This window comes from Aquimarina discodermiae (genome assembly GCF_040786235.1).
GTDB lineage: Bacteria > Bacteroidota > Bacteroidia > Flavobacteriales > Flavobacteriaceae > Aquimarina.
In genome coordinates this window covers 1-115,343 of sequence record NZ_JBFMKP010000018.1, presented here as the reverse complement: position 1 = coordinate 115,343, position 115,343 = coordinate 1, and the positions used below count along the sequence as shown (strand labels likewise).

Here is a 115,343-nt window from a genome sequence, read left to right as displayed (position 1 = left end):
TTTTGAGCATTATGAAAAACTGTCTCTTAATTTTTATAAGAAAAATAGAACTGGAGACCTTATGAATCGCATTAGTGAAGATGTATCAAAAGTAAGAATGTATGTTGGCCCAGCGATTATGTATAGCGTAAATACTCTTACCTTGTTTATAGTTGTAATTGGATATATGATAAGCATTGCACCAGAACTTACCCTTTATACGGTAGCCCCTCTGCCAATACTTTCTCTATCTATCTATAAGTTAAGTGTTGCTATTCATAAACGAAGTACTGTTGTACAAGAATTCTTGTCAAAGCTAACTACATTTACTCAGGAAACTTTTAGCGGAATCATGGTTGTAAAATCGTATAACATCAACCAACAAGTTCATACAGAGTTTTCTGAATTATCAAATACCAGTAAAGACAAAAATCTTGACCTGGCCAAAGTACAGGCACTGTTTTTTCCGCTAATGGTTTTATTAATAGGATGTAGTAATATTCTTGTAATTTATATCGGCGGAAAACAATTTATAGATGGCACCATCAAGGATCTTGGGGTGATTGTTGAATTTATCATATTTGTAAACATGCTTACTTGGCCAGTTGCAACGGTTGGGTGGGTTAGCTCTATAGTTCAACAGGCAGAAGCATCTCAAGTAAGAATTAATGAATTCTTAAGTCAAAAGCCAGAAATCACCAATACAGCTACGCAAAGCACACCAATTAATGGTGATATTATTTTTAAGAACGTTTCTTTTACCTATGACGATACCAACATCACTGCTTTAAAGAATATTTCTTTTGAGGTTAATAATGGAGAAACTATAGGTATTCTAGGAAAAACAGGTTCGGGAAAATCAACAATACTTGATTTGATAGGAAGACTTTACGATGTATCTTCTGGTGAAGTACAAATTGACCAAACTTCTATCAAAAACCTTAACCTTACCGATTTGAGAAAAAACATAGGATATGTTCCTCAAGATGCATTCTTATTTAGTGACTCTATTAGAAATAATATAAAGTTTGGTAAGAAAGATGCCACAGAAAACGAAGTTATTGAAGCATCCAAAAATGCCGTTGTACATAATAACATTATAGATTTTAGTAATGGATATGACACTGTACTTGGTGAACGGGGTGTAACTCTTTCTGGAGGACAAAAACAACGAGTTTCTATCGCCAGAGCTATTATAAAAGACCCATCGATATTACTTTTTGATGATTGTTTATCTGCTGTAGACACCGAAACCGAAGAAGAAATATTAAACAATCTTACCGCAATATCTAAAAATAAAACCACTTTTATTGTAAGTCATCGTGTATCTACCATCAAAAATGCGAATAAAATTATGGTCCTTGACGAAGGAAAAATAATCCAGCAAGGCACTCATTATCAACTAATAAACAAAAAAGGTTATTATCAAGAACTCTATTTAAAACAACTTAGCGAAAAAGAAATATAAGTTTTTTTTGTTCGGTTAACATTTTTTTTGGACTTTTGAAACCATCGTAACATATTAATTAATTTAATACATAAGGATTATGAGTGATCATGAAATGATGGATAAGGAAGAAATTTTCTCAAAAGTTTTACGAGCAGGAAGAAGAACATATTTCTTTGATGTACGGGCAACAAAAGCAGGAGATTACTATCTAACAATAACTGAAAGTAAAAAATTCACTAACGATGACGGATCTTTTCACTATAAGAAACACAAGATTTATCTATACAAAGAGGACTTTACTGGCTTTACAGAAATCTTAAATGAAATGACTAATTTTATAGTCGAAGAAAAAGGAGAAGAAGTTATAAGCGAAAGACATCAAAAAGATTTTCAGAAATCTTATGATGACAGTTCTTACGTAGCAAGTAATGCAGAAGAAGTTGGAGCATCTACAGAAAGTTTTACAGATGTTAGCTTTGATGATATTTAATTAGATAAAAATCTAATTCATAATACAAGCCGCTTTAAAAAGCGGCTTTTTTATTTCCTCATTATAATAAATACTCACTCCTACATTTATTTTCTGCGTTAGATCTCATTTTAGACACAAACGCATAACATAGTTAAATTTATGTAAACCCTTTCTCTTACCGAGATCCTTTTCTTTATATTGATCTCCTTTAGTTATAATAATAACGTATAAGTTATAGCCAGACACGACTGAAATTAGTTCGATTTTGGAATACAACAAATAACCAATATGAGATATACTTTTACACTTGTTTTTATACTTCAGAGTTTTCTTTTTTTTTCACAAAACAATGTATCATTGGATTATTACCTCCCAAAAGATGTAACCTATGATACCAATATCCCTACCCCACAAAGTGTATTAGGTTATGTTCCTGGCAAATGGCATGTATCTCATGACAAACTTGTGAATTATATGAAGGCTCTTGCTAATTCATCTTCTAGAATTACAATAGAAGATAGAGGTAAGACTTTTGAAGATCGCCCTTTATTACTATTAACCATTACTTCAGAAAAAAATCATCAAAATATTCAAGAAATACAAAAAATGCACCTGGGATTAACCAAAAGTAATGCGTCTCAAATAAACATAGACAATCTACCAGCTGTAGTGTATAACGGTTTTTCTATTCACGGTAATGAACCCAGTGGTTCTAATGCCGCATTAATTGCTGCATATTATCTTGCCGCTGCTCAAGGCCCGCAAATTGACCTTCTTCTAGATAATATTGTCATTTTATTCGATCCTTCGTTTAATCCAGATGGTTTACAACGGTTTTCATACTGGGCAAACACCAATAAAAGCAAAAATATTAGCACAGACCCACAAGATCGAGAATATGACGAAGTTTGGCCAGGAGGAAGAACGAATCATTATTGGTTCGATATGAATCGTGATTGGTTACCGGCACAATTACCCGAATCAAGAGCCAGAATTAAAACATATCACCAGTGGTATCCTAATATCCTAACAGATCACCATGAAATGGGCTCGAACAGTACTTTCTTTTTTCAACCAGGAATAGCATCCAGAGCACATCCGTTAATTCCTCAATTAAATCAAGAACTAACAAGAAAAATTGGCCTTTATCATGCAAAAGCTCTGGACTCTATAGGTTCGCTATATTATAGCGAAGAGAATTTTGACGACTTTTATTACGGCAAAGGGTCTACTTTTCCTGATATTAATGGCGGTATCGGTATTTTGTTTGAACAAGCAAGCTCTAGAGGTCATGCCCAACAAACCATCAATGGGGTACTTACTTTTCCTTTTACTATAAGAAATCAATTTAATACTGTACTTTCTACTTTAAAAGCTGCAAAATCACTGCGCAAAGAACTGTTAGTCTACAAAAGAGGTTTCTATGGTAATACTCAAAAACCCAATACTAAAGAAGCCTATATTTTTGGTAATAAAAAAGATGCAGCATCTGCTTATCACTTGGCAGAAATTCTAAAAAGACATCAGATCAAATTACACAAACTAACTAAAGATGTTACACTACAAGGAAAAACATTTAAAAAAGCATATAGCTATGTAGTTCCTAAAGATCAACGTCAAAAAAAATTATTAAAAGCCATATTCGAAAAAAGAACAACCTTTAAAGACAGCTTATTTTATGATGTCTCTGCATGGACTTTCCCCTTAGCTTTTAATCTCGATTATATAGAAAATGCTACTGCTTCACATATCGGAGCCGAAATATCGAATCTTGAATTTAGAAAACCTCCATCAGTCTCAAAAAGTAATTATACATATCTAATGGAATGGCATGAATATTATAGTCCAAAGGTTTTGTATCAAATCCTAAAAAAAGGGCTGCGAGCAAAAGTTAGTTTGAAATCATTTTCTATCGATCAAAACAAATATGACTATGGCACTATTTTAATTCCTGTAAAAAATCAGGTGTTACCACCAAAAGAACTCCATATTTTACTTCAAAAATTAAGCGTTGATAATCACATTGATATTACAGGAGTGCACTCTGGGCTTACGCAAGGGATTGATCTTGGAAGCAACAGTTTTAGACCGCTATCGCTTCCTAAAATAGGCTTATTTACTGGTAATGGAGTTACTCCATATGACGCTGGAGAAATATGGCACCTTATGGATCAACGATATGATATCCCTATTACAAAATTAACTACTGATAATTTGCATAGAACTGATTTATCTAAGTATACTCATATCATATTGCCCAATGGTCGCAGACCAGGTCTGGACAAAGGAAAAGCAGATAGACTAAAAACATGGGGGCGTAATGGCGGGACTCTTATTGGGTATAAAAACATGGCTCATTTTTTTAAAAACAATGAGTTCATGAATATAGAATTTGCCAAACCCAGCGTTATAGCAAAAAACATATCTTTTGAACAAAAACAAAACTTCTATGGCGCAGAAGTAATCGGAGGAGCTATTTTTGAAGCAGAAACGGATCGTTCACATCCTATAAATTTCGGATATCCGAACAACAAAATTTCATTGTTTAGAAGCACTGCTTTATTTATCAAACCCGATAAACAGAGTTATAACAATCCCATTAGATATAGTAAAAAACCATTACTAAGCGGATATATTAGTCAAAAAAATCTGGATTCATTATCAGGTACAATCCCTTTCAAACACTCAAACTTTGGTAAAGGAGACGTTATACTATTTACAGACAATACTAATTTTAGAGCTTTTTGGTATGGCACGAACAAACTCCTTATGAATGCCATTTTCTTTGGCAATCATATGTAATATTAACCTGCTGATTTCGAAGCAAGAAAACTAGATTGGTTTAACCCTGGATTATGTATTAGAAAATCTATTACAGCTTTCGATTACCTCAAAAACAGACACTTTTCTATTTTTTTTTTAAATGTAACCATAGCCCTTTGGCATAGCTCAGGATAAACTGTTATGCTGTAATTAAGAAAACCGTAGAAAAACAACAACCTATTCGTCGTTCAATTCCATCTCACCTACCTTGAATAGAAGAAATTATAAAACCTAGTGAGGTGATATCTGGTTCTAAGAAGATTGGAGAAGAAGTAACAGAAATATATACCCTAGCTGCTATAAATAATTTTAAATCAATAAGAAATCCATTAGATTTGTAGAAAAATATAATGGATATATGTGTACCGGTACACATATCCAATTGTTGGCAACAATTAAAATAAACGGAAATTAAAATTGGTATTTGGAATCGCACAATACACGAACTTATCTCAAGAACAGAACTCTTGGGTAAATGATTTATCAGAAGAATTAAAGTCATTTTTTGAAAATAGAGATTATGGAGATGATTTAAAGGAGTTATATTTCGGACTAATAACGGTCAAACCTGAATTTGACGAATTTTTCAAGAAAAAACGACCAAGATACCGACCTGGTGAAAGAACTTCTTATGTTGACGGAATTGAAATAAAATCGAATAATTGTGTAGAAATTAACTGTAAAATTGAATATCAAAAAGTTTCCGAATCTGATAAAGCGCAGCTAATTAAAAAAGTCTGTGAAGAAATATTAATGGAATCTGAATGTCTTACTCGACTATCAAAGCTCAAAAATTTTGACTTCAAATTGTATCACTCAGAACTGAAAAAGTATTTGAGCGAAAAACAATATATAAACGAATAAAACTGTTGCCAACACGATATATGTGCCATAGCAGCAAAGTGATCAATCGATTGGTTTGTATATATTTATGAAGGCGCAATGCTTGCAAAATGGAAAAGTTAGCAACCAATGCGCGGTTTTTGCAGAAAACATGGTAACATTTTGCCCTGCTACGACACATATATTAAACGTTACCACACATCCGAGAAATATAAAGTTTGAAAATAATCTTTAAAATATTAATTCTGACGTCCCTCCTATTTGGTTGTTCAAATCCGAATCGAAATTTGATAGTAGTAAAAAATGACTATGAAGTTGATTTGACTGAATTGGACTCTGTACGAGAAAATCTAAACGGATTTTGGATTCCAAAAACGGACCGAAACGGACAAGAAATCCTGTGGTTAAATTTTGAGTCAAATAAGTATTTAGCTGACTGGAAAACTATACCCTATACTGACGAAATAAAGCAAACGGAAATATTACCTTATAAATCCTGTACCACAATTGTTACCTTAATAAAAGTTAATGGTAAAGTTCAAATGCAATTCGTTTCATTAGGAGGCCAGGACACAACCAAAATTGATCAACTGACTAAAACGAAATTAAAAATTGACGGAATTACTTACCTGAAACACAAAGGCTACGAGTTCCTGAGATAATAAACGTGTGGTAACACTATATATGTGATCATAGCAGCAAAGTGATGAATCGAATGGTTGTTGTATTTTTGGTTAAGCGTAATGCTTGCAAAAGGAAAGTTAGCAACCAATGCGCAGATAAAGTCGATGGCTTGGTAACATTTTGCCCTGCTACGACACATATATTAAACGTTGTACAACATACGAATGAACAAACTGCTAACATTAAATATTCTGATTTTATTATTTGTTTCTTGCGTTAGTAAAGAAAAAAAAGAAGCGGAATTTTATGTAGAAACTCAAACTTCATTTTTCGGGTTAAATCACTCGGATTGGACAAAAAGTAAATGGATAAGAAAACCCGAAAATCTAAAAATGATTCACGAAACATTTAAGAAATTTGGTTACGAAAAACTTGAAAACGGAATTCATAAAAGCGAGAATTTATTCATAGCCAATGGAATTTATATAAAACGAAATTTTGACAATGTTTTGGATAGTTTGGAACTGACTTATAACAAACCAGAAATGCAAACCAAATATTACGCTGAATTCTGGAATCGAAGAAAATCGGAGAAAAACGACTCAATCGTTTATGAAATAATTCGAGAATTTAACTCTTTCAAATCGGACAAAAAACGACTGAATTATGAAAATCAGTTCGTAAATGATACTTTGGTTGACTTATTGAAAATTGAATTTGACAATGACAATCTGAATTTGAAAAAAGCGAAATCGGATTTTTATAAATTAAAGAAATACGGACTTCATCAATCAGCTTATAACCTACTCTATGAACGAGTAGAATATTCTAAATTGGAATTAGACCGAGAAAAACTAAAAAAGGAATTAACAAAAGCGACGGAATTTACTTATCCTTGGTTAATCGACACGGAAAAGTAAGTACGTTGTACAACACCGTGTATAATTCATTGCTTGGTTCTCGCCTACTTACGAAAATCCTCGCGGATTTTCTATTTGGTTCGTATTTGCTAAATTAGTTGCTGAAACACGCAACGAAATCATACACAATCACGTTATACACAAGCAGAAAAAATGAAAAATATAATTTGGATATTCTTATTTGTTACTAATATTTCTCTTGCTCAAAAAAACGAAAAGTTTTTAATGGATTTCTTATTGGAGGATCAATTAAAATCAGAAAATGTTTTGTCAAATTATAACAAATTTGACTTTACAAAATTATGGATCCAAACCAAAAATCATAATGTTTTTGGAATTATTGGAATCGATCATCAGAGAATCAGAGTGAAAATAATCTCAATAGAGAAAAGCCTTATTAATCCGAATGAATATCTAATAAAGGGAAAGTCTTTGGTTAAAGAAACTATTTGTGACTTTGATGGAACTATAACCTTGAAAGAGATAAAAGAAGTTCAAAAATTACATTTCGGAGTTGATAATCAATACGAAAGTAAAGGAATTAAATCACAAGGAATTCTTATTGCTGATTTCAAATTCAATGAAAACGTAAACCAAAAACATAGTGGAGTTTTTAAAGGTCAACTCTACTCAAAATGGTATTTAACATCTGACAATCAAATCAATTACGATAATATTCAGTCAATCGCAGATGGATATTCCAATAACGCATATATTGGGATTTGGAAAAGCTATAAAACTGGAAAGGAAAAAATCTGTAATTGGGCTGATTTTAGAGTTCCAAATGCAAATCAAGATTTTGACATTGGAGCTGGTGAATTTAGTGTTTCCGAAAAGTATTGGAATAAGGGGTGGTTAGATATCGCCCTTGAAAATCAAGCACCAAATGGAGCGATAGTTCGAGAGAAATCTGAAAAGGAAGCTAAAGAATGGTGGAAATAAAAGCCTGTGTATAACATTATATATGAAATCAGAGCAAAGTTTGGTGTCAATCGAAAGGTCATTCCTTTTTTGTGGTGGCGCTATATTTTTATAAATTGAATAAGAAATAAAAATGCGCAGATCGATCGATTGGTTCAGGCTTTTTTGCCTTGCTCCGATTCATATATTTGGCGTTATGTGCAAGCGGAAAAAAAATACTCGTCCAATTTTCGGTTGCTGACTAAATTTCATCATCATTACTTTGCATAAAATCATAAAAAGATGGAATTTAAAAACTTACACAATCATAATAAACCATTATTAATCGGAAATGTTTGGGACGTACCAAGTACTAAAACAGCCGAAAAATTAAACTTTCAAGCAATTGGAACTTCGAGTTCTGCAATTGCATCGATTTTAGGGTATAATGATGGTGAAGAAATGGAATTTTCTGAATTAGAATATTTCGTAAAGCGGATTGTCCTAAATACAAATCTACCTTTATCAGTTGATTTGGAATCGGGATATAGTCGCAAACCAAAAGAAATCGTTAATCACATTAAAAGATTAGCAGAATTAGGAGTTGTTGGAATCAATATCGAAGACAGTATTGTTAACGAAAAACGAATTTTATTAAATGCTAATGACTTCGCAAAGACACTTACAGAAATAAAGGAAAATTTAGAAAAGGAAAATATTGATATTTTTATAAACGTAAGAACAGATACATTTATCTTGCTTCAAGAAAACGTAATTGAAGAAACAAAAAAAAGAATTCAACTTTATCAAAATGCTGGAGCAAATGGAATTTTCGTTCCTTGCATTGAGAAAGAGAATGATATTAAAACAATTGTAAACTCAACAAATTTACCAATTAATGTAATGTGTATGCCTAACCTTCCAGATTTTGAAACACTAACAAAATTAGGTATAAAACGAATAAGTATGGGTAATTTCCTTTTCGACAAAATGTATGATAAATTTGAAGAAACTACACAAACTGTTTTAAACCAAAATTCATTTAAGTCAATATTTTAAAATGCTGATTAAAGACAATGACAAAATCGAAACTTATTATCAAGCTCTGTTAGAAAGAAAACAGAGCTTTGTTGGGATTTTCTTTGTTGGAGTGAAAACCACTTCTGTTTTTTGTATTGCTACTTGTAGAGCAAGAAAACCAAAACTAAAAAATGTAGAATTTTATACTTCATTTAAAGAGGCTTTGGATAACGGATATAGGCCTTGTAAAATCTGTAAGCCAACAGAAAATGCAAATCAAGCACCTGAACAAGTTGAGAAAGCAATTATATTGGTAAAAGAAAACCCTAAAGACAAAATAACCGACTTCGAATTAAGACAGAAAGGAATTAGTCCAGAGGTTGTGCGTAGATGGTTCAAAAATAATTATGGTATGACTTTTCAAGCATATCAAAGAATGTATAGAATAAATAATGCTTTTCAAGAATTGAAAAAAGGAAAGAATGCTACAAATACTGCTTTTGACACGAGTTACGAATCATTAAGTGGTTTTGGCTATACTTTTAAAAAACTTATAGGTAAATCACCAAAGCAAATTAAAGATAAAAACATAATCCTTATAAACAGACTAACAACACCTTTAGGACCTATGTTTGTCTGCGCAACGAATAACGGAATATGTTTATTAGAATTTGTTGACAGAAGAATGCTCGAAACAGAATTTAAAGATTTGCAAAAACTACTGAATGCTAATATTATTTCGGGCGAAAACAAACACATCAAACAAACCAAGAAAGAGATTAAAGAATACTTTGAGGGTACAAGAAAAAAATTTGATGTAAAACTTGAAACACCAGGAACTGATTTTCAAAATTTAGTTTGGAATTGTTTACAACAAATAGAATACGGAACAACTACAACCTATCAAAAACAAGCAGAAAAAATCAACAATCCAAAAGCAATTAGAGCAGTTGCATCTGCAAATGGTTATAATAGAATTTCTATAATTATACCTTGTCATAGAGTTATTGGAAAAGACGGAAAAATGACTGGATATGGTGGTGGAATTGAACGAAAAAAATGGTTGATTGAACACGAATGGAATAATGCCAGCACATAACAATGTATAAAAAACATAGGGCGTTTGTGCTAAACCGAAAGTTCTGTGTTTATTTACAAAGTCGCCAAATATAAAATTTGGCATTTTCAACAAAAAAGATAAAAGCAAAATATTATATTTGGCTTAGTACCAATCCGAAACGTATTGCTCATCACCTGCCCTACGTTTCTTATACGAGACGTTACAGCACATAGACATGAATTTACAAGAAATACAAAAAAATATAAAAATTATCGTTTCTTCATCTTTATATGATGGAGATTTTGGTGATACTATTTCAAAGTCTATACTTTCAAAGTCCGGAATTTCAAAAGATATTCTTCAGAATGAATATTTGTCAAATTATTATTATTTTTTAGAAAAGATTGGTTATGGAGAATTGGATGCTTCATTCTACATTGAAGATGCACCAATCAAGAGTTTTCAAATTTATGGTAATGATCGAAAACATTTAAAACATTTATATATTTTTGCAACCAACATGAGTGAATATTCATATGCTTTTGATCTAAAAAATAAATGTAAAGTTCTAGATATTGACTCGAGTGGAGATATTATCAATTCAGATTATGGATCATTCGATGACTTTATTGAAAGAAAAATTAAAGAACTGGTCAAAATTGTAAAATGGAGGGAACAAGACCTTAGTTAGTATATTTTTCTAATTAATATATAAAAATCAGGTCGGACAAGTAACTGAATATTACGCCAAATATGATCAAAAAAATTTTGACGGAATCGAAATCAACTCAGACGAAAAATGAATTGTTTTGCGGAGGTTTAAGTGAAAAAATGAGTGCCAAAAACGGTAAAACAACACGTGCTGTAACATTATATATGAAATCAGAGTAAGGTTTAGTGCTATATCGAAAGGTCATTTCTTTTTTGCGATGGCGCTAGATTTTTATAAGTTTAATAAGAAATAAAAATGCACGGATAAATCAATTGGTTCAGGTATGTTTGCCTTGCCCCAATTCATATATTTAGCGTTGTGGTTAATTAAGGAAATGGATATAAAAAAAGCATCTAAATATTCGATTTATAATATGTCCGAATTAGAGAAATCTGATAAGGCTGGATGTTATTACTGTAAGTCGATTTTTGACATATCTGAAATCTCAGAAACAACTGATAATGGAAAGACAGCTATGTGTCCTAAATGCAGAATTGATAGTGTTCTACCAGATTCCTCACCTTTTAAACTCGATAAAAACACATTAACTGAATTAAATAAATATTGGTTCTAAAATGGATAATTTGACAGCTCCTTTTGTGTGCTTTTCTTGTCGTAAACAATTTGAAAGAAACTGGGATGGAAAAGAAAATTATAAAGATTGTCCTGAATGTGGAGATAGAACAATTCGTTATGATCATAAATTTAGGGTTCCTAAAAAATCTAACGATTCAGAATGGAAAAAAATAGAGTTTCTTAGAGATCACGGTTTTTACTTTCAAAGAGTCTATAATATAGTTGAGCAAGGTGTATACCAATATGCTTTTTATCCAAAAGATTTAAAAGAAGCTAAGGAATTTGTAATCAAATACAAACAATTCTCAATTGACTTATAAAATGAATCATCGAAAAACAAATTTATACGAAATATTAGCGCATCTTGAAAAAAGAAAGGCTATGTATTTTATTTGGGAAATGATCACACTTTCCACTCTTTAGACTCTTTTATAACAGGTTTTGGAATGGGGTGCGACATAGACCAACTCGAAACTGAACAGTTCAATAATTTTTCTGACTTTAATATCTGGATTCTTGGTCATTTACCAGAACATTTTGGACAAAGTGGTGGATGGCACTGGCAAATATCAAACAGAAATCCAAATGATGACGAAAACGCTTTTAAAGAATTCTTTGAATTTTTAGAAATATTTAAAACTGCAAAGAAAAAGAAAGAAAAAATCAAAGTTGAGAAGTTTGAATTTGAAAAATCAAAATATAATACTAAAACAAAAGTTGAGACCAATAAAATAGAAATAGTTGATACAGTTTATAAAGTAACTATGCAACACTCAAAAACCATTTGGATTGAGGGTTACGGTCAAGACAAACTGACTTATGAGCGCTGGTGTTTAACCGAAAAAGAGCTTGATGAAATCATAAGTGATTTAGGAAACATCAAAATAACTGAGTTAAAAAACTAATCACAACAATTTGTATATTGCATATGCCGCCTTCGGCAGGCAAACGCATCATACAAGAGACGTTATGCCATATCAACTTGGTATAAGATAATTCCAATAAAATTAGATTTGTTACAAAAGAATTAAACCCAAATATGAACAGTAAACTTTTAATGAGGACTTTTGTCCTAGTAATATCATTGAATATTTGCCAATCTATAAGTTCTCAAGAAATTGAGGTGACAAGCATTGGATCGACAAGAGGTACAGCGTATGCTATGCAAAATAAAATTTTAACTGTAGTAAGAGACTTCAAGAGTTTTTCATATTTTACTTATTTAGAAGAAATCACAGGAAGTAATGATCGATTTAATGTCAAAATACTAGAATACAATAATTTGACGAGTGATAAAAGATATTTACATGTCGCAGAAATAACACAAGATTTAGGCTTAGCTCAGAATCCTCATGGTACATCTAGCATAACTTTAGATAACGAAGGTTATTTGCATGTTGTTTTTGGACCGCATCACGGAGATCTTCGCTATCGAAAATCAAAGAATTCTTTATATGATTCATCACTCACCTTTCTTCCTGAAGAAACAATACCTTCCTTAAAGTCGCAAGATTTTAGAACTAAGGATAAGTGGACGTACCCCATAATAAAAGTTGATAACTCAGGAACTATTCATATTTCTGGAAGTCTTGATGCTCAATTTACAGACAATAATGGAGAAAATAATAATGGGGACGGCGAAGATGACAGAGATGCAAAGGACATCGGTTATATACGAAAGAAAAAGAATGGAAATTGGGAATACCCTTTAAGTCCAGTTGATCCACTCGGAGACTTTAATCCAAATAATTTTGTAAGATATGATGTAATGATGAATATTGATAATGTTGGCAATATTCACATATTAGCTCCTGATAGTAATCATAATGATAAGAACCCGGATGAACCATCTTGGTATCTAGATTACCATTATTTCAAATCCAATAATGGAGGGGATTCATTTGATAATCTTGGCCTAGCATGGGAATATAACAACCAAACCGCTCAAGGTAAAGCTAATATTGCTTTTGATAGCAACAATAATCCTCATTTCACTATTGTCGCAGGAGGAAAATCTAGAAGCGAACGCATATATTACAATTACTACAATGGAACATCATGGGAAAATGAAGAAATAGAAATTGAAAATAAATACTTGCATGAACCAAAAATTAGAATTGATACTTATGGACAATTATATATAAGTTTTTATGGAACAAATAATTCTGGTTGGACTAGTACAGGTACTGTACGTTATTTAGCACATAAAGATTTATATGATCCAAATTCTGAACTAGAAATAACTATGTTAAATCAAACTTCGAGAAGTTTAAATTGGATTCCAACTTTAGAAGAAAATAATGACTATGAAAATCTTAACAAAAATTGGAGTTACACCATGTGGCAACAAAATGATAATGGTGTTCCTTCACAAAAGCAAACTATTTACTCCGATAAAATTATACCTTGCAACTTTACAATCCCAGATCAAATTTATATTGGTTTTACTGATTTTAAAGCAAGAAAATTACTCAATATTGGAGACAGTACATCTTTAGAACAACCCACCAATAAATCCATCGTTGCTAATAATAGTAATGCCTCATATATTTCTGGAAAAAGAATCAAATTTTCTGCCGGTTTTAGTGTACAACGGGGTGCAAAGTTTCACGCTTCAATTGACCCCGGATTAAATAAATGTGATGATAGAACTATTGTAGTGAATAGATCAAATTTCAAATCTGAAAATCTAAAAGAAGATTTAATATTAGATCAAAAAACAGGATTTGTACTTTATCCTAACCCTAACAATGGAAAATTTATAATTGAGGTTCCTGCCAGTGATACTTCTAATGGGACCAAAATAAAAGTTTTTGACATTCACGGCAAATTAATTTTTTACAAAAAACATACAGTAAATCAAATAGATGTTGATCTTACAACTTTCTTAAGTGGTATTTACTTTATAAATATTTCTACTGACAAAATAACTAGAACTAAAAAAATATTAATAAACAAATAAAAATGAGTACTAAAAACTTATATCTACTATTAATGTTGTTATTCGTTGCTACTTTACAAGGGCAGCATAATTATGACAATGAATCTGTAATTTTTTCCGAAAATAATCAAGTCGGAATTGGAACTGAAGCACCAAATTCAAAACTCCATGTTTATGAAAATGAAATTGGTGGTGATGTTGCAATTACAATTCAAAACAGAGCGACCTGGGATCCAAACGCAACTTCATCTTTACTTTTTAATCACAATGTGAATAATTTCAATGGGGGTAAAATTTCATCAATTAGAGAAGGAAACTATCTAACTGGAGATGCAAGCACTGCCAACTCCTCACTTGCCTTTTTCACAGCATTAAATGGTGTAAACCAGGAACATCTAAGAATAACAAAAGAAGGAAAAATAGGACTTGGGACTAATACCCCTCAATCAAAGTTGCATATTTTTGAAAACATAATTGGAGGAGACGTCGCAATAACAGTACAAAATAGAGCAACATGGGATCCAAATGCGACTTCATCTTTAATTTTTAGTCATAATGTAAATAACTTTAACGGAGGTAAAATCTCATCAATAAGAGAAGGAAATTATCTAACGGGAGATACATCCACAGCTAACTCTTCACTTGCTTTTTTTACAACGTTGAATGGTACAAACCAAGAACATTTAAGAATAACAAAAGAAGGAAAGGTAGGAATCGGAACTTCAGAACCCGGAGATTTTAAGCTTGCAGTAGAAGGCATAATTGGAGCCAGAGAAATAGGTGTAACACTAGACGAAAACTGGAAATGGCCCGATTATGTTTTTAAAAGTGATTACAATCTACCTTCATTAAAAACAATTAAAACTTATATAGATAAAAATGGCCACCTTCCGGAGATCCCATCGGAAATAGACGTAAAAGAAAACGGATTAAAATTAGCTGAACTAAATACAGCCATGCTTAAAAAAATAGAAGAGTTAACATTGTATTTAATTCAACAAAACGAAACTATAGAGCAACAAAATAAAGATATTAAGGAACTTAGGAAAGAATTAACAAACATTAAAAACAACCTTAAGGACTCTAAAAAATAAAACATGGCATAACACAAATGTATGAAGTCATAATGCTCTAAAGGAGCATCACGCCTCATACATGCAACGTTGGCTAAAAAATTTGAATATAAATGGTAGTTTATCAATATTATTTAGCGGATAACTTTCGTCTTCGAGCTTCGGACTTCAGACCTCTGACTTCCGTCTTCGTACTTAATACACTTCTTCACGAAATTTATAGTAATACAGTAGTACTTCATTAGGCGCTTCTGTTTGCGGGTAATGACCAATATCATCCAGAATTACAACCTTGGCATTAGGAACAATCTCTTTGTAAAACACTGCCATATGTTTACCCGAAATTGGATCGGCACCCCCGTTTATCAATATTTTAGGAATATCTGTATATTGAATAGCTTCTCTCCACCTAATTTTATATCTATTTCTTTCTTTTAGGTATTACATCTTTGCCTGAATTATATGCTATAGTTTCCCAAAATTCATCTATTTCTTGTTCGGTGGCCTGGGTATTTTTTCCGAAAATTTTTCTAAAGTTTTTTGCCAGAGTATTTCTTCCCATAAAAAACTTTAAAAAACCACCTAAAGGCGTTAGCAGAAGCTTTTGAGTTATTGTTGGAAAATTGGTTTCTGGAAACATCCCTCCATTCAAAAAGCATACCGACTTAATATCAAATGGGTAATCAGAAATTTCTTTATAACGTGCTAACATTTCCTGTACCACAGTATCACCATAATCGTGTGCCATGATATGAAAAGAACTTATTCCTTTCTCTTTCAAAAAAGCTTCCCACAAATCTACTTGAGAAAATATCGAATAGGAATGGTTTACTGGTTTGGAAGAAAAGCCATAACCTAACATATCTATAGTATACACCTTATATTTTTTGCATAACGAATCCCACATCTTATTCCAATCCCATGATGAAGTAGGAAAACCATGCACTAATAGCAAAGAATCCCCCACTCCCGATTCTTTATAGAATATTTGATAGTTTTTATACGAATAGTATGTTCCTGAGTTTTTCCATGTTGCTAACTTCATTTTCGTCTTTTTTGTATGCTACAATTTAGTCCTACTTTTTCAAATGAAACACTTATCCTAACCTTTCTTCAAAAGAAGGGTTTCAAGTCTCCTTTCCAAAGAAGCTTAAAAGATGTGTAAGTTGTATTGCTTTTAATTTAACATGATCTGATAAATCTATTGATTAAAGATGATAAAATACGATTAATAGGCTTTTTAACACCCAGAATAAGATACTAAAGATTCTTTTAAATCTATGAGACTCAAATAACTCAAAAACAGATGTAACTTAAATAGTTTTTATTAGACTTATATAGTATAAAATCGTAATTTGAAACCTTTTTAAATATTACATACATTATGGCACGCACTCCTTCAAATATGTTACCTCTTGGCACAATCGCGCCCGATTTTACTCTTATAGACTCGGTTACTAATGACCCCGTTGGTTTACAAAATATAAAAGGTGAAAAAGGTACGGTGGTCATGTTTATTTGCAATCATTGTCCTTTTGTAATTCATGTAAATGAAGAAATTGTTCGCATTGCAAATGATTACCGGGTACAGGGATTTGGTTTTGTTGCAATAAGCAGTAATGATGTTGAAAAATACCCACAAGATGCCCCTAAAGAAATGTGGAAAACTGCTCGTAAAAACAATTACACTTTCCCTTATTTATTTGATGAATCACAAGAAATAGCAAAAAAATACGATGCAGCTTGCACTCCAGATTTTTACCTATTTGACGCAGAATTAAAATTGATATACAGAGGGCAATTAGACGATTCCCGACCTGGTAATGGTATCCCTGTTAATGGACGTTATCTTAGGCAGGCATTAGATGCTGTCCTCAGAAATGCTACAGTTTCTGAAGATCAAAAACCTAGTATTGGGTGTAACATCAAATGGAAGGAATAAGTAAACCTTCTTTATCTGGAAATAAATATATTGATAAACCTATACGATAGTTAGCTTAGAAATAAGTTGTAAATGTGCCAGATGATGATTCCCATGCCATGCATAGATACCAATATCTTCTCCTAACGAAATAGAAACATTACCTTCTGGATGAATAAACTCTCGCTTAAGGTCATCTGCAGATAATCCTTTTAAAAAATATACCCATTTTGCATGCAATGCTTTTATTAGGTCTAAGGAAAGCTCTATTGGCGCAGATTTTGTATCAAACAATTCTGCCCATAATTGTTCATTATACGCTTTAATAATGGGTTTATCTTCTGTCATACCCCATTTAAATCTTATATAACCATTATGATGGCTATCGTGTATATGATGAATCACCTGTCTAGCAGTCCACCCTTCTTCCCTATAAGGGGTTTCTAACTGCAAAGGAGTAAATCCAGATACTAATTCATTAAGTTTTACCGGTAATTCTTCTATGTCTTTTACCCATTGCTTGATATGAGTATCAGAAATAATTTTGGGGCACTCAAATTGCCCTATAGGATATCTTGCATTCATAACCATAATTATTCGACTTTTGTGTATCTAAACTCTTCTTTTGAAGAAAGATCTATTAACATTAATTCCTGATCGGTAATACTATCAATCTTATATCGATAAATTCGATCATCCATAGGAAAAAAACAAATCATAACCCCGTCTTCAATTCTTGTTTTTAAGCGATTTGCAAATCGACCGTCGTAAAAATTAAATCGTACGGTTCCTTCAAAAAGTATATAATCGCCTTCACTTTCAATAAACCTCCATTTACCTTGCAATGCATCATACATGTCCTTATTATAAAACTTATTGTCTAATAATGTTTTCATTTTTTCTGCATATTTAACAAAATTCTTTTCAGGAGTAATTCTATCCAGCGATTTTCCGACCACCTTCTTTTTTAATTCTTTTCGGTTTTTAAAATAATGATTAGACTCATATTTTGTATACATTTTGGAATAATCCATAATCCTTTGACCGTTTTCATTTAGTTTTTCTAAATAGGGTCGTTGTTTATAATTCACATGAATTAACTGATCATTCCAAAAATAAAACACAGTTACAATATCAGCAACTTGAGTACCTATCTTTCTGGTAATTTTTTTTAGCCGTTCATGTTCATAATAACCATTAAGCTCTGCTCCATGATCGACCATTTTATCAAGAAATTCTTCAGAATCAAGATAAAATGTCTCCAACTCTGTATAACTATCTATGATTTCTATTTGATCATAGATTTGGGCCAAAACATCACTTTCTTCTTGTCCAAAAACTGCATAAATCCCATTACATAAAATCCAGTAAAAAATTATTTTTCGTCTCATCTTGATCTTCCGGGGGTTGTATTTTGATGAAAATATAAACAAAAAATACTTTCAAGTAGAGGTATTATAGATATTTAACAAATTTAGAATAAATCTAAAAGACTACATAAGCAGTTAAGGTTAGGGCTACTATTTTGCTATTATTTTTACCATCAACATTTCTTTTTTAATGTAACATGTTCTTTTCACTCCAAAAAAAAGCCTCAGAAAAATCTCTGAGGCTGTTCTATATAGCTAATATACTTACTTTACTCCTACTAGTTCTACATCAAAAACTAATGTTGCATTTGGCGGAATAACTCCCCCTGCTCCATTTTGACCATAACCAAGATTTGGAGGAATAACGAATCTTGCTTTATCTCCAACTTTTAACAATTGTATTCCTTCATCCCATCCAGAAATCACCTGACCAATTCCTAATGAAAAATCAATTGGTTGATTACGCTTATAAGAAGAATCAAAGACAGTACCATCAACAAGGCTTCCTTTATAGTGTACAGAAACTGTTTTTCCTTTTTCTGCCTTTTCTCCATCACCGTTTTGAAATACTTTATATCGTAGTCCGCTTTCAGTTTTATCAAACCCTGCCGCTACCTCTTCTAACAATTCTTCGGCTTTTTTCTTTGCTGCCGCTTCTCTTTCTGCTTTTGCTCCATTAAAATTCCTAAAAGTTTCTACCGCATTAAAAGCTTCAGCATCTGCGCCTATTCTCTGAATTTCTATAGTTTCTATTTCATCTCCCTGCTCTATAGCATTCACAACATCCTGTCCTTCTACCACTTTTCCAAAAACAGTATGTTTACCATCCAACCATGAAGTTTCTACATGGGTGATAAAGAACTGACTTCCGTTTGTTCCTGGTCCCGCATTAGCCATTGATAACACTCCTGGTCCATCATGTTTTAAATCTGCATGTATTTCGTCGTCAAACTGATACCCTGGGCCACCAGCGCCAGTACCTTGTGGATCCCCACCTTGTACCATAAAATCTGCAATAACTCTATGGAATTTTAACCCATTATAATATGGTTTCCCTTGAGGAATAGCTTCATTTTCTATATTCCCTTCTGCCAAGCCAACAAAATTTCCTACTGTACCTGGTGTTTTTTTATACTCTAAATTTACTAAAATAGCCCCTTTTGAAGTGCTAAATTTTGCGTATAGTCCTTCTTCCATAGTAATATATATATTAAGTTTTTTAACATTTAAGCTGCAAAGATAATTAATTGACTCTTGTTGACAGACAGTTATCTCAAGCTTTTTAAACCAATACCTTTTTAAAAGTAAAATTTCTACCCAATATATTGCAAAATGTATCCTATACTGGGATATTTGTATTAATTATAATTCAAAAAATTACCTACTAAAGGCAATAATGTTGTGATAAATAAGTTATAGAAAGGTTGAAGATTTTCTTGTTAACATAACAGAAATCTACTACTAAATTTTTCACAACACATTATCTTATTTACACACATTTCTAAATCGACGAATTAAAACTTGTTTATGCAATGAAATTACGACTCTCTTTATTAACTTTTTTTCTATTATTTGTATTTGTCTCTACCGCACAAAGTATCTATAAGTCAGGTTATTTTATTGACAATAGCGGTAAACGAACAGAATGTCTTGTTAAAAAAATGCCCTGGGAGACCAACCCGACAGAATTTGAATGGAAAAAAACAATTTCTTCGAGCCCTAAAAAAGAAAATATTGAAGACATCAAAGAGTTTGGTGTAGGGCAAGATTATATTTTTAAAAGGTTCATTATGGCCTTTGATTTACAAGGAGACACTGTAGGAAAATCAAGTAAAGATAAAGACCCGAGATTAAGACTTAAAAAAGTGTTTCTACGATTAATCCTTAAAAGTGAAGCTACACTATATCAGTATTCTAAAAATGATGTACATCGCTTTTTTTATACCGATAGAAAATTTGCTTATCCAGAATTATTAGTTTACAAAACCTATTATGTACCAGATTTGGAAGAAGATGTTGGAGAAAAAGTAATTCCTAAAGAAAACACTCAATTTAGAGATCAACTGGCACAATCATTAAAATGTAAGAATCAAGATCCTTCTGAAGTTGAATATACTTTAAAAGATTTAAAAAAATATTTTAAGGACTATAATGAATGTAAGGGTGCAAAAATTGCATACATGGTCAAAACCAGATTTAATCAAAGTAAAATTGGTATAATTGGTACGTTAGATTTTGTTAGTTTTTCTCACCCATCAGAACTTAACCCTTCCGAAACATTAATTTATGATGATATTCTGGCACCAAGGTATGGTATTTATTTAGAAACTTTTATTCCGTTTTTTGGAGTAGATTTAAGTTTCTTCTTAGAATCGACTTATCGATCTTTTTCTACAAAACACACAAATTTTGCAAATCCTGATGCAGAAGGCCCAGAGCTTAATTTTAAAAGTATAAATGTGGCCTTTGCCCCCAGATTTCATCTCTACCTAAGTTCTAATTTTGAAGTCTTTTTTGAAGGAGGCCTTTCTGTAGATCAAGACTTAGGCACAGAATCTATTTTCAATAGTATAGAGAGTACTACTTTAGATTATTTTTATGGAGGGGGCTTTGGTGCAGGCCGCTTTAAAGTTGGATATCGAGTATATACCGATAAAAACATAGCAAAACGAGAAGCTTTAAGTGATGCTCTTTCTGAATCTACACTTTCGACATCTAGCTTTTTTCTTACTATCAGTTTATCAAAAAGTAATAGAAATAAATAATAAATAGCAATAAAAAAACCGTTTCAAGTTAAGTTTCTTATAAACTTACACTTGAAACGGAACTATTTTATTACTAAATAAAGTTTTTTCCAAACTCTATCTAATTCGCTACTTCACTAATAAATTTAATACGATATAGACGTAGCTCTTCATCATCATAATCACCATCAAACTCTTCTATTGCAACATCAATCTTATCATTTTCTGCTTCTAGAAAGTATTCATGGATCTCTTCTTGCTGATCTTCATCAAGAACTTCATCTACCCAATAATCTATATTAAGTTTTGTACCACTATATACAATTGCCTCCATTTCTTTTATGAACTCTGTCATATCCATCCCTTTTGCCGCTGCTATATCATCAAGAGGTAGTTTACGATCTACATTTTGTATGATGTATAGTTTAAGTCCACTATTGGCTCCTGTGCTTTTAACCACAAAATCATCGGGCCTCATAATATCATTTTCTTCTACATACTTTCCTATGAGAGCGACAAATTCTTTTCCGTATTTTTTTGCTTTTCCTTCTCCTACTCCATGAACATTTCCGAGTTCTTCCATAGAAATAGGATATTTCAAGGCCATATCATCGATCGATGGGTCTTGAAACACCACAAATGGAGGAACACCTAACTTTTTTGCTACTTTTTTGCGCAGATCTCTTAGCATACTTGCTAATTTATCATCGCCTCCTCCTTTATTGCCAGATTTTGCAGCGGTAATTATAGAATCATCTGTTGTCTCATCATACACATGATCTTCTGTCATCATAAAACTAACAGGGTTATCAATAAACTCTTTTCCTGCCTTAGTAATTCTAATTACACCATAGGTCTCTATATCTTTTCTTAAGTATCCAGACACTAATACCTGTCGAACCAACGCCATCCAGTACTTATCTTCTCTATCTTTACCTGTACCAAAAAATGGTTGTTCATGTGTTTTATGAGAAATAATGAGCGCATTACTTTTTCCTACCAGCGTATTCACCAAATCTTTTGATTTATAAATCTCTCCTGTTTTGGAAACTACCTTAAGAAGTAATTTTACCTCATCTTTTGCTTCTATTTTCTTTTTTGGGTTACGCACATTATCATCCATATCTGCACCTTCCCCATTTTTGTCATCAAACTCTTCTCCAAAATAATGAAGTATAAATTTTCTTCTGGATATTGATGTTTCTGCAAAAGCAACTATTTCTTGTAAAAGTGCATGACCAATTTCCTGCTCTGCAACAGGTTTACCGCTCATAAACTTTTCTAGTTTCTCGATATCTTTATAGGCATAGTACGCCAAACAATGTCCTTCTCCTCCATCACGACCTGCACGACCTGTTTCCTGGTAGTAACTCTCTATACTTTTGGGCATATCATGATGGATAACAAAACGCACATCTGGTTTATCTATACCCATTCCAAAAGCAATTGTAGCAACCACCACATCTACATCCTCCATCAAAAACATGTCTTGGTGTTTTGCTCTTGTTTTAGCATCTAAACCTGCATGATATGGTACTGCTTTTACACCATTTACCTCTAAAGTTTGCGCTAACTCTTCTACTCTCTTTCTACTTAGACAGTATATAATACCGCTTTTCCCTCCATTTTGTTTTACAAAACGAGTAATATCTGCATCTACATTTTTTGTCTTGGGGCGTATTTCATAAAATAAATTAGGTCGATTAAAAGATGCTTTAAATGTATTGGCATTACTCATGCCTAAATTTTTAAGAATATCTTCTTGTACCTTGGGAGTTGCAGTTGCAGTAAGTCCTATAATTGGTATCTCTGATCCAATTCGCTGTATGATATTACGTAGATTTCTGTATTCGGGTCTAAAGTCATGCCCCCACTCACTTATACAATGCGCTTCATCAATAGCTAAAAAAGATATTTCCTGAGATTTCAGAAAATCAACATATTCTTCTTTGGTTAATGATTCTGGAGCCACATATAACAGTTTGGTAACTCCATCAATAATATCTTCCTTTACTCTTTTAACTTCAGATTTGTTAAGGGAAGAATTAAGCACATGAGCTATTCCATCTATAGATGAAATACCACGAATTGCATCTACTTGATTTTTCATCAAGGCTATCAAAGGTGACACTACGATAGCGGTACCTTTACACATCAAAGCAGGAAGTTGGTAGCATAGGGATTTCCCTCCTCCTGTAGGCATTATCACAAAAGTATTTTGCTTGTTAAGAATACTTTGTATTACCTTTTCCTGTAATCCTCTAAATTGACTAAATCCAAAGTGGGTTTTTAATGCACTTTGCAAGTCAGTTTCATTCAAACTCATTAAACCTTTTACTTTTATATCCAATTAAATAAAGAATCTATAACACCAAAACCTATTTCCCCAAATACAGATTTAGTGCATTTTACATTTTAATTTCACATGTCAAAGATAAGCAAAGCAGAACTTTAAATGCTTTTTTTTATGACTATTTAAAATTAATTAGGTATTGCATACCTTTGCGCATATTAAAGATAATAAAATCTTTAATTAAATAACACACAAAATTATTAAATTTTGAACACCCAAGAAACTATAATGGCCTATGCCAAAAAAACAATTGCTGAAGAAGCTCGTGCAATTGCATATCTGGAAGAACTTATTGACAATGAGTTTTCTAAAGCTATTGAAACCATACACAACTCTAAAGGTAGAGTAATTATAACCGGCATTGGCAAAAGTGCGATTATAGCTACCAAAATTGTAGCTACAATGAACTCTACAGGCACTCCTGCTGTTTTTATGCATGCTGCAGATGCCATTCACGGTGACTTAGGTACTATCCTGGAAGATGACATTGTTATTTGCATCTCTAAAAGTGGTAACACACCAGAAATTAAAGTATTAGTACCTCTGATCAAAAATTTTAAAAACACTTTGATTGGTATTACTGCCAACAAAGATTCTTTTCTTGGTCAGGAAGCTGACTTTACACTTCATGCCTATGTAGAAAAAGAAGCTTGTCCTAACAACTTAGCTCCTACTACCAGTACTACGGCACAGCTTGTTATTGGTGATGCTATTGCGGTTTGTTTGCTACATTTACAAGGGTTTTCGAGTCGTGATTTTGCAAAATACCATCCGGGAGGTGCATTAGGAAAAAAATTATATCTAAGAGTAAGTGATATTACAGCCAGAAACGAAAAACCAGAAGTGTCGCTAGATTCTAATATTAATACGGTTATTGTAGAAATGACCGAAAAAAGACTTGGAGCTACAGCAGTGACCGAAAATGGAGTTATACAGGGTATAATTACAGATGGAGATCTTCGTAGAATGCTTACAACAAACACAGCTTCTTTTGATGGGTTGACTGCCAAAGATATTATGTCACCTAACCCTAAAAGTATTGATAATAATGCAATGGCAATCGATGCTCTTGAAAAACTTGAAGAATATTCTATTTCTCAATTATTAGCTGAGGAAGACGGAAAGTACGCAGGTTTTTTGCATATTCATGATTTAATGAAAGAAGGTATTATATAATGGCTATAGGTACAAACAAGGACCCGCAATCAATGTCTTTTCTAGATCATTTAGAAGAACTTCGTTGGCATCTAATTCGAGCTACCGTTGCAGTACTTATCGCTGCTACCTCCGCATTTATTGCAAAAGAATTTATTTTTGATATTATCATTTTTGGTCCTAAAAAACCTGATTTTCCAACATATAAAGGGTTATGTCATATATCAAGATTATTAGGGTTTGATGAAGGACTTTGTTTTAAAGAACTCCCTTTTAGTGTACAAAGCAGAAAAGTTGCTGGGCAATTTTCTGTTCATATATGGACCTCTATAACAGCAGGCTTTATTATTGCTTTTCCTTACGTTATCTATGAGTTTTGGAAATTCATTGCTCCTGCCATGTATGATAAAGAAAGAAAATACTCTAAAGGTTTTATCCTTGTATGTTCTTTTTTATTCTTTCTAGGTGTTCTTTTTGGGTATTATGTAATTACCCCTTTGTCCATTAATTTTCTAGGAGGATATCAGGTAAGCAAAGAAGTACTTAACGAATTCGACATAGACAGTTATATTGCCTTGGTAAGGGCCTCTGTAATTGCATGTGGTCTTATTTTCGAACTCCCGGTGATTATGTTTTTTCTTACCAAAGTAGGTTTAGTAACCCCTGAGTTTTTAAGAAAATATCGAAAATTTGCTTTGGTTATCGTATTAATCCTTTCTGCTATTATTACACCTCCTGATATAGCAAGTCAGGTTATTGTTGCAATTCCCGTTCTTGTATTATATGAAGTAAGTATCTTTATTTCGAAAGCAGTTATTAAAAAAGAAAATAAAAAACTACAAAAACTTTCTAAATGAGCACAATCGTAGAAGAATTTAATGCCTATAGAGAAAAAATGAATTCTCGTATTCTTGAGGATAACAACAAAGTAATCAAAAGAATTTTTAATTTGGATACCAATGCATTTACCGAGGGAGCTTTGGATGTCAAAACCAAAGAATTATTGGGCTTGGTAGCTTCTGCTGTTTTACGTTGTGATGATTGTGTTCGCTACCATCTGGAAACTTGCCATAAAGAAGGGTTATCTAAGGATGAAGTAGTCGAAGCTTTAAGTATTGCAACACTAGTGGGAGGAACTATTGTAATACCACATTTGAGACGTGCTTATGAATTTTGGGATGCATTAGAAGCAAAAACCAATTAAACCTGGCATCAAGGTTAAAAAGAATAATGTAAATTTACCGATCCAAAATAGCAACACCTCAACGGCAAAGAAGTCATTCTAATATGAAATTACAAGCAGAAAATTTAATAAAAGCCTATAAAGGAAGAAAAGTAGTAAAAGGAATCTCTTTAGAAGTTAATCAAGGAGAGATCGTCGGGCTTTTAGGACCAAATGGAGCAGGAAAAACCACATCTTTTTATATGATTGTTGGGTTGGTTAAACCAAATGGAGGAAAAATCACCTTAGACAATACCGATATTACAAAATATCCCATGTATAAAAGAGCTCAAAATGGTATCGGTTATTTGGCACAAGAAGCTTCTGTTTTCAGAAAACTTAGTATCGAAGATAATATTTTGAGTGTGCTACAACTTACCAAGCTTTCTAAAAAAGAACAACTTCATAAAATGGAAGCACTTATAGAAGAGTTTGGCCTGGGGCATATTCGTAAAAACAGAGGAGACTTATTAAGTGGTGGGGAACGACGTCGTACAGAAATTGCGCGAGCCCTGGCAACAGATCCTAATTTCATACTTCTGGACGAGCCTTTTGCAGGAGTTGACCCGGTTGCTGTAGAGGACATACAACGTATTGTAGCGCAGTTAAAAAACAAAAATATAGGGATTTTGATTACAGATCACAACGTACAGGAAACACTAGCCATAACAGACAGAACTTACCTTATGTTTGAAGGTAGCATCCTTAAAGCAGGAATACCAGAAGAGCTAGCAGAAGATGAAATGGTACGTAAAGTGTACTTAGGTCAAAACTTTGAGTTGAGAAAGAAAAAACTTAGCTTCTAGACATTTTTTATATTTTCTTTTTATAGAAAAAACACTAGATTAATAGTGTTATTTAATCCTTATGAAGATCGAAACAAAACTAAATATCTTAGTTATTAATTGTAGTCAACGAGATGATTCTAAAAGTTTAGAAGTTTCTAAATACATTCAAAAAAACGTTTTAAAAGCTATCTCAAACTTATCTTCTTCTATTTTAGATTTATCATTGCATCCATTCTTATTAGATCACTATGGATATGGTCGTGAAAACGACAATGTATTAATGGATAAAGACAAAAAAGAAGTACTTGATCGACTTTATGCATGTGATGCTACCATATTTGTAGTTCCCGAATGGGGAGGCATGATCCCTCCTGCCCTTGTAAACTTACTATTACTATGTGCCTATGGTTCTGCTCAAGGATTGCCTCTTGGTCATAAACCAGGGTTTATTGTAGGAGTTTCTGCTTCTGGTGGAGGAACCTACCCTATTTCTCTTTTAAAAGGATATGCAGCTAAAAACAGTCATTTAACATGGACACCATTACATACAATAATCTCTAACGTAGAAGATTTTTTAAAACATGACTGGTCTCCAAAAGATAACCATAGATTTTCTCAGGTTCAATCTAGATTGGTAACAGGGATAGAGAGCCTAATTATTTATGCAAACAAATTGAAAGAAGTTCGCAGTGAATTAGTTTCTTTATCCAAAATACACCCTTTTGGACAATAATTCCTTGTTTTTTTATCGTTGTCTAAACAAAAAGGAAGTTTTATATCCTCTCTTTAGTATTACTACCTCACTTTCAAAGGATATCATATTATAAAATATGCAATTTCATACACTCTATTCTCTTTTCTATTAGCAAAAACCAATTTAGAAACATCAAAATTCATAATATCACAATTTTAATCACAAACTAAAAACACTCATATTCAATTCATCCTATATAGCTTATATTTAAATCATTAACAACTTAAAACTAGTATTCACATCAAATTTTTAAATCATGTTAAAAAGCATTTTAAATTTAAAAGAAGTTCAGATTTTAGAAAAGCAACAACAACGAGAAATCAATGCTGGTAATTGGTATATCGATTGTAGTTTAAGTCAAAATCTACAACACCCATGCTGTATAGTAGGATCTTCTGTTTGCGGTTAGACAGTCTTAAAATGCGAGCAAACTTTTAGAACAAGAAGCAGGCTAGTCCTGCTTTTTTTTATACTCATCACCAAATATTAATGATAATACTATATAAAGTAAAATAACACAAGGAATGGCAACAAATTTTAAAAATATCAATAGAACAATTGTAAGTAATAAAAATATGTAGCGTATTTTATTCTCTGAAAAACTCCAGGTTTTAAATTTTAAAGCAAATAAGCTAATTTCTGCATTCAATAAATAACAACTTAATAATGTTAGTCCTATCAAAAACCATCTATTAAGAATAATTTCATGAATCCATGCTTCTTGCTGATAAATGAGTATAAGCGGCAAGCTAATTATCAGTAAAGTATTTGCAGGGGTTGGCAATCCTATAAATGATGTAGTTTGACGTGTATCAATATTAAATTTAGCCAATCGATATGCAGAAGCTAGTGTAATTAACAATCCTAATAAAGGCAAATAAGATATACAAGAATCAGACAAAGGCTCTTCAGAATTCCAGGAGCTAGAAACCACATAAAATGGTTTCTCAAAAACTTGTGTAAGCAATTGGTACATTACAATTCCTGGCACCACCCCACTAGTTACCATATCTGCCAATGAATCGAGCTGCAATCCTAATTCGCTCCTAACATCTAATATACGGGCTGCCAAACCATCAAAAAAATCAAAACCTATCCCCAGTAACACAAAAAGAGCAGCAAGTTGTAAATGTCCTTGTACTGCAAAAATAACAGCAATAGAGCCACAAAAAAGATTGAGCAAAGTAATAAAATTAGGAACATGCTTTTTGATAGACATAAATTGGATTTTTTGTAAAAATAATAAACTATTCGAGTCTACTAACATAGTTTTAAAATAACAGTATCTAAGCTTAACAAAAAAGAAGCATTCAATTTTATTTTTTGTAACCAAATAAGTTTAATTTCGTTATTATTATATAGCGATTATACAACTATTTATGAAAAACATTCTGTTTGCTATCCTGACCGGATTGTTACTCGCCATAAGCTGGCCAACATATGGTTTCCCATTATTCTTATTTTTTGGATTTGTACCTTTATTAGTAGCAGAACATAGCATTCGCTATAATAGATACAGTAAAACCAATCTTTTTGGACTTGCATACACTTCATTTTTCGTATGGAATATCATAACCACTTGGTGGATTTATAATTCTACTCCAATCGGCATGTGGATTGCAGTGCTTGTTAACAGTCTATTAATGACTATCGTTTTTTTGATATACCATATCGTAGCAAAAAGAGCAACTTTTTCTATTGCAAGTCTATTTTTGATTTGCTTTTGGATGGCCTTCGAATATTTTCATTTGCAATGGCAAGTATCATGGCCCTGGTTAAACTTAGGTAACGGATTTGCAAACTTCACTTCTTGGATACAATGGTATGAATATACGGGTACTTTTGGAGGAACTCTTTGGGTTTGGGTTGTAAATATTGGAATATATAAAAGCATATTACTATTTATCGAACATAAAGATAAATCTATACTATATCGATCGATACTTCGTAATGGATTAATAATCCTAATTCCTATCCTGATTTCTATTATTCTATTAAAGACCTATACAGAAAAAGGCAAAACTATAGAAGTTGTCATTCTACAACCTAATATCAACCCTTATACAGAAAAATACAATACTAGTGATGATCGTATTGGTACCTTATTAACATCATTGACTCAAAAAGCCACTACCTCTTCAACAGATTTTATTATTGCTCCAGAAACAGTGTTTGCAGATAATAATAGATTAACTAATTTTTCTAATTCGATCGCCAAGAAAACTGCTCAAAAAATATTAACATCATACCCTAATGCAAATTTCTTATCTGGGATATCGCTTATAGACGTATTTAACGACCCCAAAAGGATACGTAAACAAACTAACATTTATAAAGAAAATGTTTTTTATGATGATTACAACTCTGCTTTTTTTGTAAGCCCTGATGGCAACAATGAATTATACCATAAATCAAAGTTGGTTGTAGGGGTAGAAAATTTCCCGTATCAAAGTGTTCTTAAACCAATTCTTGGAGATGCCATGATAGACCTTGGTGGTACCGTTGCCAAAAAAACTACTCAAGAAGACAGAGAAGTATTTTTTAGTAAAGATGATGTGGGGATTGCTCCTTTAATTTGCTATGAAAGTATTTATGGCGAGTTTGTAACGGGCTACATTAGAAATAATGCAGACTTTTTAGCAATTATTACTAACGATGCGTGGTGGGGAAATACGCAAGGACACCAACAGCACCTATCATTTGCTAAGCTTAGAGCAATAGAAACTCGTAGAAGTATCGCCCGTAGTGCCAATACAGGAATTTCTGCCATTATAGATCAAACCGGAAATATTACCTCATCTCTTGGTTATGAAAAACAAGGAGTATTAAAAGGTACACTTATCACAAATGACAAAGTAACTTTCTATGTAAAAGCAGGAAACTATTTGGCCAGAATTGCTGTTTTTCTGTCTATTGGTATTTTTCTTTTCACGATAACACGGCGAAGGAATCATTAAATACTGTTTATTCTTACAAATAAAGTTTCTTTAAAACTTTGTTTCTATCTAACCTAGAAACCTTGTACCTTTACGTCTTTATATAAAATTGTGAATTACGTATCAGTAGAAAATATAGCAAAATCCTTTGGAGAACGTATTCTCTTTAAGGGTATCTCTTTCGGTATTAATGAAGGCCAAAAAATTGGTTTTGTAGCCAAAAACGGAACTGGAAAAACATCGCTTCTAAATATTATTGCAGGTGACGAAGAACCCGATGAAGGTCAAGTCGTTTATCGTAAAAACTTAAAAGTAGCATTCCTACCGCAAGAACCAAATTTAGACCCCAATCTTACCATTGAGCAAACCATCTTTGCATCAGACAATGAAATACTTCGGGTAATTGATACGTATGAAAAAGCACTTCAAAACCCAGAAGATACAGAAGCTTACCAACATGCATTTGAACAAATGGATGCCAATAATGCCTGGGACTTTGAAACACAATACAAACAAATTCTCTTTAAACTAAAGCTAGATGACCTAAGTAAAAAAGTAAGTGACCTATCCGGAGGACAAAAAAAACGTCTTGCACTTGCTAATATTTTATTAAGCAAACCCGAATTACTATACCTGGATGAGCCTACCAACCATTTGGATTTAGAAATGATCGAATGGTTAGAAGAGTATTTTGCAAAAGAGAACTTTACACTATTTATGGTCACTCATGACCGTTATTTTCTTGAAAATGTATGTAATGAAATCGTAGAATTAGAGAACGGTCAACTCTATAGCTACAAAGGGAATTATGCGTACTATTTGAACAATAAAGAGGCAAGAATTGCTAATGAGCAAATTACTACGGAAAAGGCAAAACAACTTTATAAAAAGGAACTAGACTGGATGCGAAGACAGCCAAAAGCTCGTACTACCAAATCTAAATCTAGGATCGATGATTTCTATGAAATCAAAGAACGAGCACACAAACGCCGTAATGATCATGAAGTACAACTCGAAATTAATATGGAACGTATGGGTAGTAAAATACTCGAGCTTCATAAAATTTCTAAAAGTTATAATGATCTTCTACTATTAGATAAATTCGAATATGTCTTCAAAAAAGGAGAGCGAGTTGGTATTATTGGTAAAAATGGTACAGGAAAATCTACTTTTTTAAATATGATTACCGGTGCAACTACCCCCGATCACGGTAAAATTGTTATCGGTGACACCATCAAATTTGGGTATTACACCCAAAAAGGCATTACAATTAAGGAAGGGCAAAAAGTAATCGAAGTAATACGAGAGTTTGGAGATTATATTCCACTAAAAAAAGGCAGACAAATCTCTGCTCAGCAATTATTAGAACGTTTTCTTTTTGATCGCAAAAAACAATATGATTTTGTAGAAAAACTTAGTGGTGGGGAACGAAAAAGGCTTTATTTGTGCACCGTTTTAATTCAAAATCCTAACTTTCTAATTCTCGATGAACCTACTAACGACCTCGATATTGTTACTTTAAATGTACTCGAAAACTTTTTGTTGGATTTCCCAGGATGTTTGATGGTAGTTTCACACGATCGATATTTTATGGATAAAATTGTAGATCACCTATTTGTTTTTAAAGGCAAAGGAGTCATACAAGATTTTCCTGGTAATTATACAGACTATCGAATTTATGAGAGTAGCAAAGAGCCTGAAGTCAAAATAGAAACTCCTACAGAGCCAAAGGTTAAAAACTCATGGAAAAAAGATAATAAAACCGCTCTATCCTATAATGAGCAAAAAGAGTTTAATAGAATTGAGCGAGATCTTAAAAAATTAGAGCTTCGAAAAAAAGAAATTGAAAACCTATTTGCCCAAGGAGATCTGGAAGGCGATAAAATTAATGAAGAATCACAAAAGCTTCAGAAGATTATACAAGATATCGAAGATAATGAAATGAGATGGTTAGAACTTTCTGAAAAGATGGAAGGTTAATTTCAATTAAAATATATGCTATTTCGAATTAAGGAATATTTCAGATTTCTGATCAAATCAACCAATCAACATGGGGTACACTCACCTTTTGTATATTCTTTGGTTACCAAATGTTTCTACAATCGTAAAAAAAAAACGTCTTATTCTCTTATCAAATCGATTTATAAACAACAAAACAAACCATCTCTTAGCTACAAACACCTTACCCTATTGGATCGATTACTATCTTATTTAAGATATAAAAATGTTTTACTATTAGAAAATACACCCCATCTTATTCAACAAATTATCTCACTTAATAATCAAGTTACAGTTTCTCGCAAAATAGATAAAAGCAACTATGATCTAATATATCTGGATGTATCACAATGTGTACCTATCCAACTTGACACCTTATTCTCTAAAACTCATAATGATTCTTTACTATTATGCAACAAAATACACCAAACCAAAGAGAATGTAACCATCTGGAATATGATTAAAAAGCATCCTAGTGTAACGGTTACTATAGATACTTATAGGCTAGGGTTTGTATTTATTAGACAAGAACAGGTAAAAGAACATTTTGTAATTAGGTTATAACCAAGGCAAAAGCATTGATTGATAAAGAATATAGAGAAAAGGTACTATGTTTTTAAATGCTTTTTCCCTGGCAATTATAGCATTTTTAGCCATAGCGAAATGGACAAAATATATGAATTAGGTTATCGAGAAAGTAAAAAGCAGTTAGATCCATATAAAACCAAACAAAAATGACACAAGAGCTACAAGAAAACTATGCCTCCTATTTTGAAAAAGAGTTACTCGAAGAGATTAATCAAACAGGAACTTTTAAAAAAGTTACTACAGGGGTTGAACTTATTAGACCTGGCAGCTACATCAAATCAATGCCATTGATCATTAACGGTGCTATTAAAATAATGAGAGAAGATGATAATGGAGATGAGCTTTTATTATATTTCCTGGAACGAGGAGATACTTGTGCCATTACTTTATCATGTTGTATGGGGCACCAAAAGAGTGGTATCAAAGCAATAGCAGAAACTGATGTAAAATTAATTATGATTCCTATTGAAAAAATGGAAGAATGGACCGCAAAATACAAAACTTGGAGAAACTTTGTTTTTGATAGCTACCATAATCGTCTTATGGAGGCTTTTGAAACCATCGACAGCATTGCTTTTTTAAACATGGATAAAAGATTACTTAAATATCTTAAAGATAAAATGAAAGTAAATGATACTGCTATTTTAAGAAATACACATCAACAAATTGCATACGACTTACATACATCCCGAGTTGTGATATCAAGACTACTAAAGAAACTTGAAAATGATAATAAAATAAAATTAAACAGAAATAATATAGAAATTATAAATCTTTAGACTTAATGTAACTAATGTTACTGAAATCATTATTCGCTGATGGTATTTTTGCCAAAAGCAATTGAATGGAAGCTATAGAGTTTATAGGGTATTTTGGGGCATTATTTATTGGTATTGTATTGGGTTTAATTGGTAGTGGAGGGTCGATTTTAACAGTCCCTATTTTTGTCTATTTATTACATATACCCCCTATAACTGCTACTGCATATTCTCTCTTTGTGGTAGGAGTAACGGCATTTGTTGGTGCTATTAATAATTTTAAAAAAGGACTAATTAATATTCGTACTGCAATTGTATTTTCGATCCCCGCTTTTATAACTGTTTACTTAACAAGAAAATACTTGGTATCTGCAATACCTAATAAGTTATTTTCTATCCAAGAATTTATCTTTACAAAAGACATAGCAATAATGATATTTTTTGCAATCATCATGCTTTTTGCCTCATTTTCAATGATTAAAAAAAGAAAAGAAGCTTTAAAAAAAGAAATGGTTGTTTCTTATAATTATCCTATCATTATAATAGAAGGCATACTTGTAGGTGCCCTAACTGGTATTGTTGGGGCGGGAGGTGGTTTTTTAATCATTCCTGCATTGGTGCTTTTTGCCAAACTACCTATGAAAGAAGCTGTCGCAACATCACTATTAATAATTGCAATTAAATCAATAATTGGATTTATGGGCGATATAGAAAATCTTATGATAGAATGGAATTTTTTGTTAGTATTTAGTATAATCTCAATAATAGGTATATTCATAGGAATGTATCTCTCTAACTATGTAAATGGTAAAAAACTGGAAAAAGGATTTGGGTGGTTTGTTTTAAGTATGAGTATTTATATCCTTATAAAGGAATTAATGTAACACACCCCAAATAACTAAAACAAAAGTAACAAATTACTGTAATCAGCTATACTTTATTTTAGAATGCAATCCTCTTATTAAATTTTAAAAAAACAGAAATCATGAAAATAGAGCAAATTTATACCGGATGCCTCGCTCAAGGGGCATACTATATAGAAAGTAATGGCGAAGCTGCAATTATAGACCCGTTAAGAGAAGTAAGCCCCTATATCGAAAGAGCTAAAAATGATAATGCAAAAATCAAATATATCTTTGAGACTCATTTTCATGCAGATTTTGTAAGTGGTCATGTTACACTTGCCAAAGAAACCGGCGCAATGATTATTTATGGCCCTAATGCTAATCCTATTTTTGATGCAGTAATAGCAAAAGATGAACAAGAGTTTATACTTGGTAACCTAACAATAATTGCACTTCATACGCCTGGACATACTATGGAGAGTACTACTTATTTACTACGAGATGAAAATGGTAAAGATCATGCTATTTTTAGTGGCGACACCTTATTTTTGGGGGATGTGGGACGCCCTGATCTTGCACAAAAAGCAGCTGATATGACACAGGAACAATTAGCAGGAACACTGTATGATAGTTTACGAAATAAAATAATGCCATTGGCAGATAACGTCGTAGTATATCCTGCTCATGGTGCAGGTTCTGCATGTGGAAAAAATATGATGAAAGAAACCATAGATACGTTAGGTAATCAAAAGCAAATAAACTATGCATTACGTGCAGATATGACTCGACGAGAGTTTATAAAAGAAGTAACAGACGGTTTATTACCACCTCCATCTTATTTTCCTTTAAATGTCAAATTGAACAAAGAAGGATATGAAGATATTGATGTTGTTATAGAAAGAGGAACAAAACCCTTGTCAATAGAAAACTTTGAAGTATTGGCAAATGAATCAGGAGCTATTATACTTGATGTAAGAGACAAGACTGAATATGTAAAAGGACATATTCCTAGATCAATATTTATAGGATTGGATAGTACTTTTGCTCCATGGGTAGGAGCTTTAATTGCAGATGTAAAACATCCAATACTATTAGTTACTCCAAAAGGGCGTGAAGAAGAAACAATCACTCGATTATCTAGAGTGGGGTTTGATAACACATTGGGCTATTTGGATGGGGGTTTTAATCAGTGGAAAGAAGCATCAAAAGAATATGATACGATAGATACTATTACTGCATCAGATTTTGAAAATATTGTTCTGTCTAATGAAGTTCCCGTTTTTGATGTGCGAAAAGAAAGTGAATTTAGTGCCGAGCATGTGGATAAAGCTGTAAATACTCCTTTAAGATTTATAAATGATCATATGAAAGATTTTCCGAGTGATAAAACTTTCTATCTTCATTGTGCAAGTGGTTACCGGTCAGTAATTGCTGCATCAATTTTAAAGAGCCGCGGTATTCACAATATGATAGATATTACCGGAGGCTTTAATGCAATAATGAAAACTGGTGTTAAGACCACTGATTATGTGTGCTCAAACAGACTAAAATAAAAGGTAAAACCTGAAAAACAAAATCTTAAAAATATGAATTGGATATACGAACCATGGCCCTGGTATATTTCGGGTCCCTTAATCGCTTTTACTCTGTTTTTATTACTCATGACAGGTAAAAAGCTAGGAATGTCTTCAAACTTAAAAACATTGTGTACCATTTGTGGTGCAGGAAAAACTGTAGATTTTTTTAGGTTTGATTGGAAAGCACAACGATGGAATCTCATTGTGGTTTTAGGGGTCATTTTAGGAGGCTTTTTAGCAAGCACCTATCTATCACATGATGTCCCTGTAAAAATAAATCCAGTACTTATTTTGGATCTTGAAAAAAAAGGGTTTGCCGATGCAGGAGAAGCATATTTACCAGCTAAATTATTCTCTAATGAAGTACTAACCGATCCAAAAGGTATCTTAATACTAGTCATTGGGGGTATATTAGTAGGTTTTGGAGCCCGCTATGCTAATGGCTGTACTTCTGGTCATGCAATTTCTGGATTAAGCAATTTACAGTTACCATCTCTTATTGCCGTTATAGGTTTTTTTATAGGCGGTTTAACAATGATTCATTTTATTTTCCCTTTAATTTTTTAATTATGCGCTCAATTATATATTTACTGATAGGAATTTTCTTTGGAGTAGTATTATTTAAATCTGAAGTAGCTTCGTGGTTTAGAATCTATGAAATGTTTACTTTTAAATCATTTCATATGTACGGTATAATTGGTTCTGCTATTTTACTAGGGATGATCTTCATAATGTTCATCAAAAAAAAGAAAATAAAATCTATTGATGGTGAAGAAATTTATATTTCGCCAAAAGATAAGGGTTTTAACAGATATATGTTTGGCGGAATTATCTTTGGATTGGGATGGGCACTAGCAGGTGCTTGTCCTGGGCCAATGTTTACACTACTCGGTGCTGGTTATCTACCTATCCTAATCGTAATTTTATCTGCTATTCTAGGCACTTTTTTATATGGATTGGTAAAAAGTAAGTTACCTCACTAAATCTATTACCAGTTCGTTTTGGGCAGTTTCTCCTAGGTTCCAACTTCTAATAGCATCAAAAGTTGCCTTGGCAATTTTCGTCAAGGCTTCATTGGTAGCAAATGCCTGATGAGGAGTAATCAAAACATTAGGAAGACTAATAAGCTTTTGTAATATGTTATCTTTCAGCTTATCTTTTGAATGATTATAAAAGAAAATACCATTTTCATTTTCATATACATCTGCCCCATAAGCCGCAATGCTTTTTAGTTCTAAGGCTTTGATGATATCTTTTGTATGCACTACCCCACCTCTGGCTATATTTATTAATATTGCACTTCGCTTCATATATCCTATGATTTTTGCGTCGATCAAGTGATGAGTTTGGGATGTTAATGGTACGCATAAAAACACAACATCTGATTGTTTCGCCAATTGTGCTAAATCACTATATATAATCTGATAATTATGTATTAAATTTTTATCTTCATAAAGATCATTGGCAATAATATTACATCCAAAACCACTGGCAATCTTTGCTATTACTTTACCTATTCTTCCGGTGCCTATAATTCCTACTATTTTATTGTTTAAATCAAACCCTACCAGATTACTTAGCGAAAAATTATAATTCTGTACTTGCTCATGTGCTTTTAATATTTTGCGATTAAGTGTCAGCAATAAAGTAAAAGCATGTTCTGCAATGGCATAAGGAGAGTATCCGGCAGCATTAGCAACTTTTAACCCTAGTTTATTGGCTTTATATAGATTTACATTATCATAACCTGTAGATCTAAGCGTGATATACTTAACTCCGAAACTTTTAAGTTGTTCCAGAACTTTTGAGGATCCATCATCTGCCGAAAAAATTGATACAACATCAAAACCCAGCGCCAATTGAACGGTATCGGCACTAAGCCGATCTGGTATATACTTTATTTGAAATTGATCATTATTCTCTTTTTCTAAAAAAGGAATCTCAAAATCTTTAGCGCTATATATTAGGATTTTCATCTATATTAGATTCGATTATTAATAATTGTTGTTCTTTTAAGGCCCATATCAAAATTTTCACATAATCATTAACCGCCTTTTTTATATTTTCTGGTTCGGTAACATCTATGGATCCTCTCCAGATAATTTCCTTTTCTTTATCAGGACATATGCAGTATAAAGAAGATTGTGCATGAAAAATCTGGTATTCATTGTAGTAATCTTCTTGAAAATAAATATCCTGATTTTCGTAATAATCATTTCTAAAACTCTTAAAAGTCTTATCAAGATTTCTAGTTGCTGATAATACCGTTACTTTATCTTCGACACCTATTACCTTTGACAATAGTATTGCATCAAAACCTTCTTGAAGCAATTCTGTTTCTAGCTTCATCAACCCTTCTTCTGTTATAGGAGAATCCGCATAAAATCTTTCAAAAAAATCCAGACTCCTAAACGCATTAACATTATTTTCTCTTAATTCTGAAGTTAGTTTTTGCTCAAAAACCTTTCTATTGTCCAAATTAGGTGTGATACCAATCACAAAAACTTTCTTAGCTTCGAAAGTAGAAATGTCAGGGTTTTTCCAGTTTTCTATTAATTCGCTAGAGGAGCATCCGATCAGTAAAATAATACTAATCATATATGCATATGACTTATTTATATTTTTTAAGTTCATTTTTATTATATTTTAATATTATTTTATCCAATCTGTTTGTTACCATTTTTGAGGGTATTTTTAATTTCACTAATCTAATCGAGTAATTCCCTTTGATCTGAATGAGCAGATAAACTTTCTATATGAAGTGTTTTGGCTTCAACGAGATAATATTTGTCATATACCCTTATTTCATTAGCCCCTTCCTACAACTCCCTACCTCTATCTCTTCTTGCCTAATATCTTACTAATAAAGGTGGATGTAATAGTTTCATCAAGTTGTTTTTAGATATTATAATACCATTATAAATGATACATCTATTTCATTTTTTCAATGATATTTAAAGTATGGTTAATATCTATTTTTCATTTTTTATGCTTTACATATAAGGTTTCATTTCCCCTTTTCTCTTTTTGAGCTGTTTTTCTATATCATCAAGTGTTTCTTTAAAAGCCAATTCATAGTTCTTTGCGTTGGATGTTGCATATATTTTTGGTCCTGGTAAACTTAGTTCCAAATCACAAATCTTTCCTTCTCCTTTGGGGTCATTCTCTTTTTTAAAAAACACGTTGGATTTAATTACCCAATCATATTTTTTATATATCTTATTTAGTTTTTCTCGTACATATGCTTCCAGAGTTTCACTTACTGGTATTTGTACAAATTGAATATTAATTTTCATACTACTTTATTATTTTAACGATTCATGATTTTTTCTTTATTGTGTATCTGTTTTTCAAAAACTAAAACTCACTAGCAAACGAAACATACCATTTGTTTTTAATACTTGTTGATGGACAACAATATTTAGTAAGGCACTAATTCGTATGCTCTATTTAATAAGAATACTCCTGCCAAAAACAGTAGCACATACAATATCTGAACAAGTTTTATATTGATAAATTTCAGCCACTTTATGGTTGCTATAGGAAAAACAAACAACAATAGACCTAAACCTAAAGCTATCCATCCGATCGAAGTAATGATGAATTTCCAATTTGACTCCCATATATTATGCAGTAATATGTTAATCAACCCAATAACAATAGCTATAAAAGAGGTAATAATTAAAAACTTCTGATCTTTAAGGTTTTCAAAAACTTCTTTAATTCTAGATGGATTAAAACTAAGAACGAAGAAAAAAACGATCAGATACCAGCCCCAAAATTTAGCTAAAAAAACAGATACATCCATTGAAAAATATTTGATTATTACCTCAAAAGTAATAGCCTATGAGTTTTTAAAAAATGACATCAATCAGTAACGATCCTGATATTTATCATAGGATTCGGCATTTTGTTCTTCTACTTTGTCAACATCTTAATTTTATACATATAAACACATGAAAACTACAGTTGCTATACAGAATCTAAAATGTGGCGGATGTGAAAGTACTATTGCAAGAAAAATTCATAAACTACCTGGTATTAAAGACATTTCTATAAATGTAGATACGCGCACCATATCTTTTAGTTATGAAACTAATGATGGGCTTGAAAACGTTCAAAAGGAATTAACTAAATTCGAATATCCCACAAAAGGTGATTCCAACCCAATAGTAGCAAAAGCAAAGTCTTACATGAATTGCTCTATAGGTAAAGTGAATAAGTAATATGCAATACACCATGAAAGAACAAATACAAAAGAAAACATCATCTAATACCATATATGGATTAGGGTTTATAGGAGCGGCCGTTTATTTTATCGGTACTGCCACTAGTTTCTGGGCAGGAGTTTTGGGATTATTAAAAGCTCTTGTTTGGCCTGCAATTATAATCTATGAAGTACTTAAATTTATGAATGCCTGAAATATCTACAGATCAGTTCATTGTTTTACATTAATACAACTTGTAGAAATTGTTTATGAATAGTCTAAAATCTTGTAACAAAAAACTTGAACTCTTTTGCTTCAAGCACATATTAAAACAACAAAACCCCTTTTTCAAGGGGTTTTGTTGTTTTTTAAGGTATTAATGTACTAATCCATCGTCGTAGGTTTTCCTTTAAACTTCCATTCAGAAATTCCTCCATCCAGATCATATATTTTGGTAAATCCTGCTTTTTTCATAAATGCAGAACACTTATTACTTCTTTTACCTCTACCGCAGTAAATTGCCACAGGTTTGGTTTTATCTATTGTAGAAATCAAATCTGTAAAATTTGAGGCCCAAAAATCTATATTGGTAGCTCCTTCTATATGACCTTCGGCATATTCTGAAGAAGTCCTAATGTCTATAAGTTGTATTTTTTCCATTTTTAACAAAGAATCCATTTCTTTTACAGAAATTAATTCTACTATAAAAGTATCTTCTTTTGTTTGTTTACAACTAGCAAACAACAATGAAGAAAACAACAATAAAAAAAGGAAACTCTTGCTCATGGATATAACTTATTCTACTACTTCACCATCCCAATTCATAAAACCTCCTACAAGGTTATAGGTAGTATCAAATCCCATTTGTTCCATCAACGCACATGCTTGGGCACTACGTGCTCCAGAACGACAATAAACATAATAATTTTTAGATTTATCAAGCTTTTCTACTTCATCCAAAAATTCTTGTCCTAAACGAATATCTATATTACGCATTTTTGGGATATAACCATCTTCTACTTCTTCTTCTGTTCTTACATCCAAAATTACCGCATTTTCATCGGTAGCGATTTGTTCTTGCCATTCTTCTTGTGTGATATCTTCTGCCATTTAAAAAAATATATTAATTAAAACTTCATTACTACAACACTATATTGTAATTATTACAAAGATAGTGAGTCTTAAAGAAATTATATACTGTTGCTTTAACTTAATCAAAAAACAGACCAGTCTTATGCCTTAATACTACATCCAATTGCCTTGGTCACTTCTATGGGTACTTTTTTTCCTTCTAGAAGTGCATTGACCGCATCTTGTAAATATTTTGCTGTGGCAGCATCAGCATCTTTGTAGTTATTATCTATGGCCCCAATATACCTTACCACATTACCCTCTGCGGTATTTTCAAGAACATAGACATGAGGTGTTTTGGTAGCGCCGTATAGCGGATATATTTTTTGACCATCATCAAATAAATAAGGAAAAGTAAACCCTTTTTCTTTAGATCTTTTTTTCATATTGTCAAAACTATCACCAGGATATGCTTTTGAGTTATTAGGGTTAATAGCGATAACTGGATACCCTTTGGCTTTAAACTCTTTATCCAATGCTATTATTCTATCCTCGTATGCAACAGAATATGGACAATGATTGCATGTAAAAATCAAAATAAATCCTTTTGCTTCTTCATAATTTGCCAAAGACACAAAAGAGTCATCAACATTTTTAAGGTTAAAATCGGTGGCAACATCTCCTATCGAATACCCTTTACTCATTTTAGGATTCGATACTTTATCCAATGCAAAAGCACTTACTGCAATTACAAAGGTTACGATAACTAAAATTTTTAATGTTTTCATTTTTTCTAAAGCTTTAGTTATTTACTATAATACTTTTTTTAATTCTTTTTCTAGTTCATTATAGGTAAAAGACTGTTCATAAAAACGGCGTACACCTCCTTTATAAATAATTGTTGCAGGTATAGAGCCGGTCCAGTTAAGATTCACTTTTGGGATCCAGGAATTGGCATCTGGGTCATCTAACAAAACTACTTTGCTCTGTATCTTTTGCTTTTTTAAAAAAGGAATTAATTTGGATTCTACCTGATTGGGTACATCCAGACTTACCAGGATTACTTCTACCTTATCATCAGGATATCTACTATTTACTAATTCAAAATATGGTAATTCTGCCACACAAGGCTTGCACCAGGTTGCCCAAAAATTAATTATTCTCGTTTTCCCATCATTTCTATGGAGTAAAGGTGTAATCCCTTCAAAATCGTAGACAGGAATTTCTACTCCATCTCCATTAAAACTATCTGTACAAGTAAGCGTAGCAGTTTTTTCTCCTTTACAACCGACAAAAAAGATGATCAAAATCATATATAAAAAACACTTGTACATACTACTAATTTATCAAAACCATTAATTAAGCAAAAGGAAATTAACAGAGTTTCTGAATTTTATCTAAATTTTATCTAAAATATTCTTGGTCTATACTTTTAAAACCAACATTCATTAAACCAAACAACAATTATACTATGCAATCCACGATTAAATTCAATTTTAACAAAGAATTAATACAACCTTATCTTTTTTCAAACAAAAACCAACATACATTTGTATATACAAATTTTGTATAAACAATTGAGCATAGAAAAAATCATAAAAACAGAAGTCAAACTACCAGTTAATAGGAAGGTTATTATTAATCTTCTGTATACCGAAAACTGGATGATGGATAAAATTAACCTGGAGTTAAAACCATTTGATGTTTCGATACAACAGTTTAACGTACTTCGAATTTTAAAAGGTCAAAAAGGGAAACCTGCTAACCTTTCTACTATTCAGGAAAGAATGGTTACAAAAATGAGTAACACAACTCGTTTGGTAGACAAGCTAATCACCAAGAAATTTGTTTCCAGAATTACTTGTCCTTCTAATCGAAGAAAAGTTGAAATTACCATTACTCAACAGGGAGAAGATTTTTTAAAAAAAGTAAACCCTGTCATGGAAAAATTCGAGAACAACATCACATCTTCTCTTTCTCAAGAAGATTTAATCTTACTGGATCAATTACTAAATAAACTAAGAAATACTAATTACTAATTTATATAACCCTATTTAATTTTAAAATCATGAAAAACAAGCTAAAATTAATAATCGCACTTATCGTTGTTGCTTCTACAACTACTTTTGCTCAGAAAAAAGAAATCAAAACTTCAGAAAGCACGATTAATTGGACCGGTAAAAAAGTTACAGGATCTCATGCAGGAACTTTAAGTTTCTCTAGTGGATATCTAACTTTTGAAGGAGATCAAATTAGTGGTGGAGAATTTACTGTTGATATGACTTCTCTTACGGTTACAGATTTAAAAGCTGGAGCTGGAAAAGAAAAACTAGAAGGACACCTTAATTCTGATGATTTTTTTGGAGTTGCTAATCACAAAACTGCTAAGTTAACAATTAAAAAAGCGACCAAAGGAAAAGAAGGATATAGTATAGAGGGTAGTCTTACTATAAAAGGAAAAACAAACCCAATAACTTTTGATCTTGCAATCAAAGAAAACGCTGCTACCACCACATTAAAAGTAGATAGAACCAAGTATGACATCAAGTATGGATCAGGTAGTTTCTTTGACAATTTAGGAGACAAAACCATTAGTGATGAATTTGAGTTAGCTGTAAACTTAAAAATGTAATTATTTTATCTTCCTAATTGTAAAATAATTTATATATTTGGCTCAATATTTAAAAAAATGAAAGTAATCTTAACAAATAATTGGTGGTGGTCTTCTCTAAGCGAAAATGTCGTGATATAGATCCTATTGTTATAAGTTAAGTTAACATATCAAAGGCTTGTCAAATCACGACAAGCCTTTTTTTATTGCTTTTTTAAAGAAAAGCAAAACAAATAATATTATTTCTAAATGTTGCACAATAAAATAGTAACATGGCACATTAGAAAAATGATAAACAAACATGTAAAATGAGCTATACTCTAACCACACATTTCAAACAAGTTCTAGCAGATACTTTCACTCCTGTAAGTGTATATCTAAAGATTAGAGATCGTTTCCCCAACAGTTTACTTCTAGAAAACAATGATTATCGAGGTAGTGAAAACAGTTTTTCATATATCTGCTGCAATCCTATTGCTACCATTAAAATTGAAAACGAAACGATTTATCAATCTTTTCCTGACAAAAGTATCCAGAAAACACCGATAACAGAAAAGACCAACATTCCGCAGGTAATTGAACAATTTGGAAATCAATTTAAAACCACTCAAAGCGATTTTAAATTTATAAACAATGGCTTATTTGGATATATTTCCTATGATGCTGTTAGGTATTTTGAAGATATCAACATCTCAAAAAAAGAAAGCTCTCTAGACATACCCGATATGCAATACACGGTATATCAAAATATCATTGCTATCAGTAATTTTACTAATGAAGCCTATATTTTTGCTCATTGCTACAACTCAGAAAGTAACATCCCAGAAATAGAATCGCTGCTTAAAGTCAAGAATTTTGCTTCTTATAATTTTACTACTGTGGGTGATACCACATCAAACCTAAATGACGAACAATATAAAGAGCATGTCGCTCTTGCCAAAAAGCACTGTCATAGAGGAGATGTATTTCAATTGGTATTATCTAAGCGTTTCTCTCAGAAATTTAAAGGGGACGAGTTTAATGTGTATAGAGCCTTAAGAAGCGTTAACCCATCACCGTATCTTTTTTATTTTGACTATGGTGACTTTAAAATATTCGGAAGCTCTCCTGAAGCACAACTTGTTGTAAAGGACAATATTGCCGAAATCCACCCTATAGCAGGAACATTTAAGCGTACCGGAAATGATGAACAAGATGCAGAGCTTGCTAAAAAATTATCGGTCGATGAAAAAGAAAATGCAGAACATGTAATGTTAGTAGACCTTGCTCGTAATGACTTGAGCAGAAACGGAAGTAATGTTACTGTCGAAAACTATAGAGAAGTTCAGTTTTATTCGCATGTAATACATCTGGTAAGTAAAGTAACCGGAAAAAAGCATGACCACACTACTACCATGCAAGTGGTTGCCGATACTTTTCCTGCAGGAACATTAAGCGGAGCTCCAAAACACATGGCTATGCAATTAATAGAAAAGTATGAAACAGTAAATAGAGATTTTTACGGAGGTGCCATTGGGTTTATGGATTTCTCTGGCAACTTTAATCATGCCATTATGATACGTACATTTTTAAGTAAAAATCATCAACTGCATTGGCAAGCCGGTGCCGGACTGGTTAATAACTCTAAAGAAGAAAGCGAACTTCAGGAAGTATATAACAAATTAGGTGCACTCACAAAAGCATTAGAATTAGCAGAAGAAATATAAAAATATATCCAAAAGTTTGGAGGAAACTCTAAAACTAAAATAAAGAATAATGAGTAAAAAAATATTGGTAATAGATAATTACGATTCTTTCGTTTATAATCTGGTTCATTACCTAGAAGATTTGGGTTGTGAAGTGGTAGTAAAACGTAATGATCAACTACGATTAGAAGATGTAGCTCCTTTCGAAAAAATTCTACTTTCTCCAGGTCCGGGAATCCCAGACGAAGCTGGATTATTGAAAGATATTATTAATACCTATGCTGATAGCAAAAGTATTTTTGGGGTTTGCTTAGGACAACAAGCTATAGGAGAAGTATTTGGAGCAGGCCTAATCAATCTTAATGACGTATATCACGGTGTAGCTACCAATGTGACATTATCGGTTACAGATGAGCCTCTTTTCAAAGGTCTTGAAAACTCATTTGATGTGGGAAGATATCATTCGTGGGTAGTATCAGAAACCAATTTACCCGATTGCTTGCAAGTAACTTCATATGATCAAAATGGGCAGATTATGTCGTTACGACACAAAGAGTTTGATGTAAGAGGAGTGCAATTTCACCCAGAATCGGTATTAACTCCAGACGGAAAAAAAATGTTAGAAAACTGGATCAATAATTGATCTTTGGTATACAACAAATGATAACTAAGTATTAATTAAAAACAATCCCATACAAAAGTCTTTGTACAAAAAGGCTTAGGGTCCTGGTTATGAAAAATTTACTTAACAGATTAATCAATCATGAGACCATCTCTAAAGAAGAGGCAAAAAGTGTTTTGGTAGACATCTCTAAAGGAGAGTTTAATCAAAGTCAAATTGCATCTTTTCTTACAGTATATATGATGCGTAGCATTACTATAGAAGAACTCGAAGGTTTTAGAGATGCTTTATTAGAGCTCTGTATTGCGGTAGATCTAAAGGAGTATAATCCTATCGACCTTTGCGGTACAGGAGGTGATGGTAAAGACACGTTTAATATCTCTACCCTATCTTCTTTTGTGTCTGCAGGAGCCGGAATCAAGGTTACAAAACATGGTAACTACGGTGTTTCTTCAAAATGTGGTAGTTCGAATGTGATGGAACATCTGGGGATAAAGTTTAGTAATGACAAGGATTTTCTAAGACGTAGTATCGAAGAAGCTGGAATCTGTGTATTACACGCCCCATTATTTCATCCTGCTATGAAAAATGTTGCTCCTATACGAAGAGAATTAGGAGTAAAAACATTCTTTAATATGTTGGGGCCGATGGTAAATCCTGCTTTTCCAAAAAATCAAATGGTAGGTGTTTTTAATCTTGAACTAGCAAGGATGTATGGTTATCTTTATCAAAATACAGATAAAAACTTTACCATTGTTCATGCATTAGATGGGTACGACGAAATATCACTAACGGGAAGCACAAAAACAATTTCAAATCATACAGAAGGTATCTTAACTCCGCGAGATTTTGGAGTAGCTGCATTAAAGCAAAGTGAAATTTCTGGTGGTGACTCTATAGAGACATCGGCAAAAATATTTATGGATATTTTAAGTGGTAATGGAACCGAAGCTCAAAACAATGTGGTTTGTGCAAATGCAGGTATAGCTATTGCTACGGTAGAAGGCCTACAACCTAAGCAAGGATTTGAAAAAGCAAAAGAATCTTTGCTATCAGGCAAAGGGTTAGCTGCCTTAAAGAAAGTACAGGAATTAAGTAAAAATTAATTACCAACAAAACACTTACAATGAAAGTTGAAACCTATAAAATTGCAGGGTCAAAAGAAAAGGAAACCGGATTATTAATTACGGAAAATGAAGATTGGATTTTGGTAAAACATATTCCTGTAGATTATGTAGTCGATGGATTCAAACTTTACCGGAAAAGTGCAATTAAGAAACGAAAATCAAAAAGTAAAGAAAATAAAATAACACGTGTTCTTACACTAAAAAAAATAGACACGAATATCCCCGAAGGTTTTACATTCACATCCCCTATAAAAACATTACAGTGGTGTGAAAACAAATATGGTTTATTCGAGTTTCAGGATAGTGACGCAACATTATTTTACGGAAAGTTAAACCAATCAGAAAACTCGGACTTTTGTATAGATACCATAGACGCAGACGGAGTTATCGAAAAAGAGTACGACTATCAATTTCCTGAAGAAGAAGTAGAAGTGATCACTTTTGAAACCGACTATTTTGAGTCTGTAAGACTATTGATGAATGACCAATTAAAAAAACAAGGGCAACTTATAAAAGTAGTATAAAAGCCTATATACAACACTAGTAACCAAACATGAACATACTTGATAAAATAGTCGCTGACAAGCACAAAGAAGTTGAATTAAAAAAGAGTATCATCCCTATTAAACAATTGGAGAACTCTGTATTATTTGACCGTGCAAAAAACTCGCTGGCAACTGCTTTACGAAATAGCACAACAGGCATCATTGCAGAACATAAACGTAGATCACCATCTAAGGCTCTGATCAACCAAAAAACAACCGTGACAGAAGTAGCACAAGGATATCAAACTGCCGGGGTATGTGGAATGTCAGTATTAACAGACGGAAAATATTTTGGTGGCTCTCTAGATGACTTACTACTTGCCCGTGCATCGGTGCAAACACCTCTATTACGCAAAGAGTTTATCATCGATGAATACCAATTATTAGAAGCAAAAGCACATGGTGCCGATGTGATCCTGCTTATTGCAGCAATATTAACAAGAGATCAAATAAAATCTCTTTCAGAGTTTGCAAAAAGCCTATCGCTAGATGTATTGTTAGAAGTTCATAATCACGAAGAATTACAAAAATCTATCATGCCCTCGCTGGATATGCTAGGTGTAAATAATAGAAACTTAAAAACTTTTGAGGTTAGTACCGAAATTAGTAAATCGCTAAGTACCCAAATTCCAGATGATTTTGTAAAAGTTTCAGAAAGTGGTATCAGTAGTATCGAAGCCATTAAAGATCTACAGCCCTATGGCTATCAAGGCTTTCTTATAGGAGAAAACTTTATGAAAACAGAAAATCCCGGGGCTAGTGCTTTAGAATTCATTAAAAACCTTAATGATTAAATCCTGATATCATGAAATTGAAAGTGTGCGGAATGAAATATCAAGAAAACATAAAGGATGTAACTGCATTACAACCTGACTATTTAGGATATATTTTCTATGAGAAATCACCTCGTAATTTTGAAGGAGATATCCCTAACATTCCTGATCACATAAAAAAAACTGGTGTATTTGTAAATGCAACTATAGATTTCGTTTTAGAAAAAATACAACAATACGATTTTAAAGCGGTACAATTACATGGTAATGAATCTGTAGCATATTGTCATGAGCTAAAAGCAGCTATAGAACAACTCGGTAAAGAGTTATCGATAAAACTATGGAAAGTATTTTCTATCAAAGATGAATTTGATTTTTCGAGACTAACGCCTTACGAATCTATTGTAGACTGTTTTTTATTTGATACTAAAGGAAAAGAAAAAGGAGGCAACGGATATACATTTGATTGGCGTGTTTTAAATAACTATCCCTCTACTAAGCCGTTTATTTTAAGTGGCGGTATTGGATTAGAAGAGATCGAATCCATTTCATCATTTCTAGACAAACCTGTTTCTAAATTTCTATATGCCATCGATGTGAATAGTAAGTTTGAAACAGCACCAGGATTAAAAAACATACAACAACTAAAAGAATTTAAAAAACAGCTATTTACAGATTCATTTTTAAATGACGAAATAGCAACCAATAACGAATAACTATGAATTATCAAGTAGACGAAAAAGGGTATTACGGAGACTTTGGGGGAGCTTATATTCCTGAAATGTTATATCCTAATGTAGAAGAATTAAGAACGAAGTACCTAGAGGTGATTAGCGAACCTTCTTTCAAAGAAGAATTCAATCAGTTATTAAAAGATTATGTAGGGCGCCCTTCTCCTCTGTACTTTGCAAAACGTCTTTCTGAAAAACACAATACCAGAGTTTACCTAAAGCGTGAAGACCTAAATCATACAGGAGCACATAAAGTAAACAATACGATTGGTCAGATTCTGGTAGCCAAAAAACTAGGCAAAAACCGAATTATTGCAGAAACAGGCGCTGGACAACATGGCGTAGCCACTGCTACGGTTTGCGCATTGATGGGAATCGAGTGTATCGTATATATGGGAGAAATTGATATTAAACGTCAAGCTCCTAATGTAGCACGAATGAAGATGCTTGGAGCCACAGTGATACCCGCAACCTCTGGTAGTAAAACCCTAAAAGATGCCACCAACGAGGCTATTAGAGATTGGATTAACAATCCTGTAGACACCCATTATATTATTGGATCTGCTATAGGACCTCATCCCTATCCTGATATGGTAACCCGATTTCAATCCATCATATCAGAAGAAATCAAATGGCAATTAAAAGAAAAGGAAGGTCGTGAAAATCCTGACTATGTAGTAGCTTGTATAGGTGGCGGTAGTAATGCTGCCGGGACATACTATCATTTTCTAGACAATCCCGACGTGGGGATTATAGCCGTAGAAGCTGCCGGAAAAGGAATTCATAGTGGTGAAAGTGCTGCCACCTCTCAATTAGGCAAAGAAGGAATCATTCATGGTTGTAAAACCTTATTAATGCAAACCGATGATGGACAAATCACAGAACCCTACTCTATCTCTGCCGGATTGGATTATCCTGGTGTAGGACCGATACATTCTCATTTGTATCGTACCGGTCGTGGTAAATTCTTTTCTGTAACCGATGATGATGCTATGATTGCAGGATTAGAATTATGTAAACTAGAAGGGATCATTCCCGCAATAGAATCCTCTCACGCACTGGCTATTTTTAATGATAAAAAATTTAAACCAGATGATGTGGTGGTCATTAGTCTTTCTGGACGAGGTGATAAAGATTTAGAAACCTATATCAATCATTTTAAACTGTAACGATCCCCAAGAAACCATGATCGTTTTACACCGTATCAAACGATACGATAACATTTGACAAACAATATTATAAAATATTTCCATCATGACGGAAAAATTATTACAAACAAAAAATAGAATACATACGGCATTACAACAGGACAAAAAATTGCTGTCTATATATTTTACTGCAGGCTACCCTGCTTTACAGGATACTGTAAAAGTTATACAAAATCTTGAAAAAAGTGGCGTCGATATGATAGAAATCGGATTGCCATTTAGTGATCCGTTGGCAGATGGCCCTACGATACAAGATAGCTCTACCGTTGCGCTTAAAAACGGAATGACCACCAAACTGTTGTTTGATCAGTTAAAAGACATCAGGTCTTCTGTAGAAATCCCTTTAATCATCATGGGATATTTTAACCCAATGATGCAATACGGTATTGAAGCTTTTTGTGCCAAATGCCAGGAAATAGGCATTGACGGATTGATCATTCCTGATCTTCCTGTGGCAGAGTATCATGAGCACTATCAGGAAACGTTCGAAAAATATGGACTAATCAATGTGTTTTTAATTACTCCTCAAACTTCAGACGAGCGTATTCGTTTTATTGATAGTGTATCTAATGGATTTATCTACATGGTGAGTTCTGCCAGTACCACAGGAGCCAAAAATACTTTTGGCGATGTACAGCAGCAGTATTTTGATAGAATTAAATCATTAAATCTTAAAAACCCACAGATTGTAGGTTTTGGTATTAGTAATCATGAAACTTTTACACAGGCAACTCAAACTGCCAAAGGAGCCATTATAGGATCTGCTTTTATCAAGCACCTTACCCAAAATGGTGTGGATACCATTGGTGAGTTTGTAAAAGGAATACGATAGATACACCAACCGATCGTAAAAAATGATAAAATATTTATCCCTTACCGATTAAAGGCTTTTACATATTTACAAATAAATATAAATGAGAATATTGGGCATATATTGTATACAACGCTGTTTTATACAATTATTTTGAATAATATGAAATACATAATTCTAATAACCTTTGCTCTATCTTTATTTGGATGTAATTTTGATAAAGAAGGACGATCTAAATCGTATTCTACAACTTCTATTCTGAAGAAATCTAAAAAGATTAAAAAAACACTCAAGATAATAATTACCAAGTGGCTATTAACTTTCTTAATTCTTATATTAAAAACAACAGTAGTTTAGGAGTTATCGAATGGACAAAAACTTCTTCTCTTGTGACAGAAAACTTTAAAAAGGAATTAGAGAATATTGTAACAAAAGCAAGGGAAGAAGATCCGGAATTAGGGCTTGGCTTTGATCCGATACTTGATGCTCAAGATTATCCTGATGAAGGTGTTGAACTTTTAAATTTTGACTCTGAAACTGGTTATGTTATAGTTAAAGGAATTAAGTGGGATTCTTTTAATCTAACAATGAAAGTTATAGCCAAAAACGGAAAAGTGCTAGTGGATGGTAGCGGAACTATAAATATCCCAGAAGATAAACGATCCGAAAGATAAAACTGCATACAACAACACGATATGTGATCATAACAGCTAAATGATGAATCGAATTGTTCTTTTATTTTTTGCGAATCGCAATGCATTCATAATCAAAAAGTTAACAGTAGATACATAGAAAAATCTAACACAGAGGTAACATTTTGCCTTGCTACGACATATATATTAAACGTGTGTGTAATTAAAATAAACAAATTGAAAAGCAAATTAATCATCCTTTTGGCAATTTTACTTTGTAGCTGCGGAGCTCAAAAAGAAAATAAGAAAAAGTTAACTAAAGTCAGATTTGTATCATATAGATTGTTTAACGAAATTCACAATTATTATTATTTTAACGATACTATCAAAATAGAAACACCTTTAGAAAAAACTATTTATATACCAAATACATATAAGAAGTTTACTGCTCGTAAATTTAGAAATAAAGTTTATAGAAATGAATTAGACTGGGGAAATTTATACAAAAGATGGACAACTAGATATAAAGTAGAAAAACATCCAAATGACACCAAAACAATTCTTGGAATCAAGGGCTATAAATTAATAATACATGAGAATAGTAAAAGAACATTTGATACTTTTGACGAAGTATATGAATTATATGTATCTGACAAATTTAATATCCCTTTCAACCATTATGATTTCCTCAAAGTTAAGAATACTCTAAACTATAGTGGACTTATACTCGAATGTAAAACTTATTTTAAAGAAACACCTTTATTGAATATTACTTACACGTTAGAAAAATTTAATACTGAAAAACAAGACGAAAAATTGAAGAAAATTGATTTTAGTAAATATGAATATCATCGATTATAAAGTATTTACACACAATAATGTACCTAATCATAGTAATTAAACAATGAATCGAATAGACGTTGTATTTTTGGTAAAGCGCAATGCTTCCAAAAGTAAAAGTTAACAATCAATATGCAGAAAATGTCGATGACTTGGTAACATTTTAAACTGCTACGACACATATATTAAACATTACCAATAATTGCTAATGAAGGAAATTTACCAACCAAAATTTGTTGAAAAGCTATTTGACAAAATGAGCCGTTCATATTCAAAAGTGAATTATATAACTTCATTTGGATTTAGCGAAAGATGGAGAAGGCAATGTGTTGAAGAAATTGAAATTGAAAAAGGAAAAGTTATTGTCGATTTGATGACTGGAATGGGAGAGTGTTGGAAACATATTTTAAAAAAGTGTAACAAAGATTCAAAATTAATTTCCCTTGATTTTTCTACAGAAATGATAAAGCGAGCGCAGAAAAATAAAAAAGTATTTAATAATTATAACATAGAAATTCTTAAAGAAAATGTTTTTGAAAATTCAATTAAAAATCAAACCGTTGATTATATAATCTCTGGATTTGGATTGAAAACGTTTAACGATGAACAACTTGAAAAATTAGCAACCGAAATAAATCGAATTCTAAAATCGAATGGAAAATTCTCCCTTGTTGACGTTTCAGTTCCTAAAAGTTCAATACTAAAACCTTTTTATCTTTTTTACTTAAAGAATATAATTCCGACACTAGGAAAGTTGTTTCTTGGAAGTCCAGAAACCTATAAAATGTTGGGCATCTATACTCAGGAATTTAGAAACTCAAAAAACGTTCACAAAATATTTGATAGATTCGATTTTGAGGTTGAATATGTGGAGTATTTTTATGGATGTGCTACTGGAATTAAGGGGCGAAAAATAAAATAACCATTGGTAACAGTACCTATACAATAGTTTGAAGTTTATGGCTAATCCAAAAGTTATTGCTTCCTTGGTTTGTCGTTAAAGACTTAAATTTAGTATTTTAGAAAAAATAAAAACAAAAGATAGACTTTAGCTAAGTGTTAGATCGAAAACTAGTGATTTTCTGATTTCGTACTACACATAGTTCAACGTTAGGATTAATTTGATGAAAAACTACAAAGTAATAATTATTCTTTTAATCCTGATTGGATGTAATGAAGCTCACAAAAAAAAGAGTTTTAAGGCCAAAGTTAATTTTGACAACTTTCCAAAAGCTTGGCAAAGACTAACCGAAATTAATAACGAACTTACACTATATTTCCCTTGTAAAGGAGGAGATAGAAGTATTCAATTCTCTCCTCTCTCTAATGGAAATAAATTAATGCACATCAACTATGAAGAACAATACTTTGATTTCTTGGTTAAAGAATTAAATAAAAAAGGAGATAATCATTTTTTAGAAGTAATCGACAGAAAATCTAATAAACTAAAAGTTTTTAGAATAGAAAATTATGAAAAACAACACAACTTAGCTTACTGGAATTGGGAAAATAATGGAAAAAAGCACAGATACTTATTCACTACATTTGATACCATTAGTAAATATCCTGTTGTACATCAACCTTGTAAAGAATGTCCAGGAACTCCTTGTGAAAACATTGAGAGCATAGAAGGAATATATCAAGTAGAATTACCATATACTCTTTCTCTAGATGGAGGCGATTATCGAGAATTAAGTTTTACTATAGCAAAAGATTCGACTTCTTTATTAGAAATTTACTACTATCCCGAAAACGAAAATCAAGAGGGCGAATCTCTTAAGTATAATGGAAAGGTTAAAATTGACAGTATTTATTTTACTGTTCAATTTCACAATTTTAGCACTGAATTATCTAAGTATTTTAATCCAAAAAAAGAACCTAAATTAAAATACTTAAATGATAGTATTTTTAGATTCAGAAAGTCCGTTGATGGATTAATTATTGATGATTCTTTTTGTGAGAATTGGGAAATGAAAAAATATAAAAACTAAGCCTAACAATTTATATAGTGTATATGCTCCCTATGAGATGCAAACGTACCATATAAGAGGTTTTAGCAGTAAGTAAAGTAATCCAAAAAATAACAGAGAATAAAATGGCTATATATGCTTATGCTGATGAAACAATATTTACAATAAATTCTCAAAAAAATAAATCTGCATTAGGCTGTGGAATGTTTATCTCAGAATTTAAAATAACTAAATCTGTAATTGACGAAGCTTTACAAAATCTATCAAACGATATAGATTTTGACATCAAAAAAGACAAAAGAACTTTAATTAATGGTTTTTTTCATGCATCAGAAGATAGTAAAAATGGGCACTCGCACTTTTGTCGTTCAATAAACAAAAATATAAAAGGAACTTTTGATTATACATTCAAAAATAATGTCGGTAAAAAAGATTTATCGAAAAGTAACTTTACCGAAAAAATATTTGATCGATGCTTAAGTAGTTCAACTTTAGAATTATTCCTCACAACAGATGAAGTGCATTTAATAATTGAAAAAAGAGATCAATTAAATGAAAAAAATATTTCAGATTGGAAAAAGAAATTATATCATCTCTATGAAGGAGTGTCATACAATATTCCATCATATAAAACATTTTATCCAAAAATAAATATATTACTTAAAGGTAAAAATGAACCAGGACTTCAAGTAGTTGATTTCTTAATTTGGGCTTCAAATAGAACACATAAATTAAAACCTGACAATACTTGGCATAAACGAATAAAATATACTACTTGGCATTCTTATAAAGAAGAAAACGATTTCAATAGAGCCCAATTTCATTTAAATTCTTATCCAAAGGAAATATCTAGCCTTGATAATTATCCTCAAAAATTTACAAAACCAAAAGAATGGGAAGAATATTTAAATGCTTATGTTCACATCGAAAAATTTCTTGTTCATATTGAAAAATCCGATTTTAATGAAAATAACATTCATTTGTACGATAGCTTTAATAAAATATCTGAAAAGCTAAAAAATAATGAATACTCCATAGACAGTGATGATATTAATCAAATTGGAAGTGTCTATCTGAGGCTATTTGACTCGCTTCCCGTATACTCACATATTTCTAATACTGACACAGAATCTTGGACCATACTATTTCATACAAAATACCTTGCTTCAATGTTTGTAAGGAAAGGAAAAATTCATTTTAACAGAACACGTGACGAAGTATTAAGGTGGAGATACAAGATGCTAACAGAGAATCAAAATGAATTTAGAGAATTAATTTACCAATAGCACCTACTTCTAATAATGTATAAAAAACATAGAGTTTTGAGACTTAATCGAAAATCCTGTGTTTATTTACAAAGTCACCAAATGTAAAATTTGATGTTTACAAAAAATGATAAGAGCAAAATATTTATATTTGGCTTAGTACCAATCCGAAACGTATCACTTATCACCCGCCTTATGTTTCTTATAACGAATATCGACAAACACTTGAACTAAGATTTTTTATCCGATTTATTGTCTCTTGGCTTTTGTTTACTTGGTAATCTTTTAGCTTCTTTAAGACTTTTACTTAGTATCCATTCTATCTGACCATTAACACTACGAAACTCATCATCTGCCCATTTTTCTATCTGTTTAAAAGTTTCTGGATCAATTCGTAGCACAAAGGATTTTCTTTTACTCACATTTAAGAATTTAGAGTTCCTGCATTCACTACCGGGACAGCTTCTTTATCACCACATAAAACAACCATTAGATTACTCACCATAGAAGCCTTTTTATCATCATCAAAATCAATAATATCATCTGTAGCCAGCTTATTCAATGCATCCTCAACCATACCAACAGCTCCTTCTACTATTTTTTTTCTAGCAGCTACTATGGCAACCGCTTGTTGCCTTTTTAACATAGAACTAGCAATTTCTGGAGCATATGCCAAATATCCAATTCTTGCTTCCATAACTTTAATACCAGCAATAGCCAAACGCTCTGTAATTTCATTTTCCAAAGCTTCATTTACTTCATCCATCCCCGATCTTAAAGTAAACTTGGCTTGTTCATCATCAAAATTGTCATACGGGTACGACCCTGCAAGTTTCCTCACAGCCGCATCGGTTTGTACTTTTACAAACTCCTCATAATTATCAACGTCAAAAGCCGATTTATAGGTATCTGCAACTTGCCAAACTAAGATTACATTAATCATAATAGGGTTTCCAATTTTATCATTCACCTTCACGCGCTCGCTATCAAAATTTCTAGCTCTTAATGAAATTTTTTGCCGTGTAAAAAAAGGGTTCGCCCAGAAAAAACCATTTTCGCGAACAGTACCCTTATAAGCACCAAATAAGACCAATACTTTGGAACTATTCGGGTTAACTATAAAAAAACCTTTGATCACTGCTATTATAAAGATCCCAAGGATAAAGAAAATTGGATTTTTAGCTACCAATAAACCTACTACCATACTAATAACTACAACTAGTAATACTAGGAGCATTAAATAGCCATTAGTTGCTTTTATTTGAGTTTCTTTTTTCATAATGATATTATTTTGATATCACAATAATACTAAAAAAAGTTCAATTTTAAAAATTAGAATCATATTTCTGAATGAAATAAACGACCAACAATTTGTACTTTGCATGCGCAATGTGTTAGGACATGTACCCAATTACAAAACCAAACCCTGAAAAACAAGATCAAATGAAAACAGCAATTATAATTGGAGCCACTTCTGGAATTGGAAGAGGGCTTGCCGAAAAGTTAATCAAGAATGATTGGACTGTTGCAATAACAGGTAGAAGAACAGAGCTTCTTGAAGAAATAAAGCTGAAATCAAACAATCAAATAACTACTCTTGTACATGATGTTACCGAAATAGAAAACTCTGACAAAAAATTAGAAACTCTTTTCGTAAAGCTAAAAAAAGTGGATTTGGTTGTGGTTTCTTCTGGTGTATCAGAACTAAATCAGAAGATGGACTGGGAAATTGAAAACAAGATCATCCAGACTAATATAAACGGTATTGCAAAAGTTTATGAATTCGTATTTTCAAAATTTCGACAACAAGGATATGGTCATATGGTTGGCATAACGTCTATTGCATCTATCAGAGGGAACCGTTATTGCCCATCGTATAGTGCCTCAAAAGCATTTCAGGCAAACTATCTTGAGGCTTTAAGATGTATCTCCAAAAATGAAAAATTATCTATAAAAATAACAGATATACAACCAGGTTTTGTAGCTACTCCAATGGCCAAAGGAGACGGGTTATTTTGGGTAGCTCCTGTTCCTAAAGCTGTAAGTCAAATTTATGCAGCAATTTTAAAAAAAAGAAGAAAAGCATATATCACAAAAAGATGGAGGTTAATTGTATGGGTTATGAAACTTGCTCCAAATTGGGTTTTAGAAAAAATGTAGACTCACAACCAACTATAACTACCTATATCCTTATAACTCCAAATGAACAATTGAAGAACTCTTGTTAAAGCATGATAATGGCAATCAGAAATTAGCCTATCCAAAGGCATAAAAATTGAAAAGCTATGTAACATTTCATCTTGTTATAACACCTATATAAAAACGTTGTTTATAATTCTAAGAATCATATGGCGTTATCTAATGCTAAAGTTTTAGATAAAATTTTATAATCGAAAAAATTGGAAACTGGATAAAATTTGATTTGCTCTATAAAAATTCAATAACAATAAATTATCAGTTAGTTGAAGACCCAAATAACAAGCACTCGAAATATTTAGAATATATTGCTACAGAAATAAACAACCTATAATCCTGTGTATTAAATTATAGTTACATACACCAGACTACGTTTATCATACTAAAACCCTAATAATCAACAAAAAATGCAACAAAAAAAAGATTGGTTTGTCGAAAAAGCAAATGACTATGACACCAAAAAACATAGAACGCAAAATGTTAGGAATATTGCTAAAGGAATTTTAAACGAAGTATCATTTTCTAAGCACATGAACATTATGGACTTTGGTTCTGGTACAGGCTTATTATTATCAGAAATTGCTCCTCATGTAGGTAAAATAACAGCTGTTGACATCTCCCCTTCTATGAATGCTATTCTCAAAGCAAAAAGAGTGGAGTGCGAAGTTGAACTACTAGAAATGGACTTGACCACAGAAAAATTAGATCAAAAATTTGATGCTATTATATCTTCTATGACACTTCATCATATACAGGATGTTCAAGGGTTATTTAAAAAATTCTATGATTTATTAAATGATGACGGCATTATAGCAATCGCAGATCTTGATACCGAGGATGGTTCATTTCATACAACAGACACAGGAGTATTTCACTATGGTTTCGATAGAGAAGAATTTAAGAGTATGGCTAAAAATGTAGGGTGTAGAAATATAAAAATTCAATCCATTAGCATAGTAGAGAAGCCTACAGGTAATTATCCGGTCTTTTTACTAACCGCCGAAAAGTGATCATTAACATTACAATAGATAACTATAATATTAAAGAAAATAGTTCGATGCTATGATCGAAAAAAAATAAAAGCATTGTAACGTTTTGTGTTACCTAGATACCTATATTAGACATTAAGAAGTATTAAACAGTAGTTATGATTGTAAAGAGTGACCATACCAGAGACTTTGATACCATTTACGAGATTATTAATGATGCTTCTATCGCTTATAAAGGGATAATACCAAAAGATAGATGGAAAGAACCTTATATGCCTAAAGCCGAATTAGAAACTCAGATAGCAGAAGGTGTAGAATTTTGGAGTTATAGGGAAAATAATGAAATTCTTGGGATTATGGGAATCCAATTTAAACAAGATGTCACTCTGATTAGACATGCCTATGTACGAACTATAGCAAGACAAAAAGGTATTGGAGGAAAACTACTGAATCACTTGACAGAAATGACGCAAAAGCCCGTTTTAATAGGTACCTGGGTAGATGCCAGCTGGGCCATATCTTTTTATGAAAAACATGGTTTTAGAACCTTATCAAGAAAAGAAACCAATCAATTATTAAAAACATATTGGTCTATCCCGCAAAGACAGGTAGAAACTTCGATTGTTTTGGCAAGTAACACATGGAAAAGGAACTAAATAGATTTCATATAAACCAAAGTATATCGCATCTAATATAGAATAATATAAAATGAATGTAGCAATCAGGAAATATAACCCCTCAAAAGATTATAGTCAGCTACTGCAAATCATTATATCAGAAGGTGATGAATGGAAAGAGTACTTACACCCAAAATATAAAATACCCCTAGAACAATCCATTACTTATGTAGCCTACTACAAGCAAGAGTTGTGTGGATACTCCCGTTCTATAAACGATGGTGATTTTTTTATCTGGATTATGGATCTATTAGTAGACAAGAAATATAGAGGTCATGGTATAGGAAAAAAATTAATGGAACATCACATTCAAGAATTTCCTAACCTGGATGTTTTTGTATTATCTGATGTCGATGCATATTATCAGAAACTAGGGTACAAAAAAGAAGGCTCTCTATTTAAGGTTAGATGATTTTATAACAGATAAATCACTCACAAGCAGAGAATAAACAACACCTTTACTATACTTCCAAAACTTCATCCCCTATTTATACCTCTAGATATTTTATTAACATTAGAACAGATAAATGCATCTTTTACAAAAAAAAAGCAACAAACAAGGTAACATAGTACCCATTTATAACATTCATTGTAAACGTTACCTTAAATTATGAAAAACACCCTTACATTACTTATGATTATTTTAGCTTCTCATCTGGTAGAAGCACAATTTATAAAAGAAACATCGATAAACGCACAAATTGGATACGCGCTTAGTTCACCTAATAACAGTGTAGATCAAATTGTTAATGATGGTTTTTTTATACAAGGAGAATTGATTCTAAAAGCAGCTTCGTGGATTGAGTTTCGACCCTATACAGGTTTGATTATTACCAATTCTGATGGAAAAGACCTAAATGGCAATCCTACAGACGAAAAAGCCGAATCCAAAGCATTTTTGTTAGGCGGTAAAGCTAGGGTGAGAGCACCTATCCCATGGATTGCACCATATATAGAAATCGGAATCGGTACTTCTATTGGTAACTTTAGAACTCTTACAGCTTTTGATGATATTAATAAAGGCGGAATAATTTATCATATTCCTTTTGCTCTTGGATTAGAATTGGGGCAAAATAATAATGTTGACATAGGGCTTTCTTATTATATACAACCCGATGTCAAACAGTATGCCGGGGCTTTTGCTATTGGAGTTACAATTCCTTTAAATAAATAAAAGATCTTTTTCTATACCAGTGTGACAACAATGATCATGTAAAATCCAATCGAGCCCAAGAAGCAATCCAACAATAAACGTTTGAATTGGTTTCTACAGGCTCGATTTAACAATTAATAAGCTGAGATTTGTTATTCTAATATAATTTTCTTTCTCATTTCCTGCCCTTCTTGCAATACCTCAACTACATAGATACCCGCAGCAAAGCTGGTAAGATCTATCTGTTTGTCGACCACTGTGGTTGACAATAATTTTCTTCCTGTTAGTGAATAAATATTAACTATAGCATCTTTAGAATTAAAGACATTGATGTTTATTTTACCTTTTGTAGGGTTAGGATACACTTCAAAATTTGGTGTAATGGTAACTGCATCATCAAAACTTTGTGCTACCTCTTTTTCATCAGAATCTTCTGCTATCAACTGTGATTTTGCAGCAATATTGGTACCGTATCTTTCGATATCTATAAGCTCGTAACCATTCTTACTATAATTAGTATGATTATTCATAATACTACAATAGCTATGATTTCTATTTAAATATTCTCCCTGATTACTTTTTTCCCAAATACCTGCCCAACGCTGGTTTCCTGAAATTTCGTAGGTTTCTATATCGATAAGTCTATATCCATTTTGTCGATGCTGATTCCATAAGGTATTAAAGCCAGCAGTAGTGTAATTTCTATTTAGCAAACCATCTTGTCCTGCTATCCATACTCCAGACCATTTTTGTTGCCCTCCAGAGGTATATACTTCGATATCTATGAGTTTCATTCCTTTTGATGCAAACTCGGCTCTTTTCTGAGCAAAACCAGCTGTACTGTAGTTTCTGATTAATGCATAGGCACCATTTCCTGGTCTAAACAATCCAGCCCACTTTCGCTGTCCATTAATTACATAAGTCTCCAGATCTATCAAACGATATCCCATATTAGACATTTCTTTCCATTTGGTATTGAATCCGGCTTGATCATACCCTCTCCACATAGGGTTACCTCCTAGTCCTTTTTTAAAAACACCATCCCATACTAACTTTCCGCTTTTAAAAGAAGGCTCGAAATCATCACAATAATAACCTTTGGCTCTTAATTTTTGCCATTCTTTTGCAAAATTCGAATGACTGTACCCTCTTCTAACAATTACATCTTTATTGGTTTTTCGCCATACCCCTGCAAACTTACCTTCGCAACTCTTCATAGTAGAAGTACAAGCATCTTTTGGCGTAGTATCACTAGCCCAATTATGACCAATGGCGGTATAAACTCTTTTTCTTATTCGAGATGCATCCCCATAATTGACCGGGATCATTACTACGACTCCAATTCCTTTGTTAGGATAAAAATGCATATCGGTACGTACGTTATCATGTGCCCCATTATGAGATAGTCTAAAAAAATCACTCGCTTCATCTCCATTATGTCCAATCCCATATCCATAACTACCATTTCCTGGTACATCGGTCCAAAGCACACTAGTATCATTCAATAGCGTTTCGTTCATAATTCCTATGGCAAATTTGGTAAGATCTCGTACATTAGATTGCCACCCTCCGCTAGGTAATTTCCATTCTACATTACCGATCGTTTTATTATTCATTACCCCATCACAGGCTTTTTGAACCCCCGTAAAAGATCCTGTTCCAATTTTAAGGCTGGTCATTCCTAATTTATCTGCGATATGCTTTTTGACCCAGGCAGGATATCCATTTGGAGATACCTCATCTACAACCGCTCCTAAAAGATTAAAACCATACGATGAATACAAATATTTGGTTCCTGGGTAAAAATCCAGATTTGGCCCTTTAAAAATGTTTACCGCAGATTCGGCATTAAAATCATCTGCATCACTCACATAGGTATTAGAACTTTTGTTATTGTATTTTTTAATAACATTACCATTTTCGTCTTTTTCTGTTCCGCCCCCATAGTGATTAATACCACTTCGATTGGATAATAGATGACGAATTCGAATCTTACTTTTCCAGTTAATGTTAGAAGCAGTCCAATAGTCTATATGTTCTGTTACTTTATCATTGAGATCAAAACTATTGTATGTTTCTGCTAATTTAAGTGTAGCAACTGCGGTTAAAGGTTTGGATATAGAAGCCCAACGCATAGAGGTGAATGAAGATACCGCAATCTGTTTGTCTTTATCTTTGTATCCATATCCTCTGGCGTAGTATAACTTTCCGTCCTTAATAACACCAATGGCAACACCGGGTATATCTTGTTTAATAATTTCATCTTCTACAGCAGCATTAATCGCCGCAACCTGCCCATAGAAAAAAACAGGGCTTAGGAGAAATAAAAGGTTAAAAATGTATGATTTAATTTTCATGGTTTATTTTTTAGTTTTTCAGTTGATTTTTACCGTAGTTTCGTAATCATCATTAACAAGAGAAGAGGTTGTTTGTAATACATCAATAAATTTATCTTACAACTTTTACAACAATTAACTTGCAAAGAGGTGTATTATAAGAACTACACAAACGCTCTCTTCTCTTTCGGGTTAACAATGAAATCTTATACTATTTCTCACATACACCGCAGTCTATCGCAGTAACTATATATTAGAATAGCACCTTTGGGTAAAAAAACAAATGCTTTTTATTAGTACTTGTTTTGTTTTCTTTTGTTCTATAACTTAATCCTGATTATATAATAGAAAATCTATTGTATAATCTAGGTTAACAATTATCAGGAATGCATATGTTCTCAGGACATACCCAACACTGCTCACCGTCACAACATAAGTCCATACCATCTGCGGTAAGCCAGGGGTCCATCCCTACCCCCCTAGAAATTGCTTCAATAATAGTTTTAAATCGGTTCGGGTATCTTTTTTTAATGGCTTCATAAGAATAGGTTTGTAAACCTCTTTTATTAAACACCATTGTTTTTATTATTTCTTTAAGTAATTGTTCATCAGAAAACACATTTTTTAAAATCGGTTCTGTTTTGATAAACCGCTTAAAGTCACTTTTACTTCTTACGATATTGATCTCTGGATTATTCATAAGTCTTGATAGCTCTTCTGCAGTAGAAGCCAGTTTATAATTATAATCCCAGCCAAAGTCTTCTAATGTAACCTCAAGACTCTTTGAAACGGTTTGTTCTGTTTCTTTTATCTCTTCTTCACAAGATAAAAAAGACATTACCCCAATAAATAGTAGGAAGTATACTATGGTTTTCATAATTCTAAGTTTTAAAAGTATTCCTAATTACATATTTTAAATACTGTAGGTAAATATCCTTGCTTAACTAAGCATATTCTTGTATTCCCCACTTGTATTCCTTGTGCCTGATAAGGCCATGGTATTACCTACAGTAATAAAACAATGCTTGTTAACAGTTATTTCCAATACAGATACTAAAGGTGTCTGATTTACAAGTTGCTGCAGAAGCACAATACATATCATCATAATCTGTAGTTAACCATAAATCCATTCCAAATCCTTTTGACATGGTTACTATAATGGTTCTAAATCTATTAGGGTATGCTTTTCTAAGTGCTTCATAAGAATAGGTTTGCAACCCTTTTCTATTAAACTTCATGGTACTTACCACTTCCTTATATAGTTGTTCATCAGAAAAAACACTTTTTAAAATAGGTTCTGTTTTGATAAAGCGTTTAAAATCATTGGCATTCCTAACAATATTTGCTTTTGGATTATCCATAATTCTTGCTAATTCTTCAGAGGTTGAAGCTAATTTATAGTTATAGTCCCAACCATAAGATTTTAAAGTAGCATCTAAAGCCGTGGTTGGTGTATTGTCAATGTCATTGGATTCTTCTTTTTCACATGAAGTAAAAATTAACAATCCGATTAGTATGGTGAAAAATGATATAGTTTTCATAATGATAAGGTTTTAAAATCTTGCCCTACTCTATTAAAGGCTTTTCGGTTTCCGCCGTTTATTATTCATATTTTAGAATCGATTCATACCCCCGTTCCTTATCATTAAGAATTGTTACCCAAAAAAGTTGAAAAAATTTCTGGGACTTCTAAACACTATAACAGAATAGGTTCTTAAAATATCTCCTGCCGGCCGTGGGAGATCAATATCTTTTGATATATTGCTCCTGCCAACCGCGGGAGATCAATATTATTTGATATATAGCTCCTGCCAACCGCGGGAGATCAATATTATTTGATATATAGCTCTTGCCAGCCGTAGGAGATTAATATCATTTGATATATACTTCCTGCCAACCGCAGGAGATTAACATCTCTTGATATATACCTCTTGTCAACCGTGGGAGATCAATATTATTTGATATATACCTCCTGCCAGCCGTAGGAGATTAATATCATTTGATATATACTTCCTGCCAACCGCAGGAGATTAACATCTTTTGATATATACCTCTTGTCAACCGTGGGAGATCAATATTTTTGAATATATACCTCCTGCACACTGCGAGAGATTAATATTTTTGAATAAATAGCTTCTGCACACTGCGGGAGATCAATATTTTTGAATATAAAAAATCAGTATCTAATGTCATCCCAAACCAGATTTGGGATCTCATCGTTCTAAGGTATATGCATATTAAGTAAGATGCTGAATCAAGTTCAACATGAAATCATATAGATTTAACTATACATCAAAAGAAATGGATAAGACTTAGAAGATTATTAATAAAAAATTTCTTGAAACCAACTATCCCCAAGGCAGAGCCTCAGGGCTATTTCGCTGGTTTCATTTTGACCTGAAGATCAAAAACCGAAATTTTTATTTCCCCCACACCCCAACCCTCTCCCCCAAAGGGAGATGGAGAAAATGGAAACCCCGAGGCAGAGCCTCGTGGAATTTTTAGATTAAAAAAACAAAACATTACAAAACACATGAATGGTGGTTATTAGGTCTCGACTGCGCTCGACCAGACTTGTAATATATAAACCTCACAACGCTTTTTTCATGTTATTTTTGTACTTCCATAAGATAAACGCGAACAGCAAAACAAATACTACAACACCTATTAAATAACAGGGTAAATCACTTTTGATAGTAACCGTATCGGTATTACCGATTAAAATCGGCGCTGCCCAATAATAGGGTGATGCCTCTACTCCACTATGGTTTTGTAAATAGGTTCGTTTGGCTTTTTGTATAGCTTCAGTTTTGGTACTTCCTTCTTTTAAATACGTATAAAAACCAGACATAATATCATGTGTAGACTTTTCATTAGCGCTCCATAGTGTAGAAATTACACTTCTGGTACCTGTACTAAAAAAACCACGTGCCAAACTCATAACACCTTCTCCTGTTTTAAGCTCTCCCAGAGAAGTATTACATGCGCTAAGCACTACTAAATCTGCCTGGTTTTTGGTAGCGTATAGTTCGTCCAAACTTAATTTATCATCATAAAATGCAATCCAAGGATCGGTTTTTTCACTTACATCAGCATGGGTAGACAAGTGTACAATATTGTAATTTGACACTGTTGTCATAAAATTATCTTTCGAGGCATTTTTATGATCATATACCTCACCAGAAAACAAAGATGCAACTTCCTCTATTTCTGCTTTACTTCTGGATAAATCCACCAATGTAGTATCTTTAAATTGTACCGGAGCAAAGCCAATAAAATCTTTTGTTGGGGTACGAATAACTTCCTCATTGAGTTGTAAAAAAGAAAGTGAATAGGCATAACTTATGTTGCATTGATTTAATAAATAGCTAGTATTATCTGATGAAGATGTCATGAGTACCTCGAACGGAATTTGTTGTAAATGATGGTCTGGGACCACAATCATGTTTTTATCCGTAAATAAACCGGGATCAATATTCGGGAATAAGGTATTATATATAGTATTAGATAATTCCTGAAACGAAAGAAATTCTTCTTTGGTGTAAAAAGGATGTCCTAGTTTCTTTCGTAAAGCCACAATATGATGATGAAGTTCTTTGACCTCTTTTATTTTAAAAAAATACTCCTTGTTTTCAGAAATAAACAAACCATACCCCTCTGTATCGTTAAGAATATAATATAGGGTTATAGGGCTGCTTTCATCTTGTTTTCCTTTTAAAGTTCCATAAGAAGCAATTTGTAATTTTTGTTTATATCGGTAATAACTTGGATATCCTGTTTCTAAAGAATCGATAAAATTTTCGTATTCCTTTTTACGAGTATACACTATATCTCTTAAAGAGTCCAATCTCATTGATGTTGCCATATCGGCTTCTTTTAGTTGTTCCTCTGCCAAATAAATTGACCTTCTTAGGTCAAATTCTCTATCCGACAATCGATCTGGTAATTGGGCATTTTCCTTTGCTTTTTCTTGCGTAAGGTCTTCGAGTAATAAGAGTGCTTTATTTTTTTCCATAAAATAGAAAGCATTCTTTGGCCTGTTTAATTTATAACAAACTTGTACCGCTTTCATATATAGATCTGCACTGCGTGCTCTCCAAAACAATTTAGACTGAAACTCTGTACTCTCAAAACGAATTATATCGACTAACTGATCGGCAATTTCGAAAGCTTCTAATGCTTTCTGCAAGTATTCTTTTCGATGCTCATGTTTATAATAGGCTATCCATCCATTGGCATAATCGGTGATATAGTTTAGTAAATCTAATTTATAAGGAGATATTTTAAGGTGTTCTATATCGGGTAATACCGTATAGGTGCCCGATTCTTTTCCTAACAATGTATAGTGTATTGCTTTATGATAGTGAAGTAACGCTTGTTTAAATTGAAATTGTGCAGCATAATAATCTCCTAAATTATCATTTATTATTGCTTTAATCTCTGGTTCATTATATGCATACAATAAAGCTAAATCATAATTCGCCAAAGCTTTTTTATAATTCTTCAGCTTTTTATAAGATATGCCAAGGTTATTATAATTCATTGAAATATAAGACGAATCTTCCATCTCACAACTAATTTCTAGTGCTTTTCTATGATATATGATCGCGCGTTCATAATCTTCTCTCTCATCATAGAGGTTTCCTGAAATCTGATTTAACCTTATTCTATCCAAATAGCTAATACTAATGTAAGGCAACAAAGAATCTGCTTGATTTAAATGATACACAATCTCTTTGTCATTTGACCAATTCATTCTCCCATACAATTCTGATAACCGTAAATGATTCCTAAAAAGAAGTACACTTTTATCATTTTGTTTAAAATACTGTTCTGCTTTGATAAAATTATCTTTAGCCTTATCAAAATCACCAATTTCTGTATAAATGACTCCAAGTCGATTGCTTGTTTTTGCTATTAAATTATTTCTTTCCCCAAACTCTAATAATTTGTTATAAGTCTTTACTGATTTAGAATAATTTCCTTTTACAGTATAATAATGTCCTAATGCATATAATGATTTTGAAACAGCACTGGTATCCTGATATTTAGTTCGAATGGTTATAGCTTGTTTAGCATATCTAATTGCTTTATCAATAGCAGTACGATATAATTTCTTAGAGTATTCATGATAACATAGTGCTAACTCAAGTTGATCCGAATGATGTTTGTTTTTTGTGAAAAAATCAGCTACCAATTCGTCTCTATGGTTAGTATCTAATGCAATAATACTATCATATTGCGACTTTAAATAGGTATCTACTTGTGCAACTACAAGACCACTTGCAAAACAGAAAAAGAAAAGACATTGCCTTATATACATAAAAAAAGCTGTAATTATGTTACTAATGTACAGCTTTCTTGTTTATTATTTTTTTGTAATTTCACTCTAAATGAGGGTCACCATCTGCAACTTGTTTTCTCTCAGATTTTATATCACCTAAATCTTCTTTTGTAATGAGTGATTCTGCATCTATTTCAGAAAAACTAGCTACTTCAAATTGTTCTGGCACTTGGCTGCTGGTCTCATCTTTGGTACAACTTATAAAAACTGCACAACACAACACAACACAACACAACACAACACAACTAAAATTACTTTCTTCATAATTTTAATTTTTAGATTGTTAAATTTTATGTTTTATATATGTATATGTCATAACTCTTTATAATGTTACTTATTATTTATATTTATTTTAAAAACATCCATCCCCAACCCTTCCTTCAAAGGAAGGGAGCTAGTAAAGTTAACATGTTTTGAAAAGTCTCCCCTTGAGGGGAGATTTAGAGGGGTGTTCAAATTAGACCTGACACCTTAGCTTTTATAAACTTATACAAAAACACCCATCCCTTTTCCAGTGTACCATCTCGGCTGTCGCTTTCACGCCATTGTCCTCAAAGGAAGGGGGGCAAAAAAAATCTCTCCTTGAGGGGGAGATTTAGAAAGGTGTTCTGCTTTTTATCAACTATTATTTTTTGATATATGCTTGATGCTTTATGTCTTTGGTACTATTAAAAGGTTTTGCTTCTCCTTTAATTTTCGTTTCTATCAATTTCATAGGAGTTCCTTTGGTATAAAACCAAGCCGCATTAGCGGTGGCAAAAGCAGTAGCAAAAGAAGTACCTGATACTTTTTCTGCTCCCTTACCAAAATCGAACACTATATTTTCTCCGTTAGCTGCAAAATCCACACTATGTTTTCCGTAGTTAGAAAACGATGCCAAATCTGTAAAAGGTGTATTCATAGCAGCAATACTTAATACATTTGCATTGGTGTATGACGATGGGTAATGAGAAATTACATCATTATCAGATCCGGTGTTGCCCGCAGAAGCTACTATCAATATTTTACCTTTGTTTTCGGTTTCTGTGATAAATTTCTTTAACAAAAATTGAGGTTCACCACACCAACCAAAACTCATATTGATCACATTCATTCCAGGTTTTTTGGCAGCAAATCGATACCCACATAACAAATCAAAATAAGTTCCTTTACCTTCTTTATTAAATATTTTTATAGGAAGAATGCGATACGATATTCCTAAGTCTTCTAATTTTTGAGAAATCAAATCGGTTACAATGGTACCATGTCCATTATTATCGTTGGCGACATAATCCTGATTTACAAAATCCCAACCGGATATTTCCGTATCTTTTCCATCCTGACAAGAGGAACCATTGGCCAGGCTGTTATATAAAAATGGTTTATCAAACCCAATATAATCAAACTGTATTCCTGTATCCAAAATGGCAATATTTACATCTACCACACCACCCGATATCATTCCAGTCTTAAAAATTCCTGATAAGGGCGTGCCTCCATTATAAAAACTTTGGGTACCGGTAGTTGCGGTTACAAAATTATGATCGACACCCTCCAGACCTGGATCATCTGCGGCAACTGCTTTTCTTTCTTCGATATCTAAAGGGACTCCATTTTCTTCATCTGCAAACGTCCATAACTCTAGTGTTTTATCGGCACATTCGCATCGTTTTACTTTGATCACATTATATTTTGCTCTAATTTCTCGTCTTCTGTGTAACCAATCTCTTTTGTACTTCACTACCAATTGATTTTTGATAGTTTCGGTGGCACATTCTCCGTCTTTCATTTCTGATTCTTCCAAAACAGACGTTCCTGATGATTCTTCTAGCAGCGCTTCTTCTTCTTGTGTACACCCCATACACATCAATAGAAAGCAGCCTAATACGAATAATACGTTACTTTTTTTCATTGTTAATTCTTTTAAGTGGTTATTAATTGTTTCCCTCAATTAATTACAGTTTGATGGTATCTTAACTTTTAAAACACTGTAATTATTGTTTATATCAATTTGAGCTTATAATGTCACATTAAAGCCAATGTTATTTTTTTATGTAAAAACGCCGTGATTGAATTTAATAGCCTAGCTATTGAATATAATCACAAGGCATTTAGATGAAAAAATAACGAAGTGACATGTGACAGTATGAGTTTAAACTGATATTATATACCTGCGTTCCACTTTTTTAAAAATGTTACCCCTAATTTATATTTTTTTTTAGAATTGATTATTTTTACGCAAACACACAAGTCCTATGCCCACAAAAAAAGATGACTATCTTTTACAGAGCCTACTGCAAGGTGATGAAAAAGGGATTGCAGAAATTTATAAACAGGTTTTTCCTAAAGTCGTTTCCTTTATTCTTAAAAACAAAGGACAATATGAAGATGCCGAAGATATTTTTCATAAAGTCTTGATACAATTAACCACACGAACTAAGGTTCAGGATTTTAAGTTAACCACTTCTTTTGACGGTTATATTTTTGGTGCTTGCAAAAATTTATGGCGCCGAGAATTAAATAAAAAGAAAAAATGGGTAACAAAAGATGGGATTGTAGAACGTGTTGATGAAGATGAAGATCTTGCCACAGCAATATTAGATCAGGAAAGATGGGAATTATATAAAGAATGCTTCGAAAAATTATCTGAAAATTGTAAAGAAATCCTAGGCTATTTCTTTAACAAATTATCATATAAAGAAATCGTTGCAAAAACTTCCTATACTTCTGAAACCGTAGTAAGACAACGAGTTTTTAAATGTAAATCGAATCTTTCTGAACATATTAAAACAGATCGACGATTTAAATCCCTAACAGAATTATGAGTTTTAACGAACAGACATACGAAACAATAGAAGCATATCTTGATCAAGCCCTATCAGATACCGAACGAATAGCTTTTGAAGAACGTATAAAAAATGACCCTGATCTTGCCAATGAAGTAACTATTAATCGCGAAATGCGAATACAATATGGTAATTCAAATACTTTTACTACTTCGAAATACGCCCCTGAGATTGTAACTAATTTGAAGAGTCATATACAAAGTAAAGAAACGGAAGAATTATCCCGACAAATTAAAGAAGGAAAGAAACTGTATGATAAAAACTTAGCTCGTAAAAAGACAATTATTAGATATATGTATGCAACGGTAGCCGCGGTTGCACTCATCTTTTTGATAAGTACTTTCTTTATTAATCAGGATCTTTCTACAGAAGAGTTATATGCACAAAACAGTAACTGGGAAAACCTACCCTCTTTAACAGTAAAAGGAGAAAACCAGCAGAATCTTGCTAAGGGAGAAGCATTGTTTAATGCAAAAAAATATACAGAAGCAATTTCTTATTTTGAAGGTAATGAATCTAATAATCCTCATGTATTAATCTATTTAGGAATATCTCATCTAGAATCTAACAATTATCAAAAAGCACTTGCAACTTTTAATCAGTTAAAAACTAATAATACATTAGACAGTCATAAATCCTATTGGTATATATCGCTTACCTATTTAAAACAAGGACAAAAAGAAAAGGCCATAACATCTCTACAACAGCTTCGTCAAAACCAGACTAATTATCAATATGAGAAAGCAGGAGAATTATTATCTAAACTTGAAGACTAAAAAACAATCATAAACTTAACATTGTTTACGTACATCTTATCATAGGGTAACATCGGTTTCACCATACGCTAACATTGGTTTTGTTTCTTGCAGGAAACCTAAACCGTAAATAAAATGAAACCACTTAAATTCATGATGCTATCTATGATAGCACTTTTTACTATTACATCTTGTGATTTAATAGATGATCATATTGGAAATCCAAATCCAGATGAACCCAAAAAACCATTAATCATTGCACATAGAGGTGCACAATCTATTCTTCCCGAACATACTATAGAAGCTTATAAGAAATCCATAGAAATGGGAGCTGACTATATAGAACCTGATTTGGTACTCACCAAAGATGGGTATTTGGTAGTGAGACACGAACCCATGCTATCTGGAACAACTAATGTTGCAGATTTACCAGAATTTGCTCATTTAAAAACAACTAAAGAATTAGATGGAAAAATGGTAACTGATTGGTTTGCTATCGACTTTACTCTGGTACAAATAAAAAAACTAAAAGCAAGACAAGCCTATAACGGAAGATCAAAAGAGTTTGATGATAAATTCGATATCCCAACATTTACAGAAGTAATACGACTTGCAAAGAGAGCATCTTTAACAGGAGATAAAATAATTGGAATCTATCCAGAAATCAAACACCCTTTATTTCACAATGATTTTTTTGGAGCTCACAAAATGGAAGACAAGCTTCTTCATGATCTTAAAAAAGGAAGAATGAATCACAAAAATGCTCCTGTATTTGTACAGTGTTTTGAAGTAGCTCCTTTACAATATATTAATACAAAATCCTCTGTAAAATTGGTACAATTAATTTCTACCTATGATATCAAAAAAGATGGTTCCCTAGAGTATAATGTTCCAGATGGAGACTTTATTTCTTATGGTTCTCCTTTCGACTTTTATGCCAGTGGAGATTCAAGAACATATGAGTTTTTCACTACAGAAGAAGGGATGAAATTCACAGCTACCTATGCCGATGGTATTGGCCCCTGGAAACCGTTTATCATTTCTTATAAAACCGATGATTCTGGTAAACGAACTTTGTTACCTGCGACCAACTTTATTGAATTGGCTCATAAAAATAATCTACTGGTACACCCCTACACTTTTCGTAATGAAAATACACAATGGAGTGGCGGTAATCCAGAAAGCGAATACCATTTATTCTTTGATGCCGGTGTAGATGGTTTATTTACAGATTATACAAATGAGGCTGTAAACGCTCTATATACCTGGAAAAAATAATATCATAATATTTACAACTGTATAAAAGATCATCTTTTTGGATGGTCTTTTTTTAATTTAACGTAAGTCGAACATAAGAAAATTGTGTCAGTTTGAGACATCCGATAAAAATTTTATCCAGTGAATAAACTGACGTTCCAAAGCAGAGCTTTGCGCATCTTTTTTCACCAGTATAAGATTTGTTTTGCGTTAAAAAATCTTGAAGCCTTGGAAATATTTTAGCAAAATGAATCTGGTTTTCAATGAAATTGAAAAATACCTTGAAAAAAGCGCCTTTTCTTTTGGTTCGTTTTCTTTGGGCAAGCAAAGAAAATGAACAGAAAGCTAAATCAAAGGAAGTTAGATGAAATTTAACAACATATAAACCTATAAAAAACAAAGTATTACAAAATACATCAATGGTAGCGTTTTTACAGTTTAGAAAAGTATTGAAACCAAGCTACTTTCTTACAAAAACCTAATTTCGATACAATTCTCCTTCATTTTATTTCGAAAAATTACTACAATTGACTATTTTATAAATAGTTATATTTTAAGCCTTATAGCCCCTTCCCTTGAGGGAAAGCTGGGATAGGTGTTTCTTTAAAAACATCCTCCTCAATCCTCCTTCAAAGGAAGAAGTAAAGGCTACAAATACAACGAATGTCGGTTTAAACACTGGATAAACTTTTATTGGGTATCTCAATTCGACAGCTTTTATAATTTTATAAAATTATACCAAACTCACGTTATTCTCGGTAAGAGCCGTTGTAACAACATTTAAAAAAACGCTTTGTATTGCATCACCCTAAAATCCAACGTATTAAAATTTGGGTTTTTATTCTTCAACGATTTATACAAAGGCAAACTACCTATAGCCCTATTGGCTGCTCCAGAAGGAGCGGTAAGTGATACTGTCTTAACAGTTCTATTTTCTAGTGTAAATTGATGTATTCGAGGGATTTCATCTGACACTACTTCTAGTTTTTTCTGATAGGTCTTAAGGTGTTTTCTAAAAAAATATTCGGGGCCATTTTTACTATTTCCTCCGGTAAATAACAAGGTATCGATCTTAGGGTATTTATGTAGATAACCAATGATATCCCTAAGCTTGCTATTCTGCATTCCCAAATCAGAAGCATCTACTTTTTCACGTTCACAACTTTGCACAATATCGCAAACACCAATACCACGAGAAGTCAAAAATCGTATTCGCTGCTCTCTGGCTTCTTGAGTCGTTTCAAATTTTAGATTCAGTTTAAAAATTCTATCTAGCACCGGCCAAAGTAATCCATTACTACTACCGTAACAAAAATCTACATCTCTTTCATTTAGCTCACGCGTTGTAAACCGAGGAGGAGGTAACGTGCCTACAATCAGTTTTGTAGCTCCATCAGGAAAAAAAGGTTCATACGGATGAATGTGTTGAAACATATTACTATATAAAATTAAAAGCCTTAAAAAACTACAACAATTTAGAACTGAAAATAAATAAATGGCTGAAAATCTGCGGCGTAAGTTTGATAACAAATGATAGCCACTACTATCACTACCAGTGCCTTGACTACTATATTACTTTTAATAAATATTCCCTCTATCCAATCCTTTGTTTTGTAAGGCAACCAATGAGTAATATAACCTAGGAGCATCACAATAAATACCAATCGATATTCCCAAAGTACTAACAATGCATTTTGCCAGTCCATATTGGTTACTACCTGCTGATAGAAGCGATCGATATGATCCATACTATTCCCTCTAAAATAAATACGTGTAAACGTTATAAAAACAAAGGTAAATGCGATTCGCCATGCTAAAACGTACCATGCATTCGAATTTTCATAAGGGCTTATTTTTCGCCAATACTTATAAGCAACTACTCCCATCCCGTTAAGACCTCCCCATATCACAAATTTCCAGGAAGCTCCATGCCATAATCCACCTATCAACATCGTAATCATGATATTGACATTTCTATTAAAATGCCATGCAAGTCGCGGAGAAAATAATGTAATGATAAGTAATAGCCCTACTCCCGATGCTGCCAATAATGCAATCGCATAATCTGAAACGGCAAAAACACCTAAAAACGTAAATATGAGTATAAAGGTATAAGAAAAAATACTACCGTTACGGTTACCTCCTATCGGAATATATAAATAATCCTTTAACCAACTCGATAACGAGATATGCCAACGTCTCCAAAAATCACCACAATGAATCGCTTTATAAGGTGAATTAAAATTAACCGGTAACTTATACCCCATTAATAATGCTAATCCTATTGCAATGTCTGTATACCCAGAAAAATCACCATAAATCTGCAGCGAATACCCAAACATGGCCATTATATTGGTGAACCCAGAAAACATTTCGGGAACATCAAATACCCTATCCATAAAATTGGCGGCAATATAATCTGCAAACAACATTTTTTTGATCAATCCTTTTAGAATCATAAAAGATGCGCGCCCAAACTCTTCTTTAGTAATATTGATCTCTTTACGAATCTGAGGTACAAAATCAGATGCTCTAACAATAGGTCCTGCAACCAATTGAGGAAAGAAACTTACAAAAAAGCCAAAATCAATGATCGATTTTAGTGGCTTGATTTGTTTTCTATAAATATCAACACTATAACTAATCGTTTGAAAAGTGTAAAAGGAAATCCCTACCGGAAGTATAATTTTATCTACAGTAAAATAATCTGTTGCCCCCCAAGTATTTGCCCATTGAGCTAAATAGTTAACTACTTCATAATTGGTCTGAAAAAGATAATTATAGGAATCTGTAAAGAAATAAGCGTATTTAAAATAACATAAAGTACTTAGGTTAATAATAACGCTCAAAGCAACCAACGTTTTCTGAACCAAAACAGATTTACTTTTATAAATTGCCCTTCCCAAAAAGAAATCATTAATAGTACTAAACAGTAAAATACCAATAAAAAGGCCACTTGTCTTATAGTAAAACAAAAGACTGATTGCAAATAAATAGGCACTACGCAGGTCTTTTTTACTATAAAGAATAGCATAGATAAAATATATCACTGAAAAAAATATCCAGAAATTCGCCTGTGTAAAAATCAAAGGAAAATCTTCTGAAAAAGAAAATATGTCTGTAAGTCTATTCATTAATTATTTGATTCAAAATAGAATTGGAAGTCAACTGTAAGGTGTTTTCCCATGAATGTACCAAGGCTTGTAATAAAAGATCTGCCTTAATTCTATATCCCGTTACTGTAAAATGAATTCTATCTTTGGGCATTAATTTATGTTGATACCAATCCTTCGAGGAATTAAATCCTCCCATGATTTCGTAGAAATCCCATACTGCCATTTTCTGCTCTTTTGCCACTTCATAAATCACTTTTCTGGCAATCCTTGTTCTTGGATTAGGAAACTGCTTTTTATAATACGAATCATTTGGAACTGTGAGTAACACTGCACAGTCCGGATTGATTTTTTGTATTGTTTTTATAAGATTGGTATAATGTTCTTTATACGAAACGGGGTTAAAATCGGGATGATAAGCATCATTAGTTCCTATAGATACAATAAATAAATCGGGGGTATATAATGCTAATTGTTCATTAAAAAACTTACATCGTTCATAATATGAGAAACTACCTCCATTTACTCCTATAGAAGTATATTCAATTCCTTTATTATCGTTCATGAGTTCGATACCCATCATCAAAAACTCTGCATTTTCATAATCCTTTGTTTTACGTATACAAAACTCGATCTCATCTACTGTTTTGTTAAGTGTAAACTCTATAAAATGTGCTTTTTCATTTTCTTTAATTGCGGCAACCAAAGAATCTTCTTTAAAAACGATCTCATAATCTTTGCTCCAATTATCATAGAAAATTCTAACTTTATTAAAATCGTACATTTTCTTATGATAATTATTTCCGTTCGCACTTATTTTTATATGAGAAATAGAGTCTTTGAAAACAGCAGTTATCCCAGACAAGCCCCAGGCAACACTATCTTTTCTAACAGAGCATCGATACCCACTCCAATCACCATCATATTTTACCCGGTAATTACCAGGATTATTGGTTTTTGCCATTTTAAAAGGATATATAAAACCTCGTTGCCCCTTGGCTGTTGGACTCATCATTTGCAAATACGATCGTAAACGATTTGAATAAATATCTGCTTGAATGTGTGAGCCCCCTATATGAAAAATATGTAAATCTTCTTCTCCTCCTTTGGCAATAGTATCCAGTTTGCAAAACAATTGCTTGAAGGCCGGTGAATCTTCTGCCATTTTAATCACATTGGCTTTCCAATTAATAAAAGGATATTCTTTTTGGATCGTATCTAGTACATATGTTTGTGCACTAATAGTAATGGGTAAGGTAAATATGAGCAAATAAAAGAGTAGTTTTTTATGCATCGTCGTTGGTATTGTCAGGTTCTTTGAGGTCTAAGTATAGAGAAGTAAAAAATAATTCAGAGATAATTTTGGTTCCTTTCCAAGTAAAGTGCATATAATCTTTTGCAGTAAGCTTTTCGTTTACCCACAACTCCATCGCTCCTTTACCTCCCATCGCATCATACATACTCCAATAAGCAACATTATTATCCAAACAGGTTTTCATTAATTGTTGATTAAGGTAGGGTAATAATGGGTAAGTTTCCATTTTTCCATTTACAGGAAGGCACATATCTGTAGGTCCTATAAAAATAAAGTTCGTGTTTTTTGTCCTTCTGCGTATCCAATTTATCTGGCTTTTGATTCGCTTAGTATAGTTAGTAACATCTATAGAGTCTTTTAAATAAGGCATGGTATTTCCTCCATACTGTAAAATAACTATTTTAGGACGTAACTGCCTTACCATTCTGGTATAGGTAGTTGCATTAGAATTTGCAAATATGGTTCCAGAAGCCCCACGCATAGCAACATTATCTATTTGCACACCAGCGCCACTATCCAAGGTCAATCCATAAAAATCTGCACTTATCTTTCCTTCTAATTCAATCCTTAGATTTTTGGGAGTAACCGATGTTCGTATTTTATAGTGATGATATTTTCCATCGGCCAATAAAGTATCTTGTTGAACCAGGATTTCGTCATTATACACCGATATTTTTATAGGAAAATTAGCATTACCATAGTGCAAACCAATCCTATTAAAGCGTCTAAATTTTTGATAAGTATCTTTAGATTTACCAATAGTTACAGAAGCTCTAACAATAGGTAGTGTATCTATACCTATGCTATCGGGTTGTTTTTTTTGATAAGGTGTAAACCTAGAAACCGATAAATATGTTCCGTATTTTTTATGAGAAAATTTCTTTTTGGTAGGATCAAAAAATGCATATCGTTGCCAGTTATCACTTGGTTCTATGATTGCACTAATTTGACGATACACCGGTAGTATTGGTAAAAACCCTGGCCCATTACCACCATACATATGTTGTAATCGATTACGTAAGTATGCAGTAATTCGATCTCCTTCTATCTGAGAATCGCCATAATGAATAATTCTACAAGAGCGCGAAGATAGTTTTTCTCTTAGTTCATTGGCAAAATTAGGATTACTTTCTGGATATTGAATCCTTACTATCTTGGTCGTATCTATTTTAGAAAAATCTGGTAATTGTTTGATTTTTTTATCTTCTTCCGTTTTCTTGATATCGGTCTCAGGAGTCGTTTCGATATCTACCGGAGTAACAATTTGGGTAACCTCTAACACATCTTCTCGAGTAAGTACCGAATCTTTCTCTAATTCTAAAAAAGTATGATACGTAGGGTACTTTATTGACAAACCCTCATACGAAAATCCATCGTCTTGAACTTGTTCTTTCTGAACCCCACCTTTTTCACTTAGAAACATGAGTCCAAACAATCCTCCTAATACAAAAAGGATAAACAATGCTATTTGGATAGGTTTAATTTTCAATATATTGGGGAGTGTGTTTTACTTTTTTAGTAAAAATAACAAGATTTTGGAAACTACAAAGTGCTTTGATCAATAGTTATTAAAAGGAACATCAAACAGGCTTTCAATTTTAGTGAATTTATGGTCATAGATTAATAGAAAACATTCACCAAATGCTAAAGTATCCTCTATCACATAATCGCCTTATAAATATCATATTAAACAACAACATTAATTTTTCTATGAGTAGTAAACACTGCTATGAGGCCGCATTATAATTATTCATTGAACCAAGATCATATGATTACCCCAATTGGGAAATCTAAGAAATCTATGTGTCCCATAAAGTTAAAAACATAGTTCCAATTTCAAGTCATTAACAATACTTTAACAAACATTAACAATCGGATTACAAGAATCGTTGGGTTTTAACCGTTCCCTTATCACAAACAAACACAAACAATACTAATTTTAAAGCTTTAATTATGAAGAATAGAGCGATTACTTTTATCAGCTTTCTATGTATACCATGTATACTTACTGTAAGTTGTACCAGCGATACTGACAATGTTACGAACAATGACACTCCAATCGAAGAAGTAACAACCTCTAAACAATATGACCAAGTTGAATCCGCCAGTCGTGAAATATATACTGTTATAGAACGTTTTTTTAATACAGAATCTGGAATTTTTGGAATCGCAGGATTACAAAATAAAAATAGTAATTGTCCTAAACTTACTACCGAAAATGATGGTAGAAGCATGACTATTTCGATTGATTATGGCGATGGTTGTGAGACTCCAGATGGCAATAGAACTGCTGGAAAAATTATTCTTGCTTTCAATATCGAACCAGATGGGGATAATAAAGACACTACAGAAATAAGCTATACTGTAGAAAATATTCTTTACGACAACGTCTCAATAAATGGTAGTGCGAGACGGTCATTTACGTATAATTCTGAAATAGGAAATGCTAAATATATAGCAACATCTGAATTTGAATTTGATTGGGGAGATGGTGTAACTGCAACTTCTAAATCAAATCGTGTGAAAGAAATTTTTAGAGAAGAAAACCAAGGCATTGTTGAAGAAGATCCTTATGGTTATGGTTTCGATTTTTATGCACTTACTACTGGCAGTAGTTCTACCTCTTTTAACAATGAAGACACTTATTCTTCAGAAATCACAACACCACTAAGATATGAAAGTTTCTGTGGCTATACAGTAAAAGGAGTAATGTCTACTTTTATAAACAAAAAAATTGTTACTCTTGATTATGGTGATGGCACCTGTGATAATAAAGCCATCCAAACCGATTCTGATGGAAATGAAACTACCATAGAACTAAGCTGGTAAACACCAGAATAATACTATGCTAACTAACCGTTTTAAGTTGATCTTAAAACGGTTTTTTTATGTGTATTTTTAAAAAACTTAAAAAGCTTTAACAAAGGGTTAATAGCAAACAGGAACTACAATGTTTAAGTTTGTCCCCAAACCCCACAACAAATTATTTATAAACTTTTCATTTTTAATGATTTGATTATGAAAAATAAACTTATTGTTTTCTTGGGTGTTCTTATTGCTGTTCCTCTTTTTTCTGGTTGTGGTAATGATGATAATATGGGTAAAACCGCTTTACCTATAGAAGGTCAGCATCATCTGCCAAGTATAAAGATGTAAAGCAAGCCTCTCGTGAAATTATAGTAGAATATAAGATGAAAGAAAGTTCTGATGTCAAGTTTATGTAAAAAGTAAAAATCGCTTTTGTGTTTTCAGAGGTGATTTTTTTATTGCAATAGTTACAATAAGTACTTGTAAAATTTAACAAGCAGTTAGCATAATTTAGCTTTTGTATTAATTAATTTCGCCTCCTCAATACCCCAGTAAATCATATATAAACCTTTATTTTTAATTTTTTTAAGTATGAAAAACAGACTTATTGTTTTTATGAGTACCCTTATGGCTACGACTCTTCTGCTAAGTTGTAGTAATGATGATGATTCTAGCAAACAGACCGATACATCATCAAGCGAAGTAGTCGCTGAAGGTAAGTATCAAGATGTAAAATCTGCAACCGGTGAAATTAATGCTGTCGTAAAAAAAGCAATTTCAAACTCATTAAATACAGGACGCAGTGCAAAAAACATATCTAATGATTGTGTTACAGTAATAAAAGAAATAACTGATACAAAAACTAAGGTCACTATTGATTATGGTGACGGATGTAAATCTCCAGATGGAAAGCCTATTTCTGGTAAAATTATGCTCTCCTACACAACCAAAAATGGTTCTGAGGGTAATAAAAATCTTGATATTACTTATACGTTAGAGAACTTTTCTTTTAATGATATAACTGTAAGCGGAAGTTCTACTGCAACTTCTACTTTACGTTCCTTTGATGAAATTATTAAATTTGATACGGATTCAAGCTATGTATTTACATGGGACGATGGGCTGGAAGCTACAAGTACTAATAAAGTCTCTGCTGAACAAGTAATTGATGAAACCATAATTATTGATTTTAACACTATTCTATATTATTATGCAAATAGCGTGACGATTAATTCTAAGACCAATTTTAGTACCGGAGATGTCCTTACATCAAAAACTACAACCCCTTTAAGAATACCAGATCGATGTAAATTTGCAGTTAGTGGTGGTATTGAAACCTTTGAAAATGGTACTTTATCCAAACATTTAGATTATGGTAACGGTACTTGTGATACCATTGCAATCGTAAAAGATAAAGAAGGTAACGAAACGACTATAGATCTGGAGGTAGAAGTAGCAGAGAATTATAAGTTTTAAATATCTTTTTTATACAAAAACTGTTAGTCATAATGGAGTTAAAATTTCTAAGGCAAGTTCATCGAGCATTTATCGAATTTCTTGTTTTCGACATTTATATTTTATTAACAAAACAAGCAAAGGATATGAGATTCATGTAAAAGCATAAAAATTGCTTTTGAATGTTTTAGTAACCATTTTTTATTGCAATAGTTGCAGTAAATACTTGTAAATTTTAACAAACAGTTAGTATGACTCAACTCTTATGTTGATTAGTTTTGTACCTCAATACCCCAATAAATCATTTATAAACCTTTATTTTAATTTTTTAAGTATGAAAAACAGACTTATTGTTTTTATGAGTACCCTTATGGCTACAACTCTTCTTTTAAGTTGCAGCAATGATGACAATGACACAAGTAACCCAGCCGATTCGCAATCATCAAACGACATAGTCGCTGAAGATAAGTATCAAGATGTAAAATCTGCAACTCGTGAGATTAACGCTGTAGTCAAAAATGCAATGCCAAACCCATCAAGTGCAGGACGTATTGCAAAAAACTTATCTAATGATGAATGCTTTACAATTACATCGGAAGAGACAGATACAGAAGAAGTTACAAATATTATTGATTATGGTGATGAATGTACATCTCCAAACGGAAAACCTATTTCTGGTAAAATTTTGATTTCGGCTAAAATCAAACAAGACTCTGAAGATTTAACTTTCGATATCACTTATACACTAGAGAACTTTTCTTTTAACGGTATAACGGTAAGTGGAAGTGCTGTTGCAACTTTTTCATTTGGCAACTTTACTACAGGAGAAGGACAACGCTTTGTGACAAATTCGGACTATGTATTTACATGGGATGACGGACTAAAGGTCACAAGTACCGATAAAACGACTATAGAAAATGTAAATGGCCAGGAAGATACATATTACTCTCTTGTAACGATGAATTCTGAATCTAATTTTAGTACCGGTGAAGTTCTTATATCCAAAACGACAAGTCCTCTAAAATTAGAATCTGAGTGTGAGTATGTCGTAAGTGGTGTAATTGTAACCAGTGAAAATGGTACGACTTCTAATACGTTGGATTATGGCGATGGTACTTGTGATAAGATAGCCACTCAAACCGATGGTGATGGCAACACTACCACCATAGATCTTGATGAACAATTAGAAGAAAACTTCTCCGTTTAAAAGAAGTTTTTTTCTACCATACATAAATCGGTCATAATTAACTAAAAAAAGCCGTTTTTAAGTATTTCTTAAAAACGGCTTTTGTGCGTAAAAGATATTATAGCCTATTCTTGTATTTTGTTATAGTAAGCCTTTTCTGTAGCTTTTGACCAGTTACCAGTTTTCTTCTGAAAATTAGAATAACTTTCATAGACCTCTTTTGCAAAAGGATCGTCACCTATCATTTCTTGTATTGCTTCATAAGTATATCCGCGTAAAGCATCAAGTGTTTCTTTAGAAAACTCTCGCACCTCAACTTGTTCTTCATTGATTAACTTTTCAAGATAAATCCCATTTTGCCTATCAAATTCAGACAACACCCATACTTGTGCTCTTTTTGAAGCTCCTTCCAAAATTGATTGTAGGTGCAGCGGCATACGATCATAAAGGTTTTTGTTAACAAAAAACTCTAATTGGGTTCCTAATTCATGCCACCCTGGAGTATAGTAATATTTTGCAATTTTATGAAATCCCATTTTATAGTCATGAAACGGTCCAACCCATTCTGTAGCATCAATCACCCCTCTCTCCAGGCTTGTATAAATTTCGCTTCCTGCAACCAAAACTGCTGCTCCGCCTGCTTTTTCAAGCACTTTTCCTCCGATACCTGGCAAACGCATTTTTAGCCCTTTAAAATCTTCGATGGTATTAATCTCTTTGTTAAACCAACCTCCCATTTGCACACCGGTATTTCCTCCCATAAAAGGAACTAAGTTATATGTTGCATAGGCTTTTTTCCAAAGTTCATACCCTCCTCCTGTTTCCATCCAAGACGTTAGCTGTTGGCTATTCATCCCAAAAGGAACTGCAGCAAAAAACTGAGCTGCAGAGGTTTTTCCTGCCCAATAATATGCTGCTCCACATCCCATCTCTATGGTACCTTGTGATACCGCATCAAATGCCTCTAGCGGAGGTACCAATTCACCCCCGCCATAGACTTTTATTTTTATTTGTCCATTAGACATCTCTTCTACCCATTGGGCATATTTTTCTGCGACTTCGCCTAATACAGGAAAACCAGGTGGCCAGGTTGTTGTCATTTTCCAATGAAATACCTGATCGGGCTTCTTTGCACTATATGGTGTAGTACTCATACTTGCAGGAGGTTCTCCCAGACACGAACATACCAATAAAAAAGTAGTCATTATCAGAAATGACCTTACCGCTTTACTTTTTATAATATATGTTAACTTCATATTTTATTATTTTCTATTTTGATAAAAACACGATTTCAGGAAAAAACACTACGACACCTACAATGATTAACTGAATAATAATAAATGGAATAATGCCTCTATAAATTTGACTTGTTTTTACACTTTCTGGCGCTACTCCTTTAAGATAAAATAACGCAAATCCAAAAGGAGGTGTTAAAAAGGAAGTTTGTAAATTAAGTGCAATAAGCACTCCTACCCATAACATATTCATATCAAAAGCATTGAATATTGGTGTTACCACTGGCACGATAATAAATACTATTTCTATAAAATCTATAAAGAAGCCTGCAATGAAAATTACGACCATTACCAATAACAAAAACATAAGCGGTGTTAATTGTGATGATACAATCAATTCCTGTAAATAAGAATCTCCCCCTAATGCTCTAAAAACTAAAGTAAACGTTGTTGCCCCTAGCAGTATAAAAAATACCATCGAGGTTAGTTTCATTGTTTCTTGTGCAACTTCTTTTAAAATATCATAAGTAAACTTTTTCTGAAATATGGTAAGAATAGTAGCACCAATCGCTCCTATAGCAGAAGCCTCTGTAGGAGAGGCAATACCCGTAAAAATAGATCCTAAAACAAGTATAATAAGCGCCAAGGGTAAAAACAATACTTTTATGACGTTGGCCTTAAAGTTATTTCCTCTAAATTCTGCAATCTCCTCTGGAGGTATCCCAGGAGCATCTTCTTTATGAATAAAAGATTTAATTAAAATATAAATAATATATAAACCTACCAATACTAAACCCGGAAACAAAGCAGCAGAGAATAAAGCTCCAACATCTACAGAAGCCGTTCCTTTAGAAGAATTATTAATTGTATCTGCTAACAATACTAAAACAATAGATGGAGGAATAATTTGACCTAATGTACCAGAAGACGCAATTACACCGGTAGCCAATTCTGTTTTGTACCCTCTCTTGAGCATCGTAGGTAGACTTATCAACCCCATTGTCACTACGGTGGCACCAACTATACCAGTAGATGCTGCTAATAAGGCTCCCACAATAACAACAGAAATTGCCAAGCCACCGCGTATTCTGCCAAACGCCATAGCCATAGTTTCTAATAATCCTTGTGCCAATCCTGATTTTTCTAACATAATACCCATAAAAATAAACAATGGGACCGCCATAAGCACATAGTTATTTACAACCCCCATTATTCTGGAAGGAAGTAAATAAAAAGTAGACATTTGAAACTGTTCTGGTGCAAAAATGGGAACACCAAATGCAAAAGCTATAGAAATTCCGCCAAGAGTAAATGCAACAGGATACCCTCTTAAAATAAAAATAAATATTAATACAAATAGGATAATTGCCAGGTATTCCATTATTTTTTGGTAAAAATGATTTGAATTGATTTTAAAATATGTGAAACTCCCTGAAGTAATAAAAGGGTAAACCCTAATGTAATACAGAACTTAAGAATATACAATGCCGGTAATCCACCTGGTTGAGGCGATTTTTCACCAATTATAAAAGATGACAGCGCATAGTACCATGAAGAAACAATAACCACATAGCACCAAGGTATTAATAATCCAACACCACCCAAAAGATCAATCCAGGCTTTTCTCTTTTCTGAAAGTTTGGCATAAAATACATCTACTCGTACGTGATTATCGTATTTAAAAGTATACCCGGAAGCAAGCAAAAACAACATCCCAAAAAGATAGATTTCTACCTCGATCATCCAGACATAGGTAAACTTAAATAAGTATCGAATAATTACATCTACTCCTATTACCAAAGCCAGTACAACAGCAGTCCAGCGAACCACTATTCCTGTTTTTTCACCAATCCAATCAAGAATATCGATAACTTTTTGCATCTAAGAATTGCGAATTTGTGTGATTAATTAATAAGTGAAGATACTAAAATCTATGGCATATGAAAATGAAAAAAAATATCAAAATCAAATAAGAACATCTTACTATTTCTGATATAGTTTAAGCACAACAATTACAACTACCTAAAAACATATCTATTATGATCAATCTTCATAAAGCATTTTATAAAGAATAATAAATACTTACCATGGTAAGTATTTATTTTCTATATTTGCCCAAATTAGTTTTGAATGGCCCGTATAGATGATGTTATGAAAACAAAATTTGCAAACGACAAACATCGTTTTGCGGCTAATGTAATATATACCAGTAACTGGATCAAAAATCAATTTTATGAATTTATTAAACCATTTGGTTTATCATCACAGCAATTTAATATCCTTCGAATTTTAAGAGGAGCTAACGACTGGGTTAGTATGAATGATATAAAAAACCGAATGGTTGAAAAATCTCCTAACGCCACCAGGCTTTGTGATAAGTTGATAGAAAAAAGATTAATTGAAAGGAGACGAAACAACAGCGACAGGAGATTAGTCTTTCTCAAAATATCTAAACAAGGGCTTCAACTTTTGAAAGAAATCGATGAACATGATGATGGCTCACACATGAGTTTTTTTAACAATATAAGTGACGAAGAAGCCAAAATAGTATCTCAAATTCTGGATAAAATAAGGAGTTAAAAAAATTTAATCAAATGTTTACCATGGTGAATAATACCATGGTAATTAGAATAATTATTAATCAAAATCAATTACAGACATGAAAAAAACGGATGTATGGATTTATCGAATTGTCACCATATTATTTACCCTGCTAATATCTTTTGGTGCCATCATGTATTTCGTTCAATACGAAATGGTTAGCGAAACAATTTTAAAACTAGGGTTTCCAACCTTTATTATTTATCCATTAGCGATTCTTAAGATTCTAGGTCTTATCGCAATTTGGACAAACAAGTCTCTAATGTTAAAAGAATGGGCATATGCAGGCTTTGTATTCGAACTATTATTAGCTATTGGTGCCCATATTACTATTAAGGATGGTGAGTACTTTGGTGCCTTGATAGCACTAACTTTAGTAATTTTATCGTATATATATAACAGAAAACTATCTAAAAATATGCCTATAAATAGATAGCAACCAAGTACTTTATATAAACTACTTACTCAACCTGTTATAGATTCACTAGTTTATGACAGGTTGAGTACATTATTTAGGGGTAGCTTATCTTACAAATACCAATTCGTTGGGTTTGGTAGTATACTCTTCGCTAAACCCATACCCTTCATAGTTAAATCCTTTTAAATCTTTTATAGTTTCTGCTCCCGTGTCTATAATATATCGCACCATCATACCTCTTGCTTTTTTGGCAAAGAAACTAATCATCTTAAGCTTATCTCCTTTCCAATCTTTAAACTGCGGAGTAATAACAGGTACTTTAAGTGCTTTTACATCTATAGCACTAAAATACTCATTACTAGCCAGATTCACGAATAGCTCATCTTCTAAAAGTTCATCGTTTAAATGTGCTGTAATGCTTTTTTTCCAAAACTCATATAGGTTATTTTTTCGACCTATTTTGAGTTTAGTTCCCATCTCAAGGCGATAAGGCTGTATAAGATCCAAAGGCTTTAAAATACCGTATAAACCAGACAATATTCTTAATTGATTTTGAAGTGTACTTAATTTTTCTTCAGGAATTGTATACGCATCTAATCCAATATATACGTCTCCCTTAAATGCGTACACCGCCTGACGCGCATTTTCTTGAGTAAACGGAAGGTTAAAATCCTGATTACGTTGCCAGTTAAGTTGTGCTAACTTATCACTAATACTCATAAGCTCGGTAAGCTTTTTAGGCGATTTTTTCTGAAGAATCGTATTTAACTTTTCTGCTTCAGACGAAAAAGAAAGTTCTGTATATTGTTTAGTTGGCAGTGTTGTTTCAAAATCTAATGATTTGGCTGGAGATATTACGATTTTCATGTAAAGTTTCTTTTTATACCTCAAAAATACAATTGTGCACCGAAAATTAAAATCTATAGAGGTATTTCTTCTTTATGTAGGTATTGAGAAAAGTTATTTAATTGAATATAAAATAAAATCATAAAAAAAGCCTGTCATACGACAGGCTTGTGCTTTAAAAAAGTCAAAAATGTATATTATAATACTTTCACGTTTACCGCGTTCATTCCTTTTTTACCTTCTTTAAGGTCAAACTCTACTTCGTCACCTTCACGAACTTCATCGATTAATCCTGAGATGTGTACAAAATGATCTTTGTTTGATCCTTCTTCTGTTATGAATCCAAATCCTTTGGAGTCATTAAAAAATTTTACTGTTCCTTTATTCATTATAAATTATTAAAACGCTAAGGTACCAATATTTAGTTAGTAATCCCTATTTATTTCAAAATAAAGTTTTTAGTAACCATTATTTAATGTTTACTAAATACCCTGATAATGAGGAAAAATCAATTTTAACCTTTTTATTATTTTGAAATAGAAGTGTTTATTTCTTTTGTTTGCCTCTAGTTTTATAACTTTCCTTAACCTCTTTTAGCAGATCATTAAGCGCTTTTCTAGTAAACCATTTCCCTTTAATCATAACACCTTCTATCGTTTTTGTGTTTTTTATATTTTCAAGTGGATTTTTATTTAATAAAACAAAGTCTGCATATTTACCTTCTACAATCGTACCTTTCATCGTTATTTGATTTAAATATATAGCTGGGTTCACGGTAGCTGTTTTTAAGGTTTCATATGGTGACAATCCACTACTTTGTAAAAGTTCTAATTCTTTATGTAATGAAAAGCCAGGCAAAAAAAGACCATATGTATCGCTTCCTGCTAGTAAAGGAACCTTTTCATCACTTAGTATTTTAGTAAACTCTTTTTGCCAAAGCAATTCTTTGTTAAGTCTAATTAATGATTCGGGAGCGGTGAACCAAGAGTTGGTTCTATAATGAATACTATCAGATGTACAATATGCGACATACTTTTTCGGAAGATATTTTATCTCATCGCTTTTCTTCAGCTTTTCAAACTTATTGTCATCTGCATACTTACTTATCATTTCAAATATTCCCAAAGTTGGAGATACATAAACACCGCTGGCTCGAATCATTCTTGCAGCTTTTTTCAAATAATTCACATCTGCTTTTTGATCAGTACTGAAAATATTCATAAATTCTTCGATATGTGCAATAGATTTCATCCTAAGAGAATACTCTAAAGGAAGTTTTCTTTGCCCATGACCAACTACAGGTATGTTATATTTACTCGTCTCTTCTAATAATTTTAAATAAATATCTTTGGGTAAGTTATCTGCTATTTTTAAAAAGTCATACCCTTTATCATAATGTTGCCTAACTACAGCGATCACATCATCTCTGGTTCTTAAATCCTCTGCTTTAAGGTATGGCCCGGTTGTCACATAATGGGGTGCCAAAAATTGATTAGTGGTTGCTTCTTCTCGAATTTTAATTTGATCTTGCCCTTCATACTCTGCCATATTCCTAACGGTAGTAACTCCATTTGCTATCAATAGCTTAAATTCATTTTGCACATCATTTTCTAGATGAAAATGCATTTCTGACAACCCCGGAATCAAGTATTTACCCTTTGCCAGAATAATTGTTCTTACTTTTTGATTCAATTTCTTAGAAGCTGGTTCTATGACTTCTACTTTTCCATTTTTAACAATTATTCTTTGATCATACAGTATGATTTCTTCGTTCATAGGAATCACATTTACATTCTCAAAAGAGACACTATTTTCTTGAGTAAACAAAACACTTATATTACACATACATGCAATACAACTCCCAACAAAAACTCTATTTAATCTAAACATCTTACACTTTTTAATGGTTAAGAGACAAACCTAGTTTAGATCAATGTTTTTGGTGTTCTGAATTGTCAGGATCTGAGAAATCCGAACTTATTGATTCTTCTTTTTGAATTGATTAGGAGACATACCCATTTCCTTTTTAAAGGCTGTATAAAAAGTAGTTTTCGAATTAAACCCGGCTTCAAGACCAATCGCCAAAATACTATAATTATCAAATTCTGGATCAAGAATCATTTTTTTAATGTCCTCTATTCTATATCTATTTATGAATTCTGAAAAATTTTTACTACTTGTAGTACTTATTTGTTCTGATAAATACCCACTACTTATCCCTAAACGTTTGGCAACTATATCGCGGCTTAGATTTGGATTGCGGTGAATATTTTCATTTTTTATTAAATCTATTAATTGTCGAATATGTAGGTTATCATTATCACTAACCTTCCTGTTAAAAGTAGTAACCGGTTGTTTTAGATAATTTCTAATTTCGTATTTATCGTTAGAAAGTTTAAACTGGTATAGTCCTTTATAAATTAACCAATACATAAAAATAGAAACTCCTACCCATAAATATGTCAATGGCATTTTGACACCTGACACAAATCGAAAACCTTCTAAAACAATACTATAAATCTCTAGTAGCGAAATAAAAAACCATATTCTTTTGATCCATTTTATATCAAATTTTGGTTTTGAATAAAATAAATATATTCCCGAAATAACCATAAAAAAAAGAGGAAATAGTACAGATAATACACTTATAATTTTATAAAAAAGAAAGAAAATCTCTTCCTTTCCTGATAAACTAATCTCGTATACTCCAAAAATAGTATCTAAATATATAACACCATTAACTATGCTTAAAATGAAAAAAGGAATATATAAAAGAGAAGTTTTAGCTCTATTACCGAGCGGATGGTCTATTTTTTTTATAAAAAAAATAAACAAAGTAACAGGGTATAAAAATTGCCATAATGGTATATCCAATAATGAGATAATGAATGGGCTTTTTCCTAAATCCCAAAACCAATTATTAATCCCAACAACAGATAGTACAACAAATGTATATGCTAAATAGAAGTTTTCCTTACTTTTAAAAAACTTCGAATACAAAATAATAACAGCAAGTACAAAACTATGTACTATTCCTATCAGAACAAATATTTCTAGAAAAGAAAGTTCCATTAATTATTATTTGAACAGTGCTGCTTTATTTTGGAAACTACTTTAATATAAAAGAAAGTTCATAAACTATTCGTCTTGATTAGATGGTAATTGGTTTTTTGCATAGTTTTTCCATCGCTCTATACATAATTTCATATCATCTGGAATCTCTGTTTCAAAATGCATAGACTTACCGGTAACTGGATGTTCAAAACCAAGTGTTCTCGCGTGTAACGCTTGCCTAGGTAGTATTTTAAAACAGTTATCTACAAATTGTTTATACTTAGTAAAGGTTGTGCCTTTTAATATTTTTTCTCCTCCATAACGTTCATCATTAAATAAGGTATGACCTATATATTTCATATGCACTCTAATTTGATGAGTCCTTCCGGTTTCTAACCTACATGAGACCAAGGTTACATATCCTAAACGTTCTAAAACTTTATAATGAGTAACAGCTGGCTTCCCTTTATCGGCCTCATCATCTACAAAAACGGTATTTTGCAACCTGTTTTTAGGATGACGTCCTATATTCCCCTCTATAGTGCCTTCATCATCTTTTATATTACCCCAAACGATAGCTACATACTCTCGTTGACTTGTTTTATCAAAAAACTGCTTTGCAAGATGAGTCATAGCTTCTTCTGTCTTCGCAATTACCAATAATCCACTAGTATCTTTATCTATACGATGTACTAATCCTGGTCTATTACTGCTATTATTAGGCAGATTATCAAAATGATATATTAATGCATTTATAAGAGTTCCCGAATAATTACCATGACCAGGATGCACTACCATACCTGCTGGTTTATTAACAACCAAAAGTACATCATCTTCATAAACAATGTCTAGCGGAATATTCTCGGGAGTTAATAGGTTTTCATAAGGAGGGTGAGAAAATAAAACACGAACCACATCATTTGGTTTTACTTTATGATTCGATTTTACAGGTACGTCATTTACATAAACACTTCCTTCTTTTGCTGCTTGTTGTATCTTATTTCTTGTCGCGTTTTCGACAAAATTCATTAAAAACTTATCCACTCTTAGTGGTACTTGGCCTGCGCCTGCTACAAAACGATAATGTTCATATAAATCATCTTCGTTTGCATCAAAATCTCCTATATTTTCTGGTCCTATCACAGTTAATTAGAAAGGTTTACTTTATTACCTTCTCCATCACCCAAAACAAGATCAATGGTAGAAGTTTTCATTAATTTAGTTCCTGGCTTTAAACGCTTACCTTTGTATCTTAATTCTAAAACAACGTCTTTACCTATATTTGGTTGATAAGTTATAGCTCCTATCTTAAAACCTAGTGCAATTAATTTTGGTTGTGCCTGTCTTTGCGTTTTCTGAATCACATCGGGAACTTCGACTTTTCGATACCCTGAAGGATTTAGAGTTACATAAATCTTACGATTTTGTTTTACTTCACTTCCTGCAATTGGGTTTTGTTCTGTTACCGAATATCGAGGAAAATCAGGATTAAAGCTTGTCGAATCCTGCACCTCATATCGTAGATCTTTAACTTCTAGCACCTTTGCTACTTCATCCAGCGTTTTTTTGCTTAAATCTGGCACTACAATATGTTGATTATGATTAGTCGTACTTTCTAACCACTCTAAAACAAGATAAGATACGATGGCCAACATTGCTACCGCAACAACTACTTGAATCAAAAATATTTTACTGTATATAAACTTAAAAAGGTTTCTGAAGAAATCCATAATCACATATATAATTTGGGCAAATATATAAAAAACAGCATGCAATATCTTTTTAAAAGCACTTGAACTTTAAGGTTTATACTACATAAGTATCATAAAAAAAGTTATAGGGTTACCCATTTAGTTCGCAATTAGTTTTATTTGTTTAATAGTTACGGGTTCATGCATTGTACAACGTTCTAATATTTTATCTAGAATTGACACTCTGTGGTTCCTTCTATTGAACCTAAAGAAGTATTCATCGATGTATTTTTGAATACATTCTTTATTGCAATACGAATATACTCCTCTCAACCAGTTTTTAAAGTTCCTGATCTGTATATGCGACATTTTAAAGTTTTTTCCTTTATTTGATAAAGTTTGTTTCAAATCAGGATATTCTTCTTTGATTGGATTATAACCAGGCCAACCATCTGCCAATATACTTGCATCATTTTTTATATGCGTGTCAAACAATGGTTTTAGGGATTTGGCGCTATAATCCTCTATCACTTTAGCATAGCCCCTGCCTGATTTACCATCTCTATGCTCAAAAGCAATCACAATCCTGATTTTCTTATCGCTTTCACTTCTTCCTGTTCTCCCTTTTGAGATGTGCCTATCTCGAACTCATCAACATGAACTTCATCTTCTAAAGGGTACTGCTCACTACTTTTCATAGCCAACTGTACTTTCTGACGGAATGCCCGTGTTGTTTTCTGATTCAGGCCAAAACGTTTTGCCAACCAAATATTATTTGCCCCTTTCTTACTGGTTGAAATCTCATAGAACATCCCAAAAGCTTTTAGAATATCAAACTTAAGTTTGTGGAATAAGATTGCTGCCGTTGTAAATTCGTCATAACCACATTTACTGCAACGACGGCTACATGGTTGCTTGCCCTTTGTATGGGCAATTGAGTTACACTTCCTACAATTATAGCCGTTTTCCCATTTTAATTCTGCCAAAAACTTATAGCAATCTTCAGTAGTTGTAAACCAATCTATAAACACCTGAATATCAAGACCTTTTAATATATTCATTTGTAGAATATTTACATATAATTTACAAAATAACATGCTTATTTACAATTATTTTGAGATTTAAATGGGTAGCCCTATAAGTTAAATTAGTTTTAAAATACTTAAGGTTTTAAAAGCTTCGCTTTTAAAAATTATCGAGTCGATTCTCCGAAGTGGGGAAGGATTAAAAAATCAAACTAATTTATTGTGGAATGTTATAACATTTTGGCCATCGTATTATGGTTACAAAACTAAGTTATCAAGCCTATAAAAAGCAATCTGACAATCTTAATTAATGGTCACAAAAACATTAGCTATACCTTATCTAGATACAGTTATTATTAATCTAATATTAAACTCTTAAACAACTATTCTCAAAAACAGAAACTTACCAATTTCATCGGTTTAAGAAAATATTAAAAAGAGTTTCCTTCTTATTCTATAAATGATATTTTTGTAACAAAACAGTCATTCAATGCAAAAGAACATTGCTATTCTTATGGGAGGTTACTCCAGCGAGTTTGATATTTCAATTCAAAGTGGAAATGTAGTATACAAACATCTAGATAGAGATCTATATCATCCATATAGGATACATATCACAAAAAATGGTTGGTATTATGTCGATGATCATGATCAAAAGTTTAGTATCGACAAAAATGATTTTTCATTGACGTTAAATGGTTCTAAAATAAGGTTTGATGCTGCATTTAACATAGTTCATGGCACTCCTGGTGAAGACGGATTACTACAAGCTTATTTTGATTTGATAGAAATACCGCAAACTGCTTGCGATTTTTATCAAGCTGCATTAACTTTTAACAAACGAGATTGCATTAGTACCTTACAACCATACGGAATACCAACCGCTACCAATTATTTCCTAAACAAAGGAGATGTTATAGATAGCAAGGCTATTATCAATACTGTTGGTTTACCATGTTTTGTTAAAGCCAACAAAGCAGGTAGTAGTTATGGAGTTTCAAAAGTTAAAACAGAACAAGAGCTTATTCCTGCTATAAAAGTTGCCTATAAAGAAGATGATGAAATTATTATAGAATCTTTTTTAAGCGGTACCGAAGTTTCTATAGGAGTCATTCGGTACAAAGGAGAAGACATAGTACTGCCAGTAACAGAGATTGTGACAGAAAACGAGTTTTTTGATTACGAAGCTAAGTACTTAGGAAAATCTGAAGAAATTACACCAGCGCGCTTATCTGAAGAAGACACAAAAAAAGTACAAGAATTGGCTTTAAAAGTCTACAAAATATTAAAAATGAAAGGTTTTTCTAGAAGTGAGTTTATTTTTCATGAAGGAGAACCTTATTTTGTTGAGATGAATACAAATCCAGGGCTTAGTGAAGCAAGTATTTTACCCCAACAAGCTATTATTGCCGGTATCAGTCTAAAAGAATTATTTTCTAATGCCATAGAAACCTGTTTAAAAAAATAAAAAGATATTACTTTGATATAAAATGCCTCAATCACTACGTATAGATTATTTTAAATTATAATTTCATATATATTTGTAACCTATATATCAATCAATAATCACATATGAGAAGAGCCGTTTTTCCAGGATCTTTTGATCCAATTACCTTAGGTCACTATGACATTATAGAACGAGGACTTACCTTATTTGATGAAATAATCCTTGCCATCGGTGTTAATTCTGAGAAAAAATATATGTTTTCTTTAGAGGAGAGAAAACAGTTCATGGAAGAAGCTTTTAAAAACGAGCCTAAAATTAAAGTAATGACTTACAAAGGGTTAACAGTCGAGTTTTGTAAAAAACAAAATGCAAATTTTATTCTGAGAGGGCTTCGCAATCCTGGTGATTTCGAATTTGAAAAAGCAATTGCACATACCAATAGAAAAATGTCTGATATAGAAACGGTATTCTTACTTACTTCTTCTGGTAAAAGCTTTATCTCTTCTTCGATTGTAAGAGATGTTATTAGAAATGGAGGCGATGTTTCTGGACTTGTACCCGACACGGTGATTATAAAATAATCATTTTATAGATTATAGACATAAAACTTTCAAATTTTTCTAATTTGAAATATCCTCCTGACATACCTTTGTCAATGCACGCAGTTAGTTTTGTTTTAAATTAATTTAATCTAATAACATTATGATCAAAACAAAATTAGAACCTTTTTGGATTGTTGGAATAGATAAACGAACTACAAACAAAAACGAACAAGCTGCAAAAGATATCCCAGAGCTTTGGGCCACTTTTATGTCGCATGGTACCATGCAAAAAATCCCAAACAAAGTAGATGACACAATCTATGCTGTGTATACTAATTATGAGAGTGACCACACAGAAGAGTACTCTACTATTATTGGATGTAAAGTTGCTAACCTAAATAATATCCCAGAAGAAATGACCTGTATAAAAATTGATCAAAGTTCTTATACTAGATTTACTGCCAAGGGAGATTTAACAAAAGGGGTTATATATAATGAATGGATCAAGATATGGAACACCAACTTAGATCGAAAATATACTACCGATTTTGAAGTATATGGAGCTGAAGCAAAAAACCCTAAAGATGCAGAAGTAGATATTTATGTTGCGATAAATTAACGAATCAATATACACAAACATACTTGTTAGCAAAAACCAGTTAACAGTATGTTTGTATACCTGTTGCAGTATATCAGGACCTAAATTAAAACCCAGACATCAACGCTCCACATATCCCCAACCCAACCACTAGGTAAACCCCAGAAAGTATAAAAAAAACCTTTGCTACTTTTTTCTTTTTCTTTCTATAAAGTATTCCACCTATTAACGCTAACAAAAGAGGAGGGCCAAACATGATCGCAATTATCATATATGCAATTATCTCATACCCGCCTCCTGATGTAGATTCTAAAAAAATACTATTTACAATCATATTATTTCTTTTCTTAATTTTTCAAGATAATCCTGTTTATCATCTCTATAAAACAAGTTCATTGTTTCAAAAGGGATAATTTTATAATCTTTATTTACAATGTGTACGCATGATTTTTTAATTGATCTTACATCAAAATTATAGGCATCTATAAATTGCATGATAATAATCCTGAATAAACTGTCGTATCCTAAATCTGGGGCATCTATTTCTGGCAAACAACACATTATAGATTTTAGGTTTTCTGAAGCAGTTTCTACAGAGTTTCCTGTACTAAACAATTCTAAAACCTTACCATGTAGTTCTTCATCTTGCTCATAAACGATCGTATTCTTTCCATTATCTAATAGATCTGCCGGGTTTATATACCTTGTAAGTGGTAATATCCCTTCTTTATTTTTTAACGCATACCCCATCACCAAAGCATCTGGATTACAGGGCACGGGAATTAGATCATCAGATTCAAAAACGGGAAATTGTTCTAAAATTTTCCTTCGCACTTCGGTCAAAGTAATGCGATCTGTCTTGGTATCAAAATCTTCTAAACGTCCTGCAATTTGAGTGGGTTGAAATGTAACACCTCTTACACATTTTTGCTGCGTCGCGAATGTTAGCACCTCTCCTATTTTATGATCATTTAATCCTTTTGCCAACGTTACAACTAATGTAGTAGACAAATTAACAATGTTTAAATGCGTTATTGCCTGCTTTCTTACTTCTGTTAAATCCTCACCTCTTAATTTTGTCAATACCTCGGCATCCAAAGCATCAAATTGTAAATAGATCTCAAAATCGGGCATATAACTAGCCAAGCGCTCTGTAAACTTCAAATCCTTTGCAATTCTGACTCCATTTGTATTTACCATGAGGTGGCGAATCGGTAATGTTTTTGCATAATCCAAAATTTCAAAAAATTGAGGATGTATTGTTGGTTCTCCCCCACTAATCTGAACTACATCTGGTTCTTTTTCGTTTACAACAATCGTATCTAACATCTTTTTGATCTCATCTAGTGATCGGTGTCTACCATAATGAGGAGATGATGAAGCATAACATGTTGGACAAGTAAGATTGCAACGATCTGTAACTTCAATAATTGTTAAACAAGAATGTTGCTCATGGTCAGGGCACAAACCGCAATCATAAGGACATCCATAATCTGTTTCCATATTAAACTTATGCGGAAACTCTGATGGTTTGTTATAATTTCTAATATTTTTATAATAGTCGACATCATCTGCAATCAAAACTTTTGAGCGTCCATGCTCTGGACAACGCTTTAGCATAAACACCTTATCATCTTCAAAAACTATTTTGGCGTCTATTCTTTTAAGACATGTTGGACATAGACTTAATGTAAAATCATAATAGGTGTATGGTCTTGTAGGCATATATTATTTGTCTTCGAATGGTTCTTTGATAATAAACAAAGCATAAGATACATAAATACTGAATACTACTAAGCTCCAGCATAAAAAATGTATTAGGTTTTAGAAATTCTATACAAAACCGGAACATAAAATAAGAGATCATAAAGTATTTAAACAAATAACCATCTATCGGTTTTAGTTTGATATGAACATATTTTAGAACGTACCATAGTACAATTAAAAACAGTACTTCGAATAATGCAAGTGGATATCGCATTATACCATCTCCCAGGTCCATCCCAAAAAAAGAATTAGTTTCTTTTCCATAAGTAAAATCATTTACACCAGACAAAAAACAACCGATTCTACCAATAATAATTCCTAAGATAATAGGAAAAGTAAACAAATCACCCGAAGATTGTTTTTCTTCTATAAGCTTCTTTGCCAATTCTACTCCCAATAAACCACCAAAAAGCCCTCCCATTATGGTTTTTGTAGTAAACAAATTGATAATTTGATCTGGGGTAAAAGATATGAATTGTGGTTGTTCTAAAAATCCAAAAACTCGAGATCCTAAAAAAGCTCCAAAAACAGCACCAATTATTATACTTAATCTATTGGTTGTTGAAATAAGATCCTTTGTATTTCTTCTTAAATACATATAATATCTAAATCCCGCAAAAAAAGCAACATACTCCAAAACCAAGTGAATATTGATTTCATATCCAAAAATTACAGGTTCGAAAGGAATACTCATATAATGTTATTCTGTTCATCAACGAAATATACATCTAAAATTGTGTCAAAAAACGCTAATGTTGAAAAAAAAAATAATTTTTATTCACTTTAAACAATATCCCTAAAGGGGAAATTTCTCTACTTTAACAGTATTTTACGCTTTTCGTCAATAATCCATTTTTAAAGCTGTAGGAAGAATCTTATATCTCTTATTTTCAAGGAGATACACTTAACAATTTAAACTATTTTGTATTCCTTTTTTTAGTAGATTTGCCTTCACAATTAACAAAATCAGTTATTATGAAAAACCGTTATTCATTGAAAACAAATTACTTTTTAACGTATTCACTTATTGCATTATTTTTGGTTTTCACTTCTTGTTCTAAAGAGGAAAACGAAATTATCAACGAAACAGAATCAACAGAAGTTGAAGCTATCGAAGAAGGAGACGAAACTGCTAGAGAAGAATTAAACTTTTTTGAAAATGATGGTTTAGATGCTTCACTTATTGAAGAAGGAATGCCTACTGAAGAGGAAGAGGTTCCAAAAGATGGAGTTGCTTCTAAAAGTGCTAGAAACTATCACTGTAACTATACATTGCTTAAACCAAAAGACGTTGACCCAACAGTTTGTGGTGATGCTACTGTACAACCATTATTAGTAGGTTCTTCTAAGAAAAAGGTAGGAAGAGTTACAATTGCTAATGATGAAGAGAATATATATATTACGGTTAAAGCTGGTAAGAATAAATATATAGCTAAAACGTATTTTTATATCGGAGAAAAACAAAACATTCCTTTTTACTCTAATGGATTTCCTAACCTTCGTAAGTTTAACTACAAAGCGTTCCCATATTATTTTGGAGGTGAGAAAAAAGCAACTTATGTAATTCCTTTATCTTCAATCAACTTAGATTGTTTTGAAATAGTAGCATATGCAAAGGTTTATGACGCGTATAGCAACTGTTACTACTCTGCATTTGCATATGATAAAGAAAGAACACAAGAATACTCTTACTCTTATTATACAGGATGTTATTACTTTGGTGATTGGGTAAGATCTTTTGAGTACTGCAAGCAAACTTGTGAGGTTCCATGCGTACAGGCTTATGGTTACCACGAGAAATGTGCTTTCTGCGAAAATGATGTATTAGGTACTTTCCTTGCCTATGTATTTATAGATAAAAAAGGGGAAGCAGGATTCGACGTAGAATTGATTACGAATCCGAACGGATGTGATGTATCTAATAGTCCAATAATTGGTCATGTAAACATTGCTTCTATAGAAAATACAAACAAGCTAAAAGTAGAATACCATGTAAACGAAGGATATTCTCTTTGTAACGTTGACTTTAGCTACGGAACTAGTACTTCTAATGTAAATACTAGTGAAAATGTTTCTGCATCATTCGAAAATCCTGTATCTACTTACAGTTTCGAATTCGAAAAGCTTTCTGGTGCGAATATCTACATGGATATCCAAGCAGAGGTTTCTGAGAACAACTAAACAAAACTTATAGAATATAAGTATATATTCTAAAAACATTGTCAATATACGAGCGGGGCTAAGATGATATCTTAGCCCCGTTTTTATTTAATCAAACTTCGTCAAAATATGATATTGAAATAAATAATCAAACACCCTATTATTTAGTAAATTTCTCAGTTAATCTTTTTCGCATAACTATTCATTGTATACCACCTACAGGTAAAACATTATTAATCATATTAGCTAGCAAACAGTACCAAAAACATATTAAATCATCTAGGATATAAAGTCTTGCCCGATGAATCGCTAATTAATCAATTTGGGTATTATTTTATTTATAGAGATGATGAGCTTCAAAAAACTCATGCTATGTTTGATTTCAACCTTAAGAACACCTCAAAAGTGCCAACGTATATGATTCTATGGGAGATTACTATAAAGCCCAATCAAACACTAGTAAAGCTATTGAATATTTTAAAAAAGCATATGGAATTGAGAAGAATCCAAAACAAAAGAAAAGCTAAGGAAATTAATGACTAATAAAAACTAATACAAAGGATATAAAAAACGTAACCTATAGTTCTTGTTGTTGTACTGATAACAAGAGCTATAGGTTTCATTTTAAGTTATAAGAAAAATTCTACTTCATCGCCTTAGCCATCACGTGATACCTTGGATCATCAATATCGTGCTCTATAACACTAGCTAATCTTGGAGAAGCTTTGATCATTAATGCCTGACACTCTTCGCTTAGGTGTTTAACTTTTACTTTTTTACCCGCTTCTTCGTATTTTCCAACCAAATTAAACACGGCTTCGAGTGCAGAATGGTCACTTACTCGAGATTCTATAAAATCAATCTCTACATTTTCAGGATCATTAGCCACATCAAACTTACTATTAAATGCTTGTATGCTTCCAAAGAAAAGTGGTCCCCATATCTCATACACCTTGGTTCCATCTTCTTTTATATGTTTTCTGGCTCTAATCTTTTTTGCATTCTCCCAGGCAAAAGCTAATGCAGACATAATTACTCCGGCAATTACCGCTACAGCCAAATCAAAAAATACGGTAAGTGAAGAAACAGCTATTAACACAATAGCATCAGTAAGTGGTATTTTATTCAGTATTCTAAAACTAGACCAAGCAAAAGTACCAATAACCACCATAAACATGACTCCTACAAGAGCCGCAATAGGTACTTGCTCTATTAATCCAGATGCGAATAAAATAAACATGAGTAACGTTACAGCTGCCACGATACCCGAAAGTCTTGTTCGCCCTCCTCCTTTTATATTTATAATTGATTGCCCAATCATGGCACATCCTCCCATACCTCCAAAAAGTCCTGTAACAATATTAGCACCTCCCTGTGCGAGACATTCTCTATTAGAATTACCACGGGTTTCTGTTAATTCGTCTATTAGATTTAAAGTCATCAAAGATTCTATTAATCCTATGGCAGCAAGTATCAATGCGTAAGGGCCAATAAATCTAAAAGTTTCCCAGGTCATAGGCACTTTATTAAAAATATCAAACTGAAATTGAGGGAGACCTCCTTTAAGTCCTTCTCCTCCTCCATCTCGAATAAAACTACCCACAGTAGCGACATCTAGTTTTCCTAAAATTACGATAGCAGAAACAACTACGATTCCTATCAATGCTTCTGGTAATTTTGAGGTAACTTTTAATTTTGGGAGCCCCCACATAATTAACATCGTAAGTAAAACTAACCCCAACATGAGTAATAACTGCTCAACGGGTATCCAGGAAGTAACTTTTCCTTTCTTTTTGATACTATAGATGATATTATCTTTAATATTATATGTTACTTCTTTTGTTTCCAAATCAAATACTTGTCCATCATGCACCATGTACTTCCCTTCATTAGTAACAAGATCTTCTAACCGATTACCGCTATATGCAAATAACGTTTGCTGTGATACTAGGTCATAAACAATCCCGTCTTCTCTAATTTCGAATTTTTTATCTAGAGATTCTGTTTTATAGGTATCATTTCCAAAAATATCTTTTTTGGTTTCTTTAAACATTCCTAGTTGCGAAAGAAAAATTACAATTGCCAAGCCGTTTACAAATCCCATCATCACAGGATGCGGAATCAAACGTACGAATTTACCTAGTTTAAACACTCCTGCCAGCACTTGGATTATCCCCATCAGAATCACTGTAGCAAACAAATAGTACAGCCCTAATTCTTCTCCAGGTTTTCCCATTGCGTTTCCTTCTGCTACCAAACTCACCATTACAACCGCCAATGCTCCTGTTGCTCCTGATATCATCCCCGGTCTACCTCCAAAAACAGAGGTAATCAATCCTATCATAAATGCAGCATATAATCCTACCAAAGGGTCAACGCCTGCTACAAATGCAAAAGCTACTGCTTCTGGGACCAAAGCCAATGCCACTGTTAATCCAGATAAAATATCATTTTTGGCATTAGCAACTCTTTTACGTACAAACTCTGTCATAATTAAGGTATTTTGAAGCTGCAAAAATAAGCTTATTTTATGGTGCAGCAAATAAACTTTATCCCTTCTTATGAAATTAAAAACCTAAAATAGAATTGTCAAAATCTTAGTACCTTTAAGCTCACATATTTCATCTATGCAAAAAATCATTTTATTATTAGCGCTTTTAACACTTTTATCTTGTAACACATCTACAAAACAAACAGGTATAAAATATGATTTTACAACACAATTTGAAAAAAGTAATCAAACAGAAACACCACCGTACACAGAGGTAATAGATTTTTATAAAAACCTTGCAGAAGTCTATCCATCAATTATCATTAAAGAGATGGGAGAGACCGATAGCGATCACCCTCTACAAATAGTCACCTTTAACCCTGATCAAATATTTGATTTTGCCTCTGTTCGACAAACCAAAAGAATCTTGTTGATTAATAATGGTATTCACCCAGGAGAAAGTGATGGCATTGACGCTACCATGTTACTTTTTAGAGACATTGCTCAAGGTAAAATTAAAGCACCTCAAAACACCGTTCTTGTCACAATTCCTATCTATAATATTGGGGGAGCACTACAAAGAAACACTACTACTCGAGCCAATCAGAATGGCCCCAAAGTTTATGGTTTTAGAGGAAATTCTAGAAATTATGACTTAAATCGTGATTTTATAAAAGGGGATACTAAAAACTCACAAACCTTTGCTAAAATTTTTCATACCGTACAACCCGATGTATTTATTGACAATCATGTAAGTAATGGTGCAGATTATCAATATGTACTTACCCATTTATTTACACAGCATAATAAATTAAATGGAGAATTAGGAACTTATTTACTCGAAGAATTACAACCACAGTTAGAGAAATCTTTAGAATCAAAAAAATGGGATATCACTCCCTATGTAAATGTATGGGGAACAACTCCTGATAAAGGGTGGTCACAATTTATGGATTCTCCGAGATACTCAACTGGGTATACAACGCTTTGGAATACTCTGGGAATGATGGTAGAAACCCATATGTTAAAACCCTACGGATCACGAGTAGAAGGAACCTACGAACTTATGAAGTCTATGATAGACATTACAGAAAAAGATGGTTCTAAAATTCGGTCTTTGCGAAAAAAAGCTTTTGCTATGCAAAAAAAGCAATCAACATATCCAGTACGTTGGAAAAAAGATACCTCTAGAGTTACTAAATTTAATTTTAAAGGATTTGAAGGAAACTTTATTGACAGTAAAATTACAGGTGCCAAGCGATTAAAATACAATCAAAACAAGCCTTATACCAAAGAGGTAAACTATCATAACTTTTTTGTCCCTTCTAAAGAAATAAAGATCCCCGAAGCATATATTATACCTGCAGGGTGGTGGAATATCGTTGATCTACTAAAGTTAAATCAAATCGAATTATTTCCTTTAAAAAAAGACTCTACTATCACTGTTGAAACTTATCATATCAAAGATTACAAAAGTCGTAAAACTCCTTTTGAAGGTCATTATCTTCACTATGAAACTTCGGTAAGAAAAAGTATCAGTTCTATTAGATTTAAAAAAGGAGATTTTATCGTCCCCGTCCATCAATATGGGTTTCGTTATATTATAGAGACCTTAGAGCCTGAAGCAACCGATTCTTTTTTTAACTGGAATTTCTTCGACACTATACTACAGCAAAAAGAAGGGTTTTCTCCTTATGTATGGGAAGACAAGGCCTCTGAACTGTTAGCTAAAAATGATCAGCTAAAAACAGAATTTGAGGAGAAGAAAAAAGATACTGCTTTTTCTAATAATTGGTATGCCCAATTAGATTGGTTATACAAACGATCAGAACATTATGAAGAATCGCATATGAGATATCCAGTTTATCGAATTTTAAAATAAGTTTTATACCATTTATATTTTGAATTTATTGGAAAAGAAAATTAAGATTTTTTTGTTTCAGCGAAGAAGAAAAATCAAGCATAGCAGGGCTACGGTTTATTTTTATTATGAAACTGAGGTGAAAAAAGAACATTTTATTCCGGTAGATTTAAAGTGTAAATGGTATTACTTTACTTCACCAAACTTATCCGCCAGTAACTCCCATAACTCAGAATGTCCATGATCATATCCTAATGCCCAAATTCCTATACCAGCCAATTTTTTTTTCTTTACCCAATCATATTTGTGAGATAATGAGAGGCTATCATCAAACCATACTTGTTTAAATATTCCATTATTTTGGTTACTAATATATCGGGTAGTGCTTATACTATCAAACCTCAAGTTATGAGTCGTACCAATTTGTTCCTGTATTTTGCTATACGAATCATGTGCTAAAAACTTTTTCACATTACCAGGTATTGACGCATTTTCGGTTTGCCATTTATCTCCATAGTATGGTAAACCAACAATTAATTTATCTTCTGTAACACCCTCTTTCAAATAATAATCAACAGAATGTTCTACACTATACACCCCCCATTTCTCACTACTATACAGCGGAGAAACTGGCCCTGCATTTTTGCTAAAACTACCATAATAATCATACCCCATCAACGTATAAAAATCTATAAAAGGATCAATCGCTCTTATATCAAATACTTTATGATAATCTACCGCATACAAAGCCAGAGAAATCATATAATCAGGATTCTCTTTACGTAATCTTTTTGATAGTAAAATGATAAAATCACTAAACTCGGCTCTATTTTTTGAAGAAACTCCCTCAAAATCCAGATTTATACCATCTGCTTTTCTATACTGTAACAATGAACTTAAACTATCTGCCAATACCTTTTGTGCTTTGGGGTTTTTCAAAAAAATTCCATTTCTCTTTGCTCCAAAATTCGAAACCGTAAGAAACACTTTACAGTTCTTTGCTTTGGCACTATCTACTAGTGCCGTGGTTTTCCATTGATGAATATTATCATAACTTCCTGTTTCTGCATTCACCAAATATGAAAAATAAGCTACCCCCCAAAGAAGCGAAAAATTATAGCTTTTATATGCAGATCCCTTAGAATACAAATGCCAACCAAAAGTTTTATAGTCCTGACTCACCTTATGCTTCAAAGCTGGTATGCTATGAGCACTGATTTTATTTAGGCTATCCCATTCTTTTTCTGAACTAAATTTGTAGTGTTCAAATAACTTATGATGTTCATAATTAGGCCCTGTATAATTAGGAATGGTGGGTATCTCTTTTTGTTTTGTAGCACTCTTTTTCTTTGTATTACTACATGATACCATAAGCACAACAATAATCGGTAAGGTCAAAAAGTAATTAATCTTCATAGAAAAGTTGGTTTTAAAGAGTATAAAAATCAAATAGTTGGTTATTTGATTGGTATCTTATGATAAATAATCATGAGAAAACAATTGTTTTATGTTGGCATAAGAATCTTGCAATGCCTTTTTCACTTTTTTCTTGTCTTTCCACTTTACTTTGGTAATTCCTTCATCTGTTTGAGGTATTAGCTCTCCATCATATTCCGTTTTCATTTCAAACCAATAGGTAACTTTCAAACGAAATTCTCGATTTCTTTTAAAGACATGATAACTTCTATATAAAAACTTAGTGATTTTTAAACCTGTTACTCCTGTTTCTTCTTCAACCTCTCTTATCGCAGCAGTCTCCATATCCTCTTTTTTTTCTGCTTTTCCTTTCGGAAGATCCCATTTTCCATTTCGTCGTATAAACAGAATCTCATTTTTAGGGTTATAAACCTTCCCACCTCCTGCGATAACCACTGGTAACTTTGAATATAACAACTTCATTAATCGATCTTCACTCTTATGATACAAATGATATTTTGCTTCCTCTCCAGCCTCCTCTTTGCTCAAAATATCTCTTATAACATTTGGAAAATCAACATCTTTTATAAAAATGGTTTCATACCCTTCTATCGTCTTTTTTGTCGATAGAATAATAGGTGTATTATTCACAAAAACTTTATACATTTGCAACTATGATTTTTGATAAAAATACGGCAAAAAAAACCGCTGAGTTATTGTTGCAAATTAATGCAATTAAATTACAACCACAAGAACCTTTTACATGGGCTTCTGGATGGAAATCTCCTATCTATTGTGATAACCGAATTACCCTTTCTTATCCAGAAACCAGAAAATATTTAAGCAGTAATCTTGCAAAATTTATTGTTGAAAAATACGGTAAGCCTGATGTAATCGCAGGAGTAGCTACAGGTGCAATTGGTATAGGGATGTTGGTTGCAGAAGAACTTGATCTACCCTTTATATATGTTAGGCCAGAAGCAAAAAAACATGGGCGAAAGAATCAAATAGAAGGAATCGTTCCTACTCATAAAAATGTATTGGTTGTCGAGGACTTAATTAGTACAGGAAAAAGTAGTCTTAATGCTGTAAAAGCTTTACAAGAAGATCATGCCAATGTACTTGGGATGGTGGCAATATTTAATTATGGCTTTGCCGTGGCAACAGAAAACTTTGAAAAGGCAGCATTACCTTTACATACTTTAAGCAATTATGACAATTTGTTGGAGCAAGCTTCTGACACCAATTACATCTCAAAAGATCAACAACAAACACTACAAAGCTGGAGAGTAAATCCTGCAGAGTGGAATCAATAAAACAATTACCATGAACTTAGAAAGCCCTACTGTTACCGTAAACAAAACGTCTCAGGAAGTTTTTGATTTCTTAACTAAGGTTGAGAATTTTGAACAACTTATGCCAGACAGCAAACAAAAATTTGAAAAAATAAGTGATTCGCGTTTCTTATTTCAGTTAAAAGGAATGCCAGAGCTTGTATTAGATCAAAAAGACAGTACCAGTCCTTGTCAAGTTGTACTAGGAGCTGCGAGCGATAAACTTCCTTTCACACTTACTGCAGATATTGTTGATACAGAAGATGGAAAAAGTACTACCAAACTAACTTTTGAAGGACAGTTTAATGCAATGATGTCTATGATGATCAAAAGTCCTATTCAAAATTTCATAAATACGCTTTCAGAAAACATCGGTAAACTATAACTAATAAAGCAACTTAATTTCTTTTAATCCAAAGGTTTGCACAACTTCATCCTCTAATAATAGCTGAAGTTTTCCTTCTGGATTAACTCCTTTAATAATACCAACAAAAGATTCACCTTCTATATTCTCAAAAGTAGAAGGTTTATCTTTTCTAAATAAAATAGACTCATATTCGTTCTTTATTAGTTGATAGTTAGCAACTCTTAATTCAGAAAATCGCTTTTCTATTTTCTTTAGCAACAGATTAAATACCTCATTTACATCAAAATTTTTGCCTACTATCTTTTTTAATGACCCCGCCATAGGAAGTTGATCAAATTCAGTTTGGTTAACGTTCAATCCAATTCCTATTATAACTCCCACCAAACTGCCATTTTTAACAATATTTTCGATTAAAATACCGCATATTTTTTGTCGATCTGACAGAATGTCGTTTGGCCACTTTACAGATACTTTACTAACCATAAAATCTTTTAACACATCAAAAACAGCTAAAGAGGTCACCATAGAAATATAAAATTGATCAGAAAGAAGAATATCATCAACCCTCATAAACACACTGCACGTAAGGTTTTTGCCTGGGTCACTCTGCCAAATCGTACCCATTTGCCCTTTTCCACTTAACTGCTCATGTGCAATTACAGAAACTGGTTTCACAAGTTTTTGTACTCTATTCAGATCTTTTAAAAACCTATTTGTTGAGTCAATGGCATCAACTTTGATTATACGCATATATATAAGGTGTAAAAGTTTTACAATTGTCCGGCGAATTAAGACATAAAATCATAAAAAGTAATAACTTTACACAAATTAAAAAAATGCATGACTAAAAAAGAAATCGGTAACGATCAATTAATCACCCAAATATTAAAAGGTATCGAAGAAGTAAAAGGAAATGATATTAACATTTTAAATCTTCGCGACATTGATAATACAGTATGTAATTATTTTGTAATTTGTAATGGAACTTCTAATACACAAGTAAACGCAATCGTCAGCTCTATCCAAAAAACAGTAAGTAAAGAACTTAAAGACAAACCTTGGCATGTAGAAGGTAGCGAAAATGCAGAATGGGTATTAATTGATTATGTCCACGTTGTAGTGCATGTCTTTCAAAAACACATACGAGAATTCTATGATATAGAAGGACTATGGGGAGATGCTAAAACAACAGTTATCGAAACAAATTATTAATAAAGAATACCGTAAATGGCCAAAGAAAATAAAAAAACAGAACCGAATAAAAAACCAAAGTTTAGTGCATATTGGATTTATGCCATTATAATTATTGGTTTTTTTGCTTTAAATATGATAGGTGGAAATGGGTTTGGGTCTGCTCCCACTACTTCTCCTTCAGAATTTCAAACTTTTCTGAAAAATGGTGAAGTAGAAAAAGTAGTGATCATTAACCGCAGAAAAGCCAAAGTTTTTCTAACCCCAGAAGCGAAAGCATCTGACAAGCATAGAAAAAACAAAAACAAATCAATATTACCCACTAGCCCCAGCGATCCTGACTATCAATTTGAATTTGGAGATTTACAAAACTTTGAAAATCAAATAAATACAATCAAAGGAGAGAACGGCATTACTGCAAAAGTTAGTTATGATACAGAAAGTAATGTATGGGGTGAAATACTAGTTACCCTACTTCCTTTTGCCTTGATAATAGGGATTTGGATCTTTATTATGAGAAGAATGAGTGGTGGTGCCGGTGGAGGTGCCGGAGGTCAAATCTTTAATATAGGAAAATCAAAAGCCAAACTTTTTGATCAAAACACCGAAGTAAAAGTTTCTTTTGAAAATGTAGCTGGTTTAGAGGGAGCAAAAGAAGAAGTTCAGGAAATTGTTGATTTTCTTAAAAACCCAGAAAAATATACTTCTCTAGGAGGTAAAATACCTAAAGGAGCATTATTAGTAGGACCTCCTGGTACAGGAAAAACCTTGTTAGCCAAGGCCGTTGCTGGTGAAGCAAAAGTTCCTTTCTTTTCACTATCTGGATCTGATTTTGTTGAAATGTTTGTAGGAGTTGGTGCCTCTAGAGTAAGAGATTTATTTAAACAAGCTAAAGAAAAATCACCTGCCATTATCTTTATAGATGAGATTGATGCAGTAGGTAGAGCAAGAGGAAAAAGTAATTTTTCTGGCTCTAATGACGAAAGAGAAAATACTTTAAACCAATTATTAACAGAAATGGATGGTTTTGGCACCAATACAAACGTAATTGTAATTGCCGCTACAAACCGTGCCGATGTTCTTGATAAAGCATTACTGCGTGCCGGTCGTTTCGATCGTCAAATATATGTGGATTTACCAGATATTCGAGAGCGTAAAGAAATTTTCGACGTCCATTTAAAACCGTTAAAAAAGGTAGAAAACGAATTAGATACCGAGTTTATGGCAAAACAAACTCCTGGGTTTTCTGGAGCAGATATTGCCAACGTATGTAATGAAGCTGCATTAATTGCTGCAAGAAAAGGGAATAAAGCAGTAGGAAAACAAGATTTTCTAGATGCTGTGGATCGAATCGTAGGAGGATTAGAGAAAAAGAATAAAATTATTACACCAGAAGAAAAAAGAGCGATTGCTTTTCATGAGGCTGGTCATGCCACAGTAAGTTGGATGTTAGAGCATGCTGCTCCATTGGTTAAAGTTACTATTGTACCTAGAGGACAATCTCTGGGTGCTGCTTGGTACTTACCAGAAGAGCGATTAATTGTACGTCCTAACCAGATGCTCGACGAGATGTGTGCTGCTTTGGGTGGTCGAGCGGCAGAAAAAGTTATTTTTGATGAAATATCTACTGGAGCATTAAGTGATCTTGAAAAGGTAACAAAACAAGCAAGAGCAATGGTTACCATCTATGGATTAAATGACAAGGTTGGAAACCTAACTTATTATGATTCTTCTGGCCAAAGTGAATACAATTTCTCAAAGCCATATAGTGAACAAACTAGTGAACTAATTGACAAAGAAATTTCTAATATTATAGAAACACAATATCAAAGAGCAGTTGATCTGCTAGAACAGCATAAAGATAAACTTACAGAATTAGCAGAAGTACTTTTAGAAAAAGAAGTTATTTTTAAAGATAATCTGGAAAAAATATTTGGACAAAGGCCTTTTGGCAAAAAAGAAGAAGAAATCATTATTGATCCTTCTTAAATCCTATATTTTTTTCTAACAAATTGAAAAATCTTAACCTAACCCAACATTAGGTTAAGATTTTTTTTATCTTTGAAGTTAATGAAAAATTGTAATCCCCAATCATAATCTAAAAAATGAGTCTATTTAGAAGAATCTTTTCCTCAAAATCTAAATCAGACCAAAAGAGTAAGGAACGCGCAGACGACGATCGCAGTAAATATATGCCCGAAATTGATCTACCTATTGACGAAAGTTTTATGATCAATTTTAAAAGAAACGGAGGCAAATTTTTATACTGTGATACAGAAAATGAAGTTTTAGATTCTTTTGATAAAATCCTTATGGAAAATGATTGGTATGAAAAGGATGTATATTGCTTTGACGATACTCTTGAAACCAAATTTTCAGGTTTTAATTTAAATTATGTCAGAAGTTCATCTGCTTCATTTTTTTTCGGAACTTGTGAATACCTAATTGCCGATAGTGGTTCCATACTGGTATCCTCTAATCAGCTTAAAGAAAAAAAACTTACAGAATTACCAGACAACTTCATTATTATCGCTGCAACAAGTCAGTTAGTCAAAAGTATTGGAGAAGGCCTAAAAGGCATTAAAAGTAAAAACAAAAATGCAATTCCTTCTAACATCACTACTATTAAAAACTTTGAACCACAAAAAGAAAAGGATTTCTTAAGCTACGGAAGTAGTTCAAAAAATCTATATTTGCTGCTGCTCGAAGATTTATAATATGAAGGAATTACTCACAAGATCTCTATCGGGATTTTTATACGTTTTAATATTGTTGTTATCTATATTTGTTTCCAGATATACATATATAGGAGTATTCTTAATTTTTGGGTTATTATCAATTTATGAGTTTCAAAAATTGATTCACCTTAAAAACAAAAGGCTTTACATAATTTTTATTATTCTGCTGGCCTTACTATGTTTTTATCAAAAGGCATTATATTTTTATGTAATTCTACCTATTTTACTACTTACCATAGTTACAGAACTATTTCTTATTAAAGATTTAATTACTATCCGTATTATTCCCATGTTCGAAAAACGGAAATACTTTACCAGTATTTTTTATTTGATCACTTCTATTATATTTTTGATTTTAATTCCGAATTATTCTGGTGTTTATCAACCTTACATAATTGCAGGAGCATTTTTGATCACTTGGGTAAATGACAGTTTTGCTTATTTGGTGGGCAAAAACTTTGGAAAACACAAATTATTAGAGCGAATATCACCCAAAAAAACGATCGAAGGTTTTGTAGGAGGGTTTATATTCTCATTACTTGCAGGATACCTAATTGCTATCTTTTCTAATACATTATCTATTAACATTTGGTTGATTATAAGTATTATTATGAGTATTTTTGGTACACTTGGCGATCTTATACAATCTAAGTTCAAAAGACAAGCAGGAGTAAAGGATAGCGGCACTATTATGCCAGGTCATGGAGGGATATATGACAGACTTGACAGTGTGATATTCGCCAGTCCATTTTTATACGCATTTTTACAAATATTAAAGCATGTTTCATAAAGAAGGTTATAAAATAATATCTATAGCATTTGTACTATTTCTAGGCATCAATGTAGCCTCGTATGTGGCAATTCAAAATAATGAGTGGCAAATTGCCATTCTATCGCTCACTCTGGTACTTCTTATTCTAATATTACAGTTTTTTAGAAACCCCAAAAGACATACCGAATTAAACGATAAAACTATTGTAGCTCCTGTTGATGGTAAAGTGGTCGTAATAGAAGAAGTTTATGAAAAAGAGTACTTTAAAGATAAAAGATTACAGGTTTCTGTTTTTATGTCTCCTATCAATGTACATGTAACACGCCATCCTATTAACGGAAAAGTTGCTTTTAGTAAATATCACCCTGGTAAATATCTGGTAGCATGGCATCCAAAAGCATCCGAAGAGAACGAAAGAACAACTGTTGTTGTTAAAAATGACAATACAGAGATATTATATCGCCAAATAGCTGGAGCACTTGCAAAAAGAATTGTAAATTATGCAGAAGAAGGGCAAGAAGTGATTCAGGGTTCTGATAGCGGTTTTATAAAGTTTGGTTCAAGAGTAGATGTATACCTACCATTAGGAACCAAAATAGATGTTGCCTTAGATCAAAAAGTTAAAGGAGGAGAAAGTATTATTGCGTTGCTTTAAACAATCTCAATAAAATCCTATTGCTATAATATGTTTTATGTTAATCAAAGAATTACTCTATCAATCCTTTAGAAAACTCTAAACAATTGATTTATAAAAAGAGTAAACCTACTGAACATGACCGAAGAAGAATTAAATATTGCCTTTGATAACGCCTATGAGCGTGCATGCAATACAAAAATACAATTGCCACCTGATCTTATGCTTCATTTTTATGCCTATTATAAGCAAGCGACTCATATAGAAGGTTTCTACACTCCATCTGGCAATAGCCAACTTAGAAATGCCTTTAAGCTTAATGCACTTTTTCAAGTCAAAAATTTAAGTCGCAAAGAAGCAAAATTGAAATATATAGAATTAGTAGAAAAGTATATTACGGATATATAACACAATCATTTTAAGAATTACTCTTTCCTCCCTAATCTATACATAATTGACCAAACAATAATAACTTGTTTCTCTGTTGTATCTAAACCAGAGAACTTGATATACATGTTCCTATTATTGCTTTGAGTGCTACAGACACCTCAGAAGCCATTGCTACGATCCTAAAGCCTAATTCTGGTTTTAATGACTTTATGATAAAGCTCTATAAAAACGAGGAGTTCTTTACTAAAGTAGAAACATATCAGAGAAAATATCATCGCTAAGGCTTCTTAAAAAGCCTGTAGAACACTTTTAAAGGAGTTATAGCAAATTAATTACACAAAATGCGACGTATTCAAACTCGTTCATTTTCTTATTCATAGTTTCTCTGTATAGTAAGTTACGTAATCTTAAGAAAACATAAACAAGCGTTAAAGAAATTTACGCATATAGATTAGAAGGTAATTTAAACCATAGGAAGTCTAATTTAAAATTGTTACGTTTAAATCTTGAGCATAAAAAAAGCCCTCATCTATTAGATGAGGGCTTCAAGGAAGGCGGCGACCTACTCTCCCACGAGTGTAGTACCATCGGCGCTAACGGGCTTAACTGCTCTGTTCGGAATGGTAAGAGGTGAGCCCCGTTGCTATAACCACCTTAAATCGTGTGTTACAGGTTTTGATTATATCAATAATCACAACAGGCAACTAATAAGTTAACATATTGATTTAAAAACAATACAACATAAAGAGAAACTAAATAGCTTACTAAAGCAATTTACGACCCCGACAGTTACCCATCGGGGTGTGCGCATAAGCCTATGGGTTATTAGTACTACTCGGCTATGACATTACTGCC

The 115,343-nt window shown here is 32.5% G+C and carries 120 protein-coding genes and 1 rRNA gene (1 of these 121 running past the window's edge); 75 read left to right on the top strand and 46 right to left on the bottom strand.

What is annotated here, in order from left to right:
* The 14 genes from ABW636_RS13245 to ABW636_RS13180 all read left to right on the top strand — a co-directional run.
* Positions 1-1,447: the 3' portion of an ABC transporter ATP-binding protein gene (locus ABW636_RS13245; RefSeq protein WP_367590510.1), read on the top strand. The gene continues 311 nt to the left of window position 1, outside the view; the window shows 1,447 of its 1,758 coding nt (coding positions 312-1,758); its start codon lies off the left edge, out of view; it ends in the stop codon at positions 1,445-1,447.
* A 79-nt stretch (positions 1,448-1,526) separates the two neighbouring features.
* Positions 1,527-1,919, top strand: a complete 393-nt coding sequence (locus ABW636_RS13240; RefSeq protein WP_367590509.1) for a PUR family DNA/RNA-binding protein — start codon at positions 1,527-1,529, stop codon at positions 1,917-1,919.
* A gap of 270 nt (positions 1,920-2,189) precedes the next feature.
* Positions 2,190-4,703 (top strand): M14 family zinc carboxypeptidase, encoded by a 2,514-nt coding sequence (locus ABW636_RS13235; RefSeq protein ID WP_367590508.1) that lies wholly within the window; start codon positions 2,190-2,192, stop codon positions 4,701-4,703.
* A gap of 438 nt (positions 4,704-5,141) precedes the next feature.
* Positions 5,142-5,588, top strand: a complete 447-nt coding sequence (locus ABW636_RS13230; RefSeq protein ID WP_367590507.1) for an Imm44 family immunity protein — start codon at positions 5,142-5,144, stop codon at positions 5,586-5,588.
* 299 nt (positions 5,589-5,887) lie between these two features.
* Entirely contained in the window at positions 5,888-6,229 is a 342-nt protein-coding gene (locus ABW636_RS13225) for a hypothetical protein (RefSeq protein ID WP_367590506.1), read from the top strand.
* Positions 6,230-6,415: 186 nt separating this feature from the next.
* Positions 6,416-7,111: a hypothetical protein gene (locus ABW636_RS13220; protein ID WP_367590505.1), complete on the top strand. Its 696-nt coding sequence runs from the start codon at positions 6,416-6,418 to the stop codon at positions 7,109-7,111.
* Positions 7,112-7,264: 153 nt separating this feature from the next.
* A complete protein-coding gene (locus tag ABW636_RS13215) occupies positions 7,265-8,053 on the top strand; it encodes a hypothetical protein (RefSeq protein ID WP_367590504.1) in 789 nt (262 codons plus the stop codon).
* Between the two features lie 261 nt (positions 8,054-8,314).
* The gene (locus ABW636_RS13210) at positions 8,315-9,070 is read left to right on the top strand and encodes an isocitrate lyase/PEP mutase family protein (protein WP_367590503.1); all 756 of its coding nucleotides are present in this window, start codon (positions 8,315-8,317) and stop codon (positions 9,068-9,070) included.
* A 1-nt stretch (position 9,071) separates the two neighbouring features.
* Complete coding sequence (locus ABW636_RS13205; protein ID WP_367590502.1) at positions 9,072-10,130, top strand: bifunctional transcriptional activator/DNA repair enzyme AdaA; 1,059 nt, start codon at positions 9,072-9,074, stop codon at positions 10,128-10,130.
* A gap of 196 nt (positions 10,131-10,326) precedes the next feature.
* Complete coding sequence (locus tag ABW636_RS13200) at positions 10,327-10,782, top strand: hypothetical protein (protein WP_367590501.1); 456 nt, start codon at positions 10,327-10,329, stop codon at positions 10,780-10,782.
* Between the two features lie 596 nt (positions 10,783-11,378).
* The gene (locus ABW636_RS13195; protein WP_367590500.1) at positions 11,379-11,699 is read left to right on the top strand and encodes a hypothetical protein; all 321 of its coding nucleotides are present in this window, start codon (positions 11,379-11,381) and stop codon (positions 11,697-11,699) included.
* A gap of 72 nt (positions 11,700-11,771) precedes the next feature.
* A complete protein-coding gene (locus ABW636_RS13190) occupies positions 11,772-12,284 on the top strand; it encodes a hypothetical protein (RefSeq protein ID WP_367590499.1) in 513 nt (170 codons plus the stop codon).
* 179 nt (positions 12,285-12,463) lie between these two features.
* Positions 12,464-14,341: a T9SS type A sorting domain-containing protein gene (locus ABW636_RS13185; protein WP_367590498.1), complete on the top strand. Its 1,878-nt coding sequence runs from the start codon at positions 12,464-12,466 to the stop codon at positions 14,339-14,341.
* Positions 14,342-14,343: 2 nt separating this feature from the next.
* A complete protein-coding gene (locus tag ABW636_RS13180) occupies positions 14,344-15,414 on the top strand; it encodes a hypothetical protein (RefSeq protein WP_367590497.1) in 1,071 nt (356 codons plus the stop codon).
* A 174-nt stretch (positions 15,415-15,588) separates the two neighbouring features.
* Here ABW636_RS13180 and ABW636_RS13175 read toward each other — a convergent pair whose 3' ends face one another.
* A complete protein-coding gene (locus ABW636_RS13175; protein WP_367590496.1) occupies positions 15,589-15,762 on the bottom strand; it encodes an alpha/beta fold hydrolase in 174 nt (57 codons plus the stop codon).
* A gap of 52 nt (positions 15,763-15,814) precedes the next feature.
* Complete coding sequence (locus ABW636_RS13170; RefSeq protein WP_367590495.1) at positions 15,815-16,438, bottom strand: alpha/beta fold hydrolase; 624 nt, start codon at positions 16,436-16,438, stop codon at positions 15,815-15,817.
* 339 nt (positions 16,439-16,777) lie between these two features.
* On the opposite strand from ABW636_RS13170, the gene ABW636_RS13165 reads away from it, so the two are divergent.
* Entirely contained in the window at positions 16,778-17,335 is a 558-nt protein-coding gene (locus ABW636_RS13165; protein WP_367590494.1) for a thioredoxin family protein, read from the top strand.
* Positions 17,336-17,374: 39 nt separating this feature from the next.
* Here ABW636_RS13165 and ABW636_RS13160 read toward each other — a convergent pair whose 3' ends face one another.
* The 3 genes from ABW636_RS13160 to ABW636_RS13150 form a co-directional block, all read right to left on the bottom strand.
* Positions 17,375-17,899 carry a YfiT family bacillithiol transferase gene (locus tag ABW636_RS13160; RefSeq protein ID WP_367590492.1) on the bottom strand — a complete coding sequence of 175 codons (525 nt, stop codon included), beginning with the start codon at positions 17,897-17,899 and terminating at the stop codon, positions 17,375-17,377.
* 8 nt (positions 17,900-17,907) lie between these two features.
* Positions 17,908-18,705, bottom strand: coding sequence for a hypothetical protein (locus ABW636_RS13155; protein ID WP_367590490.1), 798 nt, complete (start codon positions 18,703-18,705; stop codon positions 17,908-17,910).
* A gap of 243 nt (positions 18,706-18,948) precedes the next feature.
* Positions 18,949-19,881: a peptidylprolyl isomerase gene (locus ABW636_RS13150; protein ID WP_367590489.1), complete on the bottom strand. Its 933-nt coding sequence runs from the start codon at positions 19,879-19,881 to the stop codon at positions 18,949-18,951.
* Between the two features lie 335 nt (positions 19,882-20,216).
* On the opposite strand from ABW636_RS13150, the gene ABW636_RS13145 reads away from it, so the two are divergent.
* On the top strand, positions 20,217-21,449 hold the full coding sequence (locus tag ABW636_RS13145; RefSeq protein ID WP_367590488.1) for a hypothetical protein: 1,233 nt from the start codon (positions 20,217-20,219) through the stop codon (positions 21,447-21,449).
* 100 nt (positions 21,450-21,549) lie between these two features.
* Here the strand turns inward: ABW636_RS13145 and ABW636_RS13140 are convergent, their stop codons facing one another.
* Complete coding sequence (locus ABW636_RS13140; RefSeq protein WP_367590487.1) at positions 21,550-23,754, bottom strand: RecQ family ATP-dependent DNA helicase; 2,205 nt, start codon at positions 23,752-23,754, stop codon at positions 21,550-21,552.
* A 255-nt stretch (positions 23,755-24,009) separates the two neighbouring features.
* Between ABW636_RS13140 and ABW636_RS13135 the strand changes: the two genes are divergently transcribed.
* The 6 genes from ABW636_RS13135 to ABW636_RS13110 all read left to right on the top strand — a co-directional run bounded on the left by ABW636_RS13135 (position 24,010) and on the right by ABW636_RS13110 (position 28,109).
* The gene (locus ABW636_RS13135; protein ID WP_445012689.1) at positions 24,010-24,957 is read left to right on the top strand and encodes a KpsF/GutQ family sugar-phosphate isomerase; all 948 of its coding nucleotides are present in this window, start codon (positions 24,010-24,012) and stop codon (positions 24,955-24,957) included.
* Positions 24,957-25,793: a twin-arginine translocase subunit TatC gene (tatC, locus tag ABW636_RS13130; protein ID WP_367590485.1), complete on the top strand. Its 837-nt coding sequence runs from the start codon at positions 24,957-24,959 to the stop codon at positions 25,791-25,793. The genes ABW636_RS13135 and tatC overlap by 1 nt, the downstream gene beginning before the upstream one ends.
* On the top strand, positions 25,790-26,140 hold the full coding sequence (locus ABW636_RS13125; protein WP_367590484.1) for a carboxymuconolactone decarboxylase family protein: 351 nt from the start codon (positions 25,790-25,792) through the stop codon (positions 26,138-26,140). The genes tatC and ABW636_RS13125 overlap by 4 nt, the downstream gene beginning before the upstream one ends.
* An 83-nt stretch (positions 26,141-26,223) precedes the next feature.
* A complete protein-coding gene (gene lptB, locus ABW636_RS13120) occupies positions 26,224-26,964 on the top strand; it encodes an LPS export ABC transporter ATP-binding protein (protein ID WP_367590483.1) in 741 nt (246 codons plus the stop codon).
* Positions 26,965-27,025: 61 nt separating this feature from the next.
* A complete protein-coding gene (locus ABW636_RS13115; protein ID WP_367590482.1) occupies positions 27,026-27,679 on the top strand; it encodes an NAD(P)H-dependent oxidoreductase in 654 nt (217 codons plus the stop codon).
* 277 nt (positions 27,680-27,956) lie between these two features.
* The gene (locus tag ABW636_RS13110) at positions 27,957-28,109 is read left to right on the top strand and encodes a hypothetical protein (RefSeq protein ID WP_367590481.1); all 153 of its coding nucleotides are present in this window, start codon (positions 27,957-27,959) and stop codon (positions 28,107-28,109) included.
* A 42-nt stretch (positions 28,110-28,151) separates the two neighbouring features.
* Here ABW636_RS13110 and ABW636_RS13105 read toward each other — a convergent pair whose 3' ends face one another.
* Positions 28,152-28,919, bottom strand: coding sequence for a CDP-alcohol phosphatidyltransferase family protein (locus ABW636_RS13105; protein WP_367590480.1), 768 nt, complete (start codon positions 28,917-28,919; stop codon positions 28,152-28,154).
* Positions 28,920-29,079: 160 nt separating this feature from the next.
* Here ABW636_RS13105 and lnt point away from each other — a divergent pair, with 160 nt between their 5' ends.
* The 8 genes from lnt (at position 29,080) to ABW636_RS13065 (ending at position 37,385) form a co-directional block, all read left to right on the top strand.
* A complete protein-coding gene (gene lnt, locus ABW636_RS13100) occupies positions 29,080-30,657 on the top strand; it encodes an apolipoprotein N-acyltransferase (protein WP_367590478.1) in 1,578 nt (525 codons plus the stop codon).
* 90 nt (positions 30,658-30,747) lie between these two features.
* Entirely contained in the window at positions 30,748-32,616 is a 1,869-nt protein-coding gene (locus ABW636_RS13095) for an ABC-F family ATP-binding cassette domain-containing protein (protein ID WP_367590477.1), read from the top strand.
* Positions 32,617-32,631: 15 nt separating this feature from the next.
* The gene (locus ABW636_RS13090) at positions 32,632-33,198 is read left to right on the top strand and encodes a hypothetical protein (protein WP_367590476.1); all 567 of its coding nucleotides are present in this window, start codon (positions 32,632-32,634) and stop codon (positions 33,196-33,198) included.
* Positions 33,199-33,368: 170 nt separating this feature from the next.
* Complete coding sequence (locus ABW636_RS13085) at positions 33,369-34,001, top strand: Crp/Fnr family transcriptional regulator (protein WP_367590475.1); 633 nt, start codon at positions 33,369-33,371, stop codon at positions 33,999-34,001.
* Positions 34,002-34,066: 65 nt separating this feature from the next.
* Entirely contained in the window at positions 34,067-34,864 is a 798-nt protein-coding gene (locus ABW636_RS13080; protein WP_367590474.1) for a sulfite exporter TauE/SafE family protein, read from the top strand.
* Between the two features lie 101 nt (positions 34,865-34,965).
* Positions 34,966-36,378 (top strand): MBL fold metallo-hydrolase, encoded by a 1,413-nt coding sequence (locus ABW636_RS13075; RefSeq protein WP_367590473.1) that lies wholly within the window; start codon positions 34,966-34,968, stop codon positions 36,376-36,378.
* A gap of 33 nt (positions 36,379-36,411) precedes the next feature.
* Positions 36,412-36,969: a YeeE/YedE family protein gene (locus ABW636_RS13070; RefSeq protein WP_445012688.1), complete on the top strand. Its 558-nt coding sequence runs from the start codon at positions 36,412-36,414 to the stop codon at positions 36,967-36,969.
* A gap of 2 nt (positions 36,970-36,971) precedes the next feature.
* Positions 36,972-37,385 (top strand): DUF6691 family protein, encoded by a 414-nt coding sequence (locus ABW636_RS13065; protein ID WP_367590472.1) that lies wholly within the window; start codon positions 36,972-36,974, stop codon positions 37,383-37,385.
* Here ABW636_RS13065 and ABW636_RS13060 read toward each other — a convergent pair.
* The 4 genes from ABW636_RS13060 to ABW636_RS13045 all read right to left on the bottom strand — a co-directional run bounded on the left by ABW636_RS13060 (position 37,374) and on the right by ABW636_RS13045 (position 40,210).
* Positions 37,374-38,378, bottom strand: a complete 1,005-nt coding sequence (locus tag ABW636_RS13060; protein WP_367590471.1) for a 2-hydroxyacid dehydrogenase — start codon at positions 38,376-38,378, stop codon at positions 37,374-37,376. The genes ABW636_RS13065 and ABW636_RS13060 overlap by 12 nt on opposite strands.
* Positions 38,359-39,036 (bottom strand): hypothetical protein, encoded by a 678-nt coding sequence (locus ABW636_RS13055; RefSeq protein ID WP_367590470.1) that lies wholly within the window; start codon positions 39,034-39,036, stop codon positions 38,359-38,361. Before ABW636_RS13055 ends, ABW636_RS13060 begins: the two co-directional genes overlap by 20 nt.
* A gap of 359 nt (positions 39,037-39,395) precedes the next feature.
* Positions 39,396-39,698 (bottom strand): ribosome hibernation-promoting factor, HPF/YfiA family, encoded by a 303-nt coding sequence (gene hpf / locus ABW636_RS13050; RefSeq protein WP_367590469.1) that lies wholly within the window; start codon positions 39,696-39,698, stop codon positions 39,396-39,398.
* Positions 39,699-39,823: 125 nt separating this feature from the next.
* The gene (locus tag ABW636_RS13045) at positions 39,824-40,210 is read right to left on the bottom strand and encodes a hypothetical protein (RefSeq protein WP_367590468.1); all 387 of its coding nucleotides are present in this window, start codon (positions 40,208-40,210) and stop codon (positions 39,824-39,826) included.
* Between the two features lie 148 nt (positions 40,211-40,358).
* On the opposite strand from ABW636_RS13045, the gene ABW636_RS13040 reads away from it, so the two are divergent.
* Positions 40,359-40,628, top strand: coding sequence for a heavy-metal-associated domain-containing protein (locus tag ABW636_RS13040; RefSeq protein WP_367590467.1), 270 nt, complete (start codon positions 40,359-40,361; stop codon positions 40,626-40,628).
* Between the two features lie 13 nt (positions 40,629-40,641).
* A complete protein-coding gene (locus ABW636_RS13035; RefSeq protein ID WP_367590466.1) occupies positions 40,642-40,824 on the top strand; it encodes a hypothetical protein in 183 nt (60 codons plus the stop codon).
* A gap of 170 nt (positions 40,825-40,994) precedes the next feature.
* On the opposite strand, the gene ABW636_RS13030 is transcribed toward ABW636_RS13035, so the two are convergent.
* From ABW636_RS13030 to ABW636_RS13015, 4 genes are all read right to left on the bottom strand, one after another.
* Positions 40,995-41,396, bottom strand: a complete 402-nt coding sequence (locus ABW636_RS13030) for a rhodanese-like domain-containing protein (protein WP_367590465.1) — start codon at positions 41,394-41,396, stop codon at positions 40,995-40,997.
* A gap of 9 nt (positions 41,397-41,405) precedes the next feature.
* Positions 41,406-41,720, bottom strand: coding sequence for a rhodanese-like domain-containing protein (locus tag ABW636_RS13025; RefSeq protein WP_367590464.1), 315 nt, complete (start codon positions 41,718-41,720; stop codon positions 41,406-41,408).
* Between the two features lie 122 nt (positions 41,721-41,842).
* Positions 41,843-42,469 carry a thioredoxin family protein gene (locus ABW636_RS13020; protein ID WP_367590463.1) on the bottom strand — a complete coding sequence of 209 codons (627 nt, stop codon included), beginning with the start codon at positions 42,467-42,469 and terminating at the stop codon, positions 41,843-41,845.
* Positions 42,470-42,493: 24 nt separating this feature from the next.
* A complete protein-coding gene (locus ABW636_RS13015) occupies positions 42,494-42,994 on the bottom strand; it encodes a TlpA family protein disulfide reductase (protein ID WP_367590462.1) in 501 nt (166 codons plus the stop codon).
* Positions 42,995-43,258: 264 nt separating this feature from the next.
* Here ABW636_RS13015 and ABW636_RS13010 point away from each other — a divergent pair, with 264 nt between their 5' ends.
* The 15 genes from ABW636_RS13010 to ABW636_RS12940 all read left to right on the top strand — a co-directional run bounded on the left by ABW636_RS13010 (position 43,259) and on the right by ABW636_RS12940 (position 56,522).
* Positions 43,259-43,720, top strand: a complete 462-nt coding sequence (locus ABW636_RS13010) for a MarR family winged helix-turn-helix transcriptional regulator (protein ID WP_367590461.1) — start codon at positions 43,259-43,261, stop codon at positions 43,718-43,720.
* Positions 43,721-43,749: 29 nt separating this feature from the next.
* Entirely contained in the window at positions 43,750-44,313 is a 564-nt protein-coding gene (locus ABW636_RS13005; protein WP_367590460.1) for a YceI family protein, read from the top strand.
* A gap of 287 nt (positions 44,314-44,600) precedes the next feature.
* Entirely contained in the window at positions 44,601-45,998 is a 1,398-nt protein-coding gene (locus ABW636_RS13000) for an anthranilate synthase component I family protein (protein ID WP_367590459.1), read from the top strand.
* Between the two features lie 49 nt (positions 45,999-46,047).
* The gene (locus ABW636_RS12995) at positions 46,048-46,620 is read left to right on the top strand and encodes an anthranilate synthase component II (protein ID WP_367590458.1); all 573 of its coding nucleotides are present in this window, start codon (positions 46,048-46,050) and stop codon (positions 46,618-46,620) included.
* A gap of 89 nt (positions 46,621-46,709) precedes the next feature.
* Complete coding sequence (gene trpD, locus ABW636_RS12990; RefSeq protein WP_367590457.1) at positions 46,710-47,705, top strand: anthranilate phosphoribosyltransferase; 996 nt, start codon at positions 46,710-46,712, stop codon at positions 47,703-47,705.
* Positions 47,706-47,725: 20 nt separating this feature from the next.
* Positions 47,726-48,250 (top strand): hypothetical protein, encoded by a 525-nt coding sequence (locus ABW636_RS12985; RefSeq protein ID WP_367590456.1) that lies wholly within the window; start codon positions 47,726-47,728, stop codon positions 48,248-48,250.
* A gap of 29 nt (positions 48,251-48,279) precedes the next feature.
* Positions 48,280-49,065: an indole-3-glycerol phosphate synthase TrpC gene (trpC, locus tag ABW636_RS12980; protein ID WP_367590455.1), complete on the top strand. Its 786-nt coding sequence runs from the start codon at positions 48,280-48,282 to the stop codon at positions 49,063-49,065.
* Positions 49,066-49,076: 11 nt separating this feature from the next.
* The gene (locus ABW636_RS12975; protein WP_367590454.1) at positions 49,077-49,760 is read left to right on the top strand and encodes a phosphoribosylanthranilate isomerase; all 684 of its coding nucleotides are present in this window, start codon (positions 49,077-49,079) and stop codon (positions 49,758-49,760) included.
* 2 nt (positions 49,761-49,762) lie between these two features.
* Complete coding sequence (trpB, locus tag ABW636_RS12970) at positions 49,763-50,944, top strand: tryptophan synthase subunit beta (RefSeq protein WP_367590453.1); 1,182 nt, start codon at positions 49,763-49,765, stop codon at positions 50,942-50,944.
* An 85-nt stretch (positions 50,945-51,029) separates the two neighbouring features.
* Complete coding sequence (gene trpA, locus ABW636_RS12965) at positions 51,030-51,815, top strand: tryptophan synthase subunit alpha (protein WP_367590451.1); 786 nt, start codon at positions 51,030-51,032, stop codon at positions 51,813-51,815.
* A 287-nt stretch (positions 51,816-52,102) separates the two neighbouring features.
* Positions 52,103-52,468, top strand: coding sequence for a hypothetical protein (locus ABW636_RS12960; RefSeq protein ID WP_367590449.1), 366 nt, complete (start codon positions 52,103-52,105; stop codon positions 52,466-52,468).
* A 195-nt stretch (positions 52,469-52,663) separates the two neighbouring features.
* Positions 52,664-53,287 (top strand): hypothetical protein, encoded by a 624-nt coding sequence (locus ABW636_RS12955; protein WP_367590448.1) that lies wholly within the window; start codon positions 52,664-52,666, stop codon positions 53,285-53,287.
* Positions 53,288-53,474: 187 nt separating this feature from the next.
* Positions 53,475-54,188, top strand: a complete 714-nt coding sequence (locus tag ABW636_RS12950) for a class I SAM-dependent methyltransferase (RefSeq protein WP_367590447.1) — start codon at positions 53,475-53,477, stop codon at positions 54,186-54,188.
* Positions 54,189-54,390: 202 nt separating this feature from the next.
* Positions 54,391-55,257: a hypothetical protein gene (locus ABW636_RS12945; protein ID WP_367590446.1), complete on the top strand. Its 867-nt coding sequence runs from the start codon at positions 54,391-54,393 to the stop codon at positions 55,255-55,257.
* Between the two features lie 104 nt (positions 55,258-55,361).
* On the top strand, positions 55,362-56,522 hold the full coding sequence (locus tag ABW636_RS12940; protein WP_367590445.1) for a hypothetical protein: 1,161 nt from the start codon (positions 55,362-55,364) through the stop codon (positions 56,520-56,522).
* Positions 56,523-56,731: 209 nt separating this feature from the next.
* On the opposite strand, the gene ABW636_RS12935 is transcribed toward ABW636_RS12940, so the two are convergent.
* Both ABW636_RS12935 and ABW636_RS12930 read right to left on the bottom strand, forming a co-directional pair.
* Complete coding sequence (locus ABW636_RS12935) at positions 56,732-56,923, bottom strand: type II toxin-antitoxin system antitoxin (protein ID WP_367590444.1); 192 nt, start codon at positions 56,921-56,923, stop codon at positions 56,732-56,734.
* A gap of 2 nt (positions 56,924-56,925) precedes the next feature.
* Positions 56,926-57,780, bottom strand: coding sequence for an SPFH domain-containing protein (locus ABW636_RS12930; RefSeq protein WP_367590443.1), 855 nt, complete (start codon positions 57,778-57,780; stop codon positions 56,926-56,928).
* A gap of 164 nt (positions 57,781-57,944) precedes the next feature.
* Between ABW636_RS12930 and ABW636_RS12925 the strand changes: the two genes are divergently transcribed.
* The 5 genes from ABW636_RS12925 (at position 57,945) to ABW636_RS12905 (ending at position 61,537) form a co-directional block, all read left to right on the top strand.
* A complete protein-coding gene (locus tag ABW636_RS12925) occupies positions 57,945-58,661 on the top strand; it encodes an SDR family NAD(P)-dependent oxidoreductase (RefSeq protein ID WP_367590442.1) in 717 nt (238 codons plus the stop codon).
* A gap of 443 nt (positions 58,662-59,104) precedes the next feature.
* Positions 59,105-59,707, top strand: coding sequence for a class I SAM-dependent DNA methyltransferase (locus ABW636_RS12920; protein ID WP_367590441.1), 603 nt, complete (start codon positions 59,105-59,107; stop codon positions 59,705-59,707).
* 137 nt (positions 59,708-59,844) lie between these two features.
* Positions 59,845-60,342 carry a GNAT family N-acetyltransferase gene (locus ABW636_RS12915; protein WP_367590440.1) on the top strand — a complete coding sequence of 166 codons (498 nt, stop codon included), beginning with the start codon at positions 59,845-59,847 and terminating at the stop codon, positions 60,340-60,342.
* Positions 60,343-60,394: 52 nt separating this feature from the next.
* Positions 60,395-60,775 (top strand): GNAT family N-acetyltransferase, encoded by a 381-nt coding sequence (locus tag ABW636_RS12910; protein WP_367590439.1) that lies wholly within the window; start codon positions 60,395-60,397, stop codon positions 60,773-60,775.
* A 198-nt stretch (positions 60,776-60,973) separates the two neighbouring features.
* Positions 60,974-61,537 carry a hypothetical protein gene (locus ABW636_RS12905; RefSeq protein ID WP_367590438.1) on the top strand — a complete coding sequence of 188 codons (564 nt, stop codon included), beginning with the start codon at positions 60,974-60,976 and terminating at the stop codon, positions 61,535-61,537.
* A gap of 131 nt (positions 61,538-61,668) precedes the next feature.
* On the opposite strand, the gene ABW636_RS12900 is transcribed toward ABW636_RS12905, so the two are convergent.
* From ABW636_RS12900 to ABW636_RS12875, 6 genes are all read right to left on the bottom strand, one after another.
* Positions 61,669-63,873: a serine hydrolase gene (locus ABW636_RS12900; RefSeq protein WP_367590437.1), complete on the bottom strand. Its 2,205-nt coding sequence runs from the start codon at positions 63,871-63,873 to the stop codon at positions 61,669-61,671.
* A 349-nt stretch (positions 63,874-64,222) separates the two neighbouring features.
* Positions 64,223-64,729 (bottom strand): hypothetical protein, encoded by a 507-nt coding sequence (locus tag ABW636_RS12895; RefSeq protein ID WP_367590436.1) that lies wholly within the window; start codon positions 64,727-64,729, stop codon positions 64,223-64,225.
* A 151-nt stretch (positions 64,730-64,880) separates the two neighbouring features.
* Positions 64,881-65,393, bottom strand: a complete 513-nt coding sequence (locus ABW636_RS12890) for a hypothetical protein (RefSeq protein ID WP_367590435.1) — start codon at positions 65,391-65,393, stop codon at positions 64,881-64,883.
* Between the two features lie 1,049 nt (positions 65,394-66,442).
* Positions 66,443-69,175: a CHAT domain-containing protein gene (locus tag ABW636_RS12885; protein WP_367590434.1), complete on the bottom strand. Its 2,733-nt coding sequence runs from the start codon at positions 69,173-69,175 to the stop codon at positions 66,443-66,445.
* A 61-nt stretch (positions 69,176-69,236) separates the two neighbouring features.
* Complete coding sequence (locus tag ABW636_RS12880) at positions 69,237-69,365, bottom strand: hypothetical protein (protein WP_367590433.1); 129 nt, start codon at positions 69,363-69,365, stop codon at positions 69,237-69,239.
* A 456-nt stretch (positions 69,366-69,821) separates the two neighbouring features.
* A complete protein-coding gene (locus tag ABW636_RS12875; RefSeq protein WP_367590432.1) occupies positions 69,822-71,087 on the bottom strand; it encodes a S8 family serine peptidase in 1,266 nt (421 codons plus the stop codon).
* Positions 71,088-71,430: 343 nt separating this feature from the next.
* Between ABW636_RS12875 and ABW636_RS12870 the strand changes: the two genes are divergently transcribed.
* The 3 genes from ABW636_RS12870 to ABW636_RS12860 all read left to right on the top strand — a co-directional run bounded on the left by ABW636_RS12870 (position 71,431) and on the right by ABW636_RS12860 (position 74,054).
* Positions 71,431-72,000 carry an RNA polymerase sigma factor gene (locus ABW636_RS12870; RefSeq protein WP_367590431.1) on the top strand — a complete coding sequence of 190 codons (570 nt, stop codon included), beginning with the start codon at positions 71,431-71,433 and terminating at the stop codon, positions 71,998-72,000.
* Entirely contained in the window at positions 71,997-72,797 is an 801-nt protein-coding gene (locus ABW636_RS12865; protein ID WP_367590430.1) for a tetratricopeptide repeat protein, read from the top strand. Before ABW636_RS12870 ends, ABW636_RS12865 begins: the two co-directional genes overlap by 4 nt.
* Positions 72,798-72,911: 114 nt before the next feature.
* The gene (locus ABW636_RS12860) at positions 72,912-74,054 is read left to right on the top strand and encodes a glycerophosphodiester phosphodiesterase (protein ID WP_367590429.1); all 1,143 of its coding nucleotides are present in this window, start codon (positions 72,912-72,914) and stop codon (positions 74,052-74,054) included.
* 759 nt (positions 74,055-74,813) lie between these two features.
* Here ABW636_RS12860 and ABW636_RS12855 read toward each other — a convergent pair.
* From ABW636_RS12855 to ABW636_RS12840, 4 genes are read right to left on the bottom strand one after another with little or no spacing between them, the layout of a single operon-like run.
* Entirely contained in the window at positions 74,814-75,467 is a 654-nt protein-coding gene (locus tag ABW636_RS12855; RefSeq protein ID WP_367590428.1) for a uracil-DNA glycosylase family protein, read from the bottom strand.
* A 41-nt stretch (positions 75,468-75,508) separates the two neighbouring features.
* Entirely contained in the window at positions 75,509-77,167 is a 1,659-nt protein-coding gene (locus ABW636_RS12850; RefSeq protein WP_367590427.1) for an MBOAT family O-acyltransferase, read from the bottom strand.
* Entirely contained in the window at positions 77,160-78,440 is a 1,281-nt protein-coding gene (locus tag ABW636_RS12845; RefSeq protein WP_367590426.1) for a GDSL-type esterase/lipase family protein, read from the bottom strand. Before ABW636_RS12845 ends, ABW636_RS12850 begins: the two co-directional genes overlap by 8 nt.
* The gene (locus ABW636_RS12840) at positions 78,433-79,950 is read right to left on the bottom strand and encodes an SGNH/GDSL hydrolase family protein (protein ID WP_367590425.1); all 1,518 of its coding nucleotides are present in this window, start codon (positions 79,948-79,950) and stop codon (positions 78,433-78,435) included. The genes ABW636_RS12845 and ABW636_RS12840 overlap by 8 nt, the downstream gene beginning before the upstream one ends.
* A gap of 464 nt (positions 79,951-80,414) precedes the next feature.
* Here ABW636_RS12840 and ABW636_RS12835 point away from each other — a divergent pair, with 464 nt between their 5' ends.
* From ABW636_RS12835 to ABW636_RS12820, 4 genes are all read left to right on the top strand, one after another.
* A complete protein-coding gene (locus ABW636_RS12835) occupies positions 80,415-81,290 on the top strand; it encodes a hypothetical protein (protein ID WP_367590424.1) in 876 nt (291 codons plus the stop codon).
* 189 nt (positions 81,291-81,479) lie between these two features.
* On the top strand, positions 81,480-81,617 hold the full coding sequence (locus ABW636_RS12830) for a hypothetical protein (RefSeq protein WP_367590423.1): 138 nt from the start codon (positions 81,480-81,482) through the stop codon (positions 81,615-81,617).
* Between the two features lie 243 nt (positions 81,618-81,860).
* Complete coding sequence (locus ABW636_RS12825; RefSeq protein ID WP_367590422.1) at positions 81,861-82,745, top strand: hypothetical protein; 885 nt, start codon at positions 81,861-81,863, stop codon at positions 82,743-82,745.
* 313 nt (positions 82,746-83,058) lie between these two features.
* Positions 83,059-83,931: a hypothetical protein gene (locus ABW636_RS12820; protein ID WP_367590421.1), complete on the top strand. Its 873-nt coding sequence runs from the start codon at positions 83,059-83,061 to the stop codon at positions 83,929-83,931.
* Between the two features lie 104 nt (positions 83,932-84,035).
* Here ABW636_RS12820 and ABW636_RS12815 read toward each other — a convergent pair whose 3' ends face one another.
* From ABW636_RS12815 to ABW636_RS12805, 3 genes are read right to left on the bottom strand one after another with little or no spacing between them, the layout of a single operon-like run.
* On the bottom strand, positions 84,036-85,166 hold the full coding sequence (locus ABW636_RS12815; RefSeq protein WP_367590420.1) for a TRAP transporter substrate-binding protein: 1,131 nt from the start codon (positions 85,164-85,166) through the stop codon (positions 84,036-84,038).
* A 13-nt stretch (positions 85,167-85,179) separates the two neighbouring features.
* Positions 85,180-86,526: a TRAP transporter large permease gene (locus ABW636_RS12810; protein ID WP_367590419.1), complete on the bottom strand. Its 1,347-nt coding sequence runs from the start codon at positions 86,524-86,526 to the stop codon at positions 85,180-85,182.
* The gene (locus ABW636_RS12805) at positions 86,526-87,026 is read right to left on the bottom strand and encodes a TRAP transporter small permease subunit (RefSeq protein WP_367590418.1); all 501 of its coding nucleotides are present in this window, start codon (positions 87,024-87,026) and stop codon (positions 86,526-86,528) included. The genes ABW636_RS12810 and ABW636_RS12805 overlap by 1 nt, the downstream gene beginning before the upstream one ends.
* Positions 87,027-87,275: 249 nt before the next feature.
* On the opposite strand from ABW636_RS12805, the gene ABW636_RS12800 reads away from it, so the two are divergent.
* Both ABW636_RS12800 and ABW636_RS12795 read left to right on the top strand, forming a co-directional pair.
* A complete protein-coding gene (locus ABW636_RS12800; protein WP_367590417.1) occupies positions 87,276-87,725 on the top strand; it encodes a MarR family winged helix-turn-helix transcriptional regulator in 450 nt (149 codons plus the stop codon).
* Positions 87,726-87,804: 79 nt separating this feature from the next.
* The gene (locus ABW636_RS12795; protein ID WP_367590416.1) at positions 87,805-88,182 is read left to right on the top strand and encodes a DoxX family protein; all 378 of its coding nucleotides are present in this window, start codon (positions 87,805-87,807) and stop codon (positions 88,180-88,182) included.
* A gap of 87 nt (positions 88,183-88,269) precedes the next feature.
* Here the strand turns inward: ABW636_RS12795 and yaaA are convergent, their stop codons facing one another.
* From yaaA to ABW636_RS12755, 8 genes are all read right to left on the bottom strand, one after another.
* Entirely contained in the window at positions 88,270-89,031 is a 762-nt protein-coding gene (gene yaaA, locus ABW636_RS12790; protein WP_367590415.1) for a peroxide stress protein YaaA, read from the bottom strand.
* 176 nt (positions 89,032-89,207) lie between these two features.
* Complete coding sequence (locus ABW636_RS12785; RefSeq protein WP_034244160.1) at positions 89,208-89,399, bottom strand: cold-shock protein; 192 nt, start codon at positions 89,397-89,399, stop codon at positions 89,208-89,210.
* A 157-nt stretch (positions 89,400-89,556) separates the two neighbouring features.
* Positions 89,557-90,900 carry an amidohydrolase family protein gene (locus tag ABW636_RS12780; RefSeq protein WP_367590414.1) on the bottom strand — a complete coding sequence of 448 codons (1,344 nt, stop codon included), beginning with the start codon at positions 90,898-90,900 and terminating at the stop codon, positions 89,557-89,559.
* A gap of 87 nt (positions 90,901-90,987) precedes the next feature.
* Positions 90,988-92,082 carry an AraC family transcriptional regulator gene (locus tag ABW636_RS12775; protein WP_367590413.1) on the bottom strand — a complete coding sequence of 365 codons (1,095 nt, stop codon included), beginning with the start codon at positions 92,080-92,082 and terminating at the stop codon, positions 90,988-90,990.
* A gap of 66 nt (positions 92,083-92,148) precedes the next feature.
* Entirely contained in the window at positions 92,149-93,204 is a 1,056-nt protein-coding gene (locus ABW636_RS12770; RefSeq protein WP_367590527.1) for an RluA family pseudouridine synthase, read from the bottom strand.
* Between the two features lie 5 nt (positions 93,205-93,209).
* Positions 93,210-93,746 (bottom strand): PASTA domain-containing protein, encoded by a 537-nt coding sequence (locus ABW636_RS12765; RefSeq protein ID WP_367590412.1) that lies wholly within the window; start codon positions 93,744-93,746, stop codon positions 93,210-93,212.
* A 168-nt stretch (positions 93,747-93,914) separates the two neighbouring features.
* Positions 93,915-94,337, bottom strand: coding sequence for a transposase (locus ABW636_RS12760; RefSeq protein ID WP_367590411.1), 423 nt, complete (start codon positions 94,335-94,337; stop codon positions 93,915-93,917).
* Positions 94,334-94,816 carry a transposase gene (locus ABW636_RS12755; protein ID WP_367590410.1) on the bottom strand — a complete coding sequence of 161 codons (483 nt, stop codon included), beginning with the start codon at positions 94,814-94,816 and terminating at the stop codon, positions 94,334-94,336. The genes ABW636_RS12760 and ABW636_RS12755 overlap by 4 nt, the downstream gene beginning before the upstream one ends.
* A gap of 454 nt (positions 94,817-95,270) precedes the next feature.
* Here ABW636_RS12755 and ABW636_RS12750 point away from each other — a divergent pair, with 454 nt between their 5' ends.
* The 3 genes from ABW636_RS12750 to ABW636_RS12740 all read left to right on the top strand — a co-directional run bounded on the left by ABW636_RS12750 (position 95,271) and on the right by ABW636_RS12740 (position 97,388).
* Complete coding sequence (locus ABW636_RS12750; protein ID WP_367590409.1) at positions 95,271-96,248, top strand: D-alanine--D-alanine ligase; 978 nt, start codon at positions 95,271-95,273, stop codon at positions 96,246-96,248.
* A 104-nt stretch (positions 96,249-96,352) separates the two neighbouring features.
* Positions 96,353-96,808, top strand: coding sequence for a pantetheine-phosphate adenylyltransferase (coaD, locus tag ABW636_RS12745; protein WP_367590408.1), 456 nt, complete (start codon positions 96,353-96,355; stop codon positions 96,806-96,808).
* Between the two features lie 121 nt (positions 96,809-96,929).
* Positions 96,930-97,388, top strand: coding sequence for a GyrI-like domain-containing protein (locus tag ABW636_RS12740; protein WP_367590407.1), 459 nt, complete (start codon positions 96,930-96,932; stop codon positions 97,386-97,388).
* Positions 97,389-97,473: 85 nt separating this feature from the next.
* On the opposite strand, the gene ABW636_RS12735 is transcribed toward ABW636_RS12740, so the two are convergent.
* Genes ABW636_RS12735 through ABW636_RS12725 form a run of 3 tightly spaced genes read right to left on the bottom strand, consistent with a single transcriptional unit; the run spans position 97,474 to position 99,828 of the window.
* A complete protein-coding gene (locus tag ABW636_RS12735) occupies positions 97,474-97,701 on the bottom strand; it encodes an LPXTG cell wall anchor domain-containing protein (RefSeq protein WP_367590406.1) in 228 nt (75 codons plus the stop codon).
* On the bottom strand, positions 97,698-99,092 hold the full coding sequence (locus tag ABW636_RS12730; protein ID WP_367590405.1) for a radical SAM protein: 1,395 nt from the start codon (positions 99,090-99,092) through the stop codon (positions 97,698-97,700). Before ABW636_RS12730 ends, ABW636_RS12735 begins: the two co-directional genes overlap by 4 nt.
* Positions 99,064-99,828, bottom strand: a complete 765-nt coding sequence (locus tag ABW636_RS12725; protein WP_367590404.1) for a prolipoprotein diacylglyceryl transferase family protein — start codon at positions 99,826-99,828, stop codon at positions 99,064-99,066. Before ABW636_RS12725 ends, ABW636_RS12730 begins: the two co-directional genes overlap by 29 nt.
* A gap of 281 nt (positions 99,829-100,109) precedes the next feature.
* Here ABW636_RS12725 and ABW636_RS12720 point away from each other — a divergent pair, with 281 nt between their 5' ends.
* Both ABW636_RS12720 and ABW636_RS12715 read left to right on the top strand, forming a co-directional pair.
* Positions 100,110-101,315 carry a hypothetical protein gene (locus ABW636_RS12720; RefSeq protein ID WP_367590403.1) on the top strand — a complete coding sequence of 402 codons (1,206 nt, stop codon included), beginning with the start codon at positions 100,110-100,112 and terminating at the stop codon, positions 101,313-101,315.
* A gap of 273 nt (positions 101,316-101,588) precedes the next feature.
* On the top strand, positions 101,589-101,837 hold the full coding sequence (locus ABW636_RS12715) for a hypothetical protein (protein WP_367590402.1): 249 nt from the start codon (positions 101,589-101,591) through the stop codon (positions 101,835-101,837).
* Between the two features lie 100 nt (positions 101,838-101,937).
* Here the strand turns inward: ABW636_RS12715 and ABW636_RS12710 are convergent, their stop codons facing one another.
* Entirely contained in the window at positions 101,938-103,785 is a 1,848-nt protein-coding gene (locus ABW636_RS12710) for a SulP family inorganic anion transporter (protein WP_367590401.1), read from the bottom strand.
* Between the two features lie 136 nt (positions 103,786-103,921).
* Here ABW636_RS12710 and ABW636_RS12705 point away from each other — a divergent pair, with 136 nt between their 5' ends.
* Positions 103,922-105,667, top strand: a complete 1,746-nt coding sequence (locus tag ABW636_RS12705) for a M14 family metallopeptidase (protein ID WP_367590399.1) — start codon at positions 103,922-103,924, stop codon at positions 105,665-105,667.
* Positions 105,668-105,832: 165 nt separating this feature from the next.
* On the opposite strand, the gene ABW636_RS12700 is transcribed toward ABW636_RS12705, so the two are convergent.
* A complete protein-coding gene (locus ABW636_RS12700) occupies positions 105,833-107,062 on the bottom strand; it encodes a glycoside hydrolase family 18 protein (protein WP_367590398.1) in 1,230 nt (409 codons plus the stop codon).
* Between the two features lie 57 nt (positions 107,063-107,119).
* Positions 107,120-107,728: an NUDIX hydrolase gene (locus ABW636_RS12695; RefSeq protein ID WP_367590397.1), complete on the bottom strand. Its 609-nt coding sequence runs from the start codon at positions 107,726-107,728 to the stop codon at positions 107,120-107,122.
* Positions 107,729-107,736: 8 nt separating this feature from the next.
* Here ABW636_RS12695 and pyrE point away from each other — a divergent pair, with 8 nt between their 5' ends.
* Positions 107,737-108,378 carry an orotate phosphoribosyltransferase gene (pyrE, locus tag ABW636_RS12690; RefSeq protein ID WP_367590396.1) on the top strand — a complete coding sequence of 214 codons (642 nt, stop codon included), beginning with the start codon at positions 107,737-107,739 and terminating at the stop codon, positions 108,376-108,378.
* Between the two features lie 10 nt (positions 108,379-108,388).
* Positions 108,389-108,781, top strand: coding sequence for an SRPBCC family protein (locus ABW636_RS12685; RefSeq protein ID WP_367590395.1), 393 nt, complete (start codon positions 108,389-108,391; stop codon positions 108,779-108,781).
* On the opposite strand, the gene ABW636_RS12680 is transcribed toward ABW636_RS12685, so the two are convergent.
* Positions 108,782-109,513 carry a biotin--[acetyl-CoA-carboxylase] ligase gene (locus tag ABW636_RS12680; protein WP_367590394.1) on the bottom strand — a complete coding sequence of 244 codons (732 nt, stop codon included), beginning with the start codon at positions 109,511-109,513 and terminating at the stop codon, positions 108,782-108,784.
* Between the two features lie 90 nt (positions 109,514-109,603).
* Here ABW636_RS12680 and rsfS point away from each other — a divergent pair, with 90 nt between their 5' ends.
* The 6 genes from rsfS to ABW636_RS12650 all read left to right on the top strand — a co-directional run bounded on the left by rsfS (position 109,604) and on the right by ABW636_RS12650 (position 114,506).
* On the top strand, positions 109,604-109,975 hold the full coding sequence (gene rsfS / locus ABW636_RS12675) for a ribosome silencing factor (protein ID WP_367590393.1): 372 nt from the start codon (positions 109,604-109,606) through the stop codon (positions 109,973-109,975).
* Positions 109,976-109,990: 15 nt separating this feature from the next.
* Positions 109,991-111,943: an ATP-dependent zinc metalloprotease FtsH gene (ftsH, locus tag ABW636_RS12670; protein ID WP_367590392.1), complete on the top strand. Its 1,953-nt coding sequence runs from the start codon at positions 109,991-109,993 to the stop codon at positions 111,941-111,943.
* Positions 111,944-112,059: 116 nt separating this feature from the next.
* Positions 112,060-112,671, top strand: a complete 612-nt coding sequence (locus ABW636_RS12665; RefSeq protein WP_367590391.1) for an LUD domain-containing protein — start codon at positions 112,060-112,062, stop codon at positions 112,669-112,671.
* Position 112,672: 1 nt separating this feature from the next.
* Entirely contained in the window at positions 112,673-113,482 is an 810-nt protein-coding gene (locus tag ABW636_RS12660; RefSeq protein ID WP_367590390.1) for a phosphatidate cytidylyltransferase, read from the top strand.
* Entirely contained in the window at positions 113,472-114,119 is a 648-nt protein-coding gene (locus ABW636_RS12655; protein WP_367590389.1) for a phosphatidylserine decarboxylase family protein, read from the top strand. Before ABW636_RS12660 ends, ABW636_RS12655 begins: the two co-directional genes overlap by 11 nt.
* Before the next feature lie 117 nt (positions 114,120-114,236).
* The gene (locus ABW636_RS12650; RefSeq protein WP_367590388.1) at positions 114,237-114,506 is read left to right on the top strand and encodes an acyl-CoA-binding protein; all 270 of its coding nucleotides are present in this window, start codon (positions 114,237-114,239) and stop codon (positions 114,504-114,506) included.
* Between the two features lie 531 nt (positions 114,507-115,037).
* On the opposite strand, the gene rrf is transcribed toward ABW636_RS12650, so the two are convergent.
* Positions 115,038-115,145 (bottom strand): 5S ribosomal RNA (rrf, locus tag ABW636_RS12645).
* Positions 115,146-115,343: the final 198 nt, after the last annotated feature.

Coding starts and splice junctions, on each gene's coding strand:
- ABW636_RS12820 (WP_367590421.1), top strand. CDS start 83,059: ATGAAAAACAGACTTATTGTTTTTATGAGTACCCTTATGGCTACAACT.
- ABW636_RS13090 (WP_367590476.1), top strand. CDS start 32,632: ATGCTATTTCGAATTAAGGAATATTTCAGATTTCTGATCAAATCAACC.
- ABW636_RS13070 (WP_445012688.1), top strand. CDS start 36,412: ATGAATTGGATATACGAACCATGGCCCTGGTATATTTCGGGTCCCTTA.
- ABW636_RS13020 (WP_367590463.1), bottom strand. CDS start 42,469: ATGAAAACATTAAAAATTTTAGTTATCGTAACCTTTGTAATTGCAGTA.
- ABW636_RS12845 (WP_367590426.1), bottom strand. CDS start 78,440: ATGCATAAAAAACTACTCTTTTATTTGCTCATATTTACCTTACCCATT.
- ABW636_RS13165 (WP_367590494.1), top strand. CDS start 16,778: ATGGCACGCACTCCTTCAAATATGTTACCTCTTGGCACAATCGCGCCC.
- ABW636_RS13205 (WP_367590502.1), top strand. CDS start 9,072: ATGCTGATTAAAGACAATGACAAAATCGAAACTTATTATCAAGCTCTG.
- ABW636_RS12950 (WP_367590447.1), top strand. CDS start 53,475: ATGAAGGAAATTTACCAACCAAAATTTGTTGAAAAGCTATTTGACAAA.
- ABW636_RS13045 (WP_367590468.1), bottom strand. CDS start 40,210: ATGGATGTATCTGTTTTTTTAGCTAAATTTTGGGGCTGGTATCTGATC.
- yaaA (WP_367590415.1), bottom strand. CDS start 89,031: ATGAAAATCGTAATATCTCCAGCCAAATCATTAGATTTTGAAACAACA.
- ABW636_RS12925 (WP_367590442.1), top strand. CDS start 57,945: ATGAAAACAGCAATTATAATTGGAGCCACTTCTGGAATTGGAAGAGGG.
- ABW636_RS12650 (WP_367590388.1), top strand. CDS start 114,237: ATGACCGAAGAAGAATTAAATATTGCCTTTGATAACGCCTATGAGCGT.
- ABW636_RS12915 (WP_367590440.1), top strand. CDS start 59,845: ATGATTGTAAAGAGTGACCATACCAGAGACTTTGATACCATTTACGAG.
- ABW636_RS12885 (WP_367590434.1), bottom strand. CDS start 69,175: ATGTATATAAGGCAATGTCTTTTCTTTTTCTGTTTTGCAAGTGGTCTT.
- ABW636_RS13065 (WP_367590472.1), top strand. CDS start 36,972: ATGCGCTCAATTATATATTTACTGATAGGAATTTTCTTTGGAGTAGTA.
- ABW636_RS13105 (WP_367590480.1), bottom strand. CDS start 28,919: ATGTCTATCAAAAAGCATGTTCCTAATTTTATTACTTTGCTCAATCTT.
- ABW636_RS12700 (WP_367590398.1), bottom strand. CDS start 107,062: ATGAAGATTAATTACTTTTTGACCTTACCGATTATTGTTGTGCTTATG.
- ABW636_RS13060 (WP_367590471.1), bottom strand. CDS start 38,378: ATGAAAATCCTAATATATAGCGCTAAAGATTTTGAGATTCCTTTTTTA.
- ABW636_RS12720 (WP_367590403.1), top strand. CDS start 100,110: ATGAAAAACCGTTATTCATTGAAAACAAATTACTTTTTAACGTATTCA.
- ABW636_RS12785 (WP_034244160.1), bottom strand. CDS start 89,399: ATGAATAAAGGAACAGTAAAATTTTTTAATGACTCCAAAGGATTTGGA.
- ABW636_RS12680 (WP_367590394.1), bottom strand. CDS start 109,513: ATGCGTATAATCAAAGTTGATGCCATTGACTCAACAAATAGGTTTTTA.
- ABW636_RS13015 (WP_367590462.1), bottom strand. CDS start 42,994: ATGATTTTGATCATCTTTTTTGTCGGTTGTAAAGGAGAAAAAACTGCT.
- ABW636_RS12930 (WP_367590443.1), bottom strand. CDS start 57,780: ATGAAAAAAGAAACTCAAATAAAAGCAACTAATGGCTATTTAATGCTC.
- trpC (WP_367590455.1), top strand. CDS start 48,280: ATGAACATACTTGATAAAATAGTCGCTGACAAGCACAAAGAAGTTGAA.
- ABW636_RS12800 (WP_367590417.1), top strand. CDS start 87,276: ATGGCCCGTATAGATGATGTTATGAAAACAAAATTTGCAAACGACAAA.
- ABW636_RS12685 (WP_367590395.1), top strand. CDS start 108,389: ATGAACTTAGAAAGCCCTACTGTTACCGTAAACAAAACGTCTCAGGAA.
- coaD (WP_367590408.1), top strand. CDS start 96,353: ATGAGAAGAGCCGTTTTTCCAGGATCTTTTGATCCAATTACCTTAGGT.
- ABW636_RS12975 (WP_367590454.1), top strand. CDS start 49,077: ATGAAATTGAAAGTGTGCGGAATGAAATATCAAGAAAACATAAAGGAT.
- ABW636_RS13110 (WP_367590481.1), top strand. CDS start 27,957: ATGTTAAAAAGCATTTTAAATTTAAAAGAAGTTCAGATTTTAGAAAAG.
- ABW636_RS12730 (WP_367590405.1), bottom strand. CDS start 99,092: ATGCCTACAAGACCATACACCTATTATGATTTTACATTAAGTCTATGT.
- ABW636_RS12815 (WP_367590420.1), bottom strand. CDS start 85,166: ATGAAGTTAACATATATTATAAAAAGTAAAGCGGTAAGGTCATTTCTG.
- ABW636_RS12865 (WP_367590430.1), top strand. CDS start 71,997: ATGAGTTTTAACGAACAGACATACGAAACAATAGAAGCATATCTTGAT.
- ftsH (WP_367590392.1), top strand. CDS start 109,991: ATGGCCAAAGAAAATAAAAAAACAGAACCGAATAAAAAACCAAAGTTT.
- ABW636_RS12995 (WP_367590458.1), top strand. CDS start 46,048: ATGAGTAAAAAAATATTGGTAATAGATAATTACGATTCTTTCGTTTAT.
- ABW636_RS12835 (WP_367590424.1), top strand. CDS start 80,415: ATGAAGAATAGAGCGATTACTTTTATCAGCTTTCTATGTATACCATGT.
- ABW636_RS13180 (WP_367590497.1), top strand. CDS start 14,344: ATGAGTACTAAAAACTTATATCTACTATTAATGTTGTTATTCGTTGCT.
- trpA (WP_367590451.1), top strand. CDS start 51,030: ATGACGGAAAAATTATTACAAACAAAAAATAGAATACATACGGCATTA.
- ABW636_RS12705 (WP_367590399.1), top strand. CDS start 103,922: ATGCAAAAAATCATTTTATTATTAGCGCTTTTAACACTTTTATCTTGT.
- ABW636_RS13000 (WP_367590459.1), top strand. CDS start 44,601: ATGAGCTATACTCTAACCACACATTTCAAACAAGTTCTAGCAGATACT.
- ABW636_RS12735 (WP_367590406.1), bottom strand. CDS start 97,701: ATGATTGTAAATAGTATTTTTTTAGAATCTACATCAGGAGGCGGGTAT.
- ABW636_RS12755 (WP_367590410.1), bottom strand. CDS start 94,816: ATGAATATATTAAAAGGTCTTGATATTCAGGTGTTTATAGATTGGTTT.
- ABW636_RS13005 (WP_367590460.1), top strand. CDS start 43,750: ATGAAAAACAAGCTAAAATTAATAATCGCACTTATCGTTGTTGCTTCT.
- ABW636_RS13080 (WP_367590474.1), top strand. CDS start 34,067: ATGGAAGCTATAGAGTTTATAGGGTATTTTGGGGCATTATTTATTGGT.
- ABW636_RS12775 (WP_367590413.1), bottom strand. CDS start 92,082: ATGGAACTTTCTTTTCTAGAAATATTTGTTCTGATAGGAATAGTACAT.
- trpD (WP_367590457.1), top strand. CDS start 46,710: ATGAAAAATTTACTTAACAGATTAATCAATCATGAGACCATCTCTAAA.
- ABW636_RS12920 (WP_367590441.1), top strand. CDS start 59,105: ATGCAACAAAAAAAAGATTGGTTTGTCGAAAAAGCAAATGACTATGAC.
- ABW636_RS12900 (WP_367590437.1), bottom strand. CDS start 63,873: ATGAAAATTAAATCATACATTTTTAACCTTTTATTTCTCCTAAGCCCT.
- ABW636_RS12695 (WP_367590397.1), bottom strand. CDS start 107,728: ATGTATAAAGTTTTTGTGAATAATACACCTATTATTCTATCGACAAAA.
- pyrE (WP_367590396.1), top strand. CDS start 107,737: ATGATTTTTGATAAAAATACGGCAAAAAAAACCGCTGAGTTATTGTTG.
- ABW636_RS13160 (WP_367590492.1), bottom strand. CDS start 17,899: ATGAATGCAAGATATCCTATAGGGCAATTTGAGTGCCCCAAAATTATT.
- ABW636_RS13200 (WP_367590501.1), top strand. CDS start 10,327: ATGAATTTACAAGAAATACAAAAAAATATAAAAATTATCGTTTCTTCA.
- ABW636_RS13155 (WP_367590490.1), bottom strand. CDS start 18,705: ATGAGACGAAAAATAATTTTTTACTGGATTTTATGTAATGGGATTTAT.
- ABW636_RS13040 (WP_367590467.1), top strand. CDS start 40,359: ATGAAAACTACAGTTGCTATACAGAATCTAAAATGTGGCGGATGTGAA.
- ABW636_RS12780 (WP_367590414.1), bottom strand. CDS start 90,900: ATGTTTAGATTAAATAGAGTTTTTGTTGGGAGTTGTATTGCATGTATG.
- lnt (WP_367590478.1), top strand. CDS start 29,080: ATGAAAAACATTCTGTTTGCTATCCTGACCGGATTGTTACTCGCCATA.
- ABW636_RS12830 (WP_367590423.1), top strand. CDS start 81,480: ATGAAAAATAAACTTATTGTTTTCTTGGGTGTTCTTATTGCTGTTCCT.
- ABW636_RS13145 (WP_367590488.1), top strand. CDS start 20,217: ATGAAATTACGACTCTCTTTATTAACTTTTTTTCTATTATTTGTATTT.
- ABW636_RS12725 (WP_367590404.1), bottom strand. CDS start 99,828: ATGAGTATTCCTTTCGAACCTGTAATTTTTGGATATGAAATCAATATT.
- ABW636_RS12910 (WP_367590439.1), top strand. CDS start 60,395: ATGAATGTAGCAATCAGGAAATATAACCCCTCAAAAGATTATAGTCAG.
- ABW636_RS13025 (WP_367590464.1), bottom strand. CDS start 41,720: ATGGCAGAAGATATCACACAAGAAGAATGGCAAGAACAAATCGCTACC.
- hpf (WP_367590469.1), bottom strand. CDS start 39,698: ATGAAAATTAATATTCAATTTGTACAAATACCAGTAAGTGAAACTCTG.
- ABW636_RS13195 (WP_367590500.1), top strand. CDS start 11,379: ATGGATAATTTGACAGCTCCTTTTGTGTGCTTTTCTTGTCGTAAACAA.
- ABW636_RS12660 (WP_367590390.1), top strand. CDS start 112,673: ATGAAGGAATTACTCACAAGATCTCTATCGGGATTTTTATACGTTTTA.
- ABW636_RS13140 (WP_367590487.1), bottom strand. CDS start 23,754: ATGAGTTTGAATGAAACTGACTTGCAAAGTGCATTAAAAACCCACTTT.
- ABW636_RS13035 (WP_367590466.1), top strand. CDS start 40,642: ATGAAAGAACAAATACAAAAGAAAACATCATCTAATACCATATATGGA.
- tatC (WP_367590485.1), top strand. CDS start 24,957: ATGGCTATAGGTACAAACAAGGACCCGCAATCAATGTCTTTTCTAGAT.
- ABW636_RS13055 (WP_367590470.1), bottom strand. CDS start 39,036: ATGAACTTAAAAAATATAAATAAGTCATATGCATATATGATTAGTATT.
- ABW636_RS12890 (WP_367590435.1), bottom strand. CDS start 65,393: ATGAAAACTATATCATTTTTCACCATACTAATCGGATTGTTAATTTTT.
- ABW636_RS13135 (WP_445012689.1), top strand. CDS start 24,010: ATGGCCTATGCCAAAAAAACAATTGCTGAAGAAGCTCGTGCAATTGCA.
- ABW636_RS12750 (WP_367590409.1), top strand. CDS start 95,271: ATGCAAAAGAACATTGCTATTCTTATGGGAGGTTACTCCAGCGAGTTT.
- ABW636_RS12710 (WP_367590401.1), bottom strand. CDS start 103,785: ATGACAGAGTTTGTACGTAAAAGAGTTGCTAATGCCAAAAATGATATT.
- ABW636_RS13075 (WP_367590473.1), top strand. CDS start 34,966: ATGAAAATAGAGCAAATTTATACCGGATGCCTCGCTCAAGGGGCATAC.
- ABW636_RS12740 (WP_367590407.1), top strand. CDS start 96,930: ATGATCAAAACAAAATTAGAACCTTTTTGGATTGTTGGAATAGATAAA.
- ABW636_RS12795 (WP_367590416.1), top strand. CDS start 87,805: ATGAAAAAAACGGATGTATGGATTTATCGAATTGTCACCATATTATTT.
- ABW636_RS12945 (WP_367590446.1), top strand. CDS start 54,391: ATGAAAAACTACAAAGTAATAATTATTCTTTTAATCCTGATTGGATGT.
- ABW636_RS12985 (WP_367590456.1), top strand. CDS start 47,726: ATGAAAGTTGAAACCTATAAAATTGCAGGGTCAAAAGAAAAGGAAACC.
- ABW636_RS13170 (WP_367590495.1), bottom strand. CDS start 16,438: ATGAAGTTAGCAACATGGAAAAACTCAGGAACATACTATTCGTATAAA.
- ABW636_RS12895 (WP_367590436.1), bottom strand. CDS start 64,729: ATGAAAACCATAGTATACTTCCTACTATTTATTGGGGTAATGTCTTTT.
- ABW636_RS13240 (WP_367590509.1), top strand. CDS start 1,527: ATGAGTGATCATGAAATGATGGATAAGGAAGAAATTTTCTCAAAAGTT.
- ABW636_RS13125 (WP_367590484.1), top strand. CDS start 25,790: ATGAGCACAATCGTAGAAGAATTTAATGCCTATAGAGAAAAAATGAAT.
- ABW636_RS12850 (WP_367590427.1), bottom strand. CDS start 77,167: ATGAATAGACTTACAGACATATTTTCTTTTTCAGAAGATTTTCCTTTG.
- ABW636_RS13215 (WP_367590504.1), top strand. CDS start 7,265: ATGAAAAATATAATTTGGATATTCTTATTTGTTACTAATATTTCTCTT.
- ABW636_RS12810 (WP_367590419.1), bottom strand. CDS start 86,526: ATGGAATACCTGGCAATTATCCTATTTGTATTAATATTTATTTTTATT.
- ABW636_RS12825 (WP_367590422.1), top strand. CDS start 81,861: ATGAAAAACAGACTTATTGTTTTTATGAGTACCCTTATGGCTACGACT.
- ABW636_RS12855 (WP_367590428.1), bottom strand. CDS start 75,467: ATGTTTCAACACATTCATCCGTATGAACCTTTTTTTCCTGATGGAGCT.
- ABW636_RS13210 (WP_367590503.1), top strand. CDS start 8,315: ATGGAATTTAAAAACTTACACAATCATAATAAACCATTATTAATCGGA.
- ABW636_RS12875 (WP_367590432.1), bottom strand. CDS start 71,087: ATGAAAAAAAGTAACGTATTATTCGTATTAGGCTGCTTTCTATTGATG.
- ABW636_RS12905 (WP_367590438.1), top strand. CDS start 60,974: ATGAAAAACACCCTTACATTACTTATGATTATTTTAGCTTCTCATCTG.
- ABW636_RS12940 (WP_367590445.1), top strand. CDS start 55,362: ATGGCTATATATGCTTATGCTGATGAAACAATATTTACAATAAATTCT.
- rsfS (WP_367590393.1), top strand. CDS start 109,604: ATGACTAAAAAAGAAATCGGTAACGATCAATTAATCACCCAAATATTA.
- ABW636_RS13085 (WP_367590475.1), top strand. CDS start 33,369: ATGACACAAGAGCTACAAGAAAACTATGCCTCCTATTTTGAAAAAGAG.
- ABW636_RS13220 (WP_367590505.1), top strand. CDS start 6,416: ATGAACAAACTGCTAACATTAAATATTCTGATTTTATTATTTGTTTCT.
- ABW636_RS13150 (WP_367590489.1), bottom strand. CDS start 19,881: ATGGAAGAAGGACTATACGCAAAATTTAGCACTTCAAAAGGGGCTATT.
- trpB (WP_367590453.1), top strand. CDS start 49,763: ATGAATTATCAAGTAGACGAAAAAGGGTATTACGGAGACTTTGGGGGA.
- ABW636_RS12805 (WP_367590418.1), bottom strand. CDS start 87,026: ATGCAAAAAGTTATCGATATTCTTGATTGGATTGGTGAAAAAACAGGA.
- ABW636_RS12870 (WP_367590431.1), top strand. CDS start 71,431: ATGCCCACAAAAAAAGATGACTATCTTTTACAGAGCCTACTGCAAGGT.
- ABW636_RS12655 (WP_367590389.1), top strand. CDS start 113,472: ATGTTTCATAAAGAAGGTTATAAAATAATATCTATAGCATTTGTACTA.
- ABW636_RS13235 (WP_367590508.1), top strand. CDS start 2,190: ATGAGATATACTTTTACACTTGTTTTTATACTTCAGAGTTTTCTTTTT.
- ABW636_RS13030 (WP_367590465.1), bottom strand. CDS start 41,396: ATGAGCAAGAGTTTCCTTTTTTTATTGTTGTTTTCTTCATTGTTGTTT.
- ABW636_RS12665 (WP_367590391.1), top strand. CDS start 112,060: ATGAGTCTATTTAGAAGAATCTTTTCCTCAAAATCTAAATCAGACCAA.
- ABW636_RS13115 (WP_367590482.1), top strand. CDS start 27,026: ATGAAGATCGAAACAAAACTAAATATCTTAGTTATTAATTGTAGTCAA.
- lptB (WP_367590483.1), top strand. CDS start 26,224: ATGAAATTACAAGCAGAAAATTTAATAAAAGCCTATAAAGGAAGAAAA.
- ABW636_RS12860 (WP_367590429.1), top strand. CDS start 72,912: ATGAAACCACTTAAATTCATGATGCTATCTATGATAGCACTTTTTACT.